The 115343-nt window shown below is 42.7% G+C and carries 115 protein-coding genes, 10 tRNA genes, 1 rRNA gene, 3 pseudogenes, 2 riboswitches and 1 other annotated feature (1 of these 132 cut by a window edge); of the genes and pseudogenes, 32 read left to right on the forward strand and 97 right to left on the reverse strand.

Annotated features, from left to right (window positions below; genetic code table 11):
• The 6 genes from B1K52_RS18380 to B1K52_RS02430 form a co-directional block, all read right to left on the reverse strand.
• The coding region (locus B1K52_RS18380; RefSeq protein WP_077305051.1) for a phosphatase PAP2 family protein at positions 1-2966 on the reverse strand (2966 nt) is incomplete at its 3' end.
• 388 nt (positions 2967-3354) lie between these two features.
• Positions 3355-3696, reverse strand: a complete 342-nt coding sequence (locus B1K52_RS02405) for a hypothetical protein (protein WP_077305054.1) — start codon at positions 3694-3696, stop codon at positions 3355-3357.
• The gene (locus tag B1K52_RS02410) at positions 3697-5535 is read right to left on the reverse strand and encodes a DUF6792 domain-containing protein (RefSeq protein ID WP_077305057.1); all 1839 of its coding nucleotides are present in this window, start codon (positions 5533-5535) and stop codon (positions 3697-3699) included.
• A gap of 5 nt (positions 5536-5540) precedes the next feature.
• A complete protein-coding gene (locus B1K52_RS02415; protein ID WP_077305060.1) occupies positions 5541-6161 on the reverse strand; it encodes a hypothetical protein in 621 nt (206 codons plus the stop codon).
• 265 nt (positions 6162-6426) lie between these two features.
• Positions 6427-7032 (reverse strand): hypothetical protein, encoded by a 606-nt coding sequence (locus B1K52_RS02420; protein ID WP_077305063.1) that lies wholly within the window; start codon positions 7030-7032, stop codon positions 6427-6429.
• 495 nt (positions 7033-7527) lie between these two features.
• Positions 7528-8274, reverse strand: coding sequence for an SDR family NAD(P)-dependent oxidoreductase (locus B1K52_RS02430; RefSeq protein WP_218668035.1), 747 nt, complete (start codon positions 8272-8274; stop codon positions 7528-7530).
• A 281-nt stretch (positions 8275-8555) separates the two neighbouring features.
• Between B1K52_RS02430 and B1K52_RS02435 the strand changes: the two genes are divergently transcribed.
• Together B1K52_RS02435 and B1K52_RS02440 are read left to right on the forward strand one after the other, a co-directional pair.
• Complete coding sequence (locus B1K52_RS02435; protein ID WP_077305069.1) at positions 8556-10034, forward strand: flotillin family protein; 1479 nt, start codon at positions 8556-8558, stop codon at positions 10032-10034.
• A gap of 441 nt (positions 10035-10475) precedes the next feature.
• Positions 10476-11240 carry a hypothetical protein gene (locus tag B1K52_RS02440; RefSeq protein ID WP_143588817.1) on the forward strand — a complete coding sequence of 255 codons (765 nt, stop codon included), beginning with the start codon at positions 10476-10478 and terminating at the stop codon, positions 11238-11240.
• Between the two features lie 140 nt (positions 11241-11380).
• On the opposite strand, the gene B1K52_RS18385 is transcribed toward B1K52_RS02440, so the two are convergent.
• The 4 genes from B1K52_RS18385 to groES form a co-directional block, all read right to left on the reverse strand.
• Positions 11381-11536 (reverse strand): D-glutamate cyclase family protein, encoded by a 156-nt coding sequence (locus B1K52_RS18385; protein WP_077305075.1) that lies wholly within the window; start codon positions 11534-11536, stop codon positions 11381-11383.
• 224 nt (positions 11537-11760) lie between these two features.
• Entirely contained in the window at positions 11761-12576 is an 816-nt protein-coding gene (locus B1K52_RS02450) for a putative hydro-lyase (RefSeq protein ID WP_256855823.1), read from the reverse strand.
• 398 nt (positions 12577-12974) lie between these two features.
• Entirely contained in the window at positions 12975-14609 is a 1635-nt protein-coding gene (gene groL, locus B1K52_RS02455) for a chaperonin GroEL (protein WP_077305081.1), read from the reverse strand.
• Positions 14610-14661: 52 nt separating this feature from the next.
• Positions 14662-14946: a co-chaperone GroES gene (groES, locus tag B1K52_RS02460; protein ID WP_077305084.1), complete on the reverse strand. Its 285-nt coding sequence runs from the start codon at positions 14944-14946 to the stop codon at positions 14662-14664.
• A gap of 267 nt (positions 14947-15213) precedes the next feature.
• On the opposite strand from groES, the gene B1K52_RS02465 reads away from it, so the two are divergent.
• Positions 15214-15945, forward strand: coding sequence for a CPBP family intramembrane glutamic endopeptidase (locus B1K52_RS02465; RefSeq protein ID WP_143588818.1), 732 nt, complete (start codon positions 15214-15216; stop codon positions 15943-15945).
• On the forward strand, positions 15942-16148 hold the full coding sequence (locus B1K52_RS02470) for a DUF4305 domain-containing protein (RefSeq protein ID WP_077305087.1): 207 nt from the start codon (positions 15942-15944) through the stop codon (positions 16146-16148). Before B1K52_RS02465 ends, B1K52_RS02470 begins: the two co-directional genes overlap by 4 nt.
• A 53-nt stretch (positions 16149-16201) precedes the next feature.
• On the opposite strand, the gene B1K52_RS02475 is transcribed toward B1K52_RS02470, so the two are convergent.
• Entirely contained in the window at positions 16202-16858 is a 657-nt protein-coding gene (locus B1K52_RS02475; RefSeq protein WP_077305090.1) for a FusB/FusC family EF-G-binding protein, read from the reverse strand.
• Positions 16859-17378: 520 nt separating this feature from the next.
• On the opposite strand from B1K52_RS02475, the gene B1K52_RS02485 reads away from it, so the two are divergent.
• Both B1K52_RS02485 and B1K52_RS17825 read left to right on the forward strand, forming a co-directional pair.
• Positions 17379-18416, forward strand: coding sequence for a tetratricopeptide repeat protein (locus B1K52_RS02485; protein ID WP_179106433.1), 1038 nt, complete (start codon positions 17379-17381; stop codon positions 18414-18416).
• Positions 18417-18429: 13 nt separating this feature from the next.
• The gene (locus B1K52_RS17825) at positions 18430-18570 is read left to right on the forward strand and encodes a hypothetical protein (RefSeq protein ID WP_179106434.1); all 141 of its coding nucleotides are present in this window, start codon (positions 18430-18432) and stop codon (positions 18568-18570) included.
• Between the two features lie 251 nt (positions 18571-18821).
• Here B1K52_RS17825 and B1K52_RS02490 read toward each other — a convergent pair whose 3' ends face one another.
• Together B1K52_RS02490 and B1K52_RS02495 are read right to left on the reverse strand one after the other, a co-directional pair.
• The gene (locus B1K52_RS02490) at positions 18822-19109 is read right to left on the reverse strand and encodes a hypothetical protein (protein ID WP_077305099.1); all 288 of its coding nucleotides are present in this window, start codon (positions 19107-19109) and stop codon (positions 18822-18824) included.
• Positions 19110-19897: 788 nt separating this feature from the next.
• The gene (locus B1K52_RS02495; RefSeq protein WP_179106435.1) at positions 19898-21322 is read right to left on the reverse strand and encodes a serine hydrolase domain-containing protein; all 1425 of its coding nucleotides are present in this window, start codon (positions 21320-21322) and stop codon (positions 19898-19900) included.
• A 272-nt stretch (positions 21323-21594) separates the two neighbouring features.
• On the opposite strand from B1K52_RS02495, the pseudogene B1K52_RS02500 reads away from it, so the two are divergent.
• Positions 21595-21830 (forward strand): annotated as a pseudogene (locus B1K52_RS02500) (metal-sensitive transcriptional regulator).
• Positions 21831-21893: 63 nt separating this feature from the next.
• Here the strand turns inward: B1K52_RS02500 and B1K52_RS02505 are convergent.
• The 4 genes from B1K52_RS02505 to B1K52_RS02520 form a co-directional block, all read right to left on the reverse strand.
• Positions 21894-22409, reverse strand: a complete 516-nt coding sequence (locus B1K52_RS02505) for a DoxX family protein (protein WP_077305105.1) — start codon at positions 22407-22409, stop codon at positions 21894-21896.
• A 265-nt stretch (positions 22410-22674) separates the two neighbouring features.
• The gene (locus B1K52_RS02510) at positions 22675-24087 is read right to left on the reverse strand and encodes an alanine/glycine:cation symporter family protein (RefSeq protein ID WP_077305857.1); all 1413 of its coding nucleotides are present in this window, start codon (positions 24085-24087) and stop codon (positions 22675-22677) included.
• Positions 24088-24386: 299 nt separating this feature from the next.
• Positions 24387-24944: an isochorismatase family protein gene (locus B1K52_RS02515; RefSeq protein ID WP_077305108.1), complete on the reverse strand. Its 558-nt coding sequence runs from the start codon at positions 24942-24944 to the stop codon at positions 24387-24389.
• Positions 24945-25088: 144 nt separating this feature from the next.
• Positions 25089-26054 carry a hypothetical protein gene (locus B1K52_RS02520; protein ID WP_179106436.1) on the reverse strand — a complete coding sequence of 322 codons (966 nt, stop codon included), beginning with the start codon at positions 26052-26054 and terminating at the stop codon, positions 25089-25091.
• Positions 26055-26136: 82 nt separating this feature from the next.
• A riboswitch (SAM riboswitch) is annotated at positions 26137-26242 on the reverse strand.
• Positions 26243-26425: 183 nt separating this feature from the next.
• Between B1K52_RS02520 and B1K52_RS02525 the strand changes: the two genes are divergently transcribed.
• Together B1K52_RS02525 and B1K52_RS02530 are read left to right on the forward strand one after the other, a co-directional pair.
• Complete coding sequence (locus tag B1K52_RS02525) at positions 26426-26836, forward strand: Lrp/AsnC family transcriptional regulator (protein WP_077305114.1); 411 nt, start codon at positions 26426-26428, stop codon at positions 26834-26836.
• A 123-nt stretch (positions 26837-26959) separates the two neighbouring features.
• Positions 26960-27721 carry an MBL fold metallo-hydrolase gene (locus tag B1K52_RS02530; protein WP_077305117.1) on the forward strand — a complete coding sequence of 254 codons (762 nt, stop codon included), beginning with the start codon at positions 26960-26962 and terminating at the stop codon, positions 27719-27721.
• Positions 27722-27783: 62 nt separating this feature from the next.
• Here B1K52_RS02530 and B1K52_RS02535 read toward each other — a convergent pair whose 3' ends face one another.
• The 13 genes from B1K52_RS02535 to hpaB all read right to left on the reverse strand — a co-directional run bounded on the left by B1K52_RS02535 (position 27784) and on the right by hpaB (position 39029).
• Positions 27784-28638 (reverse strand): DegV family protein, encoded by an 855-nt coding sequence (locus B1K52_RS02535; protein WP_077305120.1) that lies wholly within the window; start codon positions 28636-28638, stop codon positions 27784-27786.
• A 117-nt stretch (positions 28639-28755) separates the two neighbouring features.
• Entirely contained in the window at positions 28756-30249 is a 1494-nt protein-coding gene (locus tag B1K52_RS02540) for an amino acid permease (RefSeq protein WP_077305123.1), read from the reverse strand.
• An 83-nt stretch (positions 30250-30332) separates the two neighbouring features.
• Positions 30333-30518: riboswitch (Lysine riboswitch) on the reverse strand.
• A 122-nt stretch (positions 30519-30640) separates the two neighbouring features.
• On the reverse strand, positions 30641-31144 hold the full coding sequence (locus tag B1K52_RS02545) for a DoxX family protein (protein ID WP_077305126.1): 504 nt from the start codon (positions 31142-31144) through the stop codon (positions 30641-30643).
• Between the two features lie 234 nt (positions 31145-31378).
• Positions 31379-32431 (reverse strand): tetratricopeptide repeat protein, encoded by a 1053-nt coding sequence (locus tag B1K52_RS02550; protein WP_077305129.1) that lies wholly within the window; start codon positions 32429-32431, stop codon positions 31379-31381.
• A 138-nt stretch (positions 32432-32569) separates the two neighbouring features.
• Positions 32570-33148 carry a 5' nucleotidase, NT5C type gene (locus B1K52_RS02555; protein ID WP_077305132.1) on the reverse strand — a complete coding sequence of 193 codons (579 nt, stop codon included), beginning with the start codon at positions 33146-33148 and terminating at the stop codon, positions 32570-32572.
• Positions 33148-34251 (reverse strand): bifunctional diaminohydroxyphosphoribosylaminopyrimidine deaminase/5-amino-6-(5-phosphoribosylamino)uracil reductase RibD, encoded by a 1104-nt coding sequence (gene ribD / locus B1K52_RS02560; protein WP_077305135.1) that lies wholly within the window; start codon positions 34249-34251, stop codon positions 33148-33150. The genes B1K52_RS02555 and ribD overlap by 1 nt, the downstream gene beginning before the upstream one ends.
• A complete protein-coding gene (locus tag B1K52_RS02565) occupies positions 34244-34999 on the reverse strand; it encodes a GTP cyclohydrolase II (protein WP_077305138.1) in 756 nt (251 codons plus the stop codon). The genes ribD and B1K52_RS02565 overlap by 8 nt, the downstream gene beginning before the upstream one ends.
• Positions 35000-35223: 224 nt before the next feature.
• Complete coding sequence (gene ybaK, locus B1K52_RS02570) at positions 35224-35694, reverse strand: Cys-tRNA(Pro) deacylase (RefSeq protein WP_179106437.1); 471 nt, start codon at positions 35692-35694, stop codon at positions 35224-35226.
• A gap of 31 nt (positions 35695-35725) precedes the next feature.
• Positions 35726-36133 carry a hypothetical protein gene (locus B1K52_RS02575; RefSeq protein WP_077305141.1) on the reverse strand — a complete coding sequence of 136 codons (408 nt, stop codon included), beginning with the start codon at positions 36131-36133 and terminating at the stop codon, positions 35726-35728.
• A gap of 1 nt (position 36134) precedes the next feature.
• On the reverse strand, positions 36135-36338 hold the full coding sequence (locus B1K52_RS02580) for a helix-turn-helix transcriptional regulator (protein ID WP_077305861.1): 204 nt from the start codon (positions 36336-36338) through the stop codon (positions 36135-36137).
• Between the two features lie 78 nt (positions 36339-36416).
• The gene (locus B1K52_RS02585; RefSeq protein WP_077305144.1) at positions 36417-36932 is read right to left on the reverse strand and encodes a DNA topology modulation protein; all 516 of its coding nucleotides are present in this window, start codon (positions 36930-36932) and stop codon (positions 36417-36419) included.
• On the reverse strand, positions 36932-37417 hold the full coding sequence (locus tag B1K52_RS02590) for a 2-thiouracil desulfurase family protein (protein ID WP_077305147.1): 486 nt from the start codon (positions 37415-37417) through the stop codon (positions 36932-36934). The genes B1K52_RS02585 and B1K52_RS02590 overlap by 1 nt, the downstream gene beginning before the upstream one ends.
• Positions 37418-37598: 181 nt before the next feature.
• Complete coding sequence (gene hpaB, locus B1K52_RS02595; protein WP_143588819.1) at positions 37599-39029, reverse strand: 4-hydroxyphenylacetate 3-monooxygenase, oxygenase component; 1431 nt, start codon at positions 39027-39029, stop codon at positions 37599-37601.
• A 298-nt stretch (positions 39030-39327) separates the two neighbouring features.
• Here hpaB and B1K52_RS02600 point away from each other — a divergent pair, with 298 nt between their 5' ends.
• Positions 39328-40281 (forward strand): L-lactate dehydrogenase, encoded by a 954-nt coding sequence (locus tag B1K52_RS02600; protein ID WP_077305153.1) that lies wholly within the window; start codon positions 39328-39330, stop codon positions 40279-40281.
• 31 nt (positions 40282-40312) lie between these two features.
• Positions 40313-41935: an L-lactate permease gene (locus tag B1K52_RS02605; RefSeq protein WP_077305156.1), complete on the forward strand. Its 1623-nt coding sequence runs from the start codon at positions 40313-40315 to the stop codon at positions 41933-41935.
• 422 nt (positions 41936-42357) lie between these two features.
• On the opposite strand, the gene B1K52_RS02610 is transcribed toward B1K52_RS02605, so the two are convergent.
• The 4 genes and pseudogenes from B1K52_RS02610 to B1K52_RS02625 all read right to left on the reverse strand — a co-directional run bounded on the left by B1K52_RS02610 (position 42358) and on the right by B1K52_RS02625 (position 45671).
• Positions 42358-42903 carry a hypothetical protein gene (locus B1K52_RS02610; protein WP_077305159.1) on the reverse strand — a complete coding sequence of 182 codons (546 nt, stop codon included), beginning with the start codon at positions 42901-42903 and terminating at the stop codon, positions 42358-42360.
• Positions 42904-42925: 22 nt separating this feature from the next.
• Entirely contained in the window at positions 42926-43603 is a 678-nt protein-coding gene (locus B1K52_RS02615) for a DUF554 domain-containing protein (RefSeq protein ID WP_077305162.1), read from the reverse strand.
• Between the two features lie 210 nt (positions 43604-43813).
• Positions 43814-44584 carry a TSUP family transporter gene (locus B1K52_RS02620; RefSeq protein WP_077305164.1) on the reverse strand — a complete coding sequence of 257 codons (771 nt, stop codon included), beginning with the start codon at positions 44582-44584 and terminating at the stop codon, positions 43814-43816.
• Between the two features lie 103 nt (positions 44585-44687).
• Positions 44688-45671: pseudogene (locus tag B1K52_RS02625) on the reverse strand (glycoside hydrolase family 43 protein).
• 247 nt (positions 45672-45918) lie between these two features.
• On the opposite strand from B1K52_RS02625, the gene B1K52_RS02630 reads away from it, so the two are divergent.
• Positions 45919-46833: an iron-hydroxamate ABC transporter substrate-binding protein gene (locus B1K52_RS02630; protein WP_077305166.1), complete on the forward strand. Its 915-nt coding sequence runs from the start codon at positions 45919-45921 to the stop codon at positions 46831-46833.
• 105 nt (positions 46834-46938) lie between these two features.
• Here B1K52_RS02630 and B1K52_RS02635 read toward each other — a convergent pair whose 3' ends face one another.
• The 3 genes from B1K52_RS02635 to B1K52_RS02645 are packed head-to-tail and all read right to left on the reverse strand — an operon-like array spanning position 46939 to position 49482.
• Positions 46939-47598 carry a haloacid dehalogenase type II gene (locus B1K52_RS02635; RefSeq protein WP_077305168.1) on the reverse strand — a complete coding sequence of 220 codons (660 nt, stop codon included), beginning with the start codon at positions 47596-47598 and terminating at the stop codon, positions 46939-46941.
• A complete protein-coding gene (locus tag B1K52_RS02640; RefSeq protein ID WP_373022124.1) occupies positions 47591-49018 on the reverse strand; it encodes an MDR family MFS transporter in 1428 nt (475 codons plus the stop codon). Before B1K52_RS02640 ends, B1K52_RS02635 begins: the two co-directional genes overlap by 8 nt.
• Positions 49019-49059: 41 nt before the next feature.
• The gene (locus B1K52_RS02645; protein ID WP_077305171.1) at positions 49060-49482 is read right to left on the reverse strand and encodes a universal stress protein; all 423 of its coding nucleotides are present in this window, start codon (positions 49480-49482) and stop codon (positions 49060-49062) included.
• A 174-nt stretch (positions 49483-49656) separates the two neighbouring features.
• Here B1K52_RS02645 and B1K52_RS02650 point away from each other — a divergent pair, with 174 nt between their 5' ends.
• Positions 49657-50046, forward strand: a complete 390-nt coding sequence (locus B1K52_RS02650) for a hypothetical protein (protein ID WP_077305172.1) — start codon at positions 49657-49659, stop codon at positions 50044-50046.
• Positions 50047-50097: 51 nt separating this feature from the next.
• On the opposite strand, the gene B1K52_RS02655 is transcribed toward B1K52_RS02650, so the two are convergent.
• From B1K52_RS02655 to B1K52_RS02665, 3 genes are all read right to left on the reverse strand, one after another.
• Positions 50098-50844 carry an ABC transporter permease gene (locus tag B1K52_RS02655; RefSeq protein WP_077305173.1) on the reverse strand — a complete coding sequence of 249 codons (747 nt, stop codon included), beginning with the start codon at positions 50842-50844 and terminating at the stop codon, positions 50098-50100.
• Positions 50841-51569, reverse strand: a complete 729-nt coding sequence (locus B1K52_RS02660; RefSeq protein ID WP_077305174.1) for an ABC transporter ATP-binding protein — start codon at positions 51567-51569, stop codon at positions 50841-50843. Before B1K52_RS02660 ends, B1K52_RS02655 begins: the two co-directional genes overlap by 4 nt.
• A gap of 98 nt (positions 51570-51667) precedes the next feature.
• Positions 51668-52294, reverse strand: a complete 627-nt coding sequence (locus B1K52_RS02665; RefSeq protein WP_077305176.1) for a redox-sensing transcriptional repressor Rex — start codon at positions 52292-52294, stop codon at positions 51668-51670.
• Between the two features lie 434 nt (positions 52295-52728).
• Between B1K52_RS02665 and B1K52_RS02670 the strand changes: the two genes are divergently transcribed.
• The gene (locus B1K52_RS02670; RefSeq protein ID WP_077305178.1) at positions 52729-54681 is read left to right on the forward strand and encodes an ABC-F family ATP-binding cassette domain-containing protein; all 1953 of its coding nucleotides are present in this window, start codon (positions 52729-52731) and stop codon (positions 54679-54681) included.
• A 196-nt stretch (positions 54682-54877) separates the two neighbouring features.
• Here the strand turns inward: B1K52_RS02670 and tsaD are convergent, their stop codons facing one another.
• The 4 genes from tsaD to tsaE are packed head-to-tail and all read right to left on the reverse strand — an operon-like array spanning position 54878 to position 57475.
• Positions 54878-55885: a tRNA (adenosine(37)-N6)-threonylcarbamoyltransferase complex transferase subunit TsaD gene (tsaD, locus tag B1K52_RS02675; RefSeq protein WP_179106438.1), complete on the reverse strand. Its 1008-nt coding sequence runs from the start codon at positions 55883-55885 to the stop codon at positions 54878-54880.
• Positions 55882-56331: a ribosomal protein S18-alanine N-acetyltransferase gene (gene rimI / locus B1K52_RS02680; protein ID WP_373022192.1), complete on the reverse strand. Its 450-nt coding sequence runs from the start codon at positions 56329-56331 to the stop codon at positions 55882-55884. The genes tsaD and rimI overlap by 4 nt, the downstream gene beginning before the upstream one ends.
• A complete protein-coding gene (gene tsaB, locus B1K52_RS02685; protein ID WP_077305182.1) occupies positions 56328-57026 on the reverse strand; it encodes a tRNA (adenosine(37)-N6)-threonylcarbamoyltransferase complex dimerization subunit type 1 TsaB in 699 nt (232 codons plus the stop codon). Before tsaB ends, rimI begins: the two co-directional genes overlap by 4 nt.
• Positions 57023-57475 (reverse strand): tRNA (adenosine(37)-N6)-threonylcarbamoyltransferase complex ATPase subunit type 1 TsaE, encoded by a 453-nt coding sequence (gene tsaE, locus B1K52_RS02690; protein WP_179106439.1) that lies wholly within the window; start codon positions 57473-57475, stop codon positions 57023-57025. Before tsaE ends, tsaB begins: the two co-directional genes overlap by 4 nt.
• Positions 57476-57619: 144 nt before the next feature.
• Between tsaE and B1K52_RS02695 the strand changes: the two genes are divergently transcribed.
• Positions 57620-58402 (forward strand): PP2C family serine/threonine-protein phosphatase, encoded by a 783-nt coding sequence (locus B1K52_RS02695; RefSeq protein ID WP_077305184.1) that lies wholly within the window; start codon positions 57620-57622, stop codon positions 58400-58402.
• 45 nt (positions 58403-58447) lie between these two features.
• On the opposite strand, the gene B1K52_RS02700 is transcribed toward B1K52_RS02695, so the two are convergent.
• The 12 genes from B1K52_RS02700 to B1K52_RS02755 all read right to left on the reverse strand — a co-directional run bounded on the left by B1K52_RS02700 (position 58448) and on the right by B1K52_RS02755 (position 60468).
• Positions 58448-58524: transfer RNA gene (locus tag B1K52_RS02700), tRNA-Asp, on the reverse strand.
• A gap of 81 nt (positions 58525-58605) precedes the next feature.
• A tRNA-Met gene (locus tag B1K52_RS02705) sits at positions 58606-58680 on the reverse strand.
• Positions 58681-58706: 26 nt separating this feature from the next.
• Positions 58707-58819: ribosomal RNA gene (gene rrf, locus B1K52_RS02710) — 5S ribosomal RNA — on the reverse strand.
• Positions 58820-58972: 153 nt separating this feature from the next.
• Positions 58973-59049, reverse strand: a tRNA-Ile gene (locus B1K52_RS02715).
• Between the two features lie 6 nt (positions 59050-59055).
• Positions 59056-59129: transfer RNA gene (locus B1K52_RS02720), tRNA-Gly, on the reverse strand.
• A gap of 35 nt (positions 59130-59164) precedes the next feature.
• Positions 59165-59241 (reverse strand) — tRNA-Pro (locus B1K52_RS02725).
• A gap of 9 nt (positions 59242-59250) precedes the next feature.
• Positions 59251-59327 (reverse strand) — tRNA-Arg (locus tag B1K52_RS02730).
• A 72-nt stretch (positions 59328-59399) separates the two neighbouring features.
• Positions 59400-59486: transfer RNA gene (locus B1K52_RS02735), tRNA-Leu, on the reverse strand.
• A gap of 79 nt (positions 59487-59565) precedes the next feature.
• A tRNA-Lys gene (locus tag B1K52_RS02740) sits at positions 59566-59627 on the reverse strand.
• Positions 59628-59632: 5 nt separating this feature from the next.
• A tRNA-Ser gene (locus tag B1K52_RS02745) sits at positions 59633-59723 on the reverse strand.
• 2 nt (positions 59724-59725) lie between these two features.
• Positions 59726-59800: transfer RNA gene (locus B1K52_RS02750), tRNA-Asn, on the reverse strand.
• Between the two features lie 167 nt (positions 59801-59967).
• Positions 59968-60468: a SprT family protein gene (locus B1K52_RS02755; RefSeq protein WP_373022128.1), complete on the reverse strand. Its 501-nt coding sequence runs from the start codon at positions 60466-60468 to the stop codon at positions 59968-59970.
• Between the two features lie 87 nt (positions 60469-60555).
• Here B1K52_RS02755 and cmpA point away from each other — a divergent pair, with 87 nt between their 5' ends.
• Positions 60556-60678: a cortex morphogenetic protein CmpA gene (gene cmpA / locus B1K52_RS17645; protein ID WP_143588820.1), complete on the forward strand. Its 123-nt coding sequence runs from the start codon at positions 60556-60558 to the stop codon at positions 60676-60678.
• Positions 60679-60721: 43 nt separating this feature from the next.
• Here cmpA and B1K52_RS02760 read toward each other — a convergent pair.
• From B1K52_RS02760 to acpS, 15 genes and pseudogenes are all read right to left on the reverse strand, one after another.
• Positions 60722-62900: pseudogene (locus B1K52_RS02760) on the reverse strand (Tex family protein).
• An 89-nt stretch (positions 62901-62989) separates the two neighbouring features.
• Positions 62990-63586: a SpoIIE family protein phosphatase gene (locus B1K52_RS02765; protein ID WP_256855825.1), complete on the reverse strand. Its 597-nt coding sequence runs from the start codon at positions 63584-63586 to the stop codon at positions 62990-62992.
• On the reverse strand, positions 63579-64370 hold the full coding sequence (sigB, locus tag B1K52_RS02770) for an RNA polymerase sigma factor SigB (RefSeq protein ID WP_077305186.1): 792 nt from the start codon (positions 64368-64370) through the stop codon (positions 63579-63581). Before sigB ends, B1K52_RS02765 begins: the two co-directional genes overlap by 8 nt.
• On the reverse strand, positions 64342-64818 hold the full coding sequence (gene rsbW, locus B1K52_RS02775; protein ID WP_077305188.1) for an anti-sigma B factor RsbW: 477 nt from the start codon (positions 64816-64818) through the stop codon (positions 64342-64344). The genes sigB and rsbW overlap by 29 nt, the downstream gene beginning before the upstream one ends.
• Positions 64819-64820: 2 nt before the next feature.
• The gene (locus tag B1K52_RS02780; RefSeq protein ID WP_077305190.1) at positions 64821-65150 is read right to left on the reverse strand and encodes an anti-sigma factor antagonist; all 330 of its coding nucleotides are present in this window, start codon (positions 65148-65150) and stop codon (positions 64821-64823) included.
• Positions 65151-65206: 56 nt separating this feature from the next.
• Positions 65207-66217: a PP2C family protein-serine/threonine phosphatase gene (locus B1K52_RS02785; protein WP_077305192.1), complete on the reverse strand. Its 1011-nt coding sequence runs from the start codon at positions 66215-66217 to the stop codon at positions 65207-65209.
• 16 nt (positions 66218-66233) lie between these two features.
• The gene (locus B1K52_RS02790) at positions 66234-66635 is read right to left on the reverse strand and encodes an anti-sigma regulatory factor (RefSeq protein WP_077305194.1); all 402 of its coding nucleotides are present in this window, start codon (positions 66633-66635) and stop codon (positions 66234-66236) included.
• 2 nt (positions 66636-66637) lie between these two features.
• On the reverse strand, positions 66638-66994 hold the full coding sequence (locus B1K52_RS02795; RefSeq protein WP_038558142.1) for an STAS domain-containing protein: 357 nt from the start codon (positions 66992-66994) through the stop codon (positions 66638-66640).
• On the reverse strand, positions 66991-67863 hold the full coding sequence (locus B1K52_RS02800; protein ID WP_077305196.1) for an RsbT co-antagonist protein RsbRA: 873 nt from the start codon (positions 67861-67863) through the stop codon (positions 66991-66993). The genes B1K52_RS02795 and B1K52_RS02800 overlap by 4 nt, the downstream gene beginning before the upstream one ends.
• A 211-nt stretch (positions 67864-68074) precedes the next feature.
• A complete protein-coding gene (locus B1K52_RS02805; RefSeq protein ID WP_077305197.1) occupies positions 68075-68425 on the reverse strand; it encodes a type II toxin-antitoxin system PemK/MazF family toxin in 351 nt (116 codons plus the stop codon).
• 4 nt (positions 68426-68429) lie between these two features.
• A complete protein-coding gene (locus tag B1K52_RS02810) occupies positions 68430-68705 on the reverse strand; it encodes an antitoxin (RefSeq protein WP_077305198.1) in 276 nt (91 codons plus the stop codon).
• A 157-nt stretch (positions 68706-68862) separates the two neighbouring features.
• The gene (gene alr / locus B1K52_RS02815) at positions 68863-70035 is read right to left on the reverse strand and encodes an alanine racemase (protein ID WP_077305199.1); all 1173 of its coding nucleotides are present in this window, start codon (positions 70033-70035) and stop codon (positions 68863-68865) included.
• A gap of 91 nt (positions 70036-70126) precedes the next feature.
• Positions 70127-71143 carry a LolA family protein gene (locus B1K52_RS02820; protein WP_077305200.1) on the reverse strand — a complete coding sequence of 339 codons (1017 nt, stop codon included), beginning with the start codon at positions 71141-71143 and terminating at the stop codon, positions 70127-70129.
• 50 nt (positions 71144-71193) lie between these two features.
• Positions 71194-72705: a bifunctional ADP-dependent NAD(P)H-hydrate dehydratase/NAD(P)H-hydrate epimerase gene (locus tag B1K52_RS02825; protein ID WP_077305201.1), complete on the reverse strand. Its 1512-nt coding sequence runs from the start codon at positions 72703-72705 to the stop codon at positions 71194-71196.
• A gap of 61 nt (positions 72706-72766) precedes the next feature.
• Positions 72767-73132, reverse strand: a complete 366-nt coding sequence (gene acpS, locus B1K52_RS02830) for a holo-ACP synthase (RefSeq protein WP_077305202.1) — start codon at positions 73130-73132, stop codon at positions 72767-72769.
• 153 nt (positions 73133-73285) lie between these two features.
• Between acpS and B1K52_RS02835 the strand changes: the two genes are divergently transcribed.
• Complete coding sequence (locus B1K52_RS02835; RefSeq protein WP_077305203.1) at positions 73286-74056, forward strand: rhomboid family intramembrane serine protease; 771 nt, start codon at positions 73286-73288, stop codon at positions 74054-74056.
• 63 nt (positions 74057-74119) lie between these two features.
• On the opposite strand, the gene B1K52_RS02840 is transcribed toward B1K52_RS02835, so the two are convergent.
• The 7 genes from B1K52_RS02840 to B1K52_RS02870 form a co-directional block, all read right to left on the reverse strand.
• A complete protein-coding gene (locus B1K52_RS02840) occupies positions 74120-74818 on the reverse strand; it encodes a YqeB family protein (RefSeq protein WP_077305204.1) in 699 nt (232 codons plus the stop codon).
• Between the two features lie 15 nt (positions 74819-74833).
• Positions 74834-76279: a PH domain-containing protein gene (locus B1K52_RS02845; RefSeq protein WP_179106440.1), complete on the reverse strand. Its 1446-nt coding sequence runs from the start codon at positions 76277-76279 to the stop codon at positions 74834-74836.
• Positions 76272-76751 (reverse strand): PH domain-containing protein, encoded by a 480-nt coding sequence (locus B1K52_RS02850; protein WP_077305206.1) that lies wholly within the window; start codon positions 76749-76751, stop codon positions 76272-76274. The genes B1K52_RS02845 and B1K52_RS02850 overlap by 8 nt, the downstream gene beginning before the upstream one ends.
• Before the next feature lie 100 nt (positions 76752-76851).
• A complete protein-coding gene (locus B1K52_RS02855) occupies positions 76852-78351 on the reverse strand; it encodes a degradosome RNA helicase CshA (RefSeq protein WP_077305207.1) in 1500 nt (499 codons plus the stop codon).
• A 324-nt stretch (positions 78352-78675) separates the two neighbouring features.
• Entirely contained in the window at positions 78676-79371 is a 696-nt protein-coding gene (locus B1K52_RS02860; protein ID WP_077305208.1) for an alpha/beta hydrolase, read from the reverse strand.
• A 26-nt stretch (positions 79372-79397) separates the two neighbouring features.
• Positions 79398-79904 (reverse strand): YppG family protein, encoded by a 507-nt coding sequence (locus B1K52_RS02865; protein ID WP_179106441.1) that lies wholly within the window; start codon positions 79902-79904, stop codon positions 79398-79400.
• 109 nt (positions 79905-80013) lie between these two features.
• Complete coding sequence (locus tag B1K52_RS02870) at positions 80014-80289, reverse strand: glutaredoxin family protein (protein WP_179106442.1); 276 nt, start codon at positions 80287-80289, stop codon at positions 80014-80016.
• A gap of 192 nt (positions 80290-80481) precedes the next feature.
• Here B1K52_RS02870 and B1K52_RS02875 point away from each other — a divergent pair, with 192 nt between their 5' ends.
• Positions 80482-81369 carry an SDR family oxidoreductase gene (locus B1K52_RS02875; protein ID WP_077305211.1) on the forward strand — a complete coding sequence of 296 codons (888 nt, stop codon included), beginning with the start codon at positions 80482-80484 and terminating at the stop codon, positions 81367-81369.
• A 42-nt stretch (positions 81370-81411) separates the two neighbouring features.
• Here B1K52_RS02875 and abc-f read toward each other — a convergent pair whose 3' ends face one another.
• The 6 genes from abc-f to B1K52_RS02900 form a co-directional block, all read right to left on the reverse strand.
• Positions 81412-83031, reverse strand: a complete 1620-nt coding sequence (abc-f, locus tag B1K52_RS02880; protein ID WP_077305212.1) for a ribosomal protection-like ABC-F family protein — start codon at positions 83029-83031, stop codon at positions 81412-81414.
• 160 nt (positions 83032-83191) lie between these two features.
• Positions 83192-83299 (reverse strand): RAxF-45 family protein, encoded by a 108-nt coding sequence (locus B1K52_RS18390; RefSeq protein WP_306278107.1) that lies wholly within the window; start codon positions 83297-83299, stop codon positions 83192-83194.
• A 63-nt stretch (positions 83300-83362) separates the two neighbouring features.
• A complete protein-coding gene (locus tag B1K52_RS02885; RefSeq protein WP_077305213.1) occupies positions 83363-84256 on the reverse strand; it encodes a diacylglycerol/lipid kinase family protein in 894 nt (297 codons plus the stop codon).
• 84 nt (positions 84257-84340) lie between these two features.
• Positions 84341-85681, reverse strand: a complete 1341-nt coding sequence (locus B1K52_RS02890; RefSeq protein WP_077305214.1) for an Nramp family divalent metal transporter — start codon at positions 85679-85681, stop codon at positions 84341-84343.
• A 126-nt stretch (positions 85682-85807) separates the two neighbouring features.
• A complete protein-coding gene (locus B1K52_RS02895) occupies positions 85808-86128 on the reverse strand; it encodes a thioredoxin family protein (protein ID WP_077305215.1) in 321 nt (106 codons plus the stop codon).
• Positions 86129-86193: 65 nt separating this feature from the next.
• On the reverse strand, positions 86194-87333 hold the full coding sequence (locus tag B1K52_RS02900; RefSeq protein ID WP_077305216.1) for a CapA family protein: 1140 nt from the start codon (positions 87331-87333) through the stop codon (positions 86194-86196).
• Positions 87334-87462: 129 nt separating this feature from the next.
• Between B1K52_RS02900 and B1K52_RS02905 the strand changes: the two genes are divergently transcribed.
• On the forward strand, positions 87463-87927 hold the full coding sequence (locus B1K52_RS02905; RefSeq protein WP_077305217.1) for a cupin domain-containing protein: 465 nt from the start codon (positions 87463-87465) through the stop codon (positions 87925-87927).
• Here B1K52_RS02905 and argS read toward each other — a convergent pair whose 3' ends face one another.
• A complete protein-coding gene (gene argS, locus B1K52_RS02910; protein WP_077305218.1) occupies positions 87928-89610 on the reverse strand; it encodes an arginine--tRNA ligase in 1683 nt (560 codons plus the stop codon). It abuts the gene before it with no gap.
• A gap of 43 nt (positions 89611-89653) precedes the next feature.
• Positions 89654-89870 (reverse strand) — a binding site (T-box leader).
• Between the two features lie 103 nt (positions 89871-89973).
• Here argS and B1K52_RS17830 point away from each other — a divergent pair.
• From B1K52_RS17830 to B1K52_RS02935, 6 genes are all read left to right on the forward strand, one after another.
• Positions 89974-90111, forward strand: coding sequence for a YfhE family protein (locus B1K52_RS17830; RefSeq protein ID WP_179106443.1), 138 nt, complete (start codon positions 89974-89976; stop codon positions 90109-90111).
• A 106-nt stretch (positions 90112-90217) separates the two neighbouring features.
• A complete protein-coding gene (locus B1K52_RS02915; RefSeq protein ID WP_077305219.1) occupies positions 90218-90916 on the forward strand; it encodes an ABC transporter ATP-binding protein in 699 nt (232 codons plus the stop codon).
• The gene (locus B1K52_RS02920) at positions 90913-92229 is read left to right on the forward strand and encodes an ABC transporter permease (protein WP_077305220.1); all 1317 of its coding nucleotides are present in this window, start codon (positions 90913-90915) and stop codon (positions 92227-92229) included. Before B1K52_RS02915 ends, B1K52_RS02920 begins: the two co-directional genes overlap by 4 nt.
• A gap of 68 nt (positions 92230-92297) precedes the next feature.
• Positions 92298-93326 (forward strand): LacI family DNA-binding transcriptional regulator, encoded by a 1029-nt coding sequence (locus B1K52_RS02925; protein ID WP_077305221.1) that lies wholly within the window; start codon positions 92298-92300, stop codon positions 93324-93326.
• Positions 93327-93388: 62 nt separating this feature from the next.
• Complete coding sequence (locus B1K52_RS02930) at positions 93389-94852, forward strand: glycoside hydrolase family 32 protein (protein ID WP_077305222.1); 1464 nt, start codon at positions 93389-93391, stop codon at positions 94850-94852.
• Positions 94853-94881: 29 nt separating this feature from the next.
• A complete protein-coding gene (locus B1K52_RS02935) occupies positions 94882-96297 on the forward strand; it encodes a sucrose-specific PTS transporter subunit IIBC (protein ID WP_077305223.1) in 1416 nt (471 codons plus the stop codon).
• Positions 96298-96328: 31 nt separating this feature from the next.
• On the opposite strand, the gene B1K52_RS02940 is transcribed toward B1K52_RS02935, so the two are convergent.
• The 4 genes from B1K52_RS02940 to B1K52_RS02960 form a co-directional block, all read right to left on the reverse strand.
• Positions 96329-96631 carry a YkvA family protein gene (locus tag B1K52_RS02940; protein ID WP_077305224.1) on the reverse strand — a complete coding sequence of 101 codons (303 nt, stop codon included), beginning with the start codon at positions 96629-96631 and terminating at the stop codon, positions 96329-96331.
• A gap of 113 nt (positions 96632-96744) precedes the next feature.
• Positions 96745-98571 (reverse strand): translational GTPase TypA, encoded by a 1827-nt coding sequence (typA, locus tag B1K52_RS02945; RefSeq protein ID WP_077305225.1) that lies wholly within the window; start codon positions 98569-98571, stop codon positions 96745-96747.
• A gap of 100 nt (positions 98572-98671) precedes the next feature.
• Complete coding sequence (locus B1K52_RS02955) at positions 98672-99988, reverse strand: sensor histidine kinase (RefSeq protein ID WP_077305226.1); 1317 nt, start codon at positions 99986-99988, stop codon at positions 98672-98674.
• Positions 99985-100680 carry a response regulator transcription factor gene (locus tag B1K52_RS02960; RefSeq protein ID WP_077305227.1) on the reverse strand — a complete coding sequence of 232 codons (696 nt, stop codon included), beginning with the start codon at positions 100678-100680 and terminating at the stop codon, positions 99985-99987. Before B1K52_RS02960 ends, B1K52_RS02955 begins: the two co-directional genes overlap by 4 nt.
• 178 nt (positions 100681-100858) lie before the next feature.
• Here B1K52_RS02960 and B1K52_RS02965 point away from each other — a divergent pair, with 178 nt between their 5' ends.
• On the forward strand, positions 100859-102247 hold the full coding sequence (locus B1K52_RS02965; RefSeq protein ID WP_077305228.1) for a S1C family serine protease: 1389 nt from the start codon (positions 100859-100861) through the stop codon (positions 102245-102247).
• A gap of 383 nt (positions 102248-102630) precedes the next feature.
• Positions 102631-104181: a glycosyltransferase family 2 protein gene (locus B1K52_RS02970; protein WP_077305229.1), complete on the forward strand. Its 1551-nt coding sequence runs from the start codon at positions 102631-102633 to the stop codon at positions 104179-104181.
• Here the strand turns inward: B1K52_RS02970 and B1K52_RS02975 are convergent.
• Together B1K52_RS02975 and B1K52_RS02980 are read right to left on the reverse strand one after the other, a co-directional pair.
• Complete coding sequence (locus B1K52_RS02975; protein ID WP_077305230.1) at positions 104147-104815, reverse strand: class I SAM-dependent methyltransferase; 669 nt, start codon at positions 104813-104815, stop codon at positions 104147-104149. The two genes, B1K52_RS02970 and B1K52_RS02975, sit on opposite strands and share 35 nt — an antisense overlap.
• 120 nt (positions 104816-104935) lie before the next feature.
• Complete coding sequence (locus tag B1K52_RS02980; protein ID WP_077305231.1) at positions 104936-105649, reverse strand: TraR/DksA C4-type zinc finger protein; 714 nt, start codon at positions 105647-105649, stop codon at positions 104936-104938.
• 107 nt (positions 105650-105756) lie between these two features.
• Between B1K52_RS02980 and B1K52_RS02985 the strand changes: the two genes are divergently transcribed.
• The gene (locus B1K52_RS02985) at positions 105757-106422 is read left to right on the forward strand and encodes a Type 1 glutamine amidotransferase-like domain-containing protein (RefSeq protein ID WP_077305232.1); all 666 of its coding nucleotides are present in this window, start codon (positions 105757-105759) and stop codon (positions 106420-106422) included.
• Between the two features lie 165 nt (positions 106423-106587).
• Here the strand turns inward: B1K52_RS02985 and B1K52_RS02990 are convergent, their stop codons facing one another.
• Positions 106588-108804: a ribonucleoside-diphosphate reductase subunit alpha gene (locus B1K52_RS02990; protein ID WP_077305233.1), complete on the reverse strand. Its 2217-nt coding sequence runs from the start codon at positions 108802-108804 to the stop codon at positions 106588-106590.
• A 486-nt stretch (positions 108805-109290) separates the two neighbouring features.
• Here B1K52_RS02990 and B1K52_RS02995 point away from each other — a divergent pair, with 486 nt between their 5' ends.
• Positions 109291-110169 (forward strand): NAD(P)-dependent oxidoreductase, encoded by an 879-nt coding sequence (locus B1K52_RS02995; protein ID WP_077305234.1) that lies wholly within the window; start codon positions 109291-109293, stop codon positions 110167-110169.
• A 28-nt stretch (positions 110170-110197) separates the two neighbouring features.
• Here the strand turns inward: B1K52_RS02995 and B1K52_RS03000 are convergent, their stop codons facing one another.
• The 4 genes from B1K52_RS03000 to B1K52_RS03015 form a co-directional block, all read right to left on the reverse strand.
• Positions 110198-111100, reverse strand: coding sequence for an AEC family transporter (locus tag B1K52_RS03000; RefSeq protein ID WP_077305235.1), 903 nt, complete (start codon positions 111098-111100; stop codon positions 110198-110200).
• A 23-nt stretch (positions 111101-111123) separates the two neighbouring features.
• The gene (locus B1K52_RS03005; protein ID WP_077305236.1) at positions 111124-111699 is read right to left on the reverse strand and encodes a xanthine phosphoribosyltransferase; all 576 of its coding nucleotides are present in this window, start codon (positions 111697-111699) and stop codon (positions 111124-111126) included.
• A 1-nt stretch (position 111700) separates the two neighbouring features.
• The gene (locus B1K52_RS03010; protein WP_077305237.1) at positions 111701-112006 is read right to left on the reverse strand and encodes a hypothetical protein; all 306 of its coding nucleotides are present in this window, start codon (positions 112004-112006) and stop codon (positions 111701-111703) included.
• An 85-nt stretch (positions 112007-112091) separates the two neighbouring features.
• Positions 112092-112289: a cold shock domain-containing protein gene (locus B1K52_RS03015; RefSeq protein ID WP_077305238.1), complete on the reverse strand. Its 198-nt coding sequence runs from the start codon at positions 112287-112289 to the stop codon at positions 112092-112094.
• Between the two features lie 452 nt (positions 112290-112741).
• Here B1K52_RS03015 and corA point away from each other — a divergent pair, with 452 nt between their 5' ends.
• Positions 112742-113710: a magnesium/cobalt transporter CorA gene (gene corA / locus B1K52_RS03020; RefSeq protein WP_077305239.1), complete on the forward strand. Its 969-nt coding sequence runs from the start codon at positions 112742-112744 to the stop codon at positions 113708-113710.
• Positions 113711-113825: 115 nt separating this feature from the next.
• Complete coding sequence (gene trhO, locus B1K52_RS03025) at positions 113826-114785, forward strand: oxygen-dependent tRNA uridine(34) hydroxylase TrhO (RefSeq protein ID WP_077305240.1); 960 nt, start codon at positions 113826-113828, stop codon at positions 114783-114785.
• Between the two features lie 24 nt (positions 114786-114809).
• On the opposite strand, the gene B1K52_RS03030 is transcribed toward trhO, so the two are convergent.
• Positions 114810-115178, reverse strand: a complete 369-nt coding sequence (locus B1K52_RS03030; RefSeq protein WP_077305241.1) for a VOC family protein — start codon at positions 115176-115178, stop codon at positions 114810-114812.
• A 105-nt stretch (positions 115179-115283) separates the two neighbouring features.
• Here B1K52_RS03030 and B1K52_RS03035 point away from each other — a divergent pair, with 105 nt between their 5' ends.
• Positions 115284-115343, forward strand: the start of a protein-coding gene (locus tag B1K52_RS03035; RefSeq protein WP_077305242.1) for a glutathione peroxidase. It continues 420 nt past the right edge of the window; 60 of the gene's 480 nt are visible here — the first part of the coding sequence; its start codon is at positions 115284-115286; the stop codon falls past the right edge of the window.

Below are 115343 nucleotides of genomic sequence, written 5' to 3' on the forward strand. Positions count from 1 at the left end.
TAGGTATTAGTGGCGGTGTTTGGTAGTTTTTGTCCGTCTCCTGCTTCAGATTGTTGCTGTGTTTTCTCGTTTTCCGTTTCAGGTTGATGCTGTGTTTTTCCGTTCTCTTGTTCAGGCCGCGGTAATGTTTCTTCGTCTTCTGTTACAGGTTGCGGCAGTACTTCTCCATCTTCAAAAGCGGTGTAGGTACTTAGATGATTGGTTTGCGCTGTCACGTGTCCATCTTGCCACTCTCCGCCGATTGCTTCCCATTCTTCGCTTTCTGGATTTTGATAGAAGATTTGTACCTTGTCTTGATTGTTTACCTTGTCGCTATAAACGGAGAAAGTCAGTGTCACTTTTTCCTCAAAGGTTTTTAATTCTTTTCCGCCTTGTGTGATTGTAAAGTCATAAACTGCACTTACCGCTTGATCAATATCAGCAAGACGTTCAAACTGAATAGCTGCAGATTCGGATTCATTAATGAAATTCGAAGCTGCTAGTTGCAAGCTTACATTTTTCAACTCAATGTTAATTGTTATGTGATGCTCCTTCAGCCATTCTACTTGCTCTGAAGTAAATGCTAGCTTAACAGAGTCATTCTGTTCCTGTAAATCTATCAATAATTCACCTTGGTCAGCTAGTTGATAAAGCGAGTCTGTCTGAATTGTTGCCTCGCCATCGATAACGTCAGGTGTTACGGTAACACTCGTTTGTTTCTCTGGGCTTTCTGGTTCATCCGTATCTTCTGGATCTTTAGGACCCTCTTCGTTGCCCGGTGTTTCAGGATCTTCTGTACCTGGATCAGAACTATCGATTGGTTCGATATGTGCAACGGCATTGTTGTCGTTATATGTGACTGTTACATCATAACCATCTGCGGTTACCGTATCGAATTTACCGTTCACCTTGTCCGCAGTCATTAACGTAATATCCGCAGCCTTGTCTATCTCATAATTAGAAAGATCTAGTTCCAGCTCTCCGCCATCAAGGTATATCTGACCGTCTGCATGTAGCTGCGTATCGTCATTATCCATTGCGATATCCAGACTGCCGTCTTCCATCGTTACATTACCATTTACATGTAGAGGCTTTTCACTTGTAACTAAAACTGTACCATCTTCTACATAAAGGTCCCCTTCACCAAAGGCAGTCGCAGAAGCAGCTTCTAACGTTCCTCCCTCCAGCAGTGTACCTCCTGCATAACTATTATTTCCTGTCAGTGTAAGTGTTCCTGTTCCTTGCTTGGTTAGCATACCACTGCCAGTTATATCATTTCTCCACCAATCCTGGGCATTAAATCTTCCTTTTGAAGCATCCATATTGACTGTTACATTGCTTAAAAACGAACCGTATCCATCAGAAGCTGTTACTAAATCAATTCTCCCCCAACCATTTGATTCATCTATTACAGGGTAGCCTGATTCAATCTCTGTCGTATACAATACTTCTCGACGCTGTGTATCAGTCAAATAAGGCTGACGCGTTTCCAATAAAGCTTCAGCGCCTTTAGGAACTACAGGGGCTAAACCTTTTACGCCGGTTTGAGGCAATCCGTATGTAAGTTTTTCCCGGTAGAATGCTTTATTTGCTTCATGATCTTCCCATTTTTGTTCATCATATGCACTTTCAAACGTATAGTCCTCTGTTACCGTATGGGCATATTCGTACAAGCTCATTCCTTCTGATGCAGCTAGTTCACCGAATACTTCCCCAGCATTTTTATAAGCCTTATCCAAAACCGCTTCGTTTTCTGCCAGGTTGAATGCGTATGCAGTCATCGCAGTGGATTGTATTCTTCCTCCTATAACATCAAGAGGCGAGTGCATACCAGTAACTATCCTGTTTTCTCCCATTTGAGCTGCTCTGGTTAAAAATTCAGCATATCTTTCAGGCGTTGCGTATGCAAATCCGAATGTTGACAAATAAGATGCGCTTGTATGCCCACTTGGAAAGGCTCCATCTTTCCCTCTACCGTCTTCTGCTTTTCTTTTAACATATTCTAATGCAGGAATTACTTTTACATTTGTTTCGTATTGTTGATGATGCTTTTCTCCTGTTTCCTTTTTACCGCCTGAAGGTAATTCTTCTGCTTTACTTTCCCCACTGCCGATTGTTTTCCATTCAGGTAAACCATTTTCATCCACAACTTCTTTCACTTCTCCATTTGAATTCATTCTGTAAGGCCTTGGAGAGGAGAAAAAGTACTTAGAGGGATTGGAAGAAGCGGGATTTCTAAATCTGAGTAAATGAACTACGTCTAACGCATCTGATAGTTCAGACCCTTCCCATTGCCCCATTCCTTGACTCTGATCCTCTGCAGTGGCTTCTTCCAATAATACATTCATGTCCTCTGGTGATCTGACAACACTGGTCACCGGCTTTACCATATCTACATAAGTATTAGCTAACGGTCCATAAGCTTCCATCATACTGTATATCTTGTCTCTTTGATCATCATAATAAGCCGCTAAAGCCTCTTCATTCGTCCTGTTGTTCGTAACGTCTTCTACATACTTAATATTAGCTTGCCAAGTCGCCGGATCTCTGATTTCTGCATTAGCATATGTCTTCTTATCCGCTACTATCTTTGTCTCGTCATTTTTATATCCATCAAAATAAACAGTAGGCCCGTCACCATACTTCGCAACCTTACCGTTTGCACCAGGTACTGTTAATGCAGTTCCGTCTCGCCAATCCGGTTGATTCATCGACCAAACCTGATCAAAACCATCTAAAATATTGATAAAAGGATTAGTCCCAGCTATATTCTTTAGTATAGGGTCATTTGCATTTCCGCCATGATCTACTGCTGGTAAAGGGTACCCAACTGAAGGAGGACTTGTGTTTAATTCTCCTGCTATCCCTTGAGGTTTGGCAGGCTTTGTCAACTCCTGTTGACTAGCTGCCAAAACAGGAAGCTCCGCAGAATTCACTGCTAGCACTGCAAGTAATAGTATGACTGCGGTTTTCTTAATGAATTTCATACATTTTCCATCTCCTTTTCTAGTGTATGTTATAATCACAACTTCAACTCTATGGGATTCTTGTTAAATGAATGCAGGGATTTTGTTGAATTTTGGTGTTTTTTTTGTAAAGTTGAAGAACGGTGGGGGTACTTGTTGAAAAGCAAGTCTTCGTTTAGAAGTGGAATAATAGATTGTTATTGCTGAAAGTACGCGGTTGAGGAGTTCAGCCAATCCCAACATTTGATATCGAACTCATTTTTGCAATAAAAAGAAGCCTCTCAAAAGTATATCCACCCATGAAAAGCTCCTATTTGTTAATATCTTGTTAGCCATTATCTTTAGAATCCGCTCACATCACGGGAGTTGTGGCAGAGACGTTTCACAACTACCATTAAGCGGGTGCTTATCAATCGTATAAGGACGCTACTTCTTTAAATGTAATGGTTGCGCTTTGCGTTTTCATATCAGCAACTTGATTGCTAAAATTACGCACAATAGTAGGTATCTTCTCTAACGATCTTTCATTGATTCCAGTATCTCTACTGCTTCTTTTCGTCGTTATATCTTTCATCGCATCAATTACTTTACCTTTTTGGTCTTCTCCTACTAGAACGTTATTAGCGAGCTTATAAAAAATTTGATCTTCATCCTGAATTTCGTCGATTTTACGTTTTAATACAGACTTCTTATGACTAAAATCTTCTTCGGGGATTAATACAATAGATTCTTGAATAGAGAATTCAGACATTCATATCCTCCTCGACAAATCAAACAGTGTTGACACTTCTTCATCCTCTTTAAATAACTCTTCAATTGCCTTACGATAGTTTTCAATATAACTAAAACCTGTATCTACGGAAAGTTTCATATCAGCTATCTCTTCATCAAGATCCGCTTGCTCTAAGGGGTAAATTTCGTGATGTACGTTAACGAAGCTGACTTTATAAGAAGGAAATCTGTGTTGTCCGAGTTCGAACGCATAACTTCTAGGGCTAGATTCAACATTATTAATCTCACGCATAACTTTCCATTTTTCATCTTTGTAAGCGAACTCTAATTCATCTCTAACCATCGTCTCTAATTCGCTTATGAGGGTTTGTTTGACCTCTAAAGAAGTTATACCTTGCGTATATAATCTCATAGCGGCCGACATATTCACTTTTATCGGATCACCGCCCCCAGCATCTGATGTGAAAACCAGGTCTTTTCCGACGTAACTCCGATTTCCTCCAGCTAATGCGTTAAGCATTTCCGTAATACTGTGGCTTTCAACAATACCTTCCAAACTTTCTAGTGTGCCGCTCTCCTTAATTCTGTCTAAACTATTAGGAATCTTGTAATATAGAATTGCAGCCACAGCTGCTAATCCTGTATCGCCTATGCCTCTGCGAATCTTATCAAACCAACCATCATCGTCATGCATATTAACGTTAAATTGGACAGCTTCCTGTAAGTTAGTGAGCTCTTTTTCTAAGTTGCCCAATTCTTCAATCATAACCTTCCTCTGGTCCGCTGTTATATAACCGCCTTTATACAACTCAGTAAAAATGACATCGGAGTTTTCTTCCATTAAACGAATGTTTTCTAAAACTCTTGGTAAGTTATCGTTAAGGCCGCTAATCGTTTGATCTACTTCTTCGGGATGCTCTCTATACCACTTTACTGCACCACCTAGGCTATATTCATCCAAACTTTCTAAATTAGCTCCTAGAAGCTGATTCATCGATTGATTAAATCCGCCTTTTTCGTCACCTTCTGCGTAATCGGTAGCGAGTACCCTTAAGCTTTCGATCACAGGAGCGGGTATTTTATCGATCATTTCTTTAAGCCCGCTGACATCTGGATTGGTGTCTACAATTTTCGTATCACTAAATTCTGTGATGAAACCAAATTTCTCGCTTATGGAATACAAAGGATCATCTTCGGAAACAACATTGTGAATCTTAGTTCCATTATCACGATAATAATCAACGGTAAATTGCCTAAGCTCTGCGAAAGGGATGTCTCGTATTTCTTTTGGATTTCTTAAATCAAATTCGTTATTTATTTCTTGAGCAAAAGCGAAATCATAACGAGCAAGTTCGTATGGAGATACCATCAAGCCATTAACACCATACACCTCATCAAAAGTTCCTTCTGTAAGTCCAGTCATACCACTGTTGTGAAGACCTAGGGAGTGATTGAAGGAAATAACTTCACTTTCTTCAGGGTTTATATCGAAATGTCTTTTAGCGTCTTCTGTGAATTCTTTTGCTGCTTCCACTTGTTTTACTGTAACTCCAGAGAAGGGGCCTTTTATATTATAGAGCCAATCTTCCATACCTTGTGTACCTTGAGAAATGACATAAAGGTTGTGCTCTCCCTCACTCGAGATAGATAACGCGGTTCCGTCGTAATGAGATTTAAAGTTAGAAGTCGATTCCGAATCCGACGAATGATATACCTCTACGTCTCCTTCAAAGAGCTCACCTGTCTCTTCCAGGTAAATTGTTTTAAATGCCTGTTCCATCTTATCTGGGTCATTACCATACTCTGTATCAACAAGTCTCATCCAAACAGTGTCTAATTTAATCTTATCCAAAGACATTGTGATCACTCGCTTTTGTTAGTGTCGAACTTGATAGATTCTATAATTGTTTTAATACCTGAGGTTTCTGAGTCCGCAATTTTTGCGCATTCCTCTCCGCTTAATCCATCTTTGCAATTCCAGGTGGCGTAAAATTGAATTTGTTGATTGTTGTCGTTCCACACTAAGCCTGTAACTCCATCAACTTTTCCGCTTTTTGCTTCTGCAAACTCTATTTTTTGTCCTTCTACCTCGGATTCTAGAGATTCGAATTGCAGCTCCTCACTAAAGCGGCCAGACATCGATTTTTTACTGATCTCTTCGTCCACCATAAATGCATAGTATTCTAAAGTTATACTCCAGACTAAGTCCCTATCATTGTCCGGATGATAAAAAATGATCACTTCACTGCCACCATCTGAATCCTTAGAGTACCCAGTATCATCCATCACCATATCCTCTGGAAAGTCCAATGTAAAAGCCCCTGTCTTCGCTTTCAAAGGATAATAACCATCTCTTACTGGTTTGGTAGATGTTAAAAACTCTTCGGTAAATGGATCGTTGAAAGCCGCTACATCCGGCTTGGATTCAACTTCATTTTGTTTTCCTTTTCCTGAACTTTGATTAGAACCATCACCATTTGACACTTCACACCCTCCTACAATTAAAGTTGTTAATATGAGAGCAATCACAATTCTTAGTCTCACGTAGCGTAACCTCCAATATGGATATTGCTGCATTTATTAAAATTATATAAAACATATCCATTCATTCCCAGTAGGTTAATGTAGAAGTAACAAAACACTTCTTTAGTCCAGGGGTAAAAGAACTGCTCAGTAATTATTTTTCTGGAAGGTATGACATATGACAATAAAACCGGATATATTTTACACTTCCTTAAACACATTGTAATCACCCACTTCTGTTCTCGAATAACTCAATGGATTCGATAACCGATTTCAGCTTTTCTTTTTCTGAATTTTTAAGTTCAGCGCATTGCTCCTCGCTTAAGCCCTCTATACAGTTCCATAAAGAATAAAACTGGATTTGTTGACTATTATCATTCCATATTAAACCGAGCACTCCGTCATCAGTTTCAGCAAACTCAGTGTATTGACCTTTTACGCTCGTTTCTAGTGTTTCAAATTCTATTTCTTCTCCGAATCGATTTGATAATGAATCCTTACTTGATTCCTCGCTTACTACAAAAGAATAATACTCAACAATTACATCTGCCACTAAATCTTTATTTTCAGGGTGATAAAAAGGTATTACTTCGCTCCTGTTATAAGGTCCAATATTGTATCGTGTTTTGTCAATAATCATATCCTCAGGAAAATCCAAAGTGAAGGCTCCTGACTTCGCCTTTAAAGGATAATACCCTTCTCTAACAGGTTCGGTGGATGTTAAAAACTCTTCGGTAAATTGATCGTTAAAAGCCTCTACATCCGGCTTATCTTTAGTTTCATTTTGATTATTGTTTCCTGAAGACTGATTAGAGCCATCGCCATTAGACACTCCGCATCCTCCTATGATCAAAGTAGTTAAAATGAGAGCAATTACAATTTTAAGTCTCACGTAGCGTAACCTCCAATTTAGGTATTGCTGCAGTCATTAAAATTATATAAAAACGTATCCATTGATTCCCAGGTATTTGATAACTAAATAACTAAAACAATACTTTTGACAGGGGTTAAAAGCAATAGTTCCAAGATTAAAAGGTTGTCCTGAGGAAATTTAATATGCCTATTTTCAATGCTACAATGAATCCAGCTAAGGTACCTATGCTCTGTACCTATGCTCTCTATGAAGTATCCAATCATCCCCTCCTCTATAGATGAGAACTCTATCTTCATACCTCCTTCATAAAATCACCAATAGACATTAGATATTGACCATAGATATCCCGTTGTAAAATTTCTGCCCCGCGCATCCATACTAGAAAAGAAAAAGGAAAACCCTTCATCCTCAGGTTTTCCTTTTTGTATCAGTCTTTAAAGTATGTCCGTTTATTTAAGGCAGACTTAACTTGGAAGTTCTGCCGCCATCTACTGTATATACTTGCCCTGTGATAAATCCAGCTTCATCGGCTGCTAGGAAGGCTGCAAGTGCTGCAACTTCTTCAGGAGTTCCTGTCCGTCCTACTGGGTGGATTTTGCCTATATCACGGCGGAACTGCTCTGCGTCATGAGCATTTTCGATAAATTCGAGATTTAAATCTGTATCAATCCAACCGGGTGCCACTGCATTACAGCGGATGCCTTCGTGGCCATGATCCACCGCTACTGCACGAGTAAGCCCATGAATACCAGCCTTCGTCGCGCAGTAAACAGCATGACCAGGATTAGCAGCTAATCCTTCTACCGAACCAGTATTCACAATACTTCCTTTCGTCTTACGCAGGTAAGGCAGCGCTGCACGGATCATTAGGAAAGGAGCCGTAAGATTAACATTTACGTTACGCTGCCAATCCTCCAGGCTCAGCTCTTCGATCGACGCTTCCTGCATCATCCCCGCATTATTAATCAACACATCAACTCGCCCTTCACGAGCGATGACCTCTGCCACAACCCGCTCAGCCGTGTTAGGGTCGGAAAAATCTGCCGTAATACCGTCAAATTCCTTGTCTTCTCCACGCTGCGCGGTAATCACTGTAGCACCCTCATCAGATAACCTCCGGGCAACAGCACGCCCAATCCCCGAACGTCCGCCTGTGACTAGTGCCACTTTATTTTCAAACCGCTGAATTTGTCTTGTCATTATTATGTACCTCCTTGTCGGTAAATTTACCTTTAACCTGGATAACATCCAGCCTAAACTCATATTAATGAAGGAATAGCCTTTCAATTCTCATTCTAACTTTTGCATAGTGTTAGCGAAAGTATTTCACTAGTGCTTTCACTCCCGTTCTTCTCCCACTATATACGCAGCTGCATTCTACTATTTATATCTAACTTTTTTCAATATTATTAAGTTAACGAAACTAATAATCAATGTAACTCGTAATGTAATCTAAATACATAAAAGGGAGAAATGTACACATGTTAGAAGGTATTACTATTGTCGCCATTATCATTACACTTGCTGTGCTGGCAGCAATCGGAGGAACTATATGGTTCATTTATATGAAAGTTAGATTCCGCACCGTCCCATCCAACGAAGCACTCATCGTTACCGGACCGAAACTTGGGGATGAGACAAAAGAAACGAATATTTATAAAGATGATCAAGGACGTTACATGAAAGTTATCCGTGGCGGCGGTCACAGACTAAGAATGTTCCAAACCGGCACAAAAGTATCTTTGAAATCATTCCAATTACAAATCAAAACACCAAAAGTATATACCGCTCAACACGTTGGTGTTTACGGAGAAGCTGTCGCAACAGTCAAAGTAGCAGACACACTAGAAGGTATTGTCCGCTATGCCGAGCAGTTCCTCGGGAAAGAACAGGAAGAAATCGAGCAGGAAATTGGTGAAGTACTAAACTCCAGTCTGCGGGCTATTTTATCCAGTATGACGGTGGAGCAAATCAACGGCGACCGAGAACGTTTCAATGAAGATGTGCGTAAAATCGCCCAAAAAGAACTAAATGACATGGGCTTCCGCATCACCTCACTTGGTCTTACAGACATTAGCGATGACGATGGTTATTTGGAGAACTTGGGCCGTCCGCAAATTGCAGAGATCGAAAAAGAAGCTGAAATTGCAGAAGCGAATAACAAACGGGAAACAGAGCTAAAACGAGCAGAAGTAAACGAAGAAGTATCCCGCGAAAAGTATCAGCGCGAAATGAATATCGCAGAAGTGCGTAAAACAAAAGACATTAAAGATGCACAAATTAAAGCAGAAACAGAGCGAGAAAGAGCCATCGCCGAAGCCGCATACGAACTAGAAAAAGAAGAAAAACGCCTAGGCATCGAGAAACAACGTCTGGAAATTAAAGAACAGGAACAAGAAAGTGACTTAAGACTGCGCCAGAAAGAACGTGAAAACGACGTTAAACTAGAACAGCAGCAAGTAGAAGTACAAAAGCAAAAAGCCGAAGCAGAATACCTCACCAAGACAAAAGAAGCACAAGCCCGCGCCGAAGCAAGAAAAGTCGAAGGTGAAGCAGAAGCCGCAGTCATCCGACAAAAGAGCATTGCCGAAGTCGAAGCAATCGAAAAACGCGCCCAAGCAATGGCGAAGCACCAAGACGTCATCTTAAGAGAAAAACTAATCGACATCATGCCAGATTATGCACGAGCAATCAGTGAATCATTCAGCAATGTCGAATCTATTCGTATTTTGGATAATGGATCAGGCGGTGGCATTAACTCCTTGCCTAACACTGTGACAAACACGATGGCAAATCTGCAGGAGAGCCTTGGACAAATGACGGGCTTTGATTTGGAGGGGTTCTTGCAGAATATTAGTACGCCGAAATCAACTAATGATGCGGATGAAAATCGAGTTAAATCTGAGCAGCAGCCGCAGATTATGTTTGATGATTCTGACGAACAGGATACAAACAAATAAAAAAGTGAAGAGACCTATGCGCACACATGGGTCTCTTCGCTTTTTTTCAAACGTTTACTAATTCAGCTCTATCCCGTAAAATCTCCTTTTCACTGTTTTTTTCCTATTATGGTGAGAAGCGGATGCCGCGGTTATCAAAGAAAAGAATATAGCAAAGGTCGCAGCGATCAGGATTCTGTAAAATTGGATACAAATGATAGATTTAAGCTCCCCCTCTCATGAGACTAAATTCCAAAATGATTTCATCATTACTTTTCTTCTAGTCACTGAATGAATTGAATAAATCGTACTACGACACAACCAATCTTTTTAGTTCTTTGGTCTACCTTCCACTTATAATTCCTCAGAAAGAAAAGGACTTCGTCCGATTTACAAGTTAATTGGTAAACGAGATAATATATGGTACTCCGTACATTAAATGAAAGGAAGTTATAATTGATCATGAAAAAATTATCAGCTTTATTATTTATAACCTTGCTGGCAGCTTTCCTTACTGCTTGCGGCAATGAAAACACTGAGAAGGATTCCAACGCAGAAAAAGCTGAAAACAGTCAGTCTGAAGAAAACAAATCAACCGATCCACCAGCCAAAGACGATGTTTCTGATGTTGAGCTGACAGTTGATGCAGAGAAAACATATCTATGGAAAGCATCATCAGGTGAAACCCAGTTAAGCTATTACACAAAGGTCGTGAATGAATCGGACAAACCAGTAGATGCCTCTAATGCTGCAATAGCCTTTAATAATAAAGATAACGGTCAAAAAATAGCACTTGATGACAGCGAAATTACTATAACTCCTTACATAATTGCACCTGGTAATTCTGCATTTATAAGTGTGCAACAATCAGGGGTTGATCTGGACACGGACACTCCTATATCTGCAGAATTACAGGCTAACTTGACTCCAGCTGAAAAATCAGCAGATTATGCAGATGTAGACTACATTAACGTTGGTATGGGAGATACCGGCTTAGTATTAGAAGGTGAAATTAGTAACCCTAGTTTAGAGTCCGTCACAGGAAAATTTGAAGTGGTAAGTGCACTCTATAACGGTCAAGAATTTCTAGGCACGATGAACACATCTGTAGACGCAACGCTACCACCAAAAGTTCCTATTGGATTTAAAATTACAGAACCACCTTTCCCTGACGTTGCTTTGGAAAAGATAGATTCATACGAAGCTTTAGTTTACATTATTAGGTAATAGGCTGAGCTAAAATTAGTACTTTGTGTTATTTAAATAATTAGAAAAGACTGCTTCCTTATACTTGGGAAACAGTCTTTTTCACGTTTATACAGTTGTAATACTTATATAGCATAGGGAGAACTATGAACTTATTTAATTTAATTATCTCGCAAAAATCCCTCATTCGTAACATCTGTCACAAACATATGGCCCGGAGCATGTGTGATTACCAATGCATGCATTTTTAAGTGTATCGCTGCAGATTGAGGTGTTACACCACATTCCCAAAAGACAGGCGTTTTTCCTTCTGCAATCTTCGTATATTCACCCTAATCGGATTTGGGTTTACTTATATTGATAATACCTATTGTTTTCGGATCTCCACATGTATTGGTGAACCATGCACGTTTGGAAACTGCGCCGTAACATCAATTGCCTTTTGAATGAGTTCGTTTTGAACTACCCCCTGTCAAGTAGACAGTAGAAATAATAAAATATATCAGAAGGCATTAGTCCTATATTCTAGAACACTAATTAATCAAGTTCTATCCCGCAAAAACTCTTCGTTCGTAACATCTGTAATAAACATATGCCCCGGCGCATGCGTAATCACATACGGAATCTGAGAATGAATCGCTGCTGATTGCGGTGTCACACCACATTCCCAGAAAACAGGCGTTTCCCCTTCTGTTATTTCCACAAATTCGCCAAAATCAGGTTTGCTGATATCTTTAATCCCTATTTCTTTTGGATTTCCCACGTGAACTGGCGAACCATGCATGTTCGGGAACTGTGCGGTAACGTCAATTGCTTTTTGCACAAGCTCGTTTTTTATCGGCCTCATGGACACTACCACAGGTCCACTGAACTGACCAGCCGGCTTTGTCTGACTGTTGGTAATATACATCGCCACGTTTTTGTTCTGCTCAATATGCTTTAAAGGTACGCCTTCTTTTAACAGCTGACTTTCAAATGTGAAGCTGCAGCCGATTAAAAACGAGACAAAGTCATCCCGCCAGATCTCTTTCAGGTCATGAACCTTCTTCGTTAATTTGCCATTCTCATACACAAAATATTGCGGAATATCACTGCGAATATCTGAACCAGCAGCCAGCACAGATTCAACTTCTCCGGCTTCTAATACGTCAATGATTGGACAAGACTTCGGATTTCGATTCGCAAACAGCAGAAAATCAAAAGCATATTCTTTTGGTACAATTGCTAAGTTTGCTTGGACGTAATCATTTGCTACACCAGATGTGTGCGATTTATGTTTACCGCTTCTGATTTGTTCTCTTATAGTACTTGGTTTCATCTGTAATTCCTCCTGTGGCTCTTTATCTATTCTATTCATTCCATTTAATCCCTTTAATTATGAGGCTGAAAAAAGGTACATTTACCCTCATTTCTTTCAATATTCCTCCCCTTTTAGGTTTTCTTTTAGTCTACTATATTTCAGGCCTCATTATCTTTACCGTAGACCCTCTTGATACACTTCCCACAACTTATCACCTACCCAAACAAATTGAATACTTTGCCATGTTGGTTTTTAGGACATAGATATGGCAACGAAGATCTATATACAATACTAACAAAATAAAAAAAGATGCCTCTGATAAAGTCCATAAGACTTACAGAGACATCCTCTAAAACTCATCTTAACAAAAAACGAGAATTGTCGTGACATGTAGTGGTTCAATAAGTACATTCACTACTAAAAACCACTTCATATCAACGTTTTGGGCGATGTAATTACATCATACCGCCCATTCCGCCCATGCCACCCATATCAGGCATGCCTGCGCCGCCAGCGTTTTCTTCTGGCTTGTCAGCTACTACGGCCTCAGTTGTAAGGAACATAGCTGCTACGGATGCTGCGTTTTGGAGTGCGGAGCGTGTTACTTTTGTTGGGTCAACGATACCTGTGTCAAGCATGTTTACCCATTCGCCTGTTGCTGCGTTGAAACCGATGCCGACTTCTTCTTTTTTCAGGCGTTCGATGATAACAGAGCCTTCAAGGCCTGCGTTGTGTGCGATTTGGCGAACTGGTTCTTCGATTGCACGAAGGACGATTTTCGCTCCAGTTGCTTCGTCGCCAGTAAGGTCAAGATCTGCAACGTTGTTGTAGATGCTTACTAGTGCTGTACCACCACCAGCTACGATACCTTCTTCTACTGCTGCACGCGTAGAGTTTAGGGCGTCTTCGATGCGTAGTTTGCGTTCTTTCAATTCTGTTTCTGTTGCTGCGCCGACTTTGATTACTGCAACACCGCCAGCTAGTTTCGCTAGGCGCTCTTGTAGTTTTTCTTTGTCGAATTCAGAAGTTGTTTCTTCTGCTTGTGCACGGATTTGTGCGACGCGGGAAGAAATGTTTTCAGGGTTGCCGTTACCTTCTACTACTGTTGTGTTTTCTTTTGTAACAACAACTTTAGAAGCGCGGCCAAGCTGTGTGATTTGTGTGTTCTTCAGATCAAGACCTAGGTCTTCTGTGATCACTTCACCACCAGTTAGTGTTGCGATGTCTTCTAGCATTGCTTTACGACGGTCACCGAAGCCTGGTGCTTTAACAGCAACCGCGTTGAATGTACCGCGCAGTTTGTTCACAACAAGTGTTGCAAGTGCTTCGCCTTCTACGTCTTCAGCGATCATCAATAGTGGCTTGCCTTGCTGTACAACTTGTTCAAGTACAGGAAGCACTTCCTGGATGCTTGTGATTTTCTTATCTGTGATTAGAATGTATGGATCTTCAAGTACTGCTTCCATTTTGTCTTGGTCAGAAACCATGTATGGAGAAGCATAACCGCGATCGAATTGCATACCTTCTACAACTTCAAGCTCTGTGTTGAAGCCGCGGGATTCTTCGATTGTGATAACGCCGTCGTTACCAACGCGCTCCATTGCTTCTGCGATTAGTTTACCAACTTCTTCGTCAGCTGCAGAGATTGCCGCTACTTGTGCAATAGACTCTTTGCCTTCGATTGGTTTAGAGATTTCTTTAAGCTGAGAAACAGCTACTTCAACCGCTTTTTCGATACCGCGGCGTACGCCTACTGGATTCGCACCAGAAGCAACGTTTTTCAGACCTTCACGGATCATTGCTTGCGCAAGAACAGTCGCTGTAGTTGTACCGTCACCAGCGATTTCGTTTGTTTTAGAAGCAACTTCAGATACAAGCTGTGCACCCATGTTTTCAAATGCGTCTTCTAGTTCGATTTCTTTTGCGATTGTCACACCATCATTCGTGATTAGCGGAGAACCGAATTTCTTATCCAAAACAACGTTACGTCCTTTTGGTCCAAGCGTTACTTTCACTGCATCAGCAAGTGTGTCGACACCGCGAAGCATTGCGCGGCGAGCGTCTTCAGAGAACTTAATGTCTTTAGCCATGAATAATAACCTCCTATAATATCTTCTATGTTATATGTTTCTGCTCTTCGGATTATCCTACTACTGCAAGAATGTCGCTTTCGCGAAGAACTAAGTAATCTTTTCCTTCGTATTTCACTTCAGTACCAGAGTATTTAGAGAAGATGATAAGATCGCCTTCAGCAACTTCTAGTGGATATTTTTCACCATTATCGGTTACACGACCGCTACCGACGGCAACAACTTTACCTTCTTGCGGTTTTTCCTTTGCAGATTCAGGGAGTACAATACCGCTTGCTGTTTTCTCCTCCTGCTCTACAAGTTCAATTACGACACGATCGCCTAGTGGCTTCAACATGTGAGAAACCCTCCTTAAATAATCGATAATTTGATTTTTAGCACTCGAATAAGTTGAGTGCTAATACAGTTATTATAATAATCAAAACGAAAACGGATTGCAAGTAAGACACTCTGATAGTTGTTCGACGATTTATTGCTTTCTCCTGCCAGCTTCGTACGAATTAACAAAGCAAATACAATACACGCCGCTACATACTTGCCCCATAGTTATGTTAAAATACGTTAGATGCAAACTACATAAGGTAAGGCGGAAGGAGTCGTTACATTGCCAGGACGCTATTGGTTTATTATTTTGACATACATTGTTATGCAGTTTTCTGTGTTATTGCTCGTTCCATTTGTTCCTTGGATGAAAGATCAAGGAGTAGATCTATATACCGTTCAAAATTGGTGGAGTGTAATTAGATTTCTAATAGCTGTAATTATTACGGTTCTCCTGTTGCGTAAGGATATGCGCACACCAGCAATGCGAGGTGCAACTGGCCCATGGATGACAATTCTTTGGATTGTTGTTGGAGTTGCCGCTGCTTTTGCAGGTCAGATGCTTGCTGCAATGATTGAAATGGCTCTTGGTATAGTTCCTGGTTCAGAAAATACATCGAACCTTCTAGAAGCTGTTCGTGACGTGCCAGCGTTCGTATTAATTGTTGTTATATTCGCACCTGTTTTAGAGGAAATTATCTTTCGTAAGATTATTTTCGGGGAGATTTACAAAAGGACAAATTTCTTTGTAGCAGTTTTGATTTCCGCACTTCTATTTGGTGTGGTGCACATGGAACTTTTGCATTTGCTGACATACTTTAGCATGGGAGTCGTCTTTGCCGGATTATATGTACTGACAAAACGAATTATTGTGCCTATCGTGGTACACAGCTTAATGAATTTAACCGTTGTCATTTCCCAGCTATTGTTAACACCAGAGAGAATGGAAGAAATCGAACAAATGCGTAAACAACTAGAAAACATGCAAACAATCATTTTTGGAGGAATTTTATGATACGTACGCCATTGCCCGCAGCGATATTGAATCTTGTTTTAGGAGTTCTTTTCGTGTTTTGGGCTTATAACCATGTACAGGCAGATAACGGTTGGGGATTCTTCTCTGTCCTCTTGTCAGCTCTAGCTGCTTACGATTTATATATGTCGTTCCGCTATTTCAGCCTGCATTTCAAGATTAAAAAAATGAATAAGAAGAAATAAGGAAAAACCAGCCGATTTGATTTGGCTGGTTTTCTCTTTTATATGCTGCTGCCTTATGAAAACAAATGATCTAAGAAAACTTCCACTCTCCCTAGATCCGTAAGCTTCTCATTACAAGTCTGACTGTCTTTGCAAATATAGTTTCCGCGGTTCACGTACGTCTCTTTTCCGCTTCTTACTCTAGTCACAAACAAGCCAACTTCCTCAAGACGGTTACATAATGTACAAATGCCCTGCGTGCCGCTGTTATCGAAAACACCGGAAATGCCCTTCAGCTTGCCTTGGTACTCTACAATCAAGTGCTGTTTTTGGGCGCGCGTATCAAACCAGCCGATATAGGATATCTTTTGAAAATCTAATTTTTCCAAGTCTGGCAGCTGCAGTTTTTTTGCTTTCGGAAATAGCTTTTCTACTGTCTTCTTCGATACACGCCGAAATGGGATAACATACTCCCTCAGTTTGACAAGAAACGCTTCTGCTTCCTTTTCATCTTCTATTTCAAGAAGGTCCTCAAGCAAATGAAGCTGGGCTTCTGTCAAATCAGGCAGTTTCTCTTCCACTTTTGACAATGCATGAAGTTTTACACCATCCAAGGTATCTTTATGATTCACCGTTGCGTGGGCATTGATGATATGAGACACCTGCCGTGCAATGAAGTTATATTGGTCGTTTCGAATAAATGCTTGTTCTGTCGTTGTCCGTTTATCCATTTTCTGTTCGCTCCCTTATCATGATAATTACATTGATAAGTGCAAAGCCTAGACAGAAACGGATACATTGGCGATTAGATAACTGACTCCTCACACAAAGTATCGCCTTTCCTTCTAGGCTTTGCGTGAGCTGCTGCCAATTCTGACGCATGAGCATTTTCCTCAATTGCCATCAGGTATCACCTCCAACTAAAGCATATCCAAAAGTGGAAACTTCTGCAATATACAGCCATAAGAATAACCTACGAAAGTAAAAACATTTTACTCCTTGAACACTGGCTTTGCGAACCATACCATCCTGAAGGCAAAAATCATTGGAGGAAAAAAACATTGATGTCAAGACGAACAGTCGAGATATAGCGAAAATTGCGTCTTTTGTATTTTCTTCACCAGACAAGAAACCATGTGAAGAAAAAAGACATTTTAACCAGCATTCCACTACAAACATTCCCAATATTTCTATTGTTGAGATAAGATAGAATAGTCTTATAGATAATTATTGATGGGAGAGCTTTGTACTATGGAAAGTCTTGATATGATAGGTCATCTGGATAATTGGTCTGTGAGTATTCAGCTTGATAAAAAAGAAGCTGCTCGCAGCATCCATGAAGAGTTGAATAAGCATACTGACCATTTTGATACACAAACACTTATCTCATATTTCATATTGGAAAGTCGGTATTATACGATTACTGGAGAACTCCAAGAAAGCAAGCGCTCGTTAGCAAGAGCTAGGCAATATGAAGATAGCTTCACAGAAGTACATAGATATCAACATTCTTTTGCTGAAGGGATTATCTACTATTACGAAGAACAATTCGAGGAAGCGTTAATGAGCTTTGAGAAAGCTGAGCAACGTATAAACTCAGTAGTTGATCCAGCAGGGTTAGGAGAGTTTCATCTCATCAAGGCCATGACCTACTACTTTCTGGATATCTTAACTTTATCTGCTCTTCATGCAGCGAAGGCTGTCGAGAACCTTAATTCTGTAGAAGCACTAAATTTCCTACTGGCACGTTCAGAGCTAGTCCAAGGAATGAACTACATGGAACTTTCTGATTATGAAACTGCTGAAGAGTATCTTCACAGAGCTCTAGCCACTTGTAAGAAAATCGAAAATGAAAGTCTGTTAGCATCCACGAATCTGAACCTGGGCCTCTTATACGTAACACGCGAATTGCCGGCAGTCGCAATTCGTTATTTGGAAGAGGCATTAGAGAAAAAACAGGAACGTATCGAATTAAAAACGCTGTATTTATTAGCAGACTCCTATTGGAAGACCAACCAAACTGCGAAGGCCATGAAAGCCTACACAGCAGGATTCCAAAAGAGTATAGACAGCAACAATACAAAAATGAAGTGGGAATTTGCTATGCTTCATAAGAAATATGAAGACAAGGTTAACTTTGAGAGCGTTTGGCAAGAAGGAATCGAATATTTTCAAAAAATTAACGATTTATTCAACATTAGGCACTATTCGAAAGAGTTAGCTCAGTATTATACTGAAAACAAGCAGTATGAGCTTGCAACCAGATATTATCTACTAGCTATAATCTAAGGAGGAATAAATAATGAAGAAAGTGATTTTTTCCATAATACTAGTGGGGGCGATTATCGTCAGTGGTTTGCTTGGAGTAGCAAATGAAGATGGCTTTGCAAGTAAGAAGGGCGACTTTGGAAGCGCAATTCATTCCCTTAATATCCTTGATTAATAAAGGAGCAGTCTCTATATGAGGCTGCTTCTTTTTGATGCTTTTAATAAATAGGACATCCCAGCGTAAGAATATCTAGGAACAGCAACGTTTACAGCTCTTGTTTGTCCGAAATGCGGACCTACTTATCATGAGTTTACTCGTGTAGGGAAATTTGATTGTGCTTCCTGCTATGAAACTGTTGAGCCATCTTATTGCCTGGCTCATATAAGGAATCAGCTCTCTTCAAATTGAAATAGGTCTTGTTTGCGTTATGCATCTGATACAATAATCTTCTTTTGCAAAGCTTTCGTGACAATATGCTGATAACTTTCTTTATGAGGATTTTTAGCAAGACGTTTATTGTTCAATTTTCCGATACGCAGCCGCACATCTTTATCTGAGATTAATAACTGTCTGTACGGTTCACATCTTACATACTGCTGAAACCAGTCGTTTTTTCGCAACTGCTCCATGTTCGCTTGAATATCATCTTCTGAAACGTTATATGCATAGGCATATGAGAAAATTAAGTTACATGCATCTACAAGAAGTACCAAAATGAATTACCTCCTAAATTATTTTGTGCGGTGGGTGAGCAACAAATTAAACACTAATCCTACATACGGAAGTCCACAAAGAAGGTTTCATCACTTACTCCTATTTTTTAACAATCTCTGCACATAATAAAAGAAGCTCATGATTTTGCGCGTATCACGAGCTTTAGAACATGCCATATCAGTATTAGTTATCTTTACTAAACTTGTGCAAAACCTTTTTAGTAAGAGCAAATCCTATCTTGTAAGCAACGAAAAGTACAGTAAAGAAAATCAATACGTCGATTACAACATACACCCATGATCCATTGCTGGACGGTTAATTCGTGTTGCTGCCATTCCTGCCGCAATAAATATTGCAAAAGGTGTTCTTCCGAGTATATCCAAGATTCTCTGTCCCATACTCACTTATCTCATCCTTAGCTATTAGACATGACCATTAGTCTGACAATAATCATCGGATAGTGACCAATTTCCTTGTAGGTTTTGACATGCCCTACTTTAGTACTTCCTTACCCAGCATGCAATCAACCAAACTACAAAATTTACCTATAAATGTAATTTTAGAATTAGATTCATTTTAATCTAGTAAAAGTGAAAATCGCTAGATTATATATGCTGCCTCGAAGCGTAATATTTAGATGCCAAGTAACCTTTAAAAGAACGTAGATCCATACATGTATGCGTGAAAAAGCAGGCAGCTGCTTTTTCTGCTGCCTGCTTCTATAAAGACGCTACTTGCTTTTCCAAGCTTACATTTTATGCCGCACTAATTTTTTCCCTTACTCCCCTCACCCGATCTTCGGCATCTGCCGTAACACAAAATCAATACCACGGATGTTGTTCTCTGCATCCCGCACAAAACGCATCGTGGAAGGTATCTCCCTTAATGTAATGAAAAACTCATCATTTCCAATAGGCTCGAGTACTTCAGAAGTTATTCCTGGAGCTGCCAATTGCAGCTTTCCATCTACTATAATGGCTTGAATTGTCATGCCATCTCCTGATGCGAAGGTTCCTTCGTATTCTTTCAACTTTTCAAGAGATAAGTCGGATGCTTCCACATGCAGATGGGATGCTTCTGGATGCTGATTCAAATGCAGACTGGCAAACGCGCTTTGAAGAAGTTTGGTTGTAGGAGCTCCTGTCAAGTTTGCGAGAGCTATTCCGGTCAAGTTCAGTTCAGGCATGATTTGCATGTGGGCTGTCACCCCTTTGATATCCCCACTATGATGAATTAGCTTATGCCCGAAGAAATCTGGAATGATCATCAGACCATACCCGTAATAACTATCATGGGCATATTTGACATGCAGTGTAGTCATCAGCTCCACGCTTTCCGGCGACAGAATCTGCACACCGTCAACTTTGCCAGCGTTTCGAATGATTTCCATAAACTTGACCATATCGTTCATGGTCGATTTCAGGAATCCTGCTGCACGCATCGCTGGGGCATCCCAAGGGTTATTGGATCTGAATACTGTTCCCTCTCCTGCTTGCATACGTATGTCGTATAAAACCGCAATGTCTTCATGCTCATTCAAATCTTCGTATAGAAAGCCACTGCTGTGCATGCTGGCAGGCTGGAGAATATATTCTTTTACATATTGTTCATACGGCATGCCGCTTGCTTGTTCAATGATGCTGCCCAACAGCGCATAAGCATCATTGGAATAGCTGAATTCAGTTCCTGGTGTGCCAAGCAGTGCAGGCTCTGCCTCGGCGATGAAACGCATCAAATCCGTATATGTATCAATTGCCGGAATACTGTCCAATGGATTTTCCTGCTGCTGATCTTCCTCGAATTTCGGATCTTTTTCCATGCTTCTCTTCACTGCGCCATACAAAGTGAGCAATGGCGGCAAGCCCGATGTGTGGGTCAAAAAATGATGAATCGTCATTTGGTTCGTTAACGTTTCATTCGGTATCTTGAATTCTGGCAGGTAGTGAATGACAGGGTCATGTACGGACAGTTTTTGCTTTTCTTGCAGCTGGAGTATCGCAACAGCTGTAACTGCTTTTGTGATGGAGCCCACTCCAAAAACGGTATCTGCTGTTATCGGGAGCTCCGCTTCCCTGTCACGATATCCAATTGCTTTCTCATAGCTCAGTTGTCCTTCTTCGGCCACTCCAATCGCAAGACCAGGTACTTTGTATTTGCTCCCTATTTCCTCGCCATATCGTTCGAATGCACGCACTCCTGTTTCTTGATTCATAAGATTGACCCTTCTCTCCATTTAGTATCTTCCCCTTCATATTAGGACTGCTTTTGCATCAATCATTAGAATGGAACTTCCTGCGACTTCAGGCGGTTATCCTGCCGCAGGCCAATCAACCTACTGCAATTACACCAAAACATAACATCATCACCCTCGTGTGTCTCCTCATCAGGAAACCTACTGCACATAGACATTAATTGACAGCATACCCCAACCGTTATAAGAGATTACGGTACGGAAGAAGTACTGGCAAGGAGTACGATGACAAGATGAAAAACCGAGTGAAACGTATAGAAGGACAATTACGCGGCATTCTTAAAATGATGGAAGAAAATAAAGACTGCAAAGATGTAATTACGCAGTTGTCTGCTGCCAGAACAGCAGTTAACCGCACAATCGGATAGATTGTAAGTTCCAACTTGGTAGAATAGAAGCAGAAGAAAATGGGCAGCAGGCGGATGCTTTTGTGAAGGAAGCCGTCGATCTGCTCGTTAAGAGCCGATAAGAAGTGCAACACGCAGAACAGGCAGCCAGTATGGCTGCCTGTATTGTCTATTTTATATTCTTGTTAAAATGTGACCGGCTTTGTTGGTCGTTTTGGTGTATGCTTTGGCAAATGATTTCTTAGATAAGGCATCACCCAGCGGTCCAATCCGTAACGTCCGGCATTTGCGCCAGCGATAAGAAGGAAGACAGTTAACAGAACCATCTGGGCGTTTGTGCTGACCGTGCCGCTGAATAGGAAAGCAAAGTTCATCGTGATGCCCATGAGAGCGGCAAAGTTTGTGAAGACACCGAGTATGAGTGCGATTCCGACTAATATTTCACCCCACATGACGAGAAAGCTGAAGAGTCCTGCATTTGGCAAAGCAACCTGCTCTAAAAATACTCCCCACCAGCTTTGCACTGCTGGGTGATTTCCCCCAGCTTGTGCGACTGCGCCTTGCAGGAAGCCGCTCGCATCGAACCCGCTGCCTGTCAGTTTACCGAGTCCTCCAGATAGCCAAGCATACCCTAAATAAAGACGAATCACGGTCCATAAACCAGACGCCACTTTGCTATTTCGAATCCATTGTACAATCATTATTTCCCACACTCCATTCATGAAATTAGTTTGTTAAACCTTTCACATAATAGATCAAGAGGGATTAGCGCTTTTCCTTCTACACTTGTAGTATAAGCGAAATAACAATGCTGCGCTTCTATTTGTGAGCGTTTTCACAAATTCGTAATAGTCCTTTTACAGTTGTGTGAACATAGTCAAAATATAGTTTACTAGCGCAGACATGAACTCTAGATCAAATTGAAAACCAAGGATGCAAAGATCCTTGGTTTTCAGTAGCTCTTGCTTATACCGTTTTCCGCTGCATCTCTTCTTCCAATTCCCGCTCTTCCCAATAATCAGCGTTCTTAATAGCTACTTGTGAAGGTCGGAAAACAGGATCCAGTCCTTGCTTCTTTTGTTCTTTGTAATCTTTGAAAGCAATGATGGTCGGTTTGTACAGCAGAATGACGGCAATTAAGTTAACCCAAACCATGAGACCGAGCCCAATATCTGCTAATGTCCATGCAAAGGCTGCCGAACGTACCGTTCCGAAGAAGACAGCTACAAGAAACAATGGTTTCATAATATTGGAGAAAATCTTTCTTTTCTTCCCTCTGACAATATAAAACAGATTTGTTTCGGCGATATAGAAATACGCAACGAGTGTAGTAAAAGCGAAGAAGAACAAGGAAATGGCTACAAATGCGGAACCAAATCCGCCAAGTACACCGTCGACTGCTGCTTGGGTATAACTTGCACCTGCTTCCATTCCATTTGCATAATCTACTATGAATCCGCCATCTGGATTTTCCACGCTGTAATTGCCTGTCATCAAAATCATCAGAGCAGTAGCTGTACAGATGAGCAGCGTATCAATATACACAGAGAAAGATTGAACTAAGCCCTGTTTTACTGGGTGAGAAACTTCTGCAGCGGCAGCTGCTTGAGCTCCTGTTCCCTGGCCTGCTTCGTTGGAATATAGTCCGCGTTTCACTCCCCAGCTAATCGCAGCACCAATAATACCGCCAAAGGCAGAATCAGCACCAAATGCACTAGAGAAAATAAGAGCAAATGTACTTGGAACTTGTTCGATATTCGCAAAAATTACGATAGCAGCTACAAGTAAATAAAATAATGCCATGATTGGAACAACATAAGAAGCCAAAAAAGCTATTCTGCGAATGCCGCCAAAGATAACGTATCCAACAATTGCCACCAAGGCGATACCTGTTATCAATGGAGTGATGCCAAATGCGTTATCCATACTTTCTGCAATGGCGTTTGCTTGGATGCCAGGTGTTAACAAACAAGTAGAAACAGCTGCAACGACTGCAAAGATATAGCCGTACCATTTCCATCCGAGTCCCTTTTCCGCATAATAAGCAGGTCCGCCGCGGTATTCTCCATCTACTCGCTTTTTATAAATCTGTGCAAGTGTCGATTCAGCAAACGCTGCTGCGGATCCGAAAAAGGCAATGAACCACATCCAGAAAACAGCTCCCGGCCCTCCTGCAGCTATAGCTGTTGCCACCCCTGCTATATTGCCCGTTCCAACCCTCCCTGACAATGCAATAACTAAGGCTTGAAACGGCGATACGCCTGAAGCAGAACTTTTACCGGTGAAAGTTTGGGTAATCATATCTTTAAAGAATCTTACTTGCAAGAAACCTGTAGCAATTGTGTAGACTCCTGCCACCACAGCGATAAATACCAACATTGGAACACTCCATAAATATTCGCTAACCTTCCCCAAAATAGCTTCAAAGCCCAATAGAATTCCTCCTGAAAAATGTATTTGAGATGAATTATGGTTTTATTATGTCGGAAGCAGCAGGAGGTTGCATGCTTTTCGTAAGCATTCCTAACAACAAATAACTTAATATTCAGAAAATGCTGTTGTTTTCCTGACATTCTCGCGTTAACAGTCTATACTTCCTCGATAAAAAATGCCCATCAATGTAAGCCACTATTTCGTTGCTTACACTGATGAGCATTATAAAAGCGTTGATTATTTATTTAGCGGTACGTATGATGCGTTGGTCTGAACAAATCCTCAGCTGCTTGGCGTACAATTGAAAAATGTTCCACATTATAGTGTCCGTGCAAAATTTGGTTATGATGCTGAATAATTTGTTCTGCATTTAGCACATCAGATCCTGCTGTGGAGTGACCATCCGCAACGAGTGTCACATCCATCCCTTGTACAGTGGCATAACGCACAGCTGTATCAATGCAATGCTGCGTTTCACAGCCCATTATGACAAGATGGGTAATGTCTGCCTGCTGTACATGCGCCAGCAGCCCTGTACCGTGAAAGGCATTTGTTGCTTGCTTGTTAAAGATAGGCTTTCCTTCTGGTACTGTGATATGTGGGTGAATGTCAAAACCAGCTCCTTGGCCTTCTGCTACATCCGTATCACGGACAAACAGAATGTCAGCCCCTGCAGCTTGTGCTTTGCTAATGACCAAGTTAATTTGCTGTAGTAAATTCTCCTTCTGATAGACAGGTCTTTCACCTGCTCCACCTTCAATTAATGCATACTGTGCATCAATGATTAGTAATGCTTGCTTCAAAGACAGCTCCCCTTTACCTGGTTGCTAGAATATTCCTGCATTGCGACTTGGTTAGGTTTTGGCTCTTTTTCATACGTAACCGCCTCCTTTTTACTAGTAATGCCAGTATATAGGATAACTATCTGTGGTGCATAATTTATTTTCTTAAAATTGCAATTCTTTGCTGCGTAATAGATATGTCTGAATCAGCTGATTTGTATTTTCCAAATCCTTTACCGAAACAACTTGTGTTGTCTGGTCCAGATGTTCTATTGGTATGTTGAGCACACTTATTGGAATCTTAGTAGACAGCTTTTTATATCGATGCTGAAATAAAAACTCCAGCTGAAACGCAATATCGTCCGCGATTGCTAAATCAACTAAGAGGTTTTTCAATGTTTGATTAATTGGAATCGTCTTGTCTGCTACTTTTATGACCACACCGCTGCCTAGCTTAATGGTTCCCTTGCTCTTATGTGCAGTGTTTTGACGTGGTACAGAACCGATATAGAAAGCTGCTTCTCCTTCTAGCTGGCTTAGGAGCTGTTTTCTATTTTGAGATGAAAAAAAGATAACGGTAATTTCCCCATCGCTAGGCTCCCATTGCTGCAACAATTTAATTGCAATAGCTGGTGCGATTTTATTGTCTAATCCTTTGCCGACAACTCTGCCGCTCACTTCGTCCCCAAGATATAGCTGATCATCGTAGCATGTCACATGATTGCCAGTTTCCACTCCCATTTGACGTGCCTCTTGTTCTGTATTCGCACCGATATCTATGACAGCTGCGTGCTCTTCGGCTTCACTTGCCACGACTACGCCTTGCAGCAAACCCTTCTTGGTCTCCACTTGGACTGACTGACCTAGGGGGAAGGTTAAGGAAAAGTAATTCGCGTCTGCTGCAAGTGCGCCGAAATCTGTCACAGATGTAACAACATGTACTTCTTCCTTCACCTCTGCCAACAGCGTTATTTTCGGCGCGTACCTGTCTCCAAATTTACGGACAATAAGATTCCCTCGTCTGTCAAAGTGCAGCTCATCAGCAAACGGCGTTATTTTCTCCACAATTTGCGACACAAATGACTGGCTGCACCCTTTGTACTTGGACAAATCACGTATTAATTCAAACATCGTTCGTTCCCCTCTCTGTAAACGACAGCGGGACAAATACAAAAGCCTCTCGAACAGATGCGTCGAGAGGCTTCCTCTATTCATCTTATCTGCCGGTAATCAAACCGATGGATGTAGCACAGTGTCTGTTGCCAGACCTGCTGCTGAGGTTTCAAAGGGCCATATCCCTCCACCTCTCTGGATAAGAAACATATATAGTTTTAAGGAAGTGTAGCAAACGTCTACAGGATTGTCAATATACCTTATCGGGATACACGGAAATATCTCCCCGTTATTTTCCGTACCATGCCCTTTAGCTTAATTTTTCTTCATCTCTGGTATAATGCGATTAACAAGTACGTATTTAAACAGGTCGTAAAGGATGTAATAAGATGCTGGATGCCACCGATCAACAAATAGTAGGAGAATTAACAAAAAACAGTCGGATTACGATGAAAGAACTTGGAGAGAAGGTTCATCTTTCTGCTCCTGCCGCTGCAGCAAGGATTGCCAAACTAGAGGACAATCAAATAATTGAGGGATATTCCATCCGAATTAACCAAGATAAATTAGGATATCCCCTCCATACTTTTTTGACGATATTTACTAAGAACACGAGCCACCAGCCTTATTTAGCTTTTATTAAAACAAAGCAGCTGTTTGTTGTGAACAACTATAAAATCAGCGGTCAAGGCTGTTACTTGCTGGAATGCCGTTTTCCATCACAAGCCGATTTGAATCAATTTTTGAATGAGTTAAATAACTATGTAAATTACAATCTCTCTATTGTTATTGATAAATAACGCCCTCATGACAACCAACACTTTCGAATCTAAAGCAAAAGCTTTAAAACACGTTAGAAAAGCCATGTATGAAATAATTCTCCTATTCTACACTATACATACTTTGAAAAGGGAGAGAATAACATGCATGTAAAACTGATTCGAAATGCAACACTTGTCGTTGATTATGCAGACAAGAAATTTTTAATCGATCCAATGTTAGCTGTAAAAGGAACATATCCGCCATTTCCCAACTCCGTTCGACAAGACCAGCGTAATCCTCTCGTTGATTTGCCGGAGCCCGTGGAAAACATCCTCGACGGCGTTGATGCTGTTATCTTAACTCATTTACATCTGGATCATTTTGATGAAAGCGCAAAAGAATTGCTGCCAAAGGATTTAAAGATATATGTTCAAGATGAAGATGATGCAAACGAGGTTAAAGGGAGCGGCTTTACGGATGTAGAGATACTTACAGAGAACACAGTCTTTGATGACATACAGTTAGTGAAGACAAAAGGAGAACATGGGCGCGGAGAAGTTTTGAAGCTTGCTGGCAATGTTTGCGGGGTTATCTTGAAGCATGCAGTTGAAAAAACACTTTATATTGCCGGAGACACTGTCTGGTATGAAGCAATACAGGATACACTTGCTAAACAGCAGCCTGAAGTAATTGTCGTAAATGGCGGCGATAATCAATTTTTAGAAGGCGGCTCCCTTGTAATGGACAGGAAAGATATTTTAGAAGTGGCCAATGCTGCTCCACATGCAACAGTTCTCTCTGTCCATATGGAGGCTGTTAATCATTGGGGACTATCAAGAGAAGCGCTTCAGCATTTTCTTGTCGAAAAAGAGATAGCCGATCAAGTAATTGTACCTAGTGATGGAGATTCCTTAAAACTCTAATAGCGTTATGTAAAAAAGAGATGAACGCAGCAGCGCTTATCTCTTTTTTCGTATATCGTATATTAATCTGCCGGCATCCAGCTTGCGCCAATTCCGCCACGTCCAAAATGAATGGCCATCACGGTGCTTATTTCGTTCCCGATAAAAACTTCTACCTTATCTCCGTAAACTTCCATCGCATGCTTCAAATCGTTCGCGAGATCAATGGAATTCACATGCGTAATCCGTACAACCTGCTTGCCTGTTTCGGCGATATTATGCCCTAATTTCTCGATCATCCACTTTATAACTCGTTTCTTCGTCCGAACTTTTCCGACAACCTCAAGTTTCCCATCCATTAAACCGATAATTGGTTTAATATGGAGCAGATTGCCGATTCGAGAAGCCGTTTTGGACATTCGGCCTGAACGCACAAGTGTTGTTAAATCGTTGATGGTCAGGTACAAGTGTCCTTGTTGGCAATAAAGCGTGATTGCTTCTAAAATTTCCGTAAGGGGTTTGTCTTGCTCAATGAGTTGACAAACTTTTATGACAATATTTTCGACACCGATAGACGCTGTGTTGGTATCAATTACATGAATACGGTCTTCTGCTCCGTCAATCATCGTACGTGCAATACGAGCTGATTGCACCGTTCCGCTTACATTCTCTGTACAATGCAAGCTGATTATTGCGTCATATTCGCCCAGCAGCTCCTCATACAGTGCTTGAAATGTATCTGGTGAAGGCAGGGAAGAGGAGTAGGAAGCTCCATCATCTATTAATTTAAACAATTCTTCATTGGTTATATCTTTTAAATCAGTATAAGACTTATCGTTCACAATAACATTCAGGTGCGCATAATGGATGAAGGGATAACGCTGTAAATCCGCTTCTCTCATATTCGTAATGCTGTCTGTTACAATTGCAATTTTCATTTATTCACCTCTTCTTAATTATAACTGTTTTAGCTGATAAAGATACAACATTATGTACTTTCAGCAAGGTGCTGAAGATAAAACAAAAGCTGCCGGATGACCGGCAGCTTTCTCTTCTTATTCTGGTGCTGTTTCGTGCTCTGGAGTCGTCAAATCAACTTCTTCCAGTTTGTGCACCTTCGTTTTCTTTTTCGCTTTAAAGATAATCCAGCAGAGCAGGAAGACTGGGATACCGATGTAGGAAGCAATAAAGTTACCCCAATCGATTCCACCATCTGTGAACGATGAGAAGCTCTGACCGATAATGACAATCACACATAATGTGAAGGCTAGTATCGGCGCTGCCGGATAGAATTTCGCTGTATATGGTAAGTCTTTGATATCGTTGCCTTGTGCCAAATACGCTTTACGGAAACGATAATGACTGACTGCAATACCGATCCATACAATAAAGCCGGCCATACCGGAAATGTTTAAGAGCCATGTATACACAATTCCGTTACCGAAGAAGGAAGTTAGAAATGCAACACAGCCTACCGCTGCTGTTGCAAGCAACGCGTTTACTGGTACGCCGTTTTTGTTCAGCTTGCCAAGAAATGCTGGAGCTTTGCCTTCTTTCGCCAAGTTCCAAAGCATCCGTGTGCTCGCATACATACCGGAATTACCAGCAGACAGCACTGCTGTCAGGATAACCGCGTTCATAACCGAAGCCGCAAACGCGATACCAGCTTTTTCGAATACAAGTGTGAACGGGCTTAAACGTACATCATCACTTGCAAGGCTGTCCGTTGTATACGGAATAATCAAACCAATGACGAAGATTGCTAAAATATAGAACAATAGAATGCGCCAGAAAACCGAACGGATTGCTTTTGGAATCGAGTTTTTCGGGTCATCTGCTTCCCCCGCAGCTGCACCAAGCAATTCCGTACCTTGGAACGAGAAACCTGCCGCCATGAACACACCAAGCAAAGCAAGGAATCCTCCTTTAAACGGTGCTTCTCCAACAGTAAAGTTCGAAAATCCTCGTGATTCTTCTCCAAGGATGCCGACGATCATTAAGATACCAACAATAATGAAAATAATAACAGTAACTACTTTAATTAAGGAAAACCAATACTCCGATTCCCCAAATCCTTTTACCGAAATATAATTCAATAAGAACATGATAAGCAGACTGACTGCACTCCATATCCATGATGGAACATCTGGGAACCAGAAATCCATAATTAACGTGACGGCTACGAGTTCAGCTGCGATTGTGATCGCCCAGTTGAACCAATAATTCCAGCCAAGTGCGAACCCAAAGGACTCGTCAACAAAGCGTGTAGCATACGTGCTGAAGCTTCCGGATACAGGCATAAACGCTGCCATCTCCGCCAAGCTTGTCATTAAGAAAAATACCATACAGCCAATTAGTGCATACGCAAGCAATGCACCGCCTGGACCTGCACTGCTGATGGCGCCTCCGCTGGCTAGGAATAGACCTGTACCAATCGTACCACCAAGGGAAATCATCCCTAAATGCCGGGCTTTCAGTTCTCTGCGTAAGCCGGTTTGTTTCGTGTTGTCTTGATTGCCCACTTTCTTTACCCCTCTCTGTTCTTGCACTGTTGCGCTACAGATACGAAAAAAGACCGTCCCGGATAGCTTGCTCTATCCGAACGGCCTTTACTTATAAACAGCATCATTCTCACAAAGATAGCGCAACACGTCAGCTTTGCGACTGACGTGACAGTTCTGTCCCTATTTGAGTACAGACCCAGCCAGAGGAATGGAGAATCCATCCGGCTTCGGCAGCTGCTCCTTTCCAAACTGATCCATGATCTCTCCTGATCTCCCAGTCTGTACTATTAACAGCCGCATCCTCTACCTCATCAAATGATGAGGATTTGTATGCAATTGAAAACTCAATTAACTTTACTACACACACTCGCATATTTCAACAAGAATTTTTTACTACAAAAAGAAACACGCCATTATCGCGTGTTTCTGCGTTTTATCAGATAAGTTGTCTTTTCCTGTTTTCACTGGAGTTATTGATCGCTGTATGGCGCAAGGATGGCATAATCCAGCGATCAATACCGTAACGTCCTGCGTTAACGCCGCCAATTAAAAGGAGCAATCCCAAGATAATAAGAATCAGATTCTGCTGAATGGCACCACTTAATAGAAATGATAGATTCATCAGTATCCCCATAACCGCTGCAAATCCGGTAAAAGCCCCAACTAGAATCGCAAATCCTGTCAGCGTTTCTCCCCACATGACGAGAAAGCTGAAAATCTCCGAGTTCGGGAGCACAACTCCTTCGAGAAAATTCGCCCATCCACGTTGAATGAAACCAGCATCTGGACGCGCTGCCGCACCTTGTACAAAACCACTCGCGTCAAAATTGCCGCTCATCAGCTTACCTATACCTGCTGATAGGAATGTGTATCCAAGATACAATCTAATGACTAGAAAAACAATGGCAGCTCCTTTGCTTTGCCGAATTGCATGAAACATACTATTTCCTCTCCTATCACTGTAAGATTTGCAAACCTAGTGGATTAGCTCTCCCACAGCACTAGTATAAGAGAATTTTAATAAATTGGAATATTTATACGGCAAACTTAATATATTGGTAATATTTTTGGAAAGTAATTTAATAAATCACCTATCTATCCCCTGCTAGGATAAATGCTGGCTTTTCATAATTCTTAGGTAACAGGAACATATTCCTAATAAAAAACGATACGATTACTGCATTGCCAGCTGGTAATAATAATTTGCTGGTTTTGCTTCCCCTTTCATTGTGTAATACCTTGCCAATCGTATGCTGTAATAATAGACACTAGACTTATCATCAATAGACTCAAAATAGGAGATTCCTTGTTTCCAGACACATTCAAAGCAGTCACGGTCAATAAACTGCTTGTGCAGCATGGCAAAAGCCCATTGATAAATAGCATCTTGTTCTGCTTTACTCATTTCAAATCCAATTCGATAATAGTGCATCGCTTCCTGCTGACAATCAGCGTGGAAAAGTGATTCTGTTAAATAGTAAATACTCTTTAAGTAGTTGTTGTTAGGTGCTGCTTGAACAGCCTGTTCAAAATAATGAATTGCCCCTTTAAATTCCTGCTGTACGAAAGATAGAAGACCAAGATTATGTTGCACCATAGCTGTCAACTCTGATGATGATGTAGTATCTGAAGGTTGGAAGGCTAGCGCCTCTAGGAGATGTGATTCTGCTCGATTGAAATTCCGAGCTTCTAGGTGGATAAGTCCAAGCAGCAAATTGCACTTCGCCAAATAAGGCTGCTGGTTGTATTCTGCTGCATAATGTAAAGCCTTCGCTGAATTGTAAGCTGATAATGCTGGGATATAGGCCTGATAATAAGCATGTGCCAGCTTAAAGTAAAAGTCAGCCTTTTCTTCTTCCTCCGTGATATAAAGTTCCGCATGTTCAAAATATCGTATCGCATCTTTCCATCTATTCTCTTGGAAGAACATTTGTCCTTTAAAGTAATGATAATAGTAAGTATTCAATGGTGTTAAAGCGTGGCCTTTGGCTTCAAATTTCCCCATTAGCCTTTCTGCATCATGTATTTCCTCTTGCATGATTTTGTACCGAATAGCAAGCAGATCGGCAGCAACTAATACTTCCTCCGCCGCTGCGTCCTTTTTTATTGCTTCGATCACCTCTGCAAGAATTGCCGCTGCCTCTTTTCTCTCTTGCTTTATCATGCCGTAGAAGTCTAGAAGCAAAGCGCTGAGATTTTTATCCGTTTCTGATAAAACGATGTTCACCTTAACTCCTCCTCCACCATTAATATATCTAATTCACCATTTTTAGCAGAAATCTTATATGATACCCTTTAATTCTCTACCAATCAGGAAATTCCTCTTTGTAAAGAGGAAAAAGAAGGATTAACGATAAAATCTTCGTTAATCCTTCTTTCCATTTCGTATAATCTCTTTTATCTCTGATAATTCGCTAATTCTCGGCAATTGTACGTGCTGATTATAGGATTGGTTCTTTACAAACACGTTGGTTTTGGACTCCTTTAGTAAGGTGTCCAAAACATCCGGCTTGTCATCAAAATAATAATCCAGCTCAAGCTCTTTTATAATAGTAATTTTCTCTTCGTCTTTCATTCCATAAAAGAATTGCTCATCCTTGACGGGAAAGCCAAGATTTTGCATCCACACTTTTGTTCTTTCACCGTGTTCCTTTGGTCTGGCGGTAATGTAATAAATCTCATGGCCATCTCGCTGCAATTCCTGTAAGAGCTCAACTGCATTCGGGAACGGCGGACAGGTAGTATAGTAGATTTCCTCCAAGCTGGAATTCCACATGTCACGCCCTTGTGCCTCTGACAGTCCGAATGGCTCGTGGATTTCGACTCGCTCGAGCTGATGAAAAACAGTAAGCGGAATTTGTTGGTTCATTTTTTTATTATATAGATGAAAAGCGTGCTCCCGCAGATTGATGAGCGTATCATCAATATCAAACCCGAATCTCATTACTTCTTTTCTCCTTTGCTGTACTGCGGATAGCCGATGAACTTAAAATCTTGTCCAATTTTGATAATCTCTGTATGAGTCAAATCAACCGCGTCTGCCATTTTCTCAAAGCCCGTACCTTCTAAGAATGTAGGTGCAGCTTTACCGCCGATCAATTTTGGTGCGAAATACAGTACTACTTTGTCGATGAGATGTTGTTCCAAGAAAGAAGCGTGTACGCTGCCTCCCCCTTCAATCAACACCGAAGAAACAAGCTGTTCACCCAATATGCTTACTACTTCCTTTACATCGACACGGCTGCTGCTTGTGCGAAATACCTTTATTCCTTTATTGATAAGCGTCTGCTCTTTTTCACTGTCTGCCTGCTGGCTTGTGAAAATCCAAGTATCGGCCAGTTTGTCTGTAACTACTTTGCTGTCCAGCGGAATTCTTAGCGTGGAATCAAGTATGATGCGAAGCGGATGACGTCCGTTCGGTATTCTAGCTGTCAGTTCAGGATCGTCTTCTATAACAGTGTTCACACCAACAAGGATGGCCATGTTTTCATGACGGAGCCGGTGAACATCCTGTCTGGAAGCAGCGGACGTGATCCATTTGCTGTCCATTGTATGCGTCGCAATTTTACCGTCCAATGTTGTCCCCGCTTTTAGTGTAATAAACGGCTTTTTCTCGACGATAAATTTATTAAATACTTCGTTCATCTGCCGGGCCTCTTCCTCCCGCACGCCGATAATTACTTCCATGCCGGCTTCCTCCAGAATTTTCACGCCGTTTCCAGCCACTAGCGGATTCGGATCAAGCGTTGCGATGACCACTTTTTTAATCCCGGCTCCCTTAATCGCTACCGCACAAGGTCCGGTTCTGCCATAGTGGGAACAAGGCTCAAGCGTGACATAAATTGTCCCACCCTTTGCCTGCTCTCCTGCCATTCGGATCGCATGAATCTCCGCATGTGGTTCTCCAGCCTTTAGATGCGTACCAATACCGACGATGCGATTATCATTCACAATGACAGACCCAACCAATGGGTTCGGATCTGTCTGCCCTTTCATCGCTTGTGCGTTTTGCAAGGCCAAGTCCATATAAAACGTATGCTCAGTCATTGCTGCAAATCTCCTCGTCGCCAAGATGACCTGAACGGACGATTTTTGTTTTAAGATAATTCTCGTTATATTCGGATACATCTCCCCAGAGCGCAGCACGGCCGGATAGCTGCATGCCTGCCTGTTCCATCGCTGCCAGCTTTCGTGGATTGTTCGTCATCAATGTTACCGGCTTTGTTCGCAAAGCTTTCAGCACTTGGATCGCATCTGTGTAATCTCGGGAATCATCTACAAAGCCGAGAGCCTCATTTGCTTCCACCGTGTCGTAGTCGTTTTCCTGCAGAATGTAGGCCATTGCCTTGCTGAACAAGCCAATACCGCGTCCTTCGTGGTTAGCAAGGTAGAACAAAGCACCAGCGCCGTGCTCGACGATTTTTTGCATGGACTGCTTCAGCTGAAAACCACAGTCACAACGTTTACTTCCGAAAATATCACCTGTATGGCAGATGGAATGCATCCGAATGAGTGCATCCTCCGCTTCAGCAAAATCACCATAAACGAGCACACTGGATTGCTGCATCTCAGCTAAATTCATATCCGATAGCTTATGAATAATTTCCTCGTAGTCTTTGGCTACTTCATTGCAATTCAGCCAGCAATACCACTGGAATGTTACAGTTTCTCCATACAGACTCACAGGCAGTTTAATGGGGCCAACAAGATAAATTGCTCCCTCTGCTGTAGGAATAAGTTCTATTTTATCTTTTAATATCGAAATAGCCTTCGATTCTAATTTCATATCCGTCATCAATCTTTCTCCTTTTTTATCAGTGTACGTAGAATATACTGGATTTATGTAGGCACAAGTCCACCAGTCTGCGTTCTTCTTCTATCATAGTATGACAGATGTATTCTTTGAAGCAGATGCGCTCAGATTGTCTTTCTTTTAAAGATGATGTGCTAACTATACACCGAAAAAACAAAAGGAGAAATAAAAAGGCTCCTGCTCTTTTTAGAAAGCAGAAACCCTTATTACATACTTATGGCAGCTAATTTATGAGGAACAACTTTTGCAAGATCAGCCAGCGTGAGTTCTACCTGATACCCAATCTTACCCGCACTAAATATGATGGTACCAAAGGCTTGTGCAGATACATCCAGAACAGTACGAAAATTCTTCTTCATCCCGATGGGCGAACATCCTCCATGCACATAACCTGTCAGAGAAAGCAATTCCTTGGCTGGCAGCATCCGCACCGACTTCTCTCCAACACTAGCTGCGGCCAGCTTTAAGTCCAACTCTTTCTTAACCGGAATTACAAATACATAGTGCTGCCCTGTTTTGCTGACCGTAACGAGCGTCTTAAACACGCGGGCCGGATTTTGACCTAATACCTCAGCAACGTCTATACCGCTTATCGCATCGGTATCTGCATAGCTGTAATCGTCATAGGGTATCTTCTTTTGGTCTAGGAGGCGCATGACGTTTGTTTTGTAATCCACTTAAACTGACTCCTTTCACTAAGGCAGAATCCTATAATCGTTTCACTACAAATAACCCTGCGGCTGTAAGAAATACCATGATGGTTCCATATATCGCAAGGATGCCAAGTTCAATTGTTTGATAACCTATCCCTACAAGTATAAGTAACAGTATGCCTGATACAAACCCTATGCCTACAGATGCCATTAATAAGTAATCCTTTATGATTCTTACTGTCCGCTCATCCATTTCAGGCAAGCTTTTTCTCCGCCGGACGAAGCTGACAAGTATTGGCAGCCCAATACCACTTACGACACCAACTAGGGTAAGTATAATGAAGGAAGTTCCAGATGGAAATGGTTCACCAGCAAGCTCTAACCCAATCCACAGTCCAATGAAACAACATAGGGTAATAAAAGAGTAAAGCAGCAATTCATAACGCTTCTTTCCTTTACGCATATTACTCCTCCTCTAGATAGAATAAATGGTCAAGCGGCACGTTAAAATATACCAGCAGCCGTAACGCAAGCTCTAAGCTGGGATTGTATTTCCCTTTTTCAATGGCATTAATTGTCTGACGTGTAATTCCAAGATCTTGGGCCAATTTCACCTGTGTAATGTGGCGTTCCTGCCGTATCTCCCTGACTCGATTCGTCACTTTCATCTTCATCATTCCCTGTTCTTCTGTAAAGATATCTTTACACATAATATATACCAAAAAAAGCCAAACGTAAAGGTATGTTTACACCTGACTTTTCATTTCATCTACATATTTTTGAACATCTCTAGAACTATTCAATATGATCACTTGCTTCTTTTGAGCTAGTACTTCAAGCTTTTCCAACATACCTGGACGTTTGGATTTCGGATAGTGCCAAACCCATTTAAGAAATGCCATATCTATCTTTTCCTTACACCCTTCTTGCATATCTGGCCGCGAGCGATTATGGTACATCAGACGACGTTTTAACACTCTGTACAGGCAAAGCATCCGAGGCATGTCCAGGAAAATAATTGTATTCGCTGCCTCTAAGCGAATATCCAGCGTACTATTGTAGTTTCCATCACTAATCCAACTATCCCCGCTCACTAGCTGCTGTTGAATCTGTTTTTGTTCTTCTCTTGTCGTTAAAACCCAATGAGGCTTCCACAGGATTGCGTCTAAATGCCAGACTTCCATTTGCAGAATCTCACCAAGTCTTCTAGCTAAGACAGATTTTCCTGACCCACTCGAACCAACAATGGCAATTCGTTTCATTATACGTTCCCTAATCCTAGCTTCAGTATTTCCTGTTCCTCTCCTAGCTCTGCTTCGGAAATTACACGAATGCCGGCACGCCTGAACATCGCTGTTGTCACACCAGCAGCCGCCTGCCTTTGCCCTTGGAAAGTCCCATCATAGATAAAGGAGCTTCCGCAGGAGGGGCTATTCTCTTTTAACACAACCAAGTCAACATTGTTCTCTTTCGCAATAGCTAATGCACGCGCAGCTCCTTCTATGTACATGTCCGTCACGTCTGTACCCGAGAGCTCCCTTACTTTGGCCGTGCCATCTAACACATCGTATCCGCTTCCTCCATCAATTTCTGCAGGTTCCCTCGGTGTGAGGAAACCTCCAAGTAATTCTGGACATACAGGAATGGCTTTTTTCTCTGCAATAAGCTGCTCTACCATCGTATCGGCGGCAGCTGTTCCATTGTAACGAACGGCTTTGCCAGCGAGACATGCACTTACCATGATCATACGCTTCCCTCCCTCTATTTGTTTCAAGTCAGCCTGCTCTTCAAATTCAAAGTAGCTACATTCCCAGAATTTGTACCACTTTATGTCAAATCATACTGCTGATTCAACACGGAAGCAACACGTGTCTGTCAATTCAACAGTTTTACTTACAAGCGAAAAGACCCTGTCATCGAGGGCCTTTTCACTTTAATAGATCATCTATTTTCTTCGTATATGGCTGCAGATCAAATGACCCATAAAACTGACTTGTCAGCCGCACTGGATCTCCGAAGAAGAAATACTCATACAGCGCCTCTCGTGTACCAAAAGAAGACATAGCAAAATCCCAAGCCAGTCGGAATAGTTTTACACGATCCTTCCCTTTCCTCGATGTGCCCTGAAGATAATGATTAAGATCGGCTTTTTGTTCCGAAGCAAATGCTTGCAATGGCGGGATGCTCATCAATCCGCTTGCACCTAGCTGTTGGATGATGGGCGCGATTGTTGGGGATTGACTTGCAAATAAGTTGGATGCAACTTGCAGCAGTTTTAAATCTGGGCAGCAAGTACCCCAATAGTCTGGTACTGCCTTTTCTTCTGCTTGGTGCAGGAGCGCTTGCAGCATCTCTAGTAAAATGAGAAGGCTTGCTGCTTTTTCTTGTACATGTTGGTATTCGGCTATATTGATTTCTTCTATAAGTGACTGCACAATACCAATGGCAAATTCCAACTTAGCTATTCGGCGGATTAATACTTGATGTAACGTTAATGCAGAAAAGCTGCTTTCTTGTTTAAAGCTATTCGCTGCCATGACATTATCATAATAAAAAACACGTTCCCAAGGTACGAGCACCTTATCAAATATTACAATTGTGTCTGCTTCTTCATATCTGGCGCTAAGCGGATATTCAGCTCTGCTTCTTCCTGCAGCAAATGTTTCTCTCGCTACAAACGTCAGTCCGTCCGTGTTGCTAGGAATAGCAAAAGCGAATGCTCTGTCACGTTTGAAACCAGCGGCGGACATGACAAGCAGTTCATCCGTAATTCCTCCCTGTGTTGCCAGCAGTTTAGCTCCTTGAACGATAATACCCTCTTCATTGCGGTCTATCACTGTTGCCCCGATCGGTTCATCCTCTTGTTCAAAATAAAAGTCGCCTCTGTTTACTTGAGGATCAATGAATGTATGTGTCATCGCCAAGTCATGATGTCTTACATACTCATAATAATTTCGTAAATGATCCGGAAAACAATTCTCTTTTTCTTCTAATAAACCAGCGGATGCGGAAAATGCTGCTAAGACGGTATTCATATAATCAGGGCTTCTTCCGAGCATGCCGTGTGTGTGATCAGCCCAGCATTTTATCATCTTGCCTCGGCGTTTGATATCTTCTTTTGTTTTCGGTTGAAGATAGGAAAGCCCAAAACGCTCGCCTGTATCGGCATCTTGAAAAGTCAGTACATCCGTGTGTGATTTTTTGTGCTGCAAATCATACAATTCCGCTTGAGAGCGCATCACACCGCGAAAAGCAGCATGTTTGGAGAAAGGCTTAATTATTAAGGATTTACCGTATAGCACATTGATTCCCATTGTATTAATACTGCTAAGGTACATATCGCCCGTTCTGACTGACACGAATCTACACCTCCATCGCATAACGCGTTCTGTTCTTGCAAATATAAAAACTGCTACTCATCATTTCTTCTCTCTATGACGGTACGAATCGCTGCAAAGAATAAAATTAAGATGAAGATACCGAACGCAAACAGCATCGTAAACATCGAAAAACCCCCTCCAGGAAACCTATTCCAATTGTTCACAATTTATTCAAGACATAGGGCTTGATAAAGTTTGTGAAGTATTGCACAATGTAAATATGAAGAATGTGAAGTTATTCACATATCTTAAATCTTACTAAAGGTGATGATCTGATATGGAAAGAATCAATAAAGTAGCTTTAATCGGTGCGGGATTCGTTGGGAGCAGCTATGCGTTCGCATTGCTGAACCAGAATATCGTAGATGAACTAGTGATTATTGATTTAAATGAAAATAAAGCGATGGGCGATGCTATGGATCTAAACCACGGTCAAGCATTTGCCCCTCGCCCAACAAAAATCAGCTACGGCACATACGCTGACTGCCAAGATGCTGATATCGTTTGTATTACAGCCGGTGCTAATCAAAAACCAGGTGAAACTAGATTAGATCTAGTAAGCAAGAACATCAAGATTTTCAAGGGTATTGTAGATGACGTAATGGCTAGCGGTTTTGATGGTATCTTCTTGATTGCAACAAACCCAGTAGATGTATTAACACATGCTGTCTGGAAATTCAGCGGTCTGCCAAAAGAACGTGTAATCGGCAGCGGTACAACATTAGATTCCAGCCGTCTTCGCTACATGCTTGGTGATTATTTTGGCGTAGCACCGCATGATGTGCAGGCACACATGATTGGCGAGCACGGTGATACAGAACTTCCAGTGTGGAGCCAAGCAACAATTGGCGGTGTTCCGCTTGAAACGATGATGAACACTGACACCAAATACAAAGTGGAAGACTTGGATGAAATTTACGTAAACGTTCGTGATGCAGCTTATCAGGTGATTCAGAAAAAAGGTGCTACTTATTATGGTATAGCGATGAGTCTTGTACGCGTTACGCAGGCAATCCTTGGAGATGAAAAAGCAATATTGCCAGTCACAGCACATCTGAATGGAGAATATGGAGAGAAAGATGTTTACATTGGCGTTCCGACCATTGTTGGTCGTCAAGGTGCACAGCAGGTATTGGAGCTTCCATTGAATATGAAGGAAAAAGAACAATTCCAGCACAGTGCCAGTGTCCTTCGCAGCATTGTAGAATCTGCTTTTCAACCAGTAAACTAATTCTATCCATTAGAAAAGAGATGAGCATGTTATGTGGATGCAAGCTTATGACCCGTTTGGAAATGAGTATGTTAGTGCAGTAGTTGCTTTTTTACCGATTCTGTTCTTCTTGGTGGCTTTGACTGCTTTTAAGATGAAAGGAATACTTGCTGCGGGGTTCACGCTTATTATCAGTTTCGCAGTAGCAGTATTTGTCTTCCATATGCCTGCACTAAAAGCATTATCTGCTATCGTGCTTGGTATCGGCAACGGTTTATGGCCGATTGGGTATATCGTCCTTATGGCTGTTTGGCTGTATAAGCTCGCAGTTAAATCTGGTAAATTCGATGTAATCCGAGGCAGTATTGCTAGTATCTCGCAAGACCATCGCTTACAGCTCTTATTAATCGGTTTTAGTTTTAATGCATTTCTGGAAGGAGCAGCCGGCTTCGGTGTACCAATTGCCATCAGCGCTGCCCTCCTCACCCAGCTCGGCTTCAAACCGCTAAAAGCAGCGGGACTGTGCTTGATTGCCAACGCTGCATCCGGTGCATTCGGCGCTATCGGAATTCCGGTTATTACAGGTGCCCAGCTTGGCGGAATCAGCAGCCTGGAACTATCTCGGACGCTAGCATTTCTTTTGCCACCCGTCAGCTTTGCCATTCCATTTCTGCTCGTCTTTATTCTCAACGGATTCAAAGGCATCAAAGAAACATTACCTGCATTGCTTGTACTTAGCGGTACGTACACCATCATCCAAACGGCAACAATGATTTTCATTGGTCCGGAACTTGCCAATATTGGTGCAGCGCTTATGAGCATGGGTACGCTTGCTCTCTTCCTGCGTAAATGGCAGCCAAAGCATATTTATCGGGAAAAAGATGCAGAAATTACAGAACAGCCACAAAGTTATACGGTAGGACAAGTAGCGAAAGCTTGGTCTCCTTTCTATATCCTAACGATTGTGATCGCCCTATGGAGCACACCATTCTTCAAGCAACTGTTTGCAGTTGATGGGCCGCTGGCAGGCTGGATTGCTTATGTGAAAATGCCTTTCCTACATCAAGAAGTTGTTAAAATCGCACCAATTGCTGTCACAAACACACCGATGGATGCCATTCTGAAACTGGACTTGGTGTCTGCAACCGGTACGGCCATCTTAGCAGCTGTCATCCTAACAAGCCTCTTCAGCCGGAATATCAACTGGAAATGTGCAGCTAGCGGTTTGCAAGAAGCAGCCAAAGAACTTTGGATTCCCGTACTGACTATCTGCTTTATTATGGCATTTGCAAATCTATCAAACTATGCCGGACTAAGCGCCGCAATAGGTTTAGCTTTAGCCAAAACAGGCAGCCTGTTCCCGCTATTCAGTCCGATACTCGGCTGGATTGGTGTCTTCATCACAGGATCTGTTGTCAGCAACAACGCTCTATTCGGAACGCTGCAAGTCGTTACCGGCAGCCAAATTGGCACCAGCTCCGCACTGCTGTTATCCGCCAATACAGCCGGCGGTGTCATGGCCAAACTCATCTCACCGCAGTCAATCGCCATTGCCACTGCTGCTGTCAAGAAGACCGGAAACGAATCTGCACTGTTCAATATGACGATTAAGTACAGCTTACTGCTGGCCGGATTCGTTTGTATCTTGACATTTGTATTGTCACTATTTTTATAAGACAAGAGCTTGGGACAAAACAAGATTTAATTCCGTACATCTCTACTTTTTTATAAAGTCCTCCGACGGCTGCTGACTCTCCAACTCTTGCTGTTACCGTTGGACAAGAATAAAAGTAAGACACCGACAAGAAAATCGCTATCTTTTTCGCGGAGTCTACGTATTCTACCCTATACAAGTGAAGGTTTCCCATAACACAAATCAGCGTAGGAAATACACGGAGACTCCCGCGCCTAATTTCCAATGCGAAAAATCCAAACAATGCTGCTGTTATTGCAGTTTTGTTTGGATTTTATATAGCTTAAACAGTTATGCCCCAGCCACTCTGCAGATCATCACACTTAATTCTAGGTGTTTTCCCATACATCGATCCAAATGGTTCTCAAACCTATATCCTTAACAAGGACTTTAAGGGGGCCTGGTTATTTCCATACACGCTTATACTTTTTCTGATATTTCTCATCTTCGACTGTCTCCATTAAGTTCATCGCCGTCTCCCTTATTTCCTCATCACCCAACTGGTCATATAAATGTTTCATATTCTGGATGATATCAAACCGAATTAACGTATAATTCTTTTCTGCTGTCCCATTTTTGAAACGGTCGACCATATAGGCCATGATTCTATCTTTCTGCGGAGCAGCCGCAAGTCCAACTTTCCAAATCGCTTGGAGACTGTGCCTGGCAGTAACGAATTTCTCATCTTTCGTTACTTCCCAGAGCTTCGGCAAATCAGCGAGCATTCTATTTTCCGGATCACTTTTTGCTAAATTTGCTAAATACTGAGCTGCTCGCGAGCGCTGGTGATTATCTTTATCGGTCAAGCCCTCTAACAAGTCATCCCAAACCTCATATGCCCAGTCTACTTGCTGCTCCGTCACTTCAAGGATGTACAGATAAGCTTTATAGCTTTCTTGTTTGTCTTTGGATTTTGATTTCGCAAACGCCTCTTTTAATACTTCATCCATATACAATCGCTCCTCCGACAAATTAAATAAACTTCAAAACAAGAAAGAACACAGGAGGAACAAGCAAGGCTGGAAGAAAGTTCATCGTTTTAAATTTCTTAATTCCGAGAATGCTTAGCCCTGAGGCCATAATCAATATGCCACCAACAATGCTCACTTCATTTAGCAGATCGACGTTCACTGTGCTTTCCAATGCTTTTGCCAATAAATAAATTGACCCTTGCCAAACAAACACAACTCCTGCGGACAGCGCTATACCAAAGCCGAAGGTAGACGCCAGCACAAGTGATGTGACAAAATCGAGCATTCCATTCGCCAGTAAGTAAGCATAATCTTGATGCAGTGCTGCTTCTACCGGACCTAAAATGGAGAGCGATCCAATACAGAAAAGCAAGATAGCTGTTGAGAGTCCTTCTGCCAAGTTGGATTTTGAAAACTTCTTCACTACGTTATTAAAACGAGTATCTAAATCCAGCTTCTCCCCTACAATCGCTCCAATAGCGAGGCTAATGATAAACAGAACCGAATAATTGCTTAGTGGCAGATGTCCCACAATCGCATTAACACCTAATGCTAGCGCCGCCAAACCCATTGCCTGCATTAAAATTGTTTGATATCTGTCCTTTAATCCCTTTTTAAATGCCGTACCAAGTGTACTGCCGATGATAATCATTGCTACGTTGAATAGTGTTCCGAACATCTTTATCCTCCTACGTTCTTTGCTTCCGTTACGCGTCCCGCGTTCATATCATTTTATATATATGAAAAATAGCTGTTACTGCCGCTCCGGAAAATTCACATAATTTTAGTATAACGTACACTTCCCGCTATTATTAGTCCTAGCATTGGATGATCAACTAGATCACTGCCTAGTTTCATCACGCAATAAAAAAAGGCCCCTGGCCTTTTTTTACAGCATTTCCTTTATATAATCATACACATTCTTCAATATCATAACAGTCGTCACGACAATAAATAAAATACGTACATAGCCGCTGCCATTTTTAATCGCAAAACGGGAACCGACAATAGAGCCAAAGACACCAGATATCCCCATAATAAGGCCGATAGCAAAGTGAACTTGTCCTAAAATAATAAAAAGGATGAGTGCTGCAACATTACTTCCTAGATTTAATAGCTTAGCAGTACCAGCGGCTTGCAAGAAATCATAGCCGATAAACAGAAATGCAAAAATGAGGAAAGAGCCGGTGCCTGGTCCTAGGAAACCATCATAAAAACCAATTGCTGTAATAACTGCAGCAAAAAGAAGCAATCCTTTTGGTTTCAAGCGCTCAAAAGTAGAAACGCTTCCCCACTCCTTCTTCTTAATCGTATAAATAGCGACGACAACCAGCATAACGAGCATGAGCGGCTTGAATAATGCCGGATCAATGATATGCACAGTCCACGCCCCGAACAATGATCCGATAAATGATAACGGAAAGAACTTCATAACTGACTTCAATTCCAAATTCCCAGAACGATAGAACATATATGTACTAGTCAACGACCCCATTGTTCCGGCCACTTTATTCGTCGCCACAGCTGCTGCTGGGTTTAATCCTGCAAACAGCAATGCAGGAATCGTAATTAATCCTCCGCCTCCGACAACGGAATCAATAAATGCGGCAAGAAAGCCGAATAGGATAACAAGCAGTATTGTGTCTACGTCTAAATGCATAAAGTACTTCCTGCCCTTTCTTAAAAAAATTATTATCTCTCCTTCCATAATACCATACGCAAAAAAAGCTGCAGTTCATTCTGCAGCCTTTCTTTCCCTTTGCTCAGTATCGGGGCCAACCACTTGAATCCCAATACAAATCATTAATTAAAAGACGTGGAGATCCGTTATTTTCTGCATCATAACCATGTCGTACAATTACGTTGTTGTTATAAACATCTTGGTGACCCGGACCTATCCACCGTTCATTTCCTGCATCCAGAATCGTGCCGCCCCCATCAAGCATTCATTTCCCGCTTCGATCGACGTAAGGCCCAGTAATATCTTTTGATCTACCTACAGCAATCTTATAATCACTATCCACTCCTCGACAACAATGATCGAAGGACACAAACAAATAATAATAGCCATCTTTATACGTAATATTTGGTGCTTCAATAGCATGGTCAGGAACATTAGGTCGAGCCGCAATCGAGTATAATTGTCCGGTTGGTTTCATTGTATTTTTATCCAGCTTTGTTAGCTTAATCCCACTCCAGAAAGAACCGAATGACATCCATGGTTCTCCATTTTTATCAATAACCAAATCACCGTCTATAGCGTTGTAGTTGTTTGCTGCAGTTGACTTGATTACAAGTCCATCATCACGCCAATCTCCGGATTGAATACTTTTTGTAGAAGTGAGTCCAATCAAGGAATTCTTAGAACCAAATGAAGAGACCGAATAAAATACCCAATACCTTCCGTTGTAATAAGACACATCGGGTGCCCATTGGTTACGCTCATGGTTAGGTACATACTGCTTCCACCAAGCTAGCGGCTGTGGAAAGATAACTGGTGTTGCTCCCCACTGTTTCCCATCCTCTGACCGGAGTACTCGAATTCCATTCTTATTTACCTCTCCTGTTCCAAACGCCCACCAAACGTTTCCTTCTTTCGTGATTGAAGGATCATGCAGCATTGTATCCCCAGAAACATCCCAGAAACTTGCTGATGCATTTGGAATAAATAACAGTACTAGTACGAGAGATAATACAAAGGCCTTTCCAACTGTCTTCCTCCTACTTATCATTTCATTAGCCTCCATCGTTAATTTTCAATTGCACTTAGTCTATTTATAAGTTAATTTGTAAGCGTTAATAACAAAATAGTTAAAAACAGGGATTTAGTCCTTTCTTTAAGTTAACAGAACATCTAAATAGTAGATTTTCCTATATCTGTATTGAAATAATCTTTAATTGTATTGACTTTTCTTATGTTTATTCGTATGCTTTAATCACATGAAATTGATAATCATTATCAATTAATATCATAAAAGAAAGCGGGTAAGGTACATGAAAAAGTTAGGATTTGCTTTAATCGGTCTTCTTTTACTCATTCTAAGCGCATGTGGGTCTTCAGACAATACCAGTGCATCTGAAGGTGAGAATAAAACAAATGAAACAGTTACATATGAATCAGAAACTGGTGCAGTCGAAGTGCCAGCTGATCCGCAGCGTGTTGTTGTTCTTGGCTCTTATGCAGGTAACGTAGAAGCATTGGGCGTCGAAGTAGTTGGCGTAGACGATTGGGCCAAGAAAAGCCCGGTATTGGTGAAAGAACTTGAAGATGCAGAAACAGTTACAGAAGATGACGTAGAAAAGATTCTAGAGCTTAAACCGGATCTCATTATCGGTGCCAGCACGACGAAAAACCTGGACAAGTTCAAAGAAATCGCACCGACTGTGACGTACACATACAATAAACTAGATTACTTGGAACAGCACGTAGAAATCGGTAAATTGCTGAATAAAGAAGAAGAAGCCCAAAAGTGGGTAGATGATTTCAAGACACGTGCCAAAGATGCTGGTGAAGAAATAAAAGCCAAAATTGGTGAAGACACAACTGTAACCGTTATGGAGAATTACGAAAAAGGAATCGGCATACTCGGCGACAGCTGGGGACGCGGAACAGAAGTACTTTATCAAGCTATGGGACTTGCTATGCCAGACAAGGTAAAAGAAGTAACCGAACAAGAAGGCTACAAGATGATTTCAGAGGAAGTGCTAGCTGATTATGTCGGTGATTACCTTCTTATCAGCCAGTACAGTGACCAAGATAATTCTTATCAGGAGTCAGAGCTGTTTAAAAAAATACCGGCTGTTAAAGAAGGCAATGTATTAAAAGCAGATGCATATGCTTTTATGTTCAATGATCCGTTAACACTGGATTATCAGCTGAATTTCTTTGAAGAGGAATTGTTGAAATAACACAGAAATACCAGGACAACAAAAAGTGACCGAATCTTATAAGATTTGGTCACTTTTTTAATTACCTGTTATTCCGCTATTGAGGTTAAAGTAAAATAATTTTTACTAATCTTCCTTAAGACCATTCAAATCATGATAAATCTTATCCAACTCTTGCCCTAATTTGTCTGCTGGTACATTGTTTCGATTGATCCACGCCGTGTGAAAACCAAAATTCGCAGCGCCATTAATATCCCATCCATTTGAGGATAAGAACAGGACCTCATCCCGCTTTACCCCTAGCTGTTTTAATAAATACGCATACGCTGCGGTAGTAGGCTTGTACGCCTTTATTTCATCCACACTCACGACAGCATTAAAATATTCTGTAAGACCGGCATGCTGCAGCAGCGGCTCTAACATTGTTTGCGGACCGTTGGAGAAAACCGCCAGTTTTCGGTCTTGAAAGTGATGCAGTACTTGTTTTGTCTCTTCATAAGGCTGCAGCTGATTATATGCTTGCAATAAGTCTTGCACAACAGCATCAGAATACCTGCATTCATGTTTTTCCAAGCTATAATGCAGTGCATCCTTTGTCACTTGCGTGAACGGTTCATACTGCCCCATCAGCTGTCTCAGAAAAGCGTATTCAAGCTGCTTTGTCCGCCAAACCGAGGAAATAGACTTCCCTTTTTCCGGGAAATAACGTTCACACGCATCTTGGACACTATGCACATCAAACAATGTGCCATATACATCAAATACCATTGCTTTTACTTTAGTCATTGGAAACTCCTTTAGCTTGTTGTTTTTCCTTTGTACTATTCCGTATAATTAATGAAATCGGCACCATGATAATCATTAAAATACTTGATATAACAAAAGCTTCATTGATTGTCTGTAAGCTTGCCTGCTGTGCCGCTTCTCCAGCTGCCGTTAAATTCGCCCGGCGTACTTCATAATAGATACTGAAGAAGACAATCCCAAATGCGGACGATATTTGCCGCAGCACATTGTTCATGGCCGAACCTTGGGAGACAAGATGCTCTGGTATGTCATTCATGCCAGCAGTGGTTGCAGGCATGTTGCTGAGACCTAGACCTGCTCCTCTGACCATATTGATTACTAAGATGAGCCAGAAAGGTGTAGATAAGCTGAGGTTACCGATTAGGAAAGTAGATACAGCTAAAATCAGCAAACCTGGCGGTACAACCCATCTGGGGCCTTTTTTATCCAATAGTCTCCCGCCTAAGGACATCATAGCTCCACTCAGTAAAGCCGCTGGCAGGAATAAAAGCCCGGTTTGGATTTCACTCAATCCATAAACATTTTGAATCAACAATGGCAACAGAAAAATTCCGGAGAATAGACCAATAGAAGCTGTCGTCGTTACCGCAATCGAAACAGCATAGTTCGCATTATGAAACACGGATAACTCCAATAATGGCTGCTCTTTTTTGCGCTCATAAAACACGAAAACAACCACAGCTATGACACCAATCGCAATCAATACTAGGTTCGCTGGCGAAACAAGTATATCCAGTGTCTGCCCGCGGCCGAGCGCATATAGAACCAATCCGATTCCGAGCGTAACGAATACGAAGCCGCCTTTATCAAAGCGACGGTCTGGATTAGCATGCGTTGACTTTAGATACCGACTGGCCAGCAGCAACCCAAGCAGACCGAATGGCAAATTGAGCGCGAATAGAAAAGGCCATGGCAGATACGTAATCAATATTCCGCCAATCGTTGGACCGATTGCCGGGGCCACCATTGCTGCTACACCGTAAATGCCGACTGCAAGACCTCGTTCCTGCTTCGGAAATGCTTGAAATATAAGTGCCATGGAAATAGGCATCATTAATCCACCGCCGATTCCTTGAATAAATCGTGCTGCAATCACGAACGGCAGACTACCTGAAAAAATACCAAAAATGGACCCTGTCAGAAATATCGCAAGGCCCAGCAAGTAAATACTTTTTTTCCCAAACCTATCTCCAAGATAACCTGTCACCGGCATTGTCATACCCATCGCCACCATAAAAATGGTTAAAATCCAGCCAACACTAACTGCATTGGCATTAAATGTAGAAATCAGCGACGGTAAAGCCGGATTCAGCATACTATTATTTAAAATGACAGTGAATGTCCCAAAAAGGACAGCAACAACAACTAACCATTTAGATTGTAGTTTACTCACATGCATGCTCCCAGCTGTATTATTTTTTCTCCAGTTGGCAGCGCTTACTATTTAACGACCAATACTGGGCATTTTGCTCTTTTAATGACTTCTGTACTTACACTTCCGACAACAAGTTTTTGGAATCCGTTTAAGCCACGCGTTCCAATTACAACCAAGTCAAATAAGCCGTTATTCGCTTTTTCTGCTATCATTTTGCCGGCTTCACCCCGCTCAATTGTCCGCGTATAAGGGATATTTGCATTGCGCAGCTTCTCTTCATTATGCTGAATGCGCACTTCTCCATCCCGATACACATCATCTGGCTTCACATGCTGCAGCACAATCTCACTGTTGCGCACTTCTTGCAGCGCGTTAACGAGCTCCAGCTGCACTGGATGCGTACTGGCTTGACAGATCTTTATTACTTCCTCCGTTGCCCGAAGCGAGTGCTCTGAGCCATCAACAGCCAATAGGATTTTTTCATACATAAAGATGCCTCCTCCAACTATGATAGTATCTAATTCCCTTAACAAAGTTGAAACAAACAAGCAAGTACTAATACTTCGCCACACGAAATACTTTCGTATGAAATTAACAATAACATGACATTTCTATTTGGGAAAGTATGAGATGATGAAGAAAATTAGCAGAGGTGATCTCATTTGCTGGCTAAAGTAATAAATGTTGTAATTGTTTTGCTCGTGCTTGTTGGTATTGGCGTTTGGATACTCAGTGCATTGAAGCCTTTTCAGAACGAGGCGCTCATTGAAGATAAGATTGATCGGATAGAAGTGTACCAGGCTGGAGCATCGGCTGCTTCCCAAACGATAACAGATAAAGATATGATAGAAGATATCTTGGAATGCATGAATACTACATGTGATCGTGAAGAAATGAGCGAAGTAGCTTCCTATGCAGCTGTTGACGGCAGTCTACTATTTTTTGGAACAAACGATAAGTATGAAGTTGGAATCTATCAGGATCGTGGAACCGTTAGTTTTGTGTATGATGGGACAATTATTGATAGCGAATTTGAACCCTTCCCTCACTAATTACAAACAGCCGCCAAATGAGTGGCGGCTGTTACTATATACAAGATTAGTTTACTCAATCATCTGCATCCGCTCCGTAAACTTCGTCGGATAAGATAAGAAGCCAAGCATGATACTCGTAACGATAGCTGTCGTCAGCAGCAGGAATAAAATCAGCAGCTGAAACATAACTGCTTTTAGCGGATCTGCTCCTGCGATAATCTGCCCGCTCATCATTCCGGGCAGCTGTACTAACCCAATGGTTTTCTGGCTTTCTATGGTTGGGATAGTACTTGCTTTTATGGAAGCAAGCAGCGATTTCTGGATTGCCTGCTTTGGGGTTCCGCCTAAAGAAAGAATAAGCTCTGTTTCCTCTCTCCGGGATGCCACCTCAGATGTAAATCGGTTCAAGAACAATATACCAAGCACCATGGAATTACCAATTACCATGCCGCTGAGCGGGATTATATACTGTGCTGTTGGAGGTGTAATTTGAAGACCTAACAATATACCTTGAGTCAGCACTTCAATGACGACGAAGGTGAGTACCAGCTTCCATGTAATTCCCTTAATGCTCGCACCTTTCTTCCTCGCGTTCTGAGTTGCGGCGCCAATCATTAACGTCACCATCAAGAAAATATAAAGCATATTTTCGGATTCAAAGATGAACTGTAGCACATAGCCGACTGCAAACAGCTGGATGATGGAACGAACGGTCGCAATGAGGGTGTCCTTTTCTAGCCCAAGTCGTAATGTTTTCGACAAAATAAGCGGAATAAGTACAAAGATAAGCGTCAGCAATAAAGCAAGGAAACTCATGCTTCTTCCTCCTTTACAAACTGTTTCACAGCTTCTTTCTCTGGATGATCAAGCAGGTCAGCTGTTCCTGCCTCCACTACTTCTCCGGTCATCATCACCCACACCTGATCTGCGACTGCTTTTGCTTGCTCCAGATTATGCGTAATCCATATCACCGTAGTTCCATATTCTCTGTTAATTTGCAGGATCAGTTTTTCAATATCCTGCTTGGATACCCGATCCAAAGAGGATGTGATTTCATCCAGCAGCAGAATCTGGGGACGATTTAATAATGTCCTAGCGATCGATACCTTTTGTTTCTGTCCGCCTGATAAGCTCTTACTGTCACGGTCTAATATATCTGTATCCAGGCCTACTTCCTGCACAATTCGCGCTGCTTCCTCCTCTGACAGATCTTCACCGGCAAGTTGCAGCGGCAGCGCCAAGTTGTCCCTCACACTTCCCTCCAGCATCGTTGCCTGCTGCAGGACAATACCGACTTGTCGGCGCAAGCTAATCGGGTCAAGAGACAATATATCTCTTCCATCTATCTGAATCCTCCCGCTATCAGGAGAAAGCAATCCATTACACAAACGAAATAAAGTTGTCTTTCCAGCACCAGATGGACCAATAACGCTAGTAATTTTCCCTTTGGCAAATGTTCCTGTAATCTCATGCAAAATTTCTTTTTCACCTGCACGGTAAGTCACGCTATTTAAGTAAATTGCTGCTTGCTGTTTTTCCATGCTGCCCCTTCCTTTCATCCTCTTATTACTGCCCGAACGCGTTACCATAGCTTTCACATTTATGTAAGAAAAAACACCTCTGCAGGAGAGGTGTTACATTAATAATGTTTCAGAAAATAAACCAGTGATTGTAATTCAATCGCGAGATCAATATGATGTACGCGGATTCTATCAGGTACGGCAATACGTGCTGGCGTGAAATTCAGAATTCCAGCAATACCGCAATCCACCAATCGATCCGTAATAGGCTGAGCAGCGAGTGCAGGCACTGTCAGTATTGCGGCACTCACATTGCCGATATACTCCTCTAAGTCATCAATATGATAAACGGGAACACCGCCGATATTATGATCTACTTTTCCTGGATCAGTATCAAAAGCCATTTCTATTTTTGTATTATTATTTTTAATAAAGTTGTAATGCAGAAATGCGGTACCAAGGTTACCAACCCCAATGAGTGCCACCTTCGTAATCTCATCTTGATCTAATGTTTTCCGGAAAAATTTCAGCAAATACTCTACATTGTAGCCATAGCCCTTTTTGCCAAGCGCTCCGAAATAAGAGAAGTCACGACGTATTGTAGCTGAGTCAACTTTCACCGATTCGCTAAGTTCCTTAGAAGAAACACGCGTTTTGCCTTGCAGGTGCAGGCTGTTGAGAAATCGGTAATAAAGCGGCAATCGCTTTGCCGTCGCCTTCGGTATTTTATTTTGGTCCATATACATACTCATATATCCTCCTAAAGCTTGCAGCTCCCAGAAGTGACTTCGTGCAGCCATGCAGTTGGGTCTAAAGGCTGTATGCTCTGTCACCTTTTGTATGTAAGCCCTCCCATATTCCGCTTAAATACGTGGAGTAATAGCTGCAGACGGTCCATTCCGGCATCTGTGAGGAACCAACAGATGCGGCCTGCGGCTTCGTCCTTGAATTGTTACGATATGATACTTTCACAAGTACAATTAATGATAACACCTTATTCTATCAGATATGAATAGGAAAGTCTTGTACAGATTCACAAAGAAGAATGGGACAGGGTATCTAGTTTCATTTTAACAAATTGGCTCTCGATGTCCATCTTCCAGCAAGCAAAAAGTGGAGGAATTCCGCGCTTGCTACTGTTTTGACACATAGGATACACTGATAGTATGAGGTGAACGAAATGATTTTATTGCAAGCAAATAATATAACGAAACTATTTGGCGCAGACGTCATTTTATCGAATATAAAGCTGGAAGTACAAACACAGGATCGATTAGCTATTGTCGGGCGCAACGGTGCCGGCAAATCAACTCTCCTGAAGATTCTAGCAGGTGAAATGACATATGATGAGGGGAACGTATTCCTTGCCAAAGAAGCCACGCTTGGCTACTTAGAACAGCATACAGGATTAGAATCGGAGAAAAGTATTCTAGAGGAGATGAAAACGGTATTTGCTGATCTCATCCACCAAGAGCAGGAATTACGCCGCCTGGAGACAAAGATGGGTAATCCTGATTTAATTGCAGATGAAGCAGCTTATCAGCAGCTCCTTACGAACTATGATACAAAACAGCAGGCGTTTCGTTTAAACGGCGGCTACCAGTATGAAGCTGACATTCGCTCCGTACTAAACGGACTCCGATTCGGAGATAAAGACTTGTCTACACCGATTGGCTCCTTGAGCGGCGGACAGAAGACACGTCTTGCGTTAGGAAAGCTGCTGCTTCAGAAACCCGACGTATTAATATTGGATGAGCCAACCAACCATTTGGACATTTCTACATTGGACTGGCTCGAGGGCTATTTAAGCAGCTATCAAGGCGCGGTTGTCGTCGTATCCCACGACCGCTATTTCCTCGACAAAACAGTAAACACCGTAATCGAAATAGCTCATAATCACTCTGTGCGGTATAAAGGCAATTACAGCAGCTACTTAGATCAAAAAGCTGCGAATTACGAAAAAGAAATGAAGCAATATGAAAAACAGCAGTCTGAAATAAAGAAAATGGAAGAGTTCGTTCAAAAGAACATCGCGCGGGCAACAACTACAAAACGTGCACAGAGCAGACGCAAACAGTTGGAGAAAATGGATCGAATGGAGCGTCCGCTTCATGATGCTTCTTCAGCAAAGCTAACTTTTGATATTGATCGCCGCAGCGGCAACGATGTGCTGAAGGTAAAAGAATTAGCGTATCAGTATCCAGAAAGTACATCTCCTGTCTTTCAAGATGTCAGCTTCCATATGAACCGCCAGGATCGGATTGCACTCACTGGGCCGAATGGGACAGGAAAAACAACACTTCTTAAAACGATTATTGGAAAACTCCCTGCAAAAACTGGTGACGTTGAGCTAGGCGCAGGTGTAAGCATTGGGTATTACGATCAGGAGCAAACCGAACTGCATTCTTCAAAATCTGTACTTGCTGAGCTATGGGATGAATATCCACTAATGGATGAGAAAGATATACGAACAATCCTCGGAAACTTCCTATTCACGGGTGATGATGTACTAAAAGTGGTCAACACACTGAGCGGTGGGGAGAAAGCCCGCCTTGCACTAGCCAAGCTGATGATGCAGAAGTCCAATCTTTTGATTATGGATGAACCGACTAACCACTTAGACTTAGACAGTAAAGAAGTGCTAGAAGGCGCATTAGCTAATTACCCCGGCACTATTCTATTCGTCTCGCATGACCGTTACTTTATGAACAAAATTGCCACACAAGTGCTGGAAATGGCGGACAAGCAGATTGTAACTTATTTAGGGAACTATGATTACTTTATTGAGAAGAAACAAGAGCAGCAAGAAATTGCCGATTTAGAATCTTCAGCAGCCGAAACAAAGCAGCCGGTTAAACAAGAAAATAAATCGAACTATCATCAAGATAAAGCAATAAAGCGAGAAATCCGGAAAAGAGAACGACGTATTGCTGAGCTTGAAGAAAAGATCGCAGAGTTGGAGACAGAAATCGAAGGCAACGAAACAATGCTGACCGATCCGGAAGTTTTCCAAGATTATCAGAAAGCGCAGGAAATTACAGAGAAGAATGAACAGCTGCAAGCTACACTGCTGGAAGTTATGGAAGAGTGGGAAACACTCATCGAAGAGAACGAAAGTTATGCACAGGAGTAAATGCGCTTTCATTGTTGATTTGATGGGATATACACAAAGTTATACACATTATCCACAGAATCCACACTGTTTTTATGTGATTTTATCCACTTCTGTACCTGGTACTAATAGTGGGTTTTAATAAGTTATACACAGGTGAATGCCTGTGTTGTGAATAAAAAAAGCATCGCTTCCCAGCCGGAAACGATGCTTTTTCTTATAATGGCATGGATGCCTTCGCGTTCATCGCCAGATCGGCGAATTTGCCTTGATGATAAGAAATAGATGCAGCTGCCCCAATCATTGCGGCATTATCGGTACAAAGTGCAAGCGGCGGAATTAAAAGATCAGCTTGCTTGTCCGCAAATGCTTGCTCCAATGCTGCTCTTAGGCCACTGTTGGCTGCAACGCCCCCAGCTACGATAATTTGCTTTGCTCCATATTCCTCAGCCGCTCGCAGTGTCTTCCCGACGAGCACCTCTACAACACTTGCTTGGAAGCTTGCCGCAACATCAGCAGGAGGGTATGTCTCTCCCTTTTGCTTCGCATTGTGAAGTGTATTAATGACCGCCGACTTAAGTCCAGAGAAGCTAAAATCGTAACTCTCCGGCTCCAGCCATGCACGAGGGAAATCAATAGACTGCGCGCCTTCTGCGGCTAGCTTATCAATGCGCGGTCCTCCTGGATAAGGCAGCTGTAGCGTTCTGGCTACTTTATCATATGCTTCTCCTGCTGCATCATCCCGTGTTTCACCGATAACTTCAAAGCTGCCATGCTCTTTCATAAGAACCAGCTCTGTATGTCCACCTGAAACGACTAACGCCAGCAGCGGGAATGCAAACTCCTGCTCCAGGCGGTTTGCGTAAATATGACCGGCAATATGATGTACCCCTATCAGCGGCTTGCCGATGGAAAAGGCCAATGCTTTAGCAGCATTTACCCCGACGAGCAGTGCACCAATTAAACCTGGTCCCTGCGTTACCGCTATAGCATCCAAGTCTTCTTTCTCAACACCTGCTTGCTGAAGTGCTTCTTCTATGACAATTGTGATCTGCTCCACATGATGCCGGGAAGCAATCTCAGGCACAACACCGCCAAATCGTTTGTGACTCTCAATTTGGGAAGCCACAACATTGGAACGAATCACGGTGCCTCCCTCGATAACAGCAGCTGCAGTTTCATCACAGCTTGTTTCTATTGCTAAAATAAGTTCCGATGTTTTCATAAGTTCACCCACATTACAATCGCATCTTCTTGATTGTCTGTATAATAGTTTTTCCGTATTCCGCCAGGCACTAAACCAAACTTGCGATATAGATGCTGCGCTGGCAGATTAGATACGCGTACTTCCAATGATAAACGATATGCTCCAGCGAGAATCGCCTGTTCCATCACATGAGCAAATAGTTTCTCTCCCAATTTCTTTCCCCGGTAATTTGGCAAAATAGCAATATTCGTGATCTGTGCTTCATCAATCACAAGCCACATACCGCAGTAACCAGCAATAACGCCCTCATTTTCAATGACAAAATAATTGGCAAATGTATTTTCTGTAATTTCACGTTCAAAAATATCGATTGTCCACGGTGTTGCAAAAGATGCTGTCTCGATGGTGTAGACAGCCGGTATATCCGCTAATTGCATTTGACGAACGATTGGCTGCGCACTCAATTTTGCTGCTCCTGTTGTTTTAGCCAATTGGATTCCGCCTCCGTTAATCGCACATAATCCGGTACAATTTGATGCAGCTTATCCGCTTGTCTAGCAGCTCCTATTTGAGCTAGGACAGACGGACGTGCATAATGCATACTATTTTCCGGTATGACGGCTTGATCACCAAGTGTTTCTGTGATGATATCTCGGTAAGTTTCGATATCCGGACTCAAGAATAACACTTTCTCACCCTTATCACGCAACTGTTCCAGCCAGTCTGTAAACAGCGGGTTAACTGCTCCCTCTACTTGTTTAAAAGTAACAGGGCTGCTTGCATATAACGCTGTATATACTTGCCCTCTGCGTGCATCAAAGAACGGACACACATACCCGGAGAACAACTGCCCTTGATAGGCAAGTGCCTCTAAACTCGAAACACCAATAACATCAATACCTAGCGCCCATGCCATTGTTTTAGCAGTTGCCATGCTGATTCTTACGCCAGTATAAGATCCTGGACCCTGTCCGACTACAATTCGTTCCAAGTCCTCTGGAGCCGTCTTTGTTTCTTTCATCAGCTGTTCAATTGCAGGCAGCAATCGAACAGAGTGATCGCGGTGACCATGCATGACATGCTCACCTAATGTAATGCCATCCTTTACAATTGCTACGCCTAGCAGCTGATTGGATGTATCCATGGCTAATATAGTCATTTTGTTAACTCCTTACAAAGCTTTTCATAACGCTTGCCAACCGGCTGCAGCGTGATTGTCCTTGCCTCACCGTCATGTTTGAGTGTAAGCTCCAGTCGATCTTTCGGTAAGTAGTCTTCAATAAATTGCGCCCATTCGACGATGGTAACTCCTGCACCCGAAAAATACTCCTCAAAGCCTATATCTTCATCACTATTCTCCAGACGGTATACATCCATATGATACAAAGGCAAACGGCCCTCGTATTCCTTAATAATCGTAAAGGTAGGACTGTTAATTGTACGCGTAACACCTAGCCCAGCACCAATTGCTTTTGTCAGTGTCGTCTTTCCTGCACCTAGATCTCCTTCCATCGTGATAAGATCACCTGGCTGCAGTAATTCGGCTAATTGCTGGCCGAACGTATTGGTTTCTTCTATTGTATGCATTGTCTTTTTAAAATGGATCATTACCATCACCTGACTCGCTTTCATTTCTTGTTCATTTATTTATCATAGCAAAGTATAGCCTAAAAGCAAAAGCACCAGAAACAAAAAGGCTTTTCTGGTTTTATGGAGAATACATATACTAACAGCTAACAAAGGAGCATGCATATGGAAGCATTAGAACAAATGTACAGTTACAACTGGAATGGCGAGATTAAATCCTATCTGGATCAAGTTGATTTAAGCAGTTACCAGCATATGTGGATTGGACGTTTCGGCGGAAGTATTCTGCACGGAGCTCACAAAAACGAAAACGCCTGTCTTATCCTAACAGGACCAGATTGGGAACTTGCTGTTATCATGGGTGCACAGCATACAGTCGAAAGTGCCGCTTTTATCGCCGACTCTCTCATGCTGAGACAGCGAAAAATTATTGAAACGCTTGATGAAGACACTTCCAGCGCTATGAAGAAAATAGATAGTTTTCTGATGAGCATGTTTAACAGTGTACGATTTCGTTCAACCGCAGCTAAAGTGAACGGCAACAGCTCCTGCTTGATTAGCGTGCGCAAAGCAGGCTATTTATATTGGTTATCAATAGGAGACAATGCCCTTTTCCTCTTGCCGCCTTCCACAGCGCACACAAGTTCTGTACAAATGAACCAGCAGCACCGAGCGGGCTGGATTGGAGCTAAAAATACATTTGACCAAGAAGTTCCGTCTTATAATATGGGAATCATCCCTCTGTCTAAAGGACGTAATTCTATCCTGCTAACCACAAACGGCCTGCAGCGCTTCCCTGTTTCTCCATATAAGAATCCATCTCGGGTGCAGCGTGCTTTTACCAAGAGTGAGAGTATGCCACATTTTCTGCATAAACTACTCATGAATGCGCAGTCTGCAGGTGCAGTGGAAAGTATCACTTTAATCGGGTGGGAAATACACATATAAAAAAAGCTTTAGGATTGCTCCTAAAGCTTTTGAACATTTTATGTATGGCGGTCCGGACGGGACTCGAACCCGCGACCTCCTGCGTGACAGGCAGGCATTCTAACCAACTGAACTACCGGACCAATACTGCTACTATGTATTAGTGCAATTAAAAGTAAAAATAACTTGGTTGCACACTTCGTGTACTCCCGTTAAAAATTATTTGGTTGCGGGGGCAGGATTTGAACCTGCGACCTTCGGGTTATGAGCCCGACGAGCTACCCCTGCTCCACCCCGCGATAATAATATGAAGGAAAATGTTTCGGCCTGGCAGCGTCCTACTCTCGCAGGGCGAACCCAACTACCATTGGCGCTGAAGAGCTTAACTGCTGTGTTCGGCATGGGAACAGGTGTGACCTCTTCGCTATTACCACCAGACCTTAACTTAACTACACTTATCTTTCCTAACGACAAGATATATTATACCTTATCCTTCAAAAAGAAGCAAGTTATTTTGAAGTAAACCTTCAAAACTAGATAAGAAACTTCATGCTTTTACATCTCATGCGCTGCCAAGCACCGGAGTGCTNATGGTGGGCCTAAGTGGACTCGAACCACCGACCTCACGCTTATCAGGCGTGCGCTCTAACCAGCTGAGCTATAGGCCCATAATTTGGAGCGGGTGAAGGGAATCGAACCCTCGACATCAGCTTGGAAGGCTGAGGTTTTACCACTAAACTACACCCGCATATTAGAATGTTAGATTGAGAAGTTTGGTGTATCTGGTCGGGAAGACAGGATTCGAACCTGCGACCCCTTGGACCCAAACCAAGTGCTCTACCAAGCTGAGCTACTTCCCGAAGAGATAATGGCGCGCCCGAGAGGAGTCGAACCCCTAACCTCTTGATCCGTAGTCAAACGCTCTATCCAATTGAGCTACGGGCGCTTATTAATAATGACAACTTTTATATTATATCGTGTTGTCTACAGCTTGTCAACATCTTTTTTTACTTTTTATTGGTGCGGCCGAGAGGACTTGAACCTCCACGGGTTATTCACCCACTAGGCCCTCAACCTAGCGCGTCTGCCATTCCGCCACGACCGCTAAAAGTCAAAAGAAAAATGCTGCGTATGATGCACAGCATCGGCAGATCTATAAGATCATCTTTGCTTTAAGCAGATGAGCCATGAAGGACTCGAACCTTCGACCCTCTGATTAAAAGTCAGATGCTCTACCAACTGANTTTTAGATGGCGGAGAAGGAGGGATTTGAACCCTCGCGCCGCTTACACGACCTACACCCTTAGCAGGGGCGCCTCTTCAGCCACTTGAGTACTTCTCCACTGGCTCCACAGGCAGGATTCGAACCTGCGACCGATCGGTTAACAGCCGATAGCTCTACCACTGAGCTACTGTGGAATAATGTTTATCGCTTGGTGACGACTCTATGTATTTTACAACATCTTTTAGCAACTGTCAACTGCTTTTTGCAATTTATTTTCTGTTGCCATTCGTCATATTTCGTTACCGTTCGTCGACGGCTTAATAAATTTATCATGTATTTACAAAGACGTCAACACTTTTCGCTAACTTTTTTGCTTTTTTTCTTGTTGATCCTCTGAAATCGCCATTCTATCAGTCTTTTTAAGCTTTCCACCGCATTTGCCACATCCGTACTTACGTAGATTCACGGCCTTTTTACGCTTATAAACGTGCCCGCATTTTGAACATATATATGTATATAACTGCTTTTCTTTAACTGATGGCAGCATGCTGCAAAAGCGCGGGGATTTTGTTCTTTTAAGAAGTTCACGGAATTCTGGATCACGGTGGCCGTAACCCTTTCCTTCTATATGAAGATGATAATGACATAGCTCATGCTTAATTATTCCGATTGTTTCTTCCTGCCCCAGTTCAACCAAATACTTAGGATTGATTTCAATAACTCGTGTACCTGGCAAATACCTGCCTCCGGTAGTTCGCAGACGGTTATTATAACTAGCGGTATCTGTAAATGGTTTTTGGAACCATTCAACTGAAATCTCTTCTACAACTTGTTGGAGATTTTGCATCGTTATTTCTCTCAATGTTATTGCACCTCCTGTTGCTGTTCTGCATATGATGCTGCAGACATTCATTTTTCCCTACATCTATGGGCTGCAGGAGGTAAAAGAATGCCTAATTGGTTAAAGAATCAACTATCCCAAGCTTTCCTCACGAAAAACATAAACCAATTGAAAGTGTTGAACCAATGCTGGTTCTTCTATAAAAGAAAACAGCAATCCAACGACGGATAAAGCCCCTGCCCTACTCAGGACAGAGGCTTCTCCCCTGTTGCTGTTACTTCACCATTGTAAGAGCAATCCGTTGTTTGTCAACATCCACTTTATCAACCCAAACAGTAACTACATCCCCTACTGATGCAATATCCATAGGGTGTTTTACAAATTTATTCGACATCTTAGAAATATGGACAAGTCCGTCTTGTTTGACACCTATATCCACGAAAACACCAAAATCAACTACGTTACGGACCGTACCTTGGAGTTCCATACCTTCCTTCAAGTCTTCCATTGCTAGTACATCTTGCTTTAATAATGGCTGTGCCAAATCATCCCGCGGGTCTCTCCCAGGTTGATTGAGTGCTTGTACAATATCCTGCAACGTAAGATCTCCGATTTGCAATTCTGCAGCAGTCTCTTCTACTTGAAGCTGAGAAAGCTTCTCTTGCAGCTGTTCACTTCCTATATCCGTTACATCAGCATCGAGCCGCTTTAGCAGCTGTTTTGTAACACTATAGCTCTCCGGGTGGATTGGCGTGCGGTCCAGCGGTTCTTCTCCATCTAGTACACGAAGAAACCCGATACTCTGTTCATACGTCTTGCTTCCTAGTCTAGGTATAGACTTCAGCTGCTTACGGGAAGTAAACTTACCAACCTCATTACGCTGCTTCACAACATTAGCTGCAACTGTCTTACTAAAACCAGATACATACTGCAACAGAGACTCAGAGGCTGTGTTCACATTCACGCCTACTTGGTTTACTGCTGTTTCGACAACAAAACCAAGGGAATTATTGAGCTTCTTCTGTCCTACATCATGCTGATACTGTCCTACTCCGATAGATTTCGGGTCAATCTTAACCAGTTCTGCTAGCGGATCTTGAATACGGCGTCCTATAGAGATGGCACTCCGCTCCTCCACTTGCAGTTCCGGGAATTCTTTTCTGGCTAATTCTGAGGCGGAATATACACTTGCACCTGCCTCATTTACGATAATATAAGCAACATCACGTTTTGAATCTCGAATAACATTGGCTATAAATTGTTCTGTTTCACGAGAAGCCGTTCCGTTACCGACTGCGATTAGCTGGACATCATATTTCTCCAGCATCGATTCAACAACACGGCTTGCCCCTTTTATATCATGTTTCGGTGCTGTTGGGTAAATCACATTCTTCTCTAGCAGTTTCCCAGTCTCATCAATAACAGCAAGCTTACAGCCTGTCCGGAATGCTGGGTCAACCCCTAGTACAACCCGCCCCTTCAATGGAGGCTGCAGCAATAGATTTTTCAGGTTTTCAGAGAAGATTTTGATTGCCTGCTCTTCTGCTTTCTCTGACAGCATCGCGCGAATCTCCCGTTCGACAGAAGGCTGGATTAGTCGTTTATAACTATCCTCGATTGCCGCGTGCAGAAGTGACACAACCGGAGATGATGTTCGCTGTTTGATAATTTTACGCTTCAAATAAGCAAGGATAACGTCAGCAGGCGGTTCAACAGTAACTCGTAAAATACCTTCCTTCTCACCGCGGTTGACAGCTAATACCCGGTGAGATGCCATCTGTCGTACCGGCTCCTGATAAGCATAATACATTTCAAAAATCCCTTTTTCATCCTCTTCTGCTTTCTTTACTTTAGTAAGCAGAACCCCTGCCTTTTCTGTCTTATCACGAATAAAGTCACGGAATGCAGGCTGCTCGCTAATCCATTCCGCCATAATGTCATTGGCACCTTGCAGAACATCTTCCACCGTATATAATTCCTTTTCAGAATCAAGATATTCTCCCGCTTCTTTTTCCGGGCTCTCTATTGTCTGCTGATAGAAAGCTTTTGCAAGGGGTTCTAAACCCTTTTCTTTGGCAATTGTCGCCTTTGTGCGTCGTTTCTGTTTGTATGGGCGATATAAATCTTCAATACGCTGCAGCTGCATAGCGGCGTTAATGTCGTTTTTCAGGNATGTCGTTTTTCAGGCTGTCTGTCAGCTTTCCCTGCTCTTCAATTAAACGGATTACTTCCGTTTTTCGTTGATGAAGCTGCTGTGCATACTCCCATTTATCTTGAATGGCTTTAATCTCTACTTCATCAAGTGCACCTGTTTGTTCTTTTCGGTACCGCGCGATAAATGGTACCGTATTTCCCTCTTCCAGCAGATGAATAACCTGTTTGACGGATGGTTGCTTGATTGCTGTTTCCTTTTCGACCCATTGGATGAGTCTGTCTTGTATGGTAGCTTCCACTTTTGCTCCTCCTGACTTCTGATATGACTATTGTAGCAGAATTGCCGATTAGATAAAAAAAGGATCAGCACCATCAAGGGGTACTGATCCTATTCCGTATATTTCATCGCAATTAAAGTGACGTCGTCTTTATGAGGTTTCTGTTTTGAACAAGCGAACATATCACGTATTTTCCTGACATCCTTTTCTTTAAAAAGATGCTGTGTCAGTTCATTATCCGTAACACCATCCGAGAACATGATGAATATCATATCGTCCTGCAACAGTCCGCGAGAAACTTTGTATTTCCGCGGATAACCGGCAAGGAATCCCTGACTGGGAATACACCGTTCCCTTTTACCACCTGTAACGGTCATAATTCCGATATTCCCAATCGATGTAAAGGAGTATGTTTCCGAACGATAGTCCACTTTCAAGATACCAAGAACGACTCCTCGTTTTCCTACTAATACTTCATTTGATTTTCTAATTAGTTCATCAATACCGCTATGAACGTGGTCACGAATGACATCGACGACTACCTGAGAGGACTCTTTAGCAAATTCCCCGCTGCCAAGCCCATCTGCCAGCACACAAATAAATTCGTACTCTGATTCATGGTAGAAGTAACTGTCCCCACAATAATAGTTGCCTTTCTTAGGCTCTTGAAATGCAGATACATCCATATGCTGATAAGATTCACTCAAAATTGTCAGCACCTTCAGCTTGCAGAGCTTCCCGCAATTTCCGCAGTGCTCTCCGCTGAAGACGCGACACATGCATCTGAGAAATACCGAGTCTTTCTCCTGTATCTTTTTGGCTCATGTTCTCAAAATAGGTGCATCGAAGAATTTCCTGTTCCCGTTCACTAAGAATTGGCAGTACTTTTTCCAGCAGCATTCTGCGGTCAATGTCTTCGTAGCCGTTATCCTGAGAGCCTACCAAATCAAGAATTGCTACTGTACTTCCGTCCGAGTCGGCTTCAATTTTTCGATCAACAGACAATGCTTTATAGCTTTTCCCCATCTCCATCGTCTCTAGAATATCTTCTTCAGATACTTCCAGATAGGCAGCAATCTCTGCTACTGTTGGGGAATGTTGGTTAGAAGTTGTCAATTCATCAATTGCTTTGCGAATTTTCGGACCAAGCTCCTTGATACGTCGAGGAACATGGACACTCCACGTCTTATCTCTGATAAAACGCTTGATTTCCCCAATAATTGTAGGAATAGCAAATGATTCAAAGGACTTACCGAATTCCGGGTTATAGCGCCGGATTGCCGCAAGCAAACCGAGCATGCCGACTTGAACCAAATCTTCATGAATAGAACTGTTTTTCGAATATTTTCGTGCTATGGATACAACAAGATCTTTGTATGTGAGTACGATTTTTTCTTGGATTTCTTCATCTGTGGGATTTTTTTGCAGATGATCTATCCATGCATAAACCTCATCCTCACGGTTATTGTGTGGTTGAGATTTGGTCGTCATCTAGCCCCACCTCATTTTCATGAAGGTATTTCGTCATGAGGACGATCACTCCGGAATCACTGTTGATTTCCACTTTGTCCATCAAAGCATCAATCAGGAATAAGCCGAATCCGCCCTCCCTAAGTTGTTCGATGGGTTCTGCAGCTTCATATGGGCCAATGTTCTGCTTCACTTGATCCAGATTAAAGCTGCCGCCATGATCTGCAACCATTACTTCAAGCCGATTCTCATAAACACCGAAACCAATCGTAACTTCGCCATCTTCATCTTTTTCATAAGCATGGTTTACAGTGTTTGTTACGGCTTCAGAAATCGCCACCTTCAAATCCTCAATATCTTCATAAGAAAAGCCCATCCGGTTTGCGACACCTGAAGAAGTCAGCCGAATCACACCTACGTATTCTGGTTTTGCCGGTACTTTAATCTCGATAAAATCGAAAGATTCCATAATTAATAGCCACCTTGTACTGTTTTGTCAACATCGATCACATCAATCAAGCCTGTAATCTCGAACAAACGGTATACACGGTCTTGCAGCTGTACGAGCTTCAATTCACTGTTGTTCTCTTTTGTCGACTTTAATCCGCTCACGAATACGCCTAATCCAGTACTGTCCATATAATTCACTTGCTCCAAATTCACTTCCACTTTGTTGCCCTCTTTCTCCGTGAGGGACAACAGTGTTTCTTTTAATTTAGGAGCCGTATATGCATCTATTTCACCAGCTAAAAGAACAATTGATTTGTCTTTTTGTTCTTGTACGTCAACAGTTAAGTTCATCATGTACCTCCTAATGGCTAGTTACCATTTCTATGTAATACCCGTTTGTTCTTTGTTTAAACATCTTTTTTGATAATAATTAATGTGAAATCATCGCGCAGATGAAAATCCTGGAGTTTCTCGAAATGTCTGTACACGCTCTCCACCAATTCCTGCGCCGGAAGATGGGAAAAGCTTTTAATTACTTCAAGCACTTCTTCACTTTCTATAAATCGATCCCCTTGACGGCATTCCGTTACACCATCCGTCAAGAGAATAATCATATCTCCAGCATGAATCTCTCTCTCATACTGACGATATTGTGCTGTATCTGTCACGCCAAGAACGACACCTTTTGCTCGAATTTCTTCAAATGTATCGTCTGCAGCATGATAATAAAAACCTGGTTCATGACCGGCCGATGAATAGGAAATCGTGCTGGCAGCCGGATTAAAAAGAGCATAAAACATCGTAATAAACATACTTGGGTCGACGTTCCGTTCAACTACTCGATTAAGACTTTCTAATATTTCACTTGGATTTTTATGCTCAGAAGGAAAACTCTCCATTGCATATTTGATCATCGACATACATAGCGCAGCAGGGATACCCTTCCCGATTACATCTGCAACTGTTATGCCGACAGTACCATCCGCATGATGAATAAAGTGATGATAGTCACCATTCATCTGATTGGCTGGAACACTTACAACCCCAATGTCAAAGCCGTCTACATCCGGTTTCACTGTTGAAAGTAATGTGTTTTGCATGCGAGCTGCCACAGAAATCTCAGATTTGATCTCAAGCTGCGCTTCACGCAAATCCTGAAATTCCTGCAGTGCCAGACCGTATGAAATCATGACCTCCAGCAAAAAGCTCATCGAGTGCTGTATGTTCTCTGGAAGATCTGGGTAAATTCCTTCCAGTGCATTGATATGTGTGTTGATGATCTCCTCCAGCGATATATTGTGCTGTATGGAGCGTTTACTAATTTGCTCTGCCTCGTACAAGGCAGACTCATCTTGTGTATCGATGTATTGCTTTAGCAATTGCCGATAGTGAGACAGATCTAGCTTTAGCGCATCCACCTGACATCATCCTCCTCTAGCGAACCCATTTGACGACTCGGATCTCGGTCCCTTCGCCTTCTTTTGATGTGATATCGAATTCATCCATCAGACGTTTTACACCTGGAAGACCTGCGCCCAGACCTCCAGACGTGGAGAAACCATCCTCCATTACCTGACTGATATCTTTTATACCGGGACCTGTATCTAGGGAAACAATGCAGATACCGCGCGAGCCGACATTCTCTACCTCATCAAAGCAGATTTTGCCGCTTCCGGCATATAGGTAGATATTACGGGCAAGCTCCGAGATAGCTGTCGCAATCCGAGCTTGGTCAACAATCCCAAAGCCAAGCTTTTTCGAGAAGTCGCGGCCAAACTGTCTTGCACCGACAATGTCCCATTCTTTCTGTATATTTACACAGGTTCTGAAGTCCATGATCACTCCTCCAGTTCCTGGCGCAGTTTAATCAATCCTTGTTCTAAATCTAATGCTGTTGTTACCTCATTCAAATGGATTCCCAAGTCAATAAGTGTAACTGCTACAGCTGGCTGGATGCCTGTCAAAACGACTTTTGCCCCCATTAAATCTGACATCGTCACAACGTCACCCAGTACCTTAGCGATGAAAGAATCAATAATATCAACTGATGTCAGGTCAATAACAACCCCCGTTGCACCGCTCTGATGAATTTTATTGAGCAAGTCTTCCTGGAATTGGATGGCTGTCTGGTCATCCAAATCAATTTGAATGCTGATCAGCAAGTAATTGTGCAGCTTCAATATTGGAATTCTCAAGATTGTTCACTCCTATCAAGCGAATCGATCAGCTCTTCTATAGTCTGTTCTTCGCTGTTTGTTTGTACGATCATCTGATTCGTCATTTCTAATGCTGCTGTGAAACCTTTACGCAAAGAACTTTTCGTCGGGAACTTACTAAGATCTATCCCTAAGTTGACAATTGTCTGCGCAATCTCCGGACGAATACCAACCAAGATACAAGTAGACCCCACTAATCTAACCGCTTCTGCAGCTTGGATAATATGATGCGCCACCATTGTATCAACGACAGGAACTCCGGTAATATCAATCAACACAACTTCGGCATGATGCTTGATAACACCATCTAATAAATTCTCCATAATAAACTTTGCGCGTTCCGTATCAATTGTGCCGATAAGCGGCATAACGGTTATGTTCTCCATGACAGGAATTAACGGAGCTGACAACTCCTGCAGCGCCACTCGCTGAAGCGATACGGTATTCTCCCAGCTTCCGGAATATTCATTCACTAGCTGATTGATGATTGGATTGACGAGCTCGTCCACATTCCGCAGTACTTCTGGAACAGATACTTCCAGCTCATCATGCTCAATGAGGAACTCCGTCGCAACCCTTTTAAAGAGCTGCAAACCATCTGTTAAATAACTAAGCGGCCAACCCAGATTAATTACACGCTCTGTAAAGCTGTCCAAATCAGAAGTCAAGCTTTCCTTTTCTACACTGCCGAATATAATATTAACGAATTCACGATTCGTATTTTCGAATAGATCCTGTGAAATAGACGAATTTGTGACATCCTTCTGCTTTTCTGCGACTTCTTCGAGCCACATATGAACTAGGTTGTTACTATTATCAACCAAGATCTCCTTTAGTTTCTTTGCCATCATGAAACCCCCGTATTGTAACGTTCACCTTGTCAAAGGCTGTAATAGCCGCAGTCGTTTGCTCAAGGTCACTTTTATCTACTTATTAATCTAACACCTATAAGGCCGCCTTGCCAACATGGCGTCTTCTTATTTAGTATATACTATTTTCCAATATGACTGAAATCATATAAAAAAAGCCCTTACGTTTACCGTAAGGGCTGGTCCGCACCTAGAACTCTGTAAGGCCGAGACTTATTTCGAGAGCTCGATTGATATTCTCCATCATTTGCGTATCAAGCTGTGTAATCTTGTCTGTCAGTCGCTGCTTGTCGATTGTTCGGATCTGTTCCAGAAGAATGACGGAATCCCGTTCAAAACCATACTTCTTGGCATCAATCTCCACATGTGTCGGCAACTTGGCTTTTTGGATTTGCGCCGTTATCGCCGCTACGATGACTGTCGGGCTGAATCGGTTGCCGATGTCATTCTGCAGGACCAATACCGGGCGCACTCCCCCCTGTTCTGATCCCACTACCGGGGACAGGTCGGCGAAATATACTTCGCCTCTCTTTACGATCAAAGGCCTACACCCCGCTTACAAGGCGCTCTAACGTTACTTCTGCCTCCTCTTCAGCTTGGAAAGCTTCTGAAGCGATATTTAAATTAATACGTGCCATTTCCATATAACCTTTTTGCATGGTTTCACGGATATCTTTTCTTTCTTGCACGTATGATTTCGTTGCTTGATAGAAGAAATGATCGAGACTATTGTTATTGTTCTGCATCAAACCATCCACCTCATTTAGGAGTTTCTTAGGCAGCTTTACAACGATTTCTTGTAAGCCTTCGGACACAACCATACACCTCCACCAATTCGCTCGGGTCGTTTCTGTAAAAATCCATTCTCATCATACCATCCGAGCCGGCTATTTGCAAAGGACCCTCCGGTACTTTTTGATAAAAAAAACCTATTTTAAACAAAAAAGTATGAAGGATAGGCTGACTTCCTGCCGAAAATTAGAATGTTCTGCCAGAATACAGTGTATTTGCCACTTCTACAGTCTGACCGGCATGTTTGTAGACACGCGGCATTCGGGCACCGATAAGACACGGAACTTCATAATTTATCGTATCAACCCAGTCTGCTGCTTCATCCATGCTGATACATGCATCTTGCTGCGTTCCGATCAGAACAACTTCCGTACCAACAGGGTACGCTCGATCGAGCTTTACCATACATTGATCCATGCATACTCTTCCAACGATCGGCATCCGCTTACCATCTACAAGCACCTCAAAACCTTGCATTTTACGAATCCATCCATCTGCATAACCAATAGGCAGTGTACCGATCCATTCTGGTCCGTCTGTTTCATAGGTTGCACCATAACTTACCGCTTCATGCGCTTCAAGCTGTTTCACATGCACAAGTCGGCTGTGCAGCGAAAACGCTTGTCGAAGTGAAATTGGATGCTCTTTCTTAACCGTCTTTGACGGGTAAAGTCCGTACATGCCAATTCCGAATCGGACAAAATCTCCATCCTCGGCGGCAAAGCGCATGCTGGCTGCACTGTTATCGGTATGAATAGTGACTGGATCATTCCATAATTTCCGCAATGTTTTCAGCAGTTCATCTAACTTGCTTCGCTGCCCTTCAAAGTACGCTAAATCTGCTTCGTCTGCTGTTGCAAAATGCGTAAAGACCCCTTCCAGATGGATAGAAGGATCTTGCAGTAACGAGACAACTGAACGAATCTCTTCTGAGGTGCGAAACCCAATTCTGCCCATTCCTGTATCCAGCTTCATATGGAGACGAAGTGTTTTTGTCAGTTGCAGCGTACGCACTGCTTCCAACCAATCCTTACGGTAAAAGGTCAGCGTAATATTGTGATCTGCAGCGATTGCAGCATCTTCCGGACGTGTTGCTCCCATTACGAGAATAGCGGCTTGGATTCCAGCTTGGCGCAGGTAAAGCGCCTCATCCAAAAAAGCGACTGCCAATGCTGATGCACCTGCATTTAACGCTGCCTGTGCGATCTGTACATATCCGTGTCCATATGCATTCGCTTTAACTACCGCATAGATTCCTTTATCTTCTCCGATATGTTCTGCCAGTTGCTTTATATTATATTCAACATCATCAAGATTTATTTCAACCCAAGAATCTCGATAAAAATGGTCAATCTGCATTACATGTCATCTCCTAAATTATTTACCTCGTCTATTATATGTATTATAACAGGAAAACAAAAAAGCAGACGGATGTCGTCTGCTTTCTTCGTTATTTGATTGCTTGACCGCTTATAGAAGTAGCAATTTCCTGTATCTCTTCTCGTGTCAGTTCTTCACTGGCAAGCATATAATCCACGCCATTTTGTGTCCATGTCAGACTCGAAGAAGTGATAGCGCCGACAGTAAACCCGAGACTGTAAGGCTCACCAGATGCAGGAATCGCTGCAGCTGATACCGCGCCAGACACATCTGCTGGTTCTTGAATTAATGTGAAGTTCTTCTCCCCTTCGTAAGTGAGAATCACTCGCTCCTGTCCGTCTGCATTGACTTCCTTCTCTTCTGCAAGCGTAGCTCCCGCCGTTTCTGTCGGATATAATACAGTCAATCCTTGCTGCTCAGCTGGAGCTGCTGATGCCGGGGTACCTGATACAGAACTCGTCATATTGTTTTCCAGCTCGAAATCTTTCGCTTCAAACTTCGGATCCAGTTTAAATGATGCAAAGCTCACTTCTACCATTGGCTTTTTGTCTTTATCCAAAACTTTAACCAGTTCGGGTGTGTATGTTTTTTTATTAAAGTAAATTTCCTGATACGGCAGCGTCGTATTATTCTGGTACGTTGTCTTCGTACGGAAAATATAATGCTCTTCTGTCATCTCAAACGTCGCATTGCTGTCTTTCAGCACATCTTGTACGAGCGACTGAAACAAGTAAGGCTGACTGCTGTTATAAGGCCATTCGCTCTGAAACTTAAAGCTTTTTTTCATGGCCGGTGTAAGCACGAATACACCATCTTTGTTTCGCAGAATCACTTGGCTGCCTTGTTCATCTGTCCCATTCTTCAATAAGACCCGGTAATTGTCATCCTTTTGATACCAGATATCAATTCCGTAAGCTTGCTGTTCTTCTCCTGTGTTCAGCTTCATAGTGGCTTCTGCTTTGTAGCCTTTCATTTCAGCTGATGTTTCTTCCAGCTTTTTCACTACATCCTCCTGAGAGGCCTCGCCGCATCCGGCCAATAGAAATAAAAAGGCAGCAAAGACGATCATACCAGCAAATTTCTTCATGGTCACACTCCTTTGTCAGCTATAAAGCGAACAAAGAGAACATGCCACCGTTATAAGGAAATGTCACGAAAGACTTTGGCCAGCCCTTTCATCAAGTCTGTTGCCAAAAGATCTTGCTGCGAATGCGTATCTTCTACCAAGACATCCGCTGCTCTTCCATGGACATAGACACCGTTTGCAATGGCTTCCAGAGGATCTTCATGCTGCATGAGCATGGCTAGCAGGATACCGGAAAGAACATCACCGCTGCCGCCTTTCCCCAAACCAGGGTTGCCCGTTGTATTGACAAGCTGGGTGCCATCAGGTGCGGTAACGATTGTATACGTTCCCTTCAGCACGAGATAGACCTGATAGACAGTCGCAAATTTCCTAGCCAGTTCAAATGGCTGTTCAAGAAGCTCTGGCACTTTTATGTCCAGCAGCATTGCCATTTCTCCAGGGTGCGGCGTTAAAATGGTCGGTGCTTGTCTATTACGCAGGATCTCCAGATCGGATTTGATGTGATACAGGCCGTCTGCATCCAAAAGAACAGGAACTTCAGCTTGTTCCAGCACTCTTTTCGTCAGCGCCGCTGTATCTTCTCCTCTGCCCATCCCCATCCCGGCAACTACTGCATCGTATGCGCTCACATCCAAGCTCTCCGTATCCACTATCACACCGTTCTCTCCAGCCAGGCTAGTAAATGTTGCTTCTGCCAAATGAGACAGAACAGACGGAATGACCTGCGGAAGCGTACCGACAGTAAGCAATCCTGCACCAGCCCGAAGAGCAGCCATGCTTGCCATGGTGACCGATCCTGGCATTTCTGTTCCTCCTCCAATGAGGAAACCCTTCCCATGTGTCCCCTTATGAGCGAAAGGCTGCCTAACAGGGAATGTCCGCTTCACGTCCTCTTTTGTCCATGTGCGGGCACCAGCTTGTCTGCCTAAGTATGCAGCTGGCAAGCCAATGGATACAGTTTCCCACTTTCCATAAAACGGAGCCGTCTTTTGGATAAAAGCAGTAGGTTTTGGCGCTTCTATAATAAAGGTATAATCTGCTCGTATGGCTTCTTGGAAATCCACTGCATCATCTGCAGGAACACCGGAAGGCAGGTCAACAGCCAAAACAAGCGCATTTGTGCTGTTAACTGCTTGGATCGTCTCTGTATACGGACTTCGTAAAGCCCCCCGTACACCTAAACCTAGCATTGCATCAATGATGACATCTGCCGATTTTAGTGACGACTGGAAGGTATCTGCCTCCACGTCCGCCACATGACCGCCAAGCCGGTTATATAACTGCTGATACAGTGCCGCATCTGCCGTTAAATTACGGCCGACTTGAACAGCCGTCACATCATATCCTTCATTTAAGAGCGTCCTAGCTACAACGTATCCATCGCCGCCATTATTGCCAGACCCACAGAGGACAAAGATCCGGTCCGTGGTTCCGATCAGCGGTTTCATTTTCTCAGCAATAGCCCGGCCAGCAGATTCCATTAAGATGCTGCCGCTAATTCCGATATCCTCCATCGCATAACGATCTACTTCGTACATTTCCTTTGCGGTGACAATATACACGCTGTTCCCTCCTACCCGCACTACAATTTATGAGACATGTCCAAGAAATATGCAGACAAGTCTATTCGCCTTGCGTGATGATTACTTGTGCTGCAGCATACGTATCTGAATGTGTAATAGATAAGAAAAAGTGTTCTCCCGCTTCTGAATCTGCAGCTTTCAGAACCGGCGCTCCAGCTGCGTTCGGCAAAATCTCGATATCTTGCAGACCAAGACTTCCTAAACCTGTTCCGCGCGCTTTCGCGTAAGCTTCCTTTGCAGCGAAACGCCCTGCGGCGAATTCTGCTTTTCGTTTTTCAGACGTAAGTGTTTGATAGTGCGCTTTTTCTTGATTTGTCAAAATTCTATCCAAAATCCGATTGTTTCGCTGGATTGCTTTTTGGATTCGTGCTAATTCTGTAATATCTAAACCGATACCCTTTATCACCGTCAGACAACCTCCCTTCGTTCAGATTCTCTACCGTGTATTGTACCCTATATGTATAAAAGCAGGGAGTAAAGATATAAGATGTTATGACAAGCATTTTTTATTGTTATACGCTAAGCTGTAACCTAAGAAAGCTATGAAGGAGGAATGGCATTGTTCCGCAGAACCGAGAACTTTAAAGAATATTTATATGCATACCCTGTTATTAGTTCAATTGTGGGAATCAACTTGCTTCTTTGGATTATCACTGGCTTGTTTTCCAATCCATTAGGAAATAGCATTTACCAGTGGGGTGCTGGTGTAAACTTACTCATCTCCTACGGGGAATATTGGCGTCTTTTCACCCCGGTTTTTTTGCATGCGCCAGGCAGTATCTCGCATGTTTTATTTAACTGTTTTTCGCTTGTTATTTTTGGGCCGGCTTTGGAACAGATGCTCGGCAAACTAAGATTCATCCTAATTTATTTACTAACCGGGATTATTGGTAATGCGGTTACCTATGTATTGGATCCGTACAGCTTTGTGAGTCATATCGGGGCGTCTGGTGCTATTTACGGACTATTCGGCATCTACTTGTTTATGGTTCTTTTCCGCAAGCATTTAATTGATGCAGCTAACGCACAATTAATTGTTATTATTTTTATTGTTGGTATCATCTTGTCGCTGTTCTCTGCCAATATAAACCTTACCGCCCATCTAGCAGGCGCGGTAGCAGGATTTGTCCTGGCACCTCTTTTCCTCTTAAAAGCACAGCCATTCTCCATTTACCGAAACAAACGTCCCAAGGAGCGTGAAGGAGACACAGGCTTTGATCCGAATCGCTGGAAAAAGCGGCCGTACGGGAGACGAACCAATAAAAAACTCATCTTGTGGATTATCATTGCAGTCTTAGTGCTTATCGGGATTTACGACTATATGACGTAAAATGAATGTCAGAAATAAACCGGGAGCCTCCAAGTCTCCCGGTTTATTTTATATCTTACCTTTTTACCCATTCTGCTCATTCTTGGAGAGCGTATTGTCCATACGGATATACTGACCGCCTTTACGATCCTTTATTGCTATCCCAATTTTCGCTAAATCCCTTTGTAACTGCCTCGCTTTCGTTTCTTCGTCATCTTCGAGGTATTCTTTTCTAGCACGAAGCAAGCTATGCGCAGCTACTGGTACTTGTAAATCACTCTCTTCCCATCGGCGATAATCTGCTAAATAGGGATCATCATAAAACCATGGATATCCTAAGGAGAGAAACGCTTGCGCAATTGTCTCTTTATTACCATCATACGCTTCTTTGTACATCTCATTCTCTTGCCGCCCCACCAGTACGAGTGATTTACCATCCAAATAGACAGATTGAATATCTTCTTTCCGAAAGCTGTCTTGTGCTTTTCGAATTTTAAGCAAGACAGCTTCTTTATTAATGATGACTGTTAATGTTTCATAAAATATGAACTGAGATAGAGCTATCCCAGCGACTGCACCTATTATGCATAAGATGGCAGAAGCTGTCATTCCTGAATAAGAAGCAATCTTTTCAACAAGACCTTCGTAAGGAAGCCAAGGCAGCTTTAATATCCATTTAGCGATTACCGGCAAATACCAGCCAATAATCGCCCCTAAAATAGGCGGTATGACATGTATGGCCGCCCTTTCCATTTTCGTTAGTCCTAATTCTGTATCCTGCAAGGTTCATTTTCCTCCTTAGCTGCGGAAGGAGTACCAGTCAGCTGCTGCCTGCGCATCCTGTTCCGCCAAGTGCCTTACTTTAAAACTGCTGCCCGCTGCTCCGCCTGAGGCAACAGAAATCTTCACTGTCTCTAATTGCTTTTTCGATTGAAAATAATGCTGTGATTCTCGAAATGCCTGCACTTTTTTACGCGGCACATGCACCGTAACACGTGACAATTCCCGGTAGCGCATGGACAGCATATCTGCTGTCCATGACACGCCTGCATCCTTATAGTCCAATACACAGAACCAGATTGTAAGTAAGATAAGCAGGATAGCGAAAAGACCATACCAGTTAAAGAAATACATCAGAACCCCAGTTATGAGCACAGAGATTAGTATCGGAATGAAGGCATAACGCAGCCGAGCTCGTTTCGGCGGCTTCCGGAATGCCGTTCCCATCACATATCCTGGTATGATTTCTTCTAAGAAACGATGCAGTTCAGACCTTTTCAGCAGCGGGAAAAGAATTGTCGAGAAGCTATGTTTATCCGATTCCGCCCCTCCCCCTGCAATCTCTGCACTAACCGCCAGTAAGCCGAATGGCTGACGGAAAATATTTTCTTCGATTTTCAACGCTTGAATACGATGTAACGGAATGGTGATTTCTCGTTTTTCCAGCAACCCACGTCGGATGAATAACTCTTCCCCTTGCTTGGTTATCTGGAAGAAACAGTATTTAAAGACAGTCCCGACCATCGCTATCATCCATGTAAGCGCTAAGCTGCCAATAGCAAACAAGATAGATAACACAAGGCTTTGCTCCAGCAGCCAATCAAATACAATAGAGTAGATATCGAAGTTGGCTATATTATCTAACTGCTGTGAAATAGCAAACAGAAAACCGAAAAATACACCTGTCCCGCCAGAGGTGGCAGCGGCAGCCAATAGACGCCGGAAACTAAGTTGATAACCCGCCCGCTTGTCAGAAAGAAAATCCTCATTTGATTCAGCAGTTTCCGTACCTTCCTGTTCCTTTCGCTTTACAAACTGCTGAATTGCGACAGCATCATCTTTGGAAAGGGCACCTATTTCTCCTTCTGCCTTTTTCCCGCCACCTGCTGTTTGCACTTCCAGTTTAACAATCCCGAATAGGCGATGCAGTATATTGGCACTTGTATTTACAGACTGAATCCTGTGTTTGGAAATGTACCGTTTTTTCCGAACAAAAACCCCTGATTCAAGGCGCAATTCATCTGCTTCGATACGATACGTAAAACGATACCAATGGAGGAAGGCAGTAAGTCCGCTTACTAACAATACTGCTCCAATAAGCGCGAAAGGACTCCACCAAAACATTTCACTAAGATTTTGAAAAAATGCTATAAAGCCTACAACTAATGGTATGATGGCATCTTTGATCAACTTCAACATCTGGAGTATGATACTGATTGGATGCATGCGTTTTGATTCAGACATCATCTTCCTCCACACGAGCCAGCGTTCCAATGCGATCGCGCAGCTCTAGTGCTTCCTCCAACAGCAAAGCAGGTATCCGATGTGTTGTTGCTGCTGTCGAAATAGATACGGTTGCCAATTTAAATCCTTTCAATACCGGTCCTTGCTCCGTATCAACATGCTGTACACGAATCATCGGCACAATCGTTTGTGTGACAATAAAGATGCCGTGCTGTATGTATATTTCCTGTTCAAATACTTCATAACGCCATCTTCTCCAACGAATACTAGGAAGCAGCCAAATAAAGATACATGAGGCCAATACAATGAGTGCCCATCCAATATAGATAATATATGTCGGAATAGACCAATCATCCATAAAATAGGTCAGCACACCTGCCGCAATAGCCAGCACCAACATGGAAAGACCCGCATTAATCCGCCATACCTTTTTAACGCTGGCAGCAATTCTGTTACGTGGTTCTCTTTTCATTTTCTTCCCTCATTTCCTCTTTTCATCATACGATTAAAATGGAAATTTGTTTCAAAAACAACAAAAAAAACAGACACCGAAGCTGGTGTCTGTTTTTAAATTAATTACTTTCGTTATTACGCTTACCACGGTAGCCGCCGCTCGTGCGTTTGCCTTGTCCTTGGTAGTTACGGCTTCGTGATTTACCGCCGTTATTGCGTCCGCCGCCAGAATTGCGTCGGTCGCCGCCGCGGGAACCGCCGCCACGATATTTTTTCTTATCTTTGAAGTTGCCTTTAACACTGATAGGAGCGATAGAAGTAATGCGTACCGGTGCATTACGACGTTCTTTCGTCAGCATTTTCAATGCAGCTGCCACAACTGTCTGTGCATCAAACTGATTGATCAGCTCGTCTGCTTTTTCGTTGTAAGCTTGCAAATCTTTGCTTTCAATCGTACGCATCATTTTTTCAATAGCAATTTGCTGTTGACCTTGTGCTGCTTCATCATTAGTTGGTGCAGTTTTACGCGCAATCTTGCTCTTTGTAGTCTTTTCGATCAAGTGCAGATGCGGAACTTCTCTAGGCGTGATGAAGGAGACAGCTTGTCCGCCTTTACCAGCACGGCCAGTACGTCCAATACGGTGGACATAGCTTTCCGGATCCTGCGGGATATCGAAGTTATATACGTGCGTTACGCCAGAAATATCAAGACCACGTGCTGCTACATCAGTTGCAACTAATACTTCTACGCGGCCATTTTTAAATTTGTTCAACACGGACATACGCTTGCCTTGTGTAAGATCGCCATGAATACCTTCTGCGCGGAATCCGCGAGCTTGTAAACCTTCTGTTACTTCATCAACACGCTTTTTCGTTCTGCCGAAAATGATTGCCAATTTTGGCTCATCAATATCAAGCAAGTTTGAAAGTGTATCGAATTTTTGTCTTTCTTGTACTTCAATATAAGACTGGTCAATATTTGTTACAGTCATCTCTTTTGATTTTACTTTGACTTCTGTAGGGTCTTTCATTAATTTTGTACCGATATCACGGATTTCCTTCGGCATTGTTGCACTGAACAGCAATGTCTGACGCTCTTCTGGAATAGAAGAAAGGATTTCACGGATATCATCAATGAAGCCCATGTTTAGCATCTCATCTGCTTCATCCAATACAGCAGTATGAACACCATTGAAATTAATTGTTTTACGACGGATATGGTCAAGCAGACGTCCAGGTGTCGCAACGACGATGTGCGGACCTTCTCTTAGGGCACGAATCTGACGTTCCATGTGCTGACCGCCGTAAACTGGAAGTGTTTTGATACCTTTGAATTGGCCAAGACGGTGCAGCTCTTCTCCTACTTGGATAGCAAGCTCACGCGTTGGTGCAATAACTAAACCTTGAATTTGGCGTTTAGAACGATCGATTTTGCTGATCATCGGAATACCGAAGGCAGCAGTTTTACCAGTACCAGTCTGTGCTTGACCTAGTACGTCTTTTCCTTCCAATGCGGAAGGAATTGTTTCGGCTTGAATTGGCGTTGCTTCTTCAAACCCCATTTTATCTAATGCTTTTAAAATTGGTTCAGAAATACCTAATGAACTAAATGTTGTCAATTTCTATTTACTCCTTTATATAAAAAAAGTCTCACTGATGAAGCACGGCAGTTATACACAATAAAAAAGCCTTCTCCACGCTAAGGAAGAGGCTTTAAGCAAGCATTCATTGGATTTAATTATAGTAACACACTATTTGTCCGAATTCTACCTATATCTATGATTACACGTATATAGACGTGTATATTAATCATAAAGCCCTTCCAAAATAAACATACGTTTTGGAAACTTCTATTCGCTTTTCAAGCAGCAGGTCTACCGGCATTCTCAGCTTAACTCTTATTTTCTCCCTGGAGAAGGATATTAAACACACTTGCGCAAATTTCAAGCTTCCAGTAAGAATTCATCCACTTGGTTGCATATCTGGTCAATATCCGGCCCCAGACAAATTAAATGCTTTGATTCATCAAACAGTACCAGCTTTTGATTGTCCGAACCTAAGTGCTTATGCAAATACTTGACCGTCCGGTACGGTACCGTGCTATCTTGAATTCCCTGTACGAGAAAAACCGGACAAGAAACATTCGGAAGTGCTTTTTTTGTGTAATCAATACATTTTTTGAATTCCAAAAATGCACGGAGCGGCACCTTCCCCCGCTTCTTTTGCCGAAGCATATTCAGGTCATCTAACACTTCACCTGATAATGATTTTTTCATACACTGCAACATCTCTAAGGTAAGCAGTTTCCAATTGAGGTATTTACCTGAAGCGGAAAGCAGTACAAGTTTGTCTGCACCATATTTCGCTGCTAAGTGGCTCGCAATCATCCCCCCCATTGAAAACCCAATAACATAAACAGTTTTGCAATTTTTGGCCAGTCGCTCATATGCTTCTTCGGCAGCTTGAATCCACTCCTTGTATCCAACATCCTTCAGACACAGTTCATCTGTTTCACCGTGCCCTGGCAGTGCAACCATTTCCACCTGCCATTCCGTATGCTGATTGCGGAGATACTGGGTAAGCGGCTCCACCTCATACGTTCCGCCGGTGAAGCCATGGATACATAATATTCCTGTCATACGATCATCTTCACTTTCCCTTTGTATTATTTCAATATACTTAAAAAAGAGCCTAATGATTTTACAATAGGCGAAACTTGCTGGACTGTTGTCGCCATTTGCCCAACTGTAGACATCATTTTGTTAATATCCATCTGTCCGTTCTTATCTTGGAAGTACGATGCCAGCCCTTTGGTAAGCTGGGCTTGCTGTTTAGGTTGATACACATTTGTTGGCTGGGCGTACGCATGCCAATACGGCGCAAGCGGCGGTTTCTTAAAGTATTCATACGGTGTTGTTGCTGTCTGCTGCGGGGGCAGCGTTTGCTGCTCTCCCCATTGGCTGAATTGTTCAGGTGGATAGGGGTTAAAAAGATACGGGTCGGTTTGTCTCTTAGTATCACCAACACCATCATTTGTTTGCATCTGTTCTTTATTATAATACTGCGGAGCCGGATTTGTCTGGTAAACTGGCTCGTAATAATAACGCTGACGGCCATCGCTCATCTGCTGTTCCTGTGGGGAGCGCGGCGCTGCCGAATTGTAATAGTACATCGTCCACACGCCTTTCCTGTTTCTCCTACATCGTATGTTGGGCGAAGGCAGGGCGTTAATTATCATAAAAAAAGAAAGCAAAAATCACGTTTGTCCGCTGATTTTTGCTTCAATAACTAATTTGAGTCCGTGTGGACCGCATTCTATTTATAAGCCCAAGCACTTGCTGGAGCCTGTCTCTCTGGAAACCATGCACTTTCTCACCGTTTACAAGGACGAGTGGCGTGCTGTATATGGAATATGCCTGCATCTCTTTCAATAAAGCCGGCGAATCGGTAACATTCTTTAAATTGTAGGAGATATTCCACTCATCAAGCTGCTGTACTACTTCATCGCATTGCTTGCAATGGTCACTGATGTAGACGTCCACTTTGCGATGCTTCATTATCATTTCTCCTTTAATCTCTTACTAGATTCTATTCCATATTTTACCCAGTGAGACGGGTCATTAAAACATCAGATGCTGACATTTCTTTTTTCTTTTTTTGTAAGCCTTTACTTTGCAGAAATACAGTTTGAACTCTTTTCTGTGTGGTACCAGTAGTATATGCAATTAATCAAAAAGGAGCTGTTTGACATGCCAAAAGATCCAAAAACACAATATTACCATGATACATTTCCGAAACAATTTCAAGACGCCCCTGGCCTGCAAAAAGAGATGGAACCAAAACCGGATTGCGGCGAAGAAAGCTATAAAGGCTCCGGTAAACTAAACGGCAGAAAAGCACTTGTGACAGGAGGAGACTCCGGTATCGGCCGTGCCGCCGCTATCGCTTATGCACGCGAAGGCGCGGATGTTGCCATTAACTACCTTCCCGAAGAGCAACCAGATGCAGAGGAAGTAAAACAATTAATCGAGGAAGCAGGCAGAAAAGCTGTCTTAATTCCTGGCGACCTAAAAGATGAAGATTTCAACTACAAACTAGTCGAAGAAGCGCACGAGCAATTAGGCGGTCTTGATATCCTTGCTCTTGTAGCCGGTAAACAGCAAGCTGTTGAGGATATTGCCGATCTTCCTACTGAGCAGATAAAAGAAACGTATGAAACAAATGTTTATCCGCTATATTGGCTGTCAAAAGCTGCAATTCCGCATATGCCAGCTGGTTCTTCCATTATTACGACGACATCTGTTGAAGGCTTCAACCCTTCTCCGATGCTATTGGATTATGCTGCTACAAAATCAGCGATTATCGGCTTTACAAAAGGACTAGCGAAGCAAATTGCTGATAAAAGCATTCGCGTAAATTCTGTTGCGCCAGGTCCAATTTGGACACCGCTGCAAATTTCCGGCGGACAGCCGCAAGAGAACATCCCGGAATTCGGCTCAAATACGCCGCCGACACCTATCGGCCGTGCCGGACAGCCTGCCGAGCTTTCCAGCGTATATGTATTCCTTGCTTCTGAAGAATCCAGCTATGTAACTGCTCAAGTGTACAGCATTACTGGCGGCATTCCGACTGCTTAAACAAAAAAGCTGTGAGCGTGTGCTCGCAGCTTTTTTGTTGTTTTATTTTACTGCTTTCCAATGGTTCTTCGTTTGTTCATACGTTCCGATATGCCGGTGCAATACACCGTCTTCCAAATAAGCTGTATGAGAAAAGCAAGCATTCAGCAGATGCCGATCATGGCTGATTCCGATGACCGTTCCATCAAATCGCTCCAACGCTTCCTCCAGAACTTCTCTTGACTCTAAATCCAGATGATTTGTCGGTTCATCCAAAACGAGCAGGTTAATGCCTTCATGCATGAAAATGGCCAGCTTCAGGCGCATCCTCTCTCCCCCGCTCAACCGCCCAATTGGCTGAAATACTGTATACCCATAAAACATAAATGATGCCAGCATATGCCGTGCTTCCGCTTCAGCTACAGAAATGACAGATCGAAAATAATCAATCATGCGCATGCTGGCATCAGCTTCTTCTAATGGGTGCTGCGGTAAATACCCTGCATGAACTGCACCGCCAAGCTGCACACTTCCACGATCAGCAGTTAAGTCTCCAAGGATAATTTTGATGAGTGTCGATTTTCCGCTTCCATTATCCCCGACAATTGCTAAACGTTCTTTATAGCGGAGATGAAGCGAAATATCACGTAATATATCTCTTTCTCCGAAACGCTTACTGATTGACTCCAAACGAATGACATCTTCTCCGCTGCGATTTTCAGCAGCCAGCTGAAGTTTCATCTTGGCAGGATCGATATTTGGTCTGTCGAGTTTCTCCATACGGTCCAAAGCACGCTCCATATTTCGCGCTCGCTTATGCAGTCCTTCATTCGGTGGATTAGCTTGGTTGGCCCATAATTTCAGGCGCTTGATTGTTTCTTTCATTTTCTTAATTTTCTTCTGCTGTTCTTTGTAGGTTTCAAACTCCTGCAGCAGCTTTGCCTCTTTTTGATTCAGATAGGAGGTGAAATTACCGGTATAGATTGTTACCTCTCCGTCTTCTAAATCTGCAATTCGTGATACAGTGGCATCCAGAAAATACTGATCATGCGAGATTACACAAACAGCACCGTGGTAATTCGCCAGGAAATTTTCCAGCCATTCAATTGCTGCGAGATCAAGATGATTCGTCGGCTCATCCAGCAGCAATAAATCCGGCTGCTGCAAGAGCACGTATGCCAATCCTACCTTTGTTACCTCCCCGCCGCTGAGCTTCTCAAAAGGCTCTTCCAGCAAATGGCCAATATGCAAGCCATTGGCCGTCCGTGCTATTTGAGCGTCCATTTCATACCCACCTGCTTCTGAGAATATAGTTTGAACTTCTCCGTATACATGAAGGGCTTTTTCCAGTTTCTCCGGGTCCAGCATCTGTTCTTCCAGCATTTTCATTTTCTCCTGTAAAGCTGCCAATTCACGAAAAGCACCTGCCAAGTATTGCCGAACAGTTCCGTCTCGACCGCCAGGTATTTGCTCTAAATAGCCTATCTTAGCATGCTTACGTATAAACACTTGCCCATCATCACAAGCTTCCACGCCTGTGAGCAATTTAAAAATAGTCGATTTCCCGCTGCCATTCCTGCCTACGAGTCCAAGTTTTTCTCCTGGTTTTAATTCAAAGTTAAGGTTGTCAAACAACAGATTTCCGCCCATGATTTTCTTTACGTTCTTTAGTGTAATTAACATCGCTTATCCGCTCCTTTTTTATAAAAAAAGTCAGACAGCAAGACTGTCTGACTCTGGCAAATTCGAAAAAAGGGTACAAAAAAACCACACGCAGGGTGTGGTTCTCTTCACGCCTATTTTATTTGTCGTAGAGAAATAGATCCTGCACATTATTCAGTATTCAGTTGGTAAAAAAGGGCATACGTATCCCGTTACCAACAAAACCATGAATAATCGCGCGGCGATGCAATAGATTTTGATCTGCTTCACGCGAAATATTGTGCAACATCTGATTCCCCTCCTTTTCCTTATAATTATTTCCAGTATATGTGTTCAAGAGCAAATTGTCAAACTATTCTCCAACAATCATTTCCAGATGACTAGGATGGATGTTAATCTCCCCAGGTGTTTCTGCATACACTTCTCCGTCCATATCAACCGGCTTACCAGCAGGGGACAAAATACGGACGCTTTCCGCATCCTTCATTTCTACTTCGGTGAGTTCAGCCAAATCTGTTTTATCTTGCTTTATTTGGAGAAGTTGTTTAAAGCTTGTGAGCGTAGAATTCTTCACGATACAAAGCTGCAATTTGCCATCATCCGGTCTGATTGCTGAACCCGCCATTTCTCTTGTCCCAATAAATCGGCCATTCATCACTAAAATCATCACAGCTTCACCAGTAGCTTTCTCTCCATTCACCTCTATTTCATACGTAAAGGGCTCGACTTGATTAATTGTCCGCAGTGTACTAATAAAATAGGAGAGCACTCCCCAATTAGACTTTTCATTTTCATTTATATTGTTGGAAGTGTCAGCAATCAGCCCCATTCCCCAAAAGTTCAAGAAATAGGTGTCCTCATATTTCCCGATATCAATAGCAGCTGTCTGTCCGTCAGCAATCGTCTGTGCTGCTTTTTTTAAATTCTGCGGAATACGAAGCATACGACTGAAATCATTGCACGTACCACCTGGAATAATAGCCAGTTTCGGACGGACGGAAAGAGGAGCTATCGCATTAATTACTTGGTGGATAGTCCCATCGCCTCCATGAATAATCAATAAGTCTATCTTCTCTGCCATCTCCTTGCAGTAACTCACTAATTCCTCCAGATCCTTGGTTTGCATAATTTCAAGTTGTTTTACTGCTGGCGAAATCTTTGGAAGTGTCTGTCCAAGTTCTCGTTCCATTTGATTGTTGTCCATATTTCCATTTATTACATAAGCAGCATGTCCAAAAGTCTGCATCGTTCTTCACTCCTTTCCTCTTATGTTCCCTGCAGCTTTTCCTCTCTAAACTAAAGCAAGAAAAAAGCCGGCTGATAGCCGACTTTACAACGCGTGACCTGTCACAATCATATATCCGAGCATGAAGGCATTTAGACAGACAATCAATCCTGTCGCTGTCCAGGCCAGGATTTTGATATGCAGCTTATTCGCAAATGACCCCATTTTCTTTTTGCTGCTAGTGAACAAGACCAATGGTATAACAGCGAATGAGAGCTGCAGGCTAAGAATGACCTGACTCCATACGAGCAAATCGCCAGTACTTGACGGACCGTAAATACCAACGAAAATCAAAGCAGGAATAATTGCGATAATTCGCGTGAACAAACGTCTTACCCACGGTTTGATCCGAAAACGAATGAAGCCTTCCATGACAATCTGTCCCGTCAATGTTCCTGTAATTGTTGATGACTGACCGGACAAGAGCAGAGCAAACCCGAACAGGAAGCTGGCAGCGCCAGCACCCATCACCGGGGTAAGCAGCTTATACGCTTCCTCGATACCTCCGACATGCTCTCCAATAGTATGGAAAGCAGCTGCACCTAAAATAAGAATCGCTGAATTAACGAAGAAAGCGACACCTAGCGAAAAGGTCGAATCAATATAAGCAAAACGAACTGCTTCTTTCTTCCCTTTCTCTGTATCATTGTAATTTCTTGTCTGCACAATCGAAGAATGCAGATATAGATTATGCGGCATAACTGTTGCTCCAAGTATACCCAGTGCCAGGAACAATAACGATGGATTCGTAACAATTTCTGCTGATGGAATGTATCCTTTTAGCGCTTCAGATAAGGCAGGGTGAGAGAAAATCATTTCAAATAAGAAACAGCCAGCTATTGTGACCATCAATACAGTAATAATTGCTTCCATCCAGCGGAATCCTTTTTTCTGCAATAACAAAAGAAGCAAGACATCCAATGCTGTAATAATAATTCCGATCATAATAGGTATATGGAAAAGTAAATTAAGCGCTATCGCCGATCCGAGTACCTCGGCCAAGTCGGTAGCGATAATCGCAAGCTCTGTCAGCAGCCACAGCACAACCACTATTTTGGGATGAAATGCGTCTCTAGTTGCCTGTGCTAGATCCCGCCCAGTAGCAATACCCAGCTTAGCCGCAAGACCTTGCATGAGCATGGCAATTAAATTAGAAAGCAGTACTACAGCAAGCAGTGTATACCCAAAGGATGACCCTGCTGATATAGATGTCTCCCAGTTGCCGGGGTCAATGAAACCGACAGCTACAAGTACACCAGGCCCCATAAAAGCAAATAGCTTCTTAAAGAAATGCCCATTCTCTGGTATTGCCACACTATGATTGGACTCTTCCAGACTCTTGTCGCCAGTCTTCGTGAGCCAGCTCTTATCCCTTTCTTTTCCCATAAGAAATCGCTTCTTTCTTGTTGTATAATAGCGTAAGTTTACCAAAGGAAACATTTTTAATCAAGGAAAACACAACTATACAAAAAGAGCTTTCCCGGTTATCCAGGAAAGCTTTCTTTCTCCGACTTATCCAAGCTGCTGCTGAAGAAAAGCAATAACTTCTTCTGGAGATTTTGCATTTGCGCTGTGTAAATGCGCCAGTTTTTCACCGTTTTGGAAGATTAGGATGCTTGGTATCCCCATTACTTCCTGCTCAGAAGCAACGTCAGGTACTTCATCATTATTCAGCTCAAACCATTTATAATTGCCATATTCCGCAAGAACTAGGTCAATAAACATGTCCATACGCTTACAATCCGGGCACCAGTCCGCGAAAAACTTCACGATAACCGGCTCCTCGCTAGCAATAACTTCATTAAATCTTTCTTTTGTGTTGATATGTTCCATTCTCGGTTTCCCCCTTTTGCATGTCTTACTAAAGATACGGTACACGACGGAATGAAAGCAAGCAGTTAGCTCTCGGGCGCTTCTTCTATAAACGTAAGCTCAGGAACTAACTTTGCCATATGTTTTTTCTTCGCCTCATATGCCGTCTTCATTCCTGGTAGTTGATACATAGGTTCAATGCGATAGTCATGCCAATTCGTAAAGGTTAAATAAGTTAAAAGCATACGTGGATTCGCGGCTGTGACAGTCTGTCCCTCTTTTTCTAAATCAAATTGGAAAGCAGCTCCTATACGCCGATCCGTCTCTTCTTGCGCTGCGATAAAGTTACCTAGCGAATAGATGGCAAGCGTCTTATTGCCATCTTTCCCTGTCAGCCATTGTACTGGCTGCAGCACATGCGGGTGGCTGCCTAATATTGCTGTTGCACCTTCGTCTGCAACCAATTGGACAAGTTGTTTTTGCTCTTCATTTGGATTATCTTGATATTCGGTACCAAAATGAAGGCTGACAACAGTTGCATCAGCTGCTTGCTTTGCTCGTTTTATATCGTCTTTGATTTTTTGCTTATCTATCAAATTAACAAGATAATCTTTTCCCTCTGGCACCGGAATACCATTCGTGCCATACGTATAGCTGAGAAATGCGACAGAAATGCCTTCCGGTGTAGTTTCAATTGTTAGTTTTTCACCATCCTGCTTATTTGCATACGCTCCAGTATATGCCAAGCCAATCTTTTCATACTGTGCAGCCGCATGCTTAATACCGGCTTCTCCTTGGTCTAACGTATGGTTATTGGCCATCGTAACAACATCTACGCCCGCATCCTTCAAAGTATCGCCAATTTCATCTGGACTGTTAAAGGTTGGATACGTGGACACACCGATCGCTTCTCCTCCCATGATGGATTCCTGATTTGCTACCGTGAGCGTCGTCTCTTTTAAGTATAGTTTAACTTCTTGAAACATCGGGGCAAAATTATAGCCTGTCTCATTTTTCGCTTCTGAATAAATAGAGCTATGCAGCAGTACATCCCCAATAGCTGTAACAGAAATAGCTTTTTGAACCGGCTCCTTCTTCGCCTCCAGCTCTATTGTATTCTGCTGTGCGGCTTGGACTGCTTTTGCTTCCTGTTTCGGCGTACCACCGCCGCATGCCGTTAACATAACCAGAATTGCTAATCCAATTGTAATCGCTGTTTTATTCATTCTCCGCCGCCTGTCTGTGCGTATTTTACTAGTATTATATACGCAGAACAGGATGAAAAACAGCACTTTTTGTAGAAAATGGTATACATTCCCCGTTAACATGGGGAATGATTACAAAGGAGATATCGCATGCTAACATTTTATTTTCATGACGACGGCACCTATCCAAACAGCAAACTGCCTGTGCTGTATCATCCTGACAGCATCCGCGACACCGATACAATGCAAGAAGTGTTCCGCGCGAATAACTGGAAGAACAGCTGGATAAACGGAATCTTTCCTTATCATCATTATCATAGTACTGCCCACGAAGTTCTCGGTGTTCTAAGCGGGCATGCTACCGTCCAGCTAGGCGGGCCCGCAGGCGAACAGATGCAACTATCACGCGGCGATGTGATTGTGCTGCCAGCAGGAACGGCGCATAGACGGCTGCAGCAAACTGAAGATTTTCAAGTAATCGGTGCTTACCCAGACGGCATGTTCTTTGATACAAAAACAGACAAACAAGGTGAATACCAACAAGCATTACAAGAAATTCATAACGTCCCGCTACCGCAGCAAGATCCTGTTACTGGAGACTCAATTTGGCGTTAACTACATTTGTTTTGGAGCTCCGATGCCGAGAAGACGTAGCCCTTCTGCTAAAACAGTTTTGACGGCAGTGACGATGGCTAATCGAGCTGCCAGCTTTTCGTCTTCATTCAAGATACGTACTCTGCCGTAATAGCTGTTAAACACTTGCGCTAGGTCAATCACGTATTTTGCGATACGGGAAGGATCGTAGTTAACCGCTGCATACGTAACAGCCTCTGGGAACTGAAGCAATTGAGATAGAATTGGCCATGCCTCTGCAGCGGTATCTTTATCAATTTCCGAATTGGCAAGATCCATCTCTCTTTTGGCAAGCAGTGTGCAAGCACGGGCATGGGTATATTGTACATATGGACCTGTCTCTCCTTCGACTCGAAGCATATCCTCAAGTGAAAAATCAATATCATGGATACGTTCCTGCTTCAAGTCGTGAAATAACACCGCACCCACGCCTACTTGTCTTGCCACTTCAGCTTTATTGATTAAGCTTGGGTTCTTTTTGGAAATATTAGCGTCTGCAAGCTGTATAGCCTGTTCTAATACTTTGTCCAGAAGCACAAGCTTTCCCTTACGAGTCGACATTTTTTTCCCATCCTGTAGTACCATACCAAATGGAATATGGGTAACACCATCCGACCAATCATATCCCATTTTCGTTAGGACGATTTTCAGTTGCTGGAAATGCAGACTTTGCTCATGCCCGACAACGTATAAACTTCTCGAGAAGTTATAGCTTTCCTTGCGGTAGATTGCTGCTGCAAGATCGCGCGTTGCGTAAAGTGTTGCTCCATCTTTCTTTTTGATCAAGCTAGGCGGCAGATTGTATGCATCTAATTGGACTACTTGTGCACCTTCCGACAAACTGAGCAGCCCTTTTTGTTCTAGTTCTTTGACAACGCGATCCATTTTATTATTATAAAATGCCTCTCCTGCATCTGAATCAAACTTCACGCCCATCAGCTCATACACACGCCCGAATTCTTCCATTGACACATCACGGAACCAGCGCCAAAGCTTATTTGCGTATGCGTCTCCCTGCTCCAATCTGCGGAACCAGTCTCGCCCTTCTTGAACTAGCTGCTCATTTTGTACGGCTTCTTCATGATAACGAATGTACAGCTTCAGCAGCTCCGGAATCGTGTTCCTGCGAACTTTCGCTTCATCTCCCCATTTCTCATACGCACAAATTAATTTGCCAAATTGCGTTCCCCAGTCTCCAACATGATTAATTCTTACAACCTGATAGCCCTGTTTTTCCAGCAAAAGACCTATGCTGTTGCCGATCACAGTAGAGCGAAGATGCCCCATTGAAAACGGCTTGGCGATGTTTGGAGATGACAAATCAATTGTCACCACCTCCCCCTGTCCAACCGTTGTACTTCCATACGCAACTTGCTGTTGTTGAATCGTTTGCAGCACCTGGCTGGCTGCATGTTCTTTGTTAAGCGTGAAATTCACATAGCCTCCCATTGCCTCGATAACAGAGAATGCTGGGTTCGATAGATTTGCTGCTAGTTCACTTGCAATATGCTGCGGCGATTTTCTCTTTTCTTTCGCTAATGCAAAACAAGGAAAAGCATAATCTCCATGCTGCAGCTGCTTCGGTCTTTCAATCAGTTTCGCTGTTTCTTCGGTTGATTTGTGCAGTGCTTCAGCTACTAGTTCAGCTGCAATTGATTTGTACATGTCTCATTCCTCCTAAAATAAAAATAACCCGTCTCTTCCATTTGGAAGAGACGGGTTATTCCGCGGTACCACTCTAATTGTCTTTTACAGACCAGCTCAACTTGATAACGAGATTGATATCCCGGCAGCCCCTACTTTTCCGTACGTTCAAGGCTGCTGCCAAGAAAGTCCGGTTCCTGCCGCTCTCCACATCCCGCTTTCACCATCCGGGACTCGCTAACGTTTCCTGCTGCAGTACTCTCTTTCTTATCAGCTTACATATATTGTTACTTATTATAACGATTTTAACGTCAGATGCAACCCCTGTTTAGAATTTTATGATGTCGGGAAAACTAGTTATATCACGATGAAGGAGGAGATCGCATGGCTAAACAATATAATAACTATCAGCCAGTACGTATGAATGGTGTGAGTCTATCGGATGCACGTGAAGTAAGTTTCCGCAAAGAGTTCAAACAAGCAGATATTGCCGGCGGCTTCCATAAGAAGAATAAAAGATAATTCGTTCGAATCCTGCTGTTTCACAAAACAGCAGGATTTTTTTTGTATACTTTCCCCCTGTTTTGCCGTCGTTATATATATAGCAGGCAAAACAGGAGGAGAAAACATGATAACAATAAAGGGTGTATCCCATCGTTATACAATGGGCAAGAAAGCAAAGGAAACAGTCGTCCCAGTGCTCCGCCATATTAATTTCCATGTGCAAAAAGGAGAAATTGTCAGTCTTGTCGGCAAAAGCGGCTCCGGAAAATCAACACTGCTGCATATCATCGGCGGTTTTATTAAGCCGACTAGCGGCGAAGTGGAGATTAACAGGGCAGCGATTACTGCCTGGGATGAAGGCAGACTGGCTGATTTTCGCTTGCAGCACATCGGCTGCATCTTTCAAAACTTCCAGCTGATCCCAAGCATGACCGCTGCGCAAAATATTGAATTACCACTTATCCTTAATGGCACGTCCAAACAAATTCGCGATCAAAAAGTGGCCGATATGCTCCGTCAAGTGGAACTCGAAGCATATCCCCACCATTATCCTTCTGAGTTATCCGGCGGCCAACAGCAACGTGTTGCAATCGCCAGAGCACTCATACTTGATCCGCCTTTAATTTTAGCGGATGAACCAACCGGTAGTTTAGATAGTGATACGGAGGCAGAACTTCTTGCTCTCATTCGTAAACTAAATAAACAGAACGGGATTACCTTTTTCTTAATAACACATGATCAAGAAGTTGCGGCTATTGCTGACCGACAGCTGGAAATCAAAGATGGTCAGATGCTCCAAGCGAATGGAGTGATGCCGGTATGACATTCGTAGATAAATGGCGGTTTGTACGCCAAAATATGAAAAAGAATCGCGTTCGTGTTTTCATGACAATTCTTGCAGCAGCAATGGGAAGCTGTTTTTTAATTGTCCTCGCTTCCGTCGGTTTTGGTTTGCACGATTCTATCGTAAAAGATCAGCTGGAAAGCAGTGTGATTACGAAAATTGATATTTACGGAAAAAATGAAGCAGATCAAATCGGCTTTACAAGTGAAAATATCTCGGAATTGCAGGAGATAGAGGGAGTGAAAACCGTACGAGAAATACAGCACTTAGGTGAAACCTCTTACCACATTGACGGATACACAAATGAAATACCCGAAGCGATTGCAGTCAATTTTGAAAAGGAAAAACAAGTTGGTCTAGAGCTGGAGAGCGGCAGATTACCTGAAGCAGAAAATGAAATTGTCGTCAGCAAAGATTTTGCGAAACGGCTCGCCCAGGATGACGTCGAAGAAAAAGACCTATATACGGATGAGGGCATGGTTAAAACTGAATATCAATATCAAGAGGATCTTCTTAACAAGGAAGTTGAGCTGCAAGCATCCGCCACTCCAGAAGGTACAAATGAGCCAAGGGCCACGACAGAAACTGTCAAGATTGTCGGTATTGAAGCAGCATCAGCAAATGAATATGTCTATATAAATACCGTCAAAACGACTCCTGCTTTGAAAAGAAAACTGGATGAAACATTACAAATGTCAGACAACTACACCAAGCAAGGAGATCCGCTTTACGGTCAAGTGGAAGTGTATGCCTCTAATGCTGAAGCAGTGGACGGTATCTTATCTTCCTTAGAGGAAAAAGACTATCAAGCTTATTCTAACTTGGAAGAATTCAAAAACATTAATATCTTATTTAATGTTGCCAAAGCTGGACTGATTATCGTAGGTACAATTGCTGTATTAATCGCATCCATTGGCATTTACAATACGATGACAATGGCAGTAACGGAACGAGCACCCGATATCGGTATTATGAAAGCCATCGGAGCAAATCCAAAGACGATCAAACAAATCTTTCTCATGGAGAGTACATTTATTGGGCTCGCCGGCGCATTGATTGGAACGGCTGTGGCATACCTGATCAGCTTCTCAGTTAATGCCGGCGTACCAATTATCTTGGAGCAAATATTCTCCGAAGAAATTCCGGAGACACTGCATCTTTCTTCTATCCCATTCTTGCTCGTGGCTATCAGTGTGTCGATTTGTTTGATTGTAACGATTCTATCTGGCTCAAGACCAGCTAAACAAGCGACAAATGTCGATGTCCTTCGGGCACTGCGCCGGGAAATCTGACACTATGACAATTGCGCAATTCTCATAGTATACTGAGAACAACATTGCTTTTTGAAAGGATAGAAGAGATGAAGACAATAGCGGATATAGCAAAAATGGCCGGCGTTTCAAAAAGCACAGTATCTCGCTATTTGAATGGCGGTTCTGTCAGTGATACGACAAAGAAAAAGTTAGAGCGTATTATCTCAGAGCAAAAGTACGTTCCAAACACATTTGCTCAAAGTCTCAAAGCTAAAAAAACAGCCATGATCGGTACGATTGTTCCCCGTCTCGATTCTTTTGCTGCCTCACAAACCATGATTGGTATTGATGAATCTTTGCGGAGCCATGGCTATCAAATGCTCATAGCCAGTGCTAATCAGGAAATAGCACGGGAGATTGAAGCGATTCACAATTTTGCCAGACAAAAAGTTGCAGGTATTATTCTTATGCCTGCTCAAATTACAAAAGAGCACATCTCCACTTTTCGGGATGCAGATTTGCCGCTTCTATTAGTCGGGCAGCAGCATCCATCTTTCCCAAGCTTAATACATGAGGATTATGAAGCAGGCAGGATGATGGGAGAGTATGTTCTCAATCAAGGTCATCGGCACATCCTTTTTCTTGGGGTGACGGAGCGCGATATTGCTGTCGGAATGGAGCGAAAACGAGGCTTTCAAGAAGCACTCGCAAGGCACGAATGCCGTGCAGATTATGCGGAAACCAGTTTCCGTATGCAGGATGCAATGAAAACAGCATTGCACCTATTACCTCAAACAGAAGCAACAGTAATTGTGGGAGCAACCGATAATATTGCTTTAGGCCTTATTAAAGCCGCTCATCAGTTAGGTCTCCGCATTCCTCTGGATCTTTCTATAGCGGGTTTTGGCGGTTATGATACAACGGAAATTGTGACACCCGCTTTGACAACAGTCACTTATAACTATCTGGACATTGGCAAAAAAGCAGGCGAAGGCATCGTCCAGCTTGTCGAAGAAGCTGATTGGGATCTGCTAACCACGTCCCCCGTGGAAATATCGGTTCGTGAAAGCGTTGACAAAAAGAAAGACACGGTATATTCTATTACCAAAGAAACCGGTTCCAATGAAGGAACCTAAGGTCTTTGGTTTTTTTTACCGCTTTATGGAACCGGTTCCAAAATAAGAAAAGTGGTGATTTGATGCGAGATGTAAATAAGTATCGCCTCTTGTCCGATGCAGAACCCAATGAATTGGAACAGCTTGCTATTCGTGTTCATGCCAGTCCATGGCGACAGCATTATCATATTCAGCCAAACACAGGACTGTTAAATGATCCAAACGGTTTTGCCTTTTACAATGGCAAGTACCATCTTTTCTACCAATGGCATCCCTTCGGACCCATCCACGGTATGAAGTATTGGTACCATATGACATCGGCTGATTTAGTCCATTGGGAGGACAACGGAGTAGGCATTGAACCTGGCGGAAGATATGACTCTCATGGCGCCTATTCTGGAAGCGCTTTATCCGAGGATGGTAAGCTCTACCTCTTTTATACAGGAAATACTCGTGACAAGGATTGGGAACGGCATCCTTATCAGTGTTTAGCTGTACTAGATGGCCAAGGACATATCACCAAGCAGCATTTACCTTTTGTTGATTCACCACCTCCGGGATACACCGCTCATTTTCGCGATCCAAAAGTGTGGAAATCAGCAGACAGCTATTACGCCGTCTTCGGAGCACAGCGTATTGACCAAACGGGATGTGTACTGCTTTACAAATCTGAGGATAAACAAAACTGGACCTATATCGGCGAATTAAAAACTTCCCTTCCTGATTTCGGCTATATGTGGGAATGCCCTGATTATTTCGAACTGGATGATAAAGGCGTACTCCTTTTTTGTCCGCAGGGCCTGCCTGCAGAGCCGGACCGGTTTGAGAACATTCATCAATCTGGCTATTTACTTGGTGAACCGATGAACCCAGATAAAGCCTGTTTTCATCATGGTAAATTCGAGGAATTAGATCGCGGTTTTGATTTCTATGCCCCTCAGACTACTTTTACTCCTGATGGCAGACGAATCTTAATTGGCTGGATGGGCCTTCCTGATATGTTATATCCAACAGATCAGCATGGCTGGGCTCACTGTCTCACACTAGCGCGGGAGCTTACGATTCAGGATAGCAAGCTGCTGCAGCGGCCGGTCAAGGAAGTGGAACTGCTTCGGAAAGAAAAAAGAGAGGCTGTACACAAGATCGCAAACAGTCAAATTCATCTAAAGGATTGGAACAGCTCTTCCTATGAATTGGTATGCGTATTAAGACTAGATGATGCATCTAAAGCCGGCATTGCCTTCCGAACTGGAGATAAAGAGGAGACCTTACTTTATTATGATGCCAATACGAAACATCTTCTTTTAGATCGTACACAAACCGGGGAGAAATTAGCACAGGAGAACGGTCACATACGTCGTTATCCATTAGACAACAAAAAGATGGAGCTGCGATTGTTTGTCGATCAATCATCTGTAGAAGTGTTTATCAACGATGGAGAGGCTGTCATGACAGCTCGTCTATTTCCTTCCCAAGACAGCAATGGTATTAGTTTCTTTGCCGAAGGAGGAACAGCTTCATTTGACGCTACGCAGTGGTTGTTTTAACTGATTGAAATACAGAAAGGATGAGATTAATGTCGGAAAACAAGAAAATTGCGCAAGAAGTCATCGATGCAATCGGCGGAAAGGAGAACGTCTCTTCAATTGCGCATTGCGCTACTCGCCTTCGGATTGTTGTACACGAAAAAGATAAGATCGATAAGGATAGAGTTGAAAATATCGATAAAGTAAAAGGAGCATTTTTCAATTCGGGGCAATACCAAATCATCTTTGGTACAGGTACAGTGAACAGAATATACGAAGAAGTAAACGCGATTGGCATTGACAGTGCTTCTGTCCAAGAAGTAAAGCAAGCCGCCAAGAAAGATGGCTCTCCTTTCCAGCGTGCCATTCGAACATTTGGAGATGTGTTTGTACCAATCATACCAGTACTTGTTGCAACAGGTTTGTTTATGGGGCTGCGAGGCTTACTTACACAAGATCAAATACTCAGTTTGTTCGGTTTAGCTCCAGAAGATATATCGGATAACTTCCTCCTATATACAGAAGTACTGACAGATACAGCCTTTGCTTTTCTTCCTGCACTGGTTGCTTGGTCTTCGTTCAAAGTGTTCGGTGGAAGTCCTGTGTTAGGAATTGTCCTTGGTTTAATGCTTGTTAATCCGGCTTTGCCGAATGCCTATGCAGTTGCGGATGGTTCTGCTGAAGCAATCACTTTATTTGGATTCATCCCTGTTGTTGGTTATCAAGGCTCTGTCCTGCCAGCTTTCTTTATTGGTCTTATCGGCGCTAAACTAGAAAAATCTCTGCGCCGCCGTATACCAGAAGCACTTGATTTGATTCTTACACCTTTTCTTACATTAACAATTATGATTACATTGGGTTTGTTCGCTATCGGTCCATTCTTCCATTCTCTAGAGGATCTCGTTTTGAATGGTACGCTTTCAGTATTGGATTTACCATTTGGAATAGCTGGCTTGCTAATCGGATTACTCAATCAGCTTATTGTGGTTACAGGCGTCCATCACATCTTCAATTTCCTTGAAATTCAACTATTAGAAAATCGAGGGTTAAATCCATTTAATGCAATTATTACCTGTGCGATGGCCGCTCAAGGTGCTGCATGTCTAGCTGTTGGACTTAAAACCAAGGATGCGAAATTGAAAGCGCTAGCACTACCGTCCTCCTTATCAGCTTTCCTTGGCATATCAGAACCCGCTATCTTCGGTGTTAATTTAAGATACGTCAAGCCATTCATTATGGGCTTAATAGGTGGCGGTGTTGGAGGGTTCCTCGCTTCCTTATTTGACTTAGCCGGAACAGGCATGAGTGTAACGGTTATACCTGGAACATTGCTTTATCTAAATAGTCAGCTACCGCTGTACATTTTGGTTAACGTAGTTGCCATGGCAGTAGCATTTTCGCTTACGTGGCTGTTTGGTTTTAAGGATAAGTCATTATCTGGAACTACAGCAACATCTTGCAGCTGAAAGAAAAAGGAGCGCCTGCTTGGCGCTCCTTTTACGTATTTATAATCTTATGATCATGTCGATCAATATCATACTTATCCTTCAAATGTACTGGCGCCATCTTAACGACGAGCTGGAGAATAAATGTCGCTACAGCTAAATCATCCACTAACCCGATTCCAATGAGGAAATCTGGTATCAAATCGAATGGAAAGACGAAATACAACACAATCAATGCAATGGCGGTTACCTTCTTTGCTGCTGCCACTTCTTTAGCAGTAAAGAATGCTTTTAGAAATGGAATCGATTTGCGGAAATTGAACAGAAAACGGAGCCTGCTCCATAACCTGATCATATCATCCATCCTTTCTGCCCAAGTAGGACTATTACCATTTTAAGGTATATGAACTTTTATCTCAAGAAAAATAAAAAGCCCAGCATATGCATGCTGGGCTTTTCAATAAGCAATTATGCTTTTTTCTTTTTCGTTGCTTTTTCGCGTTCGTTCTTGTTAAGGATTTTCTTACGAAGACGAATGGATTCTGGTGTTACTTCACAGTATTCATCGTCATTCAAGTATTCAATCGCTTCTTCAAGAGACAAATCACGTGTTTTACGAATCGTAGAAGTTTGATCTTTATTCGCAGAACGTACGTTAGTCAAATGTTTCTCAACTGCGATGTTAACAGTCAAGTCATTATCACGGCTGTGTTCTCCGACGATCATACCTGCGTATACATCTGTACCTGGAGCAGTGAAGATGATACCGCGATCTTCTAATTTCATAATACCGTAAGTAGATGCTTTACCTTGCTCAAGTGCAACAAGAACACCTTTAGAACGGCCGCCTACTTGTCCAGCAACAACTGGCTCATATCCGTCGAATGTATGGTTCAAGATACCAAATCCACGTGTTTGGGACATGAACTCTGTAGAATAACCAATCAATCCACGAGAAGGTACACGGAATTCAAGACGAACTTGACCGTTACCTTGGTTGATCATATCAACCATTTCGCCTTTACGGGAACCTAAGGATTCCATAACAGCTCCAGTGTAATCTTCCGGAACGTCTGCTTGTACGCGTTCTACCGGTTCACACATTTTGCCATCAATTTCTTTTAGAATTACTTGCGGCTTGGAAAGCTGCAATTCATAGCCTTCACGACGCATGTTTTCAATCAAGATAGACAAGTGAAGCTCACCGCGGCCGGATACAGTCCAGGCATCAGGAGAATCAGTTGGATCTACACGAAGACTTACGTCTGTCTCAAGCTGTGTAAGCAAACGCTCTTCGATTTTGCGGGAAGTAATGTATTTCCCTTCTTTACCTGCGAACGGGCTGTTGTTCACAAGGAAAGTCATTTGCAAAGTAGGTTCGTCGATACGCGGGATTGGAAGTGCTTCCGGCTTATCAACCGAGCAGACAGTTTCCCCTACGTTAATATCTTCAAGACCCGCAACGGCAACAATGTCACCAGCTTTTGCTTCTGTAATTTCTGTACGTTTCAAACCAATGAAACCGAATAGCTTCGTAATACGGAAGTTCTTCACAGAGCCATCTTTCTTCATCAATGAAACCTGATCGCCAACTTTAACAGAACCACGGAAGATACGACCAACACCAATACGTCCTAGGAAGTCGTTGTAATCCAAGATTGTAACCTGGAATTGCAAGCCTTCATCCGCATTGTCAATTGGTGCTGGAATGCTCTCCATGATTGTGTTGAAAATCGGGTCCATAGATTCTTCTAGTGCTTCTGGCTCTTCACCAGAAGTTCCGTTCAATGCTGATGCGTACACAACTGGGAATTCAAGCTGATCGTCATCTGCACCAAGTTCGATGAATAGATCAAGCACTTCATCAATTACATGCTCAGGACGCGCACTCGGTTTGTCGATTTTGTTTACAACAACAACCGGAGTAAGCTTTTGCTCCAATGCTTTTTTCAGTACGAATCGAGTCTGCGGCATCGCACCCTCGTATGCATCAACAACAAGCAGAACGCCGTCTACCATCTTCAGTACGCGTTCTACCTCACCGCCGAAATCGGCGTGTCCTGGTGTATCCAATATGTTAATTCGTGTATCGTTATAGTTAATCGCAGTGTTTTTCGCCAAGATTGTAATACCGCGCTCTTTTTCCAAGTCATTGGAATCCATTGCGCGCTCATCCACGTGTTCGTTATCACGAAACGTACCAGAATATTTTAGCAACTGGTCAACCAAAGTTGTTTTCCCGTGGTCAACGTGGGCAATAATCGCGATATTGCGAATATCTTCTCTTAATTGCATGTATACATGTCTCCTCTTCTTCATGTAATCCTATCCGACTACAACCTGTTAATTATACCATAGTTCGTGCTTGGTACAATAGGACAGGCAAACATTTACATTATAATATTATGGTAAAGCTTGCGCCGCCCATCTCAGATTTACCAGCTTTAATGGTACCATTATGTCTTTCCACGATAGCACGAGAAATCGCCAAGCCGAGTCCTGTTTCACCGCCGTCCCCTTTTACAAAACGCTGGAACATATTCGGCAGTAACTCATCTGAAATGCCTGGGCCATCATCTGAAATAGTGATTTCGACACTTCTTATACTGCTTGGCTGTACCGATAAATGAACTTGACTATTGGCGTGACGGATGGCATTAGACGTTATATTCATCATTGCCCGAAGCAGCTTCTCTTTATCCCCATTAATTACAATGTCAGAAGGTTTATTGTACGTCAAATTAACATTTTTGTCGCTTACTAGGGGAAGCGCTCGGTCTATGGTCTGATTGATAAGCTCTTTTATCTCTACTCGTTCCTGTTTATAAATTCCTTCTTCACTGTCCAGCTTGGCCAGCAAAATCATCTCATTTATCAGCTGTTTTAAACGATTAATCTCTGATACAACAACTTCCAGCCCGTTCTCTTGATCCTTGCCAGTGAAGACGCCGTCTTTTATTCCCTCTGCATAGCCTTGAATCGTCATGAGCGGTGTCTTTAATTCGTGGCTGGCATTTTGGAAAAATTGACGCTGAGATGTAATATAGCGGTTCAATTCCTTCGCCATCTCAATTGCGCTTTGTTCTACTTCCTTAATTTCTCCACTCGCTTTAACCGTTTCAATCTTATCGAATTCACGGCGCTGAATCTTTTTCAGCTGATATTTTAATTCGGTTAAAGGCCGCACTAAACGCTGTGTTAAGTACGTACTGATTAAGATTGCTATCATAACACCGATTAAGAAAACAAGCAGAATGCGCTGGAAGAAACTTTGCTGTACTTCTTCCAGTTCTCTGATAGGACGAAGAATAACCATATGTTGTTCCGGTCCAATCTTAATTGATTTGACAACAAAGCTATTTTGCTTATCCTTCCAAATCGTGTTTTCACGAGTGGGAGCCGTATCATGGCTTTCTGCAAGCTTCTTCGCATCTGATTTCACTAAATTAGTATAGGTTACTTCCTCTGCTTGTTCGTCATAAAGAAACATGCTAAGGTCCAATTTATTAAGCATGGAATCGAGTGCAGGAACAGGGATTTCGTCTATGCCGCTAATTGTCGTAAGTAAAATCTGTCCGCTTTCTTCCAACTGTCTCGTCTCATTGGTCACGAGTAAACTTTTCAATTGCGAATACAAAGTTATCGCTGTGAACCCCATCACAATGATAAGCAAAGTTGTGAAAGCTAGATTCAGCTGTGTTTTCAGTCTCATTCTTCATCCATCCTGAACCGGTAGCCAAAGCCCCACACCGTTTCAATAGGAATTCCCTCCATCTTTTTGCGAAGCCGTTTTACCAAGTCATCAACAGCACGGTCACTGCCGAAATAATCTTCTCCCCACACTTTTGTCAGCAGCTCATCTCGCGAGAAGGCACGATTAGGATTTTGAACAAGAATAACGATCATCTCAAATTCCTTTGCCGTTACTTCCACTTCTTCTTCATGCCAGTATACACGGCGTTCTCCTAAATGAAGTTGCAGATCACCTGCTTCTAAGTCCATTTGTTTCACAGCTGCCTGCGTTTCAGGTTGGGTTTGCGGGTTCCACCTTTTAAAGAGTCGCTTTACACGCGCAACTAATTCCCGCGGGCTGAAAGGTTTGGTCAGGTAATCATCGCCGCCCAGTTCCAAACCAAGAATTCTGTCAATTTCTTCATCTTTTGCCGAGATGATAATAATTGGCACCTCGCTTGTTTGGCGAATCTTATTGCATAGCGCATACCCGTCCATGCCTGGCAGCATAATGTCCATAATCCATAGATCCGGAAATTCCTTTTCTGCCAGCTCCAAAGCAAGTTCAGCTGTCTCAGCCACACTAATCCGGTAACCTTCCTTCTTTAAATATGCTTCTACTATATTCCGTATATTTTGATCGTCTTCCACAACGATAATATGATGTGACAAATGCTCGTACTCCTTTCTTCTCTATCGCTATTTTCCCATAAATCTAAGAAAAGAAAAGCTTTTCTCTTCGATTTATCCATTCCACATATTTTACATAATTGCTCCAAATAAATCCCGAAGCCTGGCAGTAAAATAGGTAGTATAGAAAAACGCAAACAACACGAAAGAGGTGTCTTATATGAATAAAGATAACGACAAACAATACGATGAATACCCAGAAGATGAGCGGCATGATTCTGATAACGAACAAGAGCCTTCCTATACAGATGAACCATACAGAAGGTCTGAACAAAAAGAAGAAACGCCAACTTACGGACATGCTATTCAAGTAGATGAGCCGGTGAAACAGCCGCAGCAGCAGAAACAGAAGGGCAAGGGCTGGACAAGTTTTATCAGCGGCATTGCAGGTGGTATTTTAGTACTCGCAATCGTCGCTGTCCTTGTATTTACTAATGTTATTTCGTTTAAATCTGACGCAGCAAGTCCTTCAACTATGGGAACAGACAATATATCAACCACAACTTCCAGTAACAAAACATTAGCAACTGAAACTAGCACAAAAAATTTAACTTCTGCCATTCAAAGTGCTTCTGCAGCTGTCGTAGGCGTGGAGAACTTGCAGCAAGCAGATTTATTCTCTGAATCAGAGGCAGCAGGTTCTGGTTCAGGTGTTATCTATAAAAAAGAAGACGGAAAAGCATACATCGTAACGAACAACCACGTTGTCGAAGGTGCTTCCAGCTTGGAAGTGACACTAGCTAGTGGAGAAACAGAGAAAGCTAAATTGCTTGGCAAAGATGAAATTAGTGATTTAGCTGTACTAGAAATTGATGGCACGAATGTTGATACAGTTGCTTCATTCGGTACTTCCGATGATTTAACTGTTGGTCAGCAAGCTATCGCAATCGGTAATCCACTTGGATCTGAATTCGCCGGTTCCGTTACACAAGGAATCATCAGCGGTCTCGATCGTTCTGTTGCCGTTGATTCCAATAATGACGGAACAGAAGATTGGGTTTCCGAAGTACTGCAAACAGATGCTGCCATCAACCCTGGTAACAGTGGCGGCGCCTTAATTAATGCCAATGGCGAGGTAATTGGTATTAACTCTATGAAGATTGCACAAGAAGAAGTAGAAGGTATTGGTTTCGCCATTCCAATTGATGCAGCGAAGCCACTCATTAATCAATTGGAAACATCCGGTAAAGTTGAACGTCCTTATATCGGTATCGGTGCTGTAAGCTTGGACCAAGTGCCGCAAGCTAGCAAGCAGCGGACATTGAACTTACCAGACGATGTAACAGCAGGTGTTGTGCTTGCCCAAGTAGTAGAAAGTTCAGCAGCTGCGGACGCAGGACTTGAGCAATATGATGTTATTACGAAAATTGACGACCAAGATATCACTAGCATGGTTGATTTGCGTTCATACCTATATTCTGATAAACAAATCGGAGATGAAGTGAACGTGACCTATTATCGAGATGGCAGCAAAGAAACAGCGAAACTTACACTAACAAATGAGCAAGCGACACAAGCTAATAATACCGCCGAACAACAACAACAATAAGCACAGCTTATTGATTAGATAAATTGCGGCCGCATCCTAATAACGTAAAAAACATGATATCCCCATAATGTCATACTAGCGGCCTAGGGCTCTGCTCCACCTTTCCAATAAAAAGCGATCATCTGCAACATGGATGATCGCTTTTTTGGATTTGATTGATCGAAAAAAAACAACCACTCTTTAAAGATAGAGCGGATATCGAATTTGTATTTTTGTTATAACTAGCGCAAGCTTGATGTTATTGCATTGCTAGCCGTACACAACAAGGTGAGACACTTCTGCTTGTCAGAAAGTATTTTAGCTACTATTTTTGTCTAATCCGTCACAAGTCATGCTCACGCCCAATACATTATAAACAGACCTTACATAAAGGAGCATGATTTATGACTAATGTATTGATTGGCACCACTGTAAAACAAGATCCTGACATATTGTCTGCCTACCTAGACTCGCTTCGTGATCTTCAAACAAACGACGTGTCCATTTCTTATTGTTTTGTTGATGATAATGATAACCCTGAATCCAGCTCTTTGCTTTATAAGTTTGCAAAAGAACAGACGACAGCCATTCTCCCATCCGAAGGAACCGACCCTTACTTGAAAGATGAACATACGCATTACTGGACTGAATCGCTTATTTGGAAAGTAGCTGCATGGAAAAATCGAATTATCTCGTTTGCTTTGGAGCAACAGTATGATTATGTATTTTTTGTCGACTCTGATCTTATCTTGCACCCCGCTACTTTGAACCAGCTGCTTGCTAGTGAAAAGGATATTGTTTCGTGTGTCTTCTGGACACAATGGCAGCCAGGCACGCAAGCTCTGCCGCAAGTCTGGCTGAAAGATGAGTATGATCAATTTTCCCATTCTCGCGGAGAATCTCTGTCAGATGAAGAACGCGTAGAAAGACATCAAGCTTTCCTCCGTCAAATGCAAGAACCCGGTTTATATGAAGTGGGCGGCTTAGGGGCTTGTACACTAATCAGCAGAAATGCTATAGAAAAGGGCGTCCATTTCGGCGAAATCCCTAATCTCTCTTTCTGGGGAGAAGATCGGCATTTTTGTATTCGCGCTGCTGCACTCGGTCTCTCTCTCTTTGTTGATACCCATTACCCTGCGTTCCACCTTTATCGAAAAACAGATTTAGCAAAGCTTCCTGCTTATAAGTGGGAACAAAATTGGCCTGGTTCTGCACAACGTATCTCGAAAGCACGCAGCAATACGCTTACTTTATCCATGATTGTTAAAAATGAAGCAGGACGCTATCTGGAACGTGTTTTGCACGGTTGTTTAGCCGCTGTGGATCAAGCAGTCATCATCGATGATCACAGTACAGATAACACGAGAGAAATTTGCCAAGCACTATGCGCAACATACAACGTGCCGCTAAAATTGATTGAAAACACTGCTTCCAGCTTTTCAAATGAGATTGAGCTACGCAAACAGCAATGGCAGGAAACAATTGCTGAAGAGCCTGACTGGATTTTGAATTTGGATGCTGATGAAGTACTGGAAAATGCCTTTTTAACAGTAAAAGACCGGCTCTTGAACCAAGCCGATCTTGACCTTTATTCATTACGTTTATTTGATTTCTGGGATGAAAATCATTACCGCGAGGATACTTATTGGCAGGCTCACCTTTTTTATCGTCCGTTTCTGCTGCGCTACCAGCCTGCCTTTCCATACGAGTGGCTGGAAACACCTGTCCACTGCGGCCGATTTCCAGAGAATATATTCAAACTGCCTAATGGTATTAGCGATATACGAGTAAAACATTTTGGCTGGGCGAACGAGATGGACCGAAAACAAAAATATGAACGCTACCAGCAGCAAGACCCGCAAGCTGTGTATGGACAGAAAGCACAGTATGAAAGTATTTTAGATGCCAATCCCACTTTAATCAGATGGACGGAGGTTTCTTCTTTCGAAAAATAGCACGAAAACAATATAGTCGTCCCCATTGATCATCAAACAGGGCATTTGCCGGCATTTCAGTCTGAACGTCACCAGCAAATTCCAAGCCTGCAAGCTCGGCTAATGTCTTTAAAACGTTTAAATCAACCGTTGGATAATCGAACGTTAAGATTACGAGACCGCCTGGCTTTAACGTACGGCTGAACTGCTCCCAAGCACGCTTTTGCACACTTACATCCAAATGTTCTATTACCGAAATACAGAATATCTTATCAAAAAGGGCATCTTCGTATGGTAGCGCGGTCAGATCTGCTTCAGAACGGTAAATTCTTTGGATTAGTTCTGCTGGTAATCGTGCTGCCTCTTCTTTCCCGAAATCCCTGCTTATGTCTTCAATAATTGCCTGTTCATCCATAATTCTTGCATCTATATCGCATGCATAGACTGCTTGGGCTGTGGCCGCTAAGTGAAATTTAAATGGATGACTGATTCCCGAGGCAGCATCCAGCACAATATCTCCTGCCTCTACGAACGAAGCTGCCCATTTATATTCATAACCGCGACTCCACCAAGCATCCGGTAATTTCAGCACAAAATCGCGCGCTGCACGATCCTCACGTGTGAAAAATCTCGAAGTCCATGCTTCTGTCAACATGCTTCAACCCCTTTAAAATTAGAATACAGTACATTTAGTACAACGTATTCCGCTGAATAAGCATGTATGCCCGCTTTCTGATGGACAGCAAAAAGCCGGGCAATTTCCGCCCGGCTTCGTTTATTCTTCATACAAAATAGATGTCACATCTGCATCATCCAGATAATCTTCATATTTTTCATGATCTTCGTTAACACCATCATACTTTCCATGCATATCGGAGATTAGGAAGTTTTCTATATCTTCTGCTCCGCCTATTTCTTCACCGGAATTTACTGCCATATAACCATAATCTTTCTCCGAGTTAACAAAATCAGAAGGAGTTTCAGATGACCCGTACGCTTGCAATTCCTGCAAAGTATCTTCTCCATCATAAAAATTATGTTCCGAATCTTCTTCGTCATCTTTTCCTTCCAAATCCTCCAGGCGCGGATGAATGACTGCTTCTTCTGCCGGCCGATCATGCAGTGTCATTTGCTGCGGCTTGAACTCTACTAGTGTTTCCGCTGTCGGCATGGCAAGCAGACGTTCATCAGGTATTGGCTTCCCTGACTTTTGACAGATTCCGTAAGTGCCCTTCTTCATTCTTGCCAGCGCCGCTTCAATATCCTGCTGTTCTTGCTCCAAGTGGTCATTTAAAGCGATGTCTTTCTCTCTTTCGAATAATTCGGTTGCTGTATCTCCTGGATGGTTATCATAATTGCTCAGTTCACCTACTGCATCCTTGTTATACGACATTTCGACACCAAAATGATCCTTTAATGTTTGTTTCAATTCTTGCAGCCGATTTTCCAACATCTCTTTACAAGCATTTAGCGTCTCTGGTCTGACCATGTGTTTCCCTCCAGTTCATTTCTTAACTGTATGTTAGTATGTGACAGAAAACACATCTCTATTAAATGTGCACTTATTGTATAATCAGGAAAACGGAGGGATGATGGATGCCGAAGCGAAGATTGTACTTACTTGGAGGAAATACCGCTCAGAGAGAAGCCAATGTACACTTTAGCAGAGCAGCTGGCGGAAAAAATGCCAAAATCGCACTGCTGATTGTCTACCGAGAAGGTTGGGAAGCATTTCTGCCGCGTTATACAAAGCACTGGTTGAATCAAGGTGTCCCGGAAAGAAATATTTCGGTTATTATTCCAAATAATGAAGGCATGTTAGACGCAGATGCAGCAGCACAACAACTAGCCGCAGCTACTGGTATTTTTATCGGTGGCGGTCATTCCGAAACATACTATGCACATTATGCAAAACAGCCGTTCAAGCAGCTTTTAAAGGACAAATATGCAACTGGGGTTCCAGTCGCCGGTAATAGTGCAGGAGCGCTTCTAATGCCGGAAACAGTGCTCCTCTCACCCCGCGATACAGATAACCAACAAGCATGGAGCGGACCTGGACTTGGCTTGCTGCATAACCAGCTGATAAGTGTCCACTTCTCTCAATGGCAAGATGAACAACATCTTATAGCTGGCTTAGAACAGCTTCAAGTGCCTTACGGATACGGCATTGATGAAGATGCCTGCCTTTATTTCGAAAACGAGCAGCCCACTGCGGTGTTTGGTACAGAACAAGTGAAACGCATAGAAAAAGAGACCCTGTAGGAAGAGGCCACTGAAAAAGTCATTAAGTCCGAGAAAAGCAGAAAGCAACCTACTTTATGTAGTCGCTTTCTGCTTTTTTAGTTTCTAGATATGGACATTTCTAACTGAACACCTTAAAAATTGTTATTTTTTCAGTGGCCTCTGTAGGAAAGGGTCCCTTTTGTATTAGTTAGACGTAGAACGCAAGTAATAAGACGTCTTAATACCAGCATCCCAAACTGCGATATGCAAATCAAGCAGCTCTTTTGCTTTAATAGAGTTCGGTACATACATATTGAACGAAATTGCTTGGTCAATATGCTTTTGGCGTGCTGCATTTTGCTTCACACTCCACTGCTGATCAATCTCATAAGCAGATTTGTAATAACGATCTGTTTCTGCATTCAAGTCCGGAGCTGTTACTGGAATCTTATAATCCTTCTTCTCTTCAGAATAGAATTTGCTGAAGATCGGGTCTGTCGTAGCTGTACTTCCTGCAATTAAAGCTGTGGAAGAGTTCGGGGCTACTGCCATCAAATAGGCATTACGCATTCCATTTTCCTTCACTTGTTCTTGCAGACCTTTCCAGTCAAGTTCAGAATCGCCTGTTGTATAGCCTTTATTGTCAAAGTAGCTGCCATCTGCCCAGTCAGAACCTTCAAAAATCGGGTAAGCACCTTTCTCTTTGGCAATCTGCATGCTGGACTGAATCGTCAAGTAAGCGATTTTCTCGTACAGTTCATCAGCATAAGCTACTGCTTCATCACTTTCCCAGTCAATGTGCTTCAAAGCAAGCAAGTGATGCCAGCCGAAGGTTCCAAGACCGATAGCACGGTACTTCTGATTTGTAATTTGCGCTTGCAGCACAGGAATTGTGTTCAAATCAATCACATTATCCAGCATACGAACCTGGATTGGAACTAAGCGCTCCAAGACATCCTCTGTCACAGCTTTCGCTAAAGAAATCGAAGAAAGGTTACACACAACAAAATCACCAGGTTCTTTTGTGATAATGATTTTGCCGTCTTGAGTCGTTTGTTCTGTCATCACCGTTGGACTTTGGTTTTGCATAATCTCTGTGCAAAGGTTGCTGGAATAAATCATCCCTGCATGTTTGTTCGCATTCTGACGGTTCACTTCATCACGATAAAACATGAAAGGACCGCCTGTTTCAAGCTGACTGCGAAGAATACGTTTCATGACATTGATAGCCGGAACCTCTTCCTTATGCAAGTCCGGATTTTCGACACATGCCCAGTATTTTTCGCGGAAAGATCCTTCTCCTCTTGTTTCATCGTAGAAATCCTCCAAAGAGAAGCCCATCACACGGCGAACTTCATGCGGGTCGAATAGATACCAGTTTCCGCGTCCTTGTACTTGTTCCATGAATATATCCGGCAGGCAGACACCCGTGAATAAGTCATGTGTACGCTGGCGCTCATCCCCATTATTCAGTTTCGCATCAAGGAATGGGAAAATATCTTTATGCCAAATATCAAGATACGTAGCAATCGCACCTTTACGCTGACCTAATTGATCGACACTTACTGCTGTATTATTAAGCTGCTTCATCCATGGAAGCACACCAGAAGACGCACCTTCAAAGCCTTTGATGGCACTGCCGCGGCTGCGGATCTTACCAAGATACACGCCAATACCGCCGCCATTTTTAGACAAGTTGGCAATATCTGTGTTGCTGTCAAAAATACCTTGCAAGCTGTCATCCACTGTGTCGATGAAGCAGCTGGAAAGCTGTCCGTAGCTCTTACCAGAGTTAGACAAAGTCGGCGTAGCCACTGTCATATAAAGATTGCTCAAAGCCCAATATGCCTCTGTGACAAGCTCTTTACGCTTCTCTGTAGGTTCCTTGCTCATAATTGTCATGGCAATTATCATGAAGCGTTCCTGCGGAAGCTCATAAGTACCGCCTTTGTGATCTGTCGCCAAATAGCGGTCCGCAAGCGTACGCAGACCAATATATGTGAACAATCCGTCTTTCTTGTAATCGATCAAGCTATGGAAGTAATTGATATCATTTTCACTGTATGTGTCGAGAAGGGATGTGTTATAGATACCAATCTCAGTCAATTGCTGGATTAAGCTGTAGAATGATCCGTACTTTTCTTCGAATTTGTAACCGCGATTATTAGCAGCTTCGAAATAAAGCTGTTCCAAATACAGACTCGCTGCAATATATGTCCATTGCGTCTCTTCTTCATCAAGCTGCGCCAACCCTTCCAGAATTAACTGATTCAGCCACTCCTTATCGGATGACCAGGATTTTTGCTGTGACAACCGCTCACCATATTGAATCAGATGTTTTGCGTCAGATTCCGCAAAGCGTGATTTGAGCACGGCTGCTACATGCTCTTTCCAATTGACTGTTTGTGTCGTATCTAACATGTTGAAACTTCCTCCTCTAAGAATACAGGTGTATTAGTAAGTATTTTCTTACCCCTAAACGCACAAAGTGAGCAACTACCAGGAAACTGTCTGCTCTGTCTGTACTACTAGATACAGTAGTAACATGAATCAGAAACGACAAATAAAAAGTGTTAAAAAACACTGTCTATCAAGCGAATGAAGCGATTTCTTCATCCTCTTGTCGATACCCGGCTTGCTCGCCTTCGAAACTATATATAGTATTGCTTTATGTTTATACTAACAAGATGTTGTACAAATGACTTTACCATACATCCTTGTCTCTTTCAATCTCTACTTTACCTGCAAGACTCATTTCACAATCTATCCCATGAAGAAAACTGCCGTCTTTCGAGGTTTTTTGCAGGCGAAAAATTGTTTGTGATTTTCAGCCAGAATCTCTCTCTTTACTCGACAATCAAACCGCATAGCGGTACGATAAAAATGCATTCGACAGGAGGGAATAATATGGGAAAAATCAAGCGAGTAGGTTTTATCGGTATTGGTGTTATGGGCAAAAGCATGAGCCGTAATTTGATGCAAGCTGGCTTTGAACTGGACGTCTATACAAGAACAAAAGCAAAAGCACAGGAATTAGTTGATGCTGGCGCTGTCTGGCATGATACACCCGCTAGCCTAGCGCAAGCGACCGATGTCGTAATTACAATGGTCGGCTATCCTAGCGATGTGCAGGAAGTCTACTTTGGCGACAACGGAATCCTCCAGCACGCTAAATCTGGTACGTATGTAATTGATATGACCACTTCCAAACCAGCATTAGCTGAAGAAATTCATGCGGAAGCTAAGAACAAAGGTATTTTCGCATTGGACGCTCCAGTTTCAGGAGGCGATGTTGGCGCAAGAAACGGAAAACTCGCCATCATGGTCGGTGGTGACGAAGAAGCATTTCAAGCAGTGCTGCCTGTATTTGAAACGATGGGTGAGAATATTATCCGGCAAGGGCCTGCTGGCTTCGGGCAGCATACAAAGCTAATTAACCAGGTGACGATCGCCAGTAATATGGTTGGTGTTTGCGAGGCGATTGCGTATGCAGAGCACGCAGGAATGGACCCGACTAAAGTGCTTCAATCTATTACAACAGGAGCTGCCGGAAGTTTCAGCTTAAGCAACCTGGCTCCTCGAATGATTAAAGGAGATTATGATCCTGGGTTCTATGTGAAACACTTCATCAAGGACATGAAACTGGCTCTCGAAGCTGCGAAGGAAATGGACATGATGACACCAGGACTAGAACTAAGCCTCTCCCTATACGAACGACTTGCAGCAAACGGTGATGAAGATCTTGGAACACAAGCATTAATTAAGCTATTTACGAAAAAAGCATAATTAAAGAGGCCGAATTAATTCGGCCTCTTTATATAAGTATAAACAATAATATTGGCAGTGTAATAAGACTAAGAACTGTACTAATCATGGTTGTACTTGATACATAAGAAGGCTTGGCCCCAAATTCAAGAGCGTATATGGTCGTGTTAGCTGCAGTTGGCATTGCGGCTACCAAAACCATAATCTGCTTCACCAAATCGTCAACCGGCAAGATTAAAGTAAACAGGTAAGCAACAACAGGCGAAATGAGCAGCTTTAGTACAAGTGCATACGAAAGGCGCTCATATTCCAAGGCTTTTAACGAGATATTCGCCAGCTGCATACCGAGAACAATCATGACAGTAGGTATGGCCGCATCAGCTACGAGCTGCACAGCTTGGGTAATCGGTCCGCTAAGCGGTACCCTCAAGAGCTGGAATACTATTCCGAGCAACGCTCCATAAATGATTGGTATCTTCATAACAGATACAAAGGTAGCACGCAGGGAAAGATTTGTTCCTCCGCCTTTGGCAGCGATAAAGACACCAATAGTTGCCATCACAAGCTGCTGTAAGACAAGCAGAATAACTGCATAATGGAACCCGGCTGCACCAAATACGAACAACACGAGCGGCGTACCATAATTGCCATTATTCATAAATGATGCACCCAGCATTAAGCTATACGTGTCCTGACGATCATACCTTCGTACCCAGCTTATCATATAACAGATCAGTATGAGCGTCAGACAAAGACCGACGACGAAGATGGCAAGATACATATAATCCTTGCTTAACCGGTTTTCATAAAATGTCTGGAAAGCTAAAACCGGGGAAAGCAAATAAACAGACATCTTCGAAATACTGCGAATATCAAACTTCAATAGCTTCTGACCAATGAAGCCAATTAAAAAAATGCCAAAAATAGGCAATAACGTCAATATGTACCCCAAAAAAGATCATCCTATCAAAAAAATTATGATTGCAAAAATTCGATTTTTCCCTCTCCAATTCGGGCGATACGCGCTAAAGATTCGACTTCTATATCTAATTCTTCTAAGCGAGCTCTTCCTTTTTGGAAACTTTTCTCGATAACAATTCCAATCCCGGCAACTGATGCACCTGCTTGTTTTATAATATTAATCAATCCCGCAGCCGCTTCTCCATTTGCCAAAAAATCATCGATAATTAACACATGATCATTCGGTGATAGTCTGTCTTTTGAAATTGTTACATCTGAATAAACCTGTTTCGTGAAGGAATAGACAGATTCACAATAGACATCACCTTTCATCGTAAGAGACTTTTGCTTCTTTGCATATACGACAGGAACACCGAAAGCAAGACCCGCCATAAGAGCTGGTGCAATTCCGCCTGCTTCAATCGTGACAATTTTCGTCACGGGTTGGTGCTGGAACTTTTGATAAAACACTTTACCAATTTCATAAAGAAGGGCTGTATCTATTTCGTGGTTTAAAAAGCTGTCGACTTTTACAATGGTGTCTCCAATAATGGTCCCTCTTTCTCGAATTGCTTGATGTAGTAATTCCACGTTAGCGGCCCCCCCTTTTTTCCTCAGCAGCTGAAGCGACAACAAATGCTAACTCATCATTACCAAAGAATTGTAATACCTCCAGCACCATCTCATCCGAAATATCCGATGCCTCGTCTTTTGGCAGCATCTCTTCCAGCGCTTCTTGCAGTGCGGTATTTTTCCCTTGTTTTGGATAGGCCTGCTCATATAAGGTCACCGCATCTACATCATGATTCGTACACCACTGCGCGAAGATTCGAATCATCATTCGCTCATCCTCTTGATATTTCTCAATGATCTTTTTCGAAAGCTCTTCTTGACTCATTACAGCACACCTCTCCTTAAAATGATAAAAGACGCATCCTGGAATAATCCAGAATGCGCCTTTGTCGTCGTTATATAGGGATATATTACAGACGAGTTACGTTAGCAGCTTGTGGGCCGCGGTTGCCTTCAACGATTTCGAATTCAACTTCTTGACCTTCGTCAAGAGTTTTGAAGCCGTCAGCTTGGATAGCAGAGAAATGTACGAAAACGTCGTCTCCGTCTTCTCTTTCGATGAAACCAAAACCTTTGTCTGCGTTAAACCATTTTACTTTTCCAGTCATTTAAATGACCTCCTTACAATAGAAGTACAAAAGTACAGGTATTGAATCGTTATACCTTTACACCCACACCACTTATTGTGAAAGAGATCGTAAAGATTATTCAACCGTTTCTTTTGCCTCTTAAGAGTAACGTTTTTTATATAAGATTGCAAGTGTATTCTAACTTTTTCTTCAAAATATGTTAAGAATGAGACATACGCCCTAATAAAACGCTTTCAATGCTGCAGTATATGACAGAAATCGCTTTCATACCAACGTATTCCGTCCTGTGATAATAGACCTAGTTTTTGATGAGTCCCAACACTCACTTACTAGTTCTATTTACAGTCTGTTCCTCCTTCCCGCTTTTCATACCTAGCTTCGAAAAGAAATATCTTGTTGACAGCCTTTACCCCTTTCCTTATATTGACTATAGCTTGTGAAAGAATAACCGTAATGAAAGGGGTGGAAGCATGATTAAGACGTATCTGTATCATCACCAAACAGACACCATGCAGACAAATATTACTTTACAGGACAGCAATCTTCATTTGGAGGACCCGGATAATCTTCTATGGATTGATGCGTATGATGTGCAATCTCATGAGCTGCATGAACTTGCCAGCATATTCGATTTTCACCCGCTTGCGATTGAAGATTGTCTGCATGACAGTCCACGCGCAAAAGTTGATGACTACGATGCATACAAATTTTTCGTCTTTCATGCCCTGCGTTACAACGAAGAAAGTGACAATGAGATCACGACGCTTGAATTAAACGTTTTTTTAGGGCCAAACTATGTTGTGACGATTCACAAACATAAGCTGCGCTGGCTCGGTCAGATGCATGCAATTTGTTCCCGTTCCTCCCGTTATATGAACCAAGGAGCAGACTTCCTTCTATATGCATTAGCCGACGGTATTACAGATGAATATTTCCCTGTTCTGGACAGAATTGGCATACGAATTGAAGAAATAGAAGATGAGATATACAGCGAAGGCGTAAAAGAAGTAACCGAGGAATTTCTATCTCTAAAGCGTACGATTATCTTAATCAGGCGGGTCATTTTGCCGCAGCGTCGCATTTTCCTTAATGTGAATGGTAAATGGAAATTCGACATACGCGAAGAGAATGTACCTTTCTTTACCGATTTACTCGATCATTTAGAGCGTATTGTGGATGCTACGGAAACCTTCCGCGATTTGGTGAACAGCGCCTTGGACACGTACTATTCCATTATTAGCGCCAAATCCACCGAAAAACTAAACGTGCTCACAATCATCTCAACAGTTATGCTCCCGCTGACATTCGTAACTGGTTTCTTTGGGATGAATCTTCCCATTCCATTCTCTGACAGCCCGTGGACAACAGCGGGTGTCAGCGTATTCTTGGTACTGGTCACTTTTGGCATGTGGTATTATTTCAAGAACAAGCTATTTTAATTACCAATTGTACTGAGCAGTCTTTCGTGCTAAAATATTTGATTGCAAGAGTATAAATAACGACATATCGCCTAAATTTGTATCTTGCAAATATAAATGACAGGTGGAAAATAACATGAGTGATTATCGCGTATTGTTGTATTATAATTATGTAGATATTGAAGATCCGGAAGCTTTCGCCAGCGAACATTTAAAAGCTTGCAAGGAACTCGGATTAAAAGGCCGTATCCTTGTTGCGAAGGAAGGTATGAACGGTACCTGCTCCGGAACAGTAGAACAAACACAAGCATATATGGACATGATGCATGCGAAACCAGGTTTTGAAGAGATGGTCTTCAAAATTGACGAAGCAGATGAACATGCTTTCAAGAAAATGCATGTACGTGCGCGTCCTGAATTGGTAACGCTGCGTCTTGAAGATGATATAAACCCTCGTGAGACAACAGGTAACTACCTATCTCCGAAGGAATTTTACGAAGCAATGCAGGATGAGAACACAGTTGTTCTTGATGCTCGGAATGATTATGAGTATGATCTCGGTCACTTCCGCGGCGCCATCCGCCCTGAAATTGAAACATTCCGCGACCTGCCAAACTGGGTCCGCGAGAACAAAGATATACTAGAAGGAAAACGCGTTCTTACCTATTGCACAGGCGGTATCCGCTGTGAGAAATTCTCCGGCTGGCTTGTTCGTGAAGGTTTTGAGGATGTTGGCCAATTGCATGGCGGAATCGCCACATACGGTAAGGATCCAGAAGTACAAGGACAGCTTTGGGATGGCCGCATGTATGTATTTGACAGCCGTATCTCTGTACCAATCAACCAAAAAGAACATGTCATCGTGGCGAGAGATTACTTTGATAACGAGCCTTGTGAACGATATGTAAATTGCGCAGATCCTTCTTGCAACCGTCAGATTATTTGCTCTGAAGAAAACGAGCACAAGTATCTTCGCGGCTGCTCCGACAGCTGCCGCCGCTCCCCGCGTAACATGTACGTTGAAGAACACGGCTTAACACCGGAAGAAGTCGAAGAGCGTCTTGCCAAATTGGAAAACGAAACAGTAGCAAACTAAAAAAGAACCCTCAGGGGTTCTTTTTTAATGCCATTCTAAAAACTCTAGTCTGTTACCAAAGGGGTCATGCACATAAATCCGGTCTGCACCTGGCAAATCTGCATCATCTGTAAAATCTATACTGTGTTGATCTAGGTGTTGCCGCAAGGAAGATAATCCTTCTACTTCGAGAGCTGGATGCGCTTTTCGGGCTGGCGAAAAAGGTTCCTCTATTCCCATGTGAACCGTAATGCTATTGCAACTGAACCATACACCGCCTCTCGCTCGCAAGTTGGCTGGCTTCTCGATTTCTTCAAAGCCTAGCACATCTACAAAAAAATTCCTCGCCTGCTCTTCACTGCCTTTTGGACAAGCAAGCTGTACATGATCCAGCTGTTTTAGGAAAAATTCCATCTGAACACCACCTTTTTCTATATTCTACCACTTGCCAGTTTGGATTGTTATCACTTCGTTTCCATATGTGCTACATTGTACGTGTAAACAAGAGGAGGATATAACATGACAGTATACGATTATGCTGCTGTTACCTTGGATGGAAAAGAAGTCAGTCTAAGGGAT

The organism is Terribacillus halophilus, assembly GCF_900162685.1.
Classification (GTDB): Bacteria; Bacillota; Bacilli; order Bacillales; family Amphibacillaceae; genus Terribacillus; species Terribacillus halophilus_A.

What these genes read in the sequence shown, in the direction of transcription:
- B1K52_RS02405 (WP_077305054.1), bottom strand. Translation starts at nt 3,696, where the DNA reads ATGTCTGAATTCTCTATTCAAGAATCTATTGTATTAATCCCCGAAGAA.
- B1K52_RS02410 (WP_077305057.1), bottom strand. Translation starts at nt 5,535, where the DNA reads ATGTCTTTGGATAAGATTAAATTAGACACTGTTTGGATGAGACTTGTT.
- B1K52_RS02430 (WP_218668035.1), bottom strand. Translation starts at nt 8,274, where the DNA reads ATGACAAGACAAATTCAGCGGTTTGAAAATAAAGTGGCACTAGTCACA.
- B1K52_RS02435 (WP_077305069.1), top strand. Translation starts at nt 8,556, where the DNA reads ATGTTAGAAGGTATTACTATTGTCGCCATTATCATTACACTTGCTGTG.
- B1K52_RS02440 (WP_143588817.1), top strand. Translation starts at nt 10,476, where the DNA reads ATGAAAAAATTATCAGCTTTATTATTTATAACCTTGCTGGCAGCTTTC.
- B1K52_RS02450 (WP_256855823.1), bottom strand. Translation starts at nt 12,576, where the DNA reads ATGAATAGAATAGATAAAGAGCCACAGGAGGAATTACAGATGAAACCA.
- groL (WP_077305081.1), bottom strand. Translation starts at nt 14,609, where the DNA reads ATGGCTAAAGACATTAAGTTCTCTGAAGACGCTCGCCGCGCAATGCTT.
- groES (WP_077305084.1), bottom strand. Translation starts at nt 14,946, where the DNA reads ATGTTGAAGCCACTAGGCGATCGTGTCGTAATTGAACTTGTAGAGCAG.
- B1K52_RS02470 (WP_077305087.1), top strand. Translation starts at nt 15,942, where the DNA reads ATGATACGTACGCCATTGCCCGCAGCGATATTGAATCTTGTTTTAGGA.
- B1K52_RS02475 (WP_077305090.1), bottom strand. Translation starts at nt 16,858, where the DNA reads ATGGATAAACGGACAACGACAGAACAAGCATTTATTCGAAACGACCAA.
- B1K52_RS02485 (WP_179106433.1), top strand. Translation starts at nt 17,379, where the DNA reads ATGGAAAGTCTTGATATGATAGGTCATCTGGATAATTGGTCTGTGAGT.
- B1K52_RS17825 (WP_179106434.1), top strand. Translation starts at nt 18,430, where the DNA reads ATGAAGAAAGTGATTTTTTCCATAATACTAGTGGGGGCGATTATCGTC.
- B1K52_RS02495 (WP_179106435.1), bottom strand. Translation starts at nt 21,322, where the DNA reads ATGAATCAAGAAACAGGAGTGCGTGCATTCGAACGATATGGCGAGGAA.
- B1K52_RS02505 (WP_077305105.1), bottom strand. Translation starts at nt 22,409, where the DNA reads ATGATTGTACAATGGATTCGAAATAGCAAAGTGGCGTCTGGTTTATGG.
- B1K52_RS02510 (WP_077305857.1), bottom strand. Translation starts at nt 24,087, where the DNA reads ATGTTGGTATTTATCGCTGTGGTGGCAGGAGTCTACACAATTGCTACA.
- B1K52_RS02520 (WP_179106436.1), bottom strand. Translation starts at nt 26,054, where the DNA reads ATGTTTGAATTAATACGTGATTTGTCCAAGTACAAAGGGTGCAGCCAG.
- B1K52_RS02525 (WP_077305114.1), top strand. Translation starts at nt 26,426, where the DNA reads ATGCTGGATGCCACCGATCAACAAATAGTAGGAGAATTAACAAAAAAC.
- B1K52_RS02530 (WP_077305117.1), top strand. Translation starts at nt 26,960, where the DNA reads ATGCATGTAAAACTGATTCGAAATGCAACACTTGTCGTTGATTATGCA.
- B1K52_RS02535 (WP_077305120.1), bottom strand. Translation starts at nt 28,638, where the DNA reads ATGAAAATTGCAATTGTAACAGACAGCATTACGAATATGAGAGAAGCG.
- B1K52_RS02545 (WP_077305126.1), bottom strand. Translation starts at nt 31,144, where the DNA reads ATGTTTCATGCAATTCGGCAAAGCAAAGGAGCTGCCATTGTTTTTCTA.
- B1K52_RS02555 (WP_077305132.1), bottom strand. Translation starts at nt 33,148, where the DNA reads ATGAGATTCGGGTTTGATATTGATGATACGCTCATCAATCTGCGGGAG.
- ribD (WP_077305135.1), bottom strand. Translation starts at nt 34,251, where the DNA reads ATGACTGAGCATACGTTTTATATGGACTTGGCCTTGCAAAACGCACAA.
- B1K52_RS02565 (WP_077305138.1), bottom strand. Translation starts at nt 34,999, where the DNA reads ATGACGGATATGAAATTAGAATCGAAGGCTATTTCGATATTAAAAGAT.
- B1K52_RS02575 (WP_077305141.1), bottom strand. Translation starts at nt 36,133, where the DNA reads ATGCGTAAAGGAAAGAAGCGTTATGAATTGCTGCTTTACTCTTTTATT.
- B1K52_RS02580 (WP_077305861.1), bottom strand. Translation starts at nt 36,338, where the DNA reads ATGAAAGTGACGAATCGAGTCAGGGAGATACGGCAGGAACGCCACATT.
- B1K52_RS02585 (WP_077305144.1), bottom strand. Translation starts at nt 36,932, where the DNA reads ATGAAACGAATTGCCATTGTTGGTTCGAGTGGGTCAGGAAAATCTGTC.
- B1K52_RS02590 (WP_077305147.1), bottom strand. Translation starts at nt 37,417, where the DNA reads ATGATCATGGTAAGTGCATGTCTCGCTGGCAAAGCCGTTCGTTACAAT.
- B1K52_RS02600 (WP_077305153.1), top strand. Translation starts at nt 39,328, where the DNA reads ATGGAAAGAATCAATAAAGTAGCTTTAATCGGTGCGGGATTCGTTGGG.
- B1K52_RS02605 (WP_077305156.1), top strand. Translation starts at nt 40,313, where the DNA reads ATGTGGATGCAAGCTTATGACCCGTTTGGAAATGAGTATGTTAGTGCA.
- B1K52_RS02610 (WP_077305159.1), bottom strand. Translation starts at nt 42,903, where the DNA reads ATGGATGAAGTATTAAAAGAGGCGTTTGCGAAATCAAAATCCAAAGAC.
- B1K52_RS02615 (WP_077305162.1), bottom strand. Translation starts at nt 43,603, where the DNA reads ATGTTCGGAACACTATTCAACGTAGCAATGATTATCATCGGCAGTACA.
- B1K52_RS02620 (WP_077305164.1), bottom strand. Translation starts at nt 44,584, where the DNA reads ATGCATTTAGACGTAGACACAATACTGCTTGTTATCCTATTCGGCTTT.
- B1K52_RS02630 (WP_077305166.1), top strand. Translation starts at nt 45,919, where the DNA reads ATGAAAAAGTTAGGATTTGCTTTAATCGGTCTTCTTTTACTCATTCTA.
- B1K52_RS02635 (WP_077305168.1), bottom strand. Translation starts at nt 47,598, where the DNA reads ATGACTAAAGTAAAAGCAATGGTATTTGATGTATATGGCACATTGTTT.
- B1K52_RS02640 (WP_373022124.1), bottom strand. Translation starts at nt 49,018, where the DNA reads ATGCATGTGAGTAAACTACAATCTAAATGGTTAGTTGTTGTTGCTGTC.
- B1K52_RS02645 (WP_077305171.1), bottom strand. Translation starts at nt 49,482, where the DNA reads ATGTATGAAAAAATCCTATTGGCTGTTGATGGCTCAGAGCACTCGCTT.
- B1K52_RS02655 (WP_077305173.1), bottom strand. Translation starts at nt 50,844, where the DNA reads ATGAGTTTCCTTGCTTTATTGCTGACGCTTATCTTTGTACTTATTCCG.
- B1K52_RS02660 (WP_077305174.1), bottom strand. Translation starts at nt 51,569, where the DNA reads ATGGAAAAACAGCAAGCAGCAATTTACTTAAATAGCGTGACTTACCGT.
- B1K52_RS02665 (WP_077305176.1), bottom strand. Translation starts at nt 52,294, where the DNA reads ATGTATATGGACCAAAATAAAATACCGAAGGCGACGGCAAAGCGATTG.
- B1K52_RS02670 (WP_077305178.1), top strand. Translation starts at nt 52,729, where the DNA reads ATGATTTTATTGCAAGCAAATAATATAACGAAACTATTTGGCGCAGAC.
- tsaD (WP_179106438.1), bottom strand. Translation starts at nt 55,885, where the DNA reads ATGAAAACATCGGAACTTATTTTAGCAATAGAAACAAGCTGTGATGAA.
- tsaB (WP_077305182.1), bottom strand. Translation starts at nt 57,026, where the DNA reads ATGACTATATTAGCCATGGATACATCCAATCAGCTGCTAGGCGTAGCA.
- tsaE (WP_179106439.1), bottom strand. Translation starts at nt 57,475, where the DNA reads ATGATCCATTTTAAAAAGACAATGCATACAATAGAAGAAACCAATACG.
- B1K52_RS02695 (WP_077305184.1), top strand. Translation starts at nt 57,620, where the DNA reads ATGGAAGCATTAGAACAAATGTACAGTTACAACTGGAATGGCGAGATT.
- cmpA (WP_143588820.1), top strand. Translation starts at nt 60,556, where the DNA reads ATGCCTAATTGGTTAAAGAATCAACTATCCCAAGCTTTCCTCACGAAA.
- sigB (WP_077305186.1), bottom strand. Translation starts at nt 64,370, where the DNA reads ATGACGACCAAATCTCAACCACACAATAACCGTGAGGATGAGGTTTAT.
- rsbW (WP_077305188.1), bottom strand. Translation starts at nt 64,818, where the DNA reads ATGGAATCTTTCGATTTTATCGAGATTAAAGTACCGGCAAAACCAGAA.
- B1K52_RS02780 (WP_077305190.1), bottom strand. Translation starts at nt 65,150, where the DNA reads ATGAACTTAACTGTTGACGTACAAGAACAAAAAGACAAATCAATTGTT.
- B1K52_RS02790 (WP_077305194.1), bottom strand. Translation starts at nt 66,635, where the DNA reads ATGGACTTCAGAACCTGTGTAAATATACAGAAAGAATGGGACATTGTC.
- B1K52_RS02800 (WP_077305196.1), bottom strand. Translation starts at nt 67,863, where the DNA reads ATGGCAAAGAAACTAAAGGAGATCTTGGTTGATAATAGTAACAACCTA.
- B1K52_RS02810 (WP_077305198.1), bottom strand. Translation starts at nt 68,705, where the DNA reads ATGGTTGTGTCCGAAGGCTTACAAGAAATCGTTGTAAAGCTGCCTAAG.
- alr (WP_077305199.1), bottom strand. Translation starts at nt 70,035, where the DNA reads ATGCAGATTGACCATTTTTATCGAGATTCTTGGGTTGAAATAAATCTT.
- B1K52_RS02820 (WP_077305200.1), bottom strand. Translation starts at nt 71,143, where the DNA reads ATGAAGAAATTTGCTGGTATGATCGTCTTTGCTGCCTTTTTATTTCTA.
- B1K52_RS02845 (WP_179106440.1), bottom strand. Translation starts at nt 76,279, where the DNA reads ATGTCTGAATCAAAACGCATGCATCCAATCAGTATCATACTCCAGATG.
- B1K52_RS02850 (WP_077305206.1), bottom strand. Translation starts at nt 76,751, where the DNA reads ATGAAAAGAGAACCACGTAACAGAATTGCTGCCAGCGTTAAAAAGGTA.
- B1K52_RS02860 (WP_077305208.1), bottom strand. Translation starts at nt 79,371, where the DNA reads ATGACAGGAATATTATGTATCCATGGCTTCACCGGCGGAACGTATGAG.
- B1K52_RS02865 (WP_179106441.1), bottom strand. Translation starts at nt 79,904, where the DNA reads ATGTACTATTACAATTCGGCAGCGCCGCGCTCCCCACAGGAACAGCAG.
- B1K52_RS02870 (WP_179106442.1), bottom strand. Translation starts at nt 80,289, where the DNA reads ATGAAGCATCGCAAAGTGGACGTCTACATCAGTGACCATTGCAAGCAA.
- B1K52_RS02875 (WP_077305211.1), top strand. Translation starts at nt 80,482, where the DNA reads ATGCCAAAAGATCCAAAAACACAATATTACCATGATACATTTCCGAAA.
- abc-f (WP_077305212.1), bottom strand. Translation starts at nt 83,031, where the DNA reads ATGTTAATTACACTAAAGAACGTAAAGAAAATCATGGGCGGAAATCTG.
- B1K52_RS18390 (WP_306278107.1), bottom strand. Translation starts at nt 83,299, where the DNA reads ATGTTGCACAATATTTCGCGTGAAGCAGATCAAAATCTATTGCATCGC.
- B1K52_RS02885 (WP_077305213.1), bottom strand. Translation starts at nt 84,256, where the DNA reads ATGCAGACTTTTGGACATGCTGCTTATGTAATAAATGGAAATATGGAC.
- B1K52_RS02890 (WP_077305214.1), bottom strand. Translation starts at nt 85,681, where the DNA reads ATGGGAAAAGAAAGGGATAAGAGCTGGCTCACGAAGACTGGCGACAAG.
- B1K52_RS02895 (WP_077305215.1), bottom strand. Translation starts at nt 86,128, where the DNA reads ATGGAACATATCAACACAAAAGAAAGATTTAATGAAGTTATTGCTAGC.
- B1K52_RS02900 (WP_077305216.1), bottom strand. Translation starts at nt 87,333, where the DNA reads ATGAATAAAACAGCGATTACAATTGGATTAGCAATTCTGGTTATGTTA.
- B1K52_RS02905 (WP_077305217.1), top strand. Translation starts at nt 87,463, where the DNA reads ATGCTAACATTTTATTTTCATGACGACGGCACCTATCCAAACAGCAAA.
- argS (WP_077305218.1), bottom strand. Translation starts at nt 89,610, where the DNA reads ATGTACAAATCAATTGCAGCTGAACTAGTAGCTGAAGCACTGCACAAA.
- B1K52_RS17830 (WP_179106443.1), top strand. Translation starts at nt 89,974, where the DNA reads ATGGCTAAACAATATAATAACTATCAGCCAGTACGTATGAATGGTGTG.
- B1K52_RS02915 (WP_077305219.1), top strand. Translation starts at nt 90,218, where the DNA reads ATGATAACAATAAAGGGTGTATCCCATCGTTATACAATGGGCAAGAAA.
- B1K52_RS02920 (WP_077305220.1), top strand. Translation starts at nt 90,913, where the DNA reads ATGACATTCGTAGATAAATGGCGGTTTGTACGCCAAAATATGAAAAAG.
- B1K52_RS02925 (WP_077305221.1), top strand. Translation starts at nt 92,298, where the DNA reads ATGAAGACAATAGCGGATATAGCAAAAATGGCCGGCGTTTCAAAAAGC.
- B1K52_RS02930 (WP_077305222.1), top strand. Translation starts at nt 93,389, where the DNA reads ATGCGAGATGTAAATAAGTATCGCCTCTTGTCCGATGCAGAACCCAAT.
- B1K52_RS02935 (WP_077305223.1), top strand. Translation starts at nt 94,882, where the DNA reads ATGTCGGAAAACAAGAAAATTGCGCAAGAAGTCATCGATGCAATCGGC.
- B1K52_RS02940 (WP_077305224.1), bottom strand. Translation starts at nt 96,631, where the DNA reads ATGATCAGGTTATGGAGCAGGCTCCGTTTTCTGTTCAATTTCCGCAAA.
- typA (WP_077305225.1), bottom strand. Translation starts at nt 98,571, where the DNA reads ATGCAATTAAGAGAAGATATTCGCAATATCGCGATTATTGCCCACGTT.
- B1K52_RS02955 (WP_077305226.1), bottom strand. Translation starts at nt 99,988, where the DNA reads ATGAGACTGAAAACACAGCTGAATCTAGCTTTCACAACTTTGCTTATC.
- B1K52_RS02965 (WP_077305228.1), top strand. Translation starts at nt 100,859, where the DNA reads ATGAATAAAGATAACGACAAACAATACGATGAATACCCAGAAGATGAG.
- B1K52_RS02970 (WP_077305229.1), top strand. Translation starts at nt 102,631, where the DNA reads ATGACTAATGTATTGATTGGCACCACTGTAAAACAAGATCCTGACATA.
- B1K52_RS02975 (WP_077305230.1), bottom strand. Translation starts at nt 104,815, where the DNA reads ATGTTGACAGAAGCATGGACTTCGAGATTTTTCACACGTGAGGATCGT.
- B1K52_RS02980 (WP_077305231.1), bottom strand. Translation starts at nt 105,649, where the DNA reads ATGGTCAGACCAGAGACGCTAAATGCTTGTAAAGAGATGTTGGAAAAT.
- B1K52_RS02985 (WP_077305232.1), top strand. Translation starts at nt 105,757, where the DNA reads ATGCCGAAGCGAAGATTGTACTTACTTGGAGGAAATACCGCTCAGAGA.
- B1K52_RS02990 (WP_077305233.1), bottom strand. Translation starts at nt 108,804, where the DNA reads ATGTTAGATACGACACAAACAGTCAATTGGAAAGAGCATGTAGCAGCC.
- B1K52_RS02995 (WP_077305234.1), top strand. Translation starts at nt 109,291, where the DNA reads ATGGGAAAAATCAAGCGAGTAGGTTTTATCGGTATTGGTGTTATGGGC.
- B1K52_RS03010 (WP_077305237.1), bottom strand. Translation starts at nt 112,006, where the DNA reads ATGAGTCAAGAAGAGCTTTCGAAAAAGATCATTGAGAAATATCAAGAG.
- B1K52_RS03015 (WP_077305238.1), bottom strand. Translation starts at nt 112,289, where the DNA reads ATGACTGGAAAAGTAAAATGGTTTAACGCAGACAAAGGTTTTGGTTTC.
- corA (WP_077305239.1), top strand. Translation starts at nt 112,742, where the DNA reads ATGATTAAGACGTATCTGTATCATCACCAAACAGACACCATGCAGACA.
- trhO (WP_077305240.1), top strand. Translation starts at nt 113,826, where the DNA reads ATGAGTGATTATCGCGTATTGTTGTATTATAATTATGTAGATATTGAA.
- B1K52_RS03030 (WP_077305241.1), bottom strand. Translation starts at nt 115,178, where the DNA reads ATGGAATTTTTCCTAAAACAGCTGGATCATGTACAGCTTGCTTGTCCA.